The organism is Herbiconiux sp. 320_LB, assembly GCF_059691755.1.
In genome coordinates, this window is the sequence record NZ_JCAWAD010000006.1 from 227,234 (window position 1) to 315,851 (window position 88,618).

The following is an 88,618-nucleotide window of genomic DNA, read 5'->3' on the forward strand; positions in this document are numbered from 1 at the left end:
ACGCGATTCTCCGCGAGGCCGGCAAGCAGGCGAGCTACCTGGCCGATGAAGAGGTCAAGCCGCGGGTCAAGGCCGCCGCCGACCAGGTCGCTCCCGTAATCTCGAAGCGGGTCGCCGAGGTCAAGGTCGCCGGCGAGCAGGTCAAGCACCGCTTCTCCTCCGACGTACTCCCCGCCCTGGCCGGAACCGTGGGTTCCGCCGCCGCCGTGCTGCAGTCGTCGAAGAACCCGGAGTTCGTCAAGAACGCCGGCAAGAAGGCCGCGCAGGCCGCCAAGACGCTCGACAAGCAGGCCCCGAAGTCGGCCGGCTCGAAGGTCGGGCTGTTCTTCGTGATCAGCCTCGGCGTCGTGACCGCTGCCGGCCTCGGCTACGCCCTCTGGCAGACCTTCCGCGCCGACGACGAGCTCTGGATCGCCGACGAGGATCCCGAGCCCGAGACCAGCCCCGAGAGCTGATCCCCGGAGACAAGAAAGCCCCGCTCGCTCCTCTCGGAGCGGCGGGGCTTTTTCGTGGAGCCTGGGAGAATCGAACTCCCGACATCCTGCTTGCAAAGCAGGCGCTCTACCAACTGAGCTAAGGCCCCGGAAACGGGAAGTGGTGGGGCTACAAGGACTTGAACCTTGGACCTCTTCGTTATCAGCGAAGCGCTCTAACCGCCTGAGCTATAGCCCCGTTTTTTGACCAGAGTCGAGACTACCCTACGAGGGTCTCTTCGGCCAATTCGGCTCCTACTTGTTGGTGAAGCCGAGCATGATTCCGCCGGTGATCCGCACGGCCAGGTTGTACAGAGCCGCTCCGATGGCGCCGAGAGCCGTGATCACGATCACGTTCAGCACCGCCACGACGACCGAGAAGCCCATCACCTGCGGCAGCGACGCGAAGTCGAAGAGGTTGAAGTTGCCCTGGCCTGCGATGTCCTGCAGCAGCGTGTTGACGGAGTCGAACACACCGGTCTGATTCAGGACCGACCAGACCAGGAAGCTGGCGACGACGGTCACGATCCCGAGGATGATGGCCAAGAGGAACGCGATCTTCAGAACCGACCAGAAATCGATGTAGACCAGCTTCAGGCGAACCTGCTTGGTGGTGGCGACTCTTGCCGTTTTCTTCGCGAATTTGTCGCCAAGATTACTCATCCGTCGGTACGTCCTCTCCAGGCGCAGACTCTGCGGCGGCGCTCTCGTCGAGCTCCGCCTCCAGGTTGCGTTCCGTGTTCTTGGCCACTTCGATGATCTTGTCATCGTCCGCGAAACGGGCGAAGACAACGCCCATCGTGTCGCGTCCCTTAGCCGGAACTTCGGCCACGGCAGAGCGTACCACCTTGCCGCTGGCAAGAACCACAAGGACCTCGTCGTCCTCACCGACGATCAGCGAGCCCACCAGGTCGCCCCGCGCATCCTGCAGCTTGGCCACCTTGATGCCGAGACCGCCGCGCCCCTGCACCCGGTATTCGTCGACCGAGGTGCGCTTGGCGTAGCCGCCCTCGGTGACGATGAACACGTATCCCTCGTCGGAGACGACGTTGGCGCCCTGCAGCGAGTCGTCGCCGCGGAACTTCATGCCGATGACCCCGGAGGTCGCGCGGCCCATCGGCCGGAGCGCCTCGTCGGTGGCCGTGAAGCGGATGGACATGCCCTTGCGGGAGACCAGCAGCAGGTCTGAATCCTCGTTCACGAGCAACGCCGAGACCAGCTCGTCGTCGTCGCGCAGGTTGATCGCGATGATGCCGCCCGAGCGGTTCGTGTCGTACTCGGTCAGCGCCGTCTTCTTCAGCAGCCCGCCCTTGGTCGCGAGCACGAGGTACTGCGCGGCCTGGTAATCGCGGATGTCGAGGATCTGCGTGATCTGCTCCTCGGGCGCGAGAGCGAGCAGGTTCGCCACGTGCTGGCCCTTGGCGTCGCGGCCGGCCTCCTGCAGCTCGTAGGCCTTCGCACGGTAGACCCGGCCCCGGTTGGTGAAGAACAGCAGCCAGTGGTGGGTCGTGGTGACGAAGAAGTGCTCGACCACGTCGTCGGCCCGCAGCTGGGCGCCCTTGACGCCCTTGCCGCCGCGGTGCTGGCTGCGGTAGTTGTCGCTCCGGGTGCGCTTGACGTAGCCGCCGCGGGTGACGGTGACGACCATCTCCTCCTCGGGGATCAGGTCTTCGATGTTCATGTCGCCGTCGAAGCCGAACATGATCTCGGTGCGCCGGTCGTCGCCGAACTTGTCGACGATCTCGGTGAGCTCCTCGACGATGATCTCGCGCTGGCGGGCGGGGCTGCCGAGGATGACGTGGTACTCGTCGATCTTGAGCTGGAGCGCCTCGGCCTCCTCCTGGATCTTCTGGCGCTCGAGAGCCGCGAGGCGGCGCAGCTGCAGCTCGAGGATGGCGCGGGCCTGCAGCTCGTCGATGTCGAGCAGGTCGATCAGGCCGTCTCGGGCCTCCTCGACGGTGGGCGAGCGACGGATGAGGGCGATGACCTCGTCGAGCGCGTCGAGCGCCTTGAGGTACGCGCGCAGGATGTGCATGCGCGCCTCGGCCTCGGCGAGACGGAACTGGGTGCGCCGCACGATGACCTGGATCTGGTGCGCGACCCACTCGGTGATGAAGCCGTCCAGCGGAAGGGTGCGCGGGATGCCGTCGACGATCGCGAGCATGTTCGCGCCGAAGTTGTCCTGCAGCTGGGTGTGCTTGTAGAGGTTGTTCAGCACGACCTTCGCGACGGCGTCGCGCTTCAGCACGATCACGAGGCGCTGACCGGTGCGGCCCGAGGTCTCGTCGCGGATGTCGGCGATGCCGGCGAGCTTGCCCTCCTTGACCAGGTCGGCGATCTTGATCGCCAGGTTGTCGGGATTCACCTGGTACGGCAGCTCGGTGACGACGAGGCAGGTGCGGCCCTGCAGCTCCTCGACGTTGACCACGGCGCGCATGGTGATCGAGCCACGACCGGTGCGGTAGGCGTCGTGGATCCCCTTGGTGCCGAGGATCTGGGCTCCCGTCGGGAAGTCGGGCCCCTTGATCCGCTGCATCAGCGCCTCGAGGAGCTCTTCGCGGCTCGCCTCGGGGTTCTCGAGGTACCAGACGGCGCCGGCCGCGACCTCACGGAGGTTGTGCGGCGGGATGTTGGTGGCCATGCCCACCGCGATGCCGACCGAGCCGTTGACCAGCAGGTTCGGGAACCGCGCGGGCAGCACGACGGGCTCGAGGGTGCGGCCGTCGTAGTTGTCCTGGAAGTCGACGGTCTCTTCCTGGATGTCGCGCACCATCTCGAGCGCGAGCGGAGCCATCTTCGTCTCGGTGTACCGCGGGGCGGCCGCACCGTCGTTGCCGGGCGAACCGAAGTTGCCCTGGCCGAGCGCGAGCGGGTACCGCAGGCTCCACGGCTGGATCAGGCGCACCAGGGTGTCGTAGATCGAGGAGTCGCCGTGCGGGTGGAACTGCCCCATCACCTCGCCGACGACGCGCGCCGACTTCGAGAAGGCGCGGTCGGGCCGGTAGCCGCCGTCGTACATCGCGTAGATCACGCGGCGGTGCACCGGCTTCAGGCCGTCGCGCACGTCCGGCAGCGCACGGCCGACGATGACGCTCATCGCGTAGTCGAGGTACGAGCGCTGCATCTCGAGCTGCAGGTCGACCTGCTCGATGCGGTCTCCCGCGGCAGGGGTCAGTTCATCCGTCATGGTTCGGTTTCAGTCTCTGTCGATGTTCGCGAAAGCGCGGGTCAGATGTCGAGGAAGCGGACGTCTTTGGCGTTCTTCTGGATGAAGTTGCGTCGCGACTCGACGTCTTCCCCCATCAGGGTCGAGAAGATCTCGTCCGCCGCGGCCGCGTCGTCCAGGGTGATCTGACGCAGGGTCCGGGTGTCGGGGTCCATCGTCGTGTCCCAGAGCTCCCGGTAGTCCATCTCACCGAGTCCCTTGTAGCGCTGGATCCCGTTCTCCTTCGGGATGCGCTTGCCGGCGGCCTGGCCGTCGATGAGCAGCGCGTCGCGCTCCGCATCCGAGTACACGTACTCGTGCGGGGAGTTGGACCACTTGAGGCGGTACAGCGGCGGCATCGCGAGGTAGACGTAGCCCAGCTCGATCAACGGCCGCATGTAGCGGAACACCAGGGTCAGCAGCAGCGTCGTGATGTGCTGGCCGTCGACATCCGCATCCGCCATCAGCACGATCTTGTGGTACCGGGCCTTCTCTGGGTTGAAGTCCTCCCCGATGCCGGCGCCGAACGCGGTGATCATCGCCTGGACCTCGTTGTTGCCGAGTGCGCGGTCGAGCCGCGCCTTCTCGACGTTGAGGATCTTGCCGCGCAGCGGCAGGATCGCCTGGGTCTCCGGGTTGCGGCCCTGGATGGCGGAGCCACCGGCCGAGTCGCCCTCGACGATGAAGATCTCGCTCCTGGCGGGGTCGCGGCTCGAGCAGTCCTTGAGCTTGCCCGGCATGCCGCCGCCCTCGAGCAGGCCCTTGCGGCGCGTCTGCTCGCGGGCCTTCCGCGCGGCGAGCCGGGCCTGGGATGCCTGGATCGCCTTGCGGATGATGTCGCGCGCCTGAACGGGGTTGCGGTCGAACCAGTCGGTGAGCTCGGTGCCGACGACCTTCTGCACGAAGGCCTTCGCCTCGGTGTTGCCGAGCTTGGTCTTGGTCTGGCCCTCGAACTGCGGCTCGGCGAGCTTGATCGAGATGACCGCGGTCAGGCCCTCGCGCACGTCGTCGCCGGAGAGGTTGTCGTCCTTCTCCTTGATGATGTTCTTCTCGCGCGCGTACTTGTTCACGAGCGTCGTCAGCGCCGCCCGGAACCCTTCCTCGTGCGTGCCGCCCTCGTGGGTGTTGATCGTGTTGGCGTAGGTGTGGACGCTCTCGGTGTACCCGGTGGTCCACTGCATCGCGACCTCGAGCGCGATCTTGCGCTCGGTGTCCTCCTGCTCGAATGAGATGATCTCCTCGTTCACGAGGTCGGCCTTCTTCGAGCGGTTGAGGTACTCGACGTAGTCCTTCAGACCGTTCTCGTAGAGGTAGGTGACCGTGGTCTCCTCCTCGGTGCCGTCGTCGCCGCCGCGCTCGTCGGTGAGCTTGATGGCGAGGCCCTTGTTGAGGAACGCCATCTGCTGGAAGCGCGCCCGCAGCGTCTCGTAGTCGAACTCGATCGTCTCGAAGATGTCGATGCTCGGCCAGAAGGTGATCCGGGTGCCGGTCTCGTCGGTCGACTCCCCTTTCTCCAGCGGAGCCTGGGGCACGCCGATCTTGTAGCTCTGGCGGTAGACGTTGCCCTGGCGGCGCACCTCGACGTCGAGCTCGCTGGAGAGCGCGTTGACCACCGAGCTGCCGACGCCGTGCAGGCCTCCGGAGACCGCGTAGCCGCCACCGCCGAACTTGCCGCCGGCGTGCAGGATGGTGAGCACGACCTCGACGGTCGACTTCTTCTCGATGGGGTGGATGTCGACGGGGATGCCGCGACCGTTGTCGGTCACCGTGATCCCGCCGTCCTTCCGCATCACCACCTCGATGTGGGTCGCGTAGCCGGCGAGGGCCTCGTCGACGGAGTTGTCGACGATCTCGTAGACCAGGTGGTGCAGGCCGCGAGGGCCGGTCGAACCGATGTACATGCCGGGGCGCTTGCGCACCGCCTCGAGGCCTTCAAGAACCTGGATCTGGTCCGCGCCGTACTCGTTGTCAGGGTGGACCTTGTCCGATTCAGACATATGGAAATGGGCTCCTCAGTGCCGCGCCCAACGGCCGGGCAGGCGACCCTTCATTCTATCAAACGAAGGCTGTGATTCGGCGCTCATATGCCCCTGTGACGAACTTTCTGCAGAGGGATGACCACATTTGCCCTGTCAACCGTAGGTATCGCGAGGACCCCGCCCTGGAATCGATCTGGAGCCCCTTTTCCAGGACGGGGCGTGGGGGGCCTCGAAGCGGATCGACTCGATGCCCGCCTCCGGGAAGCGCTGCGCGATGGTCGTCATGATCAGCACGCGCATGTGGCGCAGCTGCGTCGCCCACGCCGTCGAGTCGCACTGCACGGTGAGCACGGAGTCGGTGATCCCGATCGGGGTCGAGTGCTCGGCGGTCTCCGGGCCGGCGATCTCGGTCCAGGCGTTCAGCAGGTCGCTCTTCGCGAGCGACGAGGTCCAGCCCAGCTCGGTCGAGAGGTTCGCCATCACGTCTCCGAGCCCCTTCGGGTCGCGGCCGACGCCGTAGGGGACGCTCGCCTCGTCGTCGTCTCCGCGGCGCCGCTTGCGCTCCCGCCACTTCGCCGCGCGGGAGTTCGGGTCGCCGAACGCGGCCTTCAGCCGGAGGTAGACCTCGGTGGCCTCGCTCACGAGAACTCCTCCACGATCGTGCCGGCCTGGATGCGCACGGTGTGCGCCGTGAGCGCCTCGGGCACGTCGTCGTACACGGCGGCGGTGATCAGCACCTGCTCGTAGTCCTTCACCGCATCCGCCAGCCGGCCCCGCCGGCCGTGGTCGAGCTCGGCGAACACGTCGTCGAGGATGACGATCGGGTCTCCGGTGCTCGACTCGGCGCGGAGCAGTTCGGCGCACGCCAGCTTCAGGGCCAGGGCGAACGACCACGACTCGCCGTGGCTCGCGTACCCCTTCGCCGGCAGACCGTTGAGCCGGAACAGCACGTCGTCGCGGTGCGGACCCACGAGCGTGATGCCGCGGTCGCGCTCGGCGCGGGCGACCTTCTCCAGTGCCGCCCGGAATCCGTCGGCGAGTTCGGCGCGGCTCGGCAGGGCGTCGGCTCCGGATGCGCGGGGTGCGTCGTCCTGCGGCCCCGCGTCGTCGTCGTCGCCCGGCCGCTCGGCCAGGATGCTCAGCACCGGCTCGAGGGTCGGCTCCTGCTCCGAACCGGCCACCGCCTGGTAGGCCTCGCGCACGAACGGGCCGAGCGCCCGGGTGATCGCGAGTCGCTCGGCGATGATCTCGGTGCCCAGCTCGACCAGCCGCTCGTTCCAGAGTTCGAGGGTGCTGAGCTTGGCATCCTTCAATCCGGATGCACGGGCCGACTTGAGGAGCGCGTTGCGTTGCTTCAGCACCCGCTCGTAGTCGGAGAAGACGCCGAGCAGCCGCGGCGATCGCTGACCCAGCAGCGCATCCACGAACCGGCGCCGGGTGGACGGCTCCCCGCGGATCAGCGCGAGATCCTCCGGCGCGAAGAGCACGGTGGACAGGTAGCGCGGCAGCTCGCGCGGCTTGATCGCCGCCCGGTTGACCTGGGCTCGGTTCGCCCCCGAGCGGTTCAGCTGGAGCTCGACGAGCAGTTCGCGCCCGTCGTGCTCCAGCCGGGCCCGCACGATCGCGGCATCCCGGCCCGCTCTGATCAGCGCCTGGTCGGTTGAGACCCGGTGCGAGGAGAGCGTGGCCAGGTAGCCGAGCGATTCGACGAGGTTGGTCTTGCCCTGTCCGTTCCGGCCCACGAAGAGATTGGGGCCGGGTTCGAGCGCGACCTCCGCGGTGGCGTAGTTGCGGAAGTCGGTGAGGCTCAGGTGACGGACGTACAAGCCAGGTGACTAGTCGAGCTCTTTGACCGCGTGGCCGCCGAACTGGTTGCGCAGCGCCGCGACGGCCTTCATCGAGGGCGAGTCCTCCTGGCGCGAGACGAAGCGGGCGAAGATCGCGGCGCTGATCGCGGGCATGGGGACGGCGTTCTCGATCGCCTCCTCCAAGGTCCACCGGCCCTCGCCGGAATCCTGCACGTAGCCCTGGATGTCCTTGAACTCCGGGTCGGCCTCGAGGGCGCGCACCAGGAGGTCGAGCAGCCAGGAGCGCACGACGGTGCCGCGCTGCCAGGCCTTGAAGGTGCCCGTGACGTCCTTGATGATGTCCTTCTTGGTGTCGAGCAGCTCGTAGCCCTCGGCGTAGGCCTGCATCATCCCGTACTCGATGCCGTTGTGCACCATCTTGGCGTAGTGGCCGGCGCCGACCTCGCCCACGTGCACGAAGCCCTCGTCGCGCGGACCCTCGGGGCGCAGCGCGTCGAAGATCGGCATGGCGCGCTCGACGTTCTCGACGGTGCCGCCGACCATCAGGCCGTAGCCGTTCTCGAGACCCCAGACGCCACCGGAGACCCCGGCGTCCATGAACTGGATGCCCTTCGGGGTGAGGAACTCGGAGTGCTTGAAGTCCTCGGTCCACTTCGAGTTGCCGCCGTCGATGATGAGGTCGCCCTCCTCCAGCACACCGGCGAGGTCGGTGATGACCGAGTCGGTGATCTCGCCGGCCGGGACCATGACCCAGACGATGCGGGGAGCCGGCAGAGCGGCCGCGAGGGCGGCGAGGTCGGGGACGTCGCTCACCGCGGGGTTGGTGTCGTACCCCACCACGTCGATGCCGGCGTGCTGCAGACGGGCGCGCATGTTGTTGCCCATCTTGCCAAGACCGATGAGTCCGAGGTTCATTGCCTACTCCTTGTGAGGTGTGTGGTGTGGGGGTGCGTCAGCGCAACAACAGGTTCGGCTGCAGCAGGTACTTGTAGTCGTCCGACCCCGGCTGGTCTTTCGAGGACTGGCTGGTGATCAGCACCGGGCCGGGCTTGTTCGGGTTGTCGGTCTTCGTGAACGAGATGCGCACGAACTCGGAGTGCACCGCGCTCAGCCCGTCGAGCAGGAACTGCGGCTTGAGCGAGACCACCGTGTCCTGCCCCGTGAGCAACGCGTCGATCGACTCGGAGGCCTGGGCCTGCTCGGAGCCGATCGCCTCGAGGGTCACGCCGTCGATCGTGAAGGTGAAGCGGAGCGCGGCCTCGCGCTCGAGCACCAGCGAGACGCGCTTGGTCGCCTCGATCAGGTCGGCGGTGTTGATGACCGCGTAGTTGTCGACGCTCTCCGGGAACAGTCGCTTGACCGGGGGGAAGTTGCCCTTGATCAGCAGCGTCGTCACGGTCTTCTTGTCGCTCTTGAAGGCGATCAGCTCGCGGTCGTCCGAATTCGTGATCGCGACCGAGATCGTGCCGGCGTTGCCGAAGGTCTTGCCGACCTCCTGCAGCGTGCGTGCCGGAACCAGCGCGGTGGCCGAGGTGGTGCCCGAGTCGTTGGAGTCCCAGTCGATGTTGCGGACCGCGACACGGTACCGGTCGGTTGCGACCAGGGAAATGCTGTTCTCGCTCACCTCGAGCTGCACGCCGGTGATCACCGGGGTGACGTCGTCGCGCGACGCGGCGACCGCGACCTGCGAGACCGCGGCGGCGAACTGCTCGGCCGGCAGCAGCCCGGACTCGGCGCCCACCTGCGGCAGCGTCGGATACTCCTCGACCGGCATGCTCAGCAGGGTGAACCGGGCGGTGCCGCAGCTCACGACGATCCTCGAGTCCTCCGTCGAGAAGCGCACCGGTGCGTTCGGGAGTCGGCTGGCGATGTCCGAGAGCAGTCGGCCGGAGACCAGGATGACCCCGGGCTCCTCGACGTCGGCCTGGATCTGGGTCTGGGCCGAGACCTCGTAGTCGAACGACGAGAGGGTGAGCCCCGCATCCGTCGCCTCGATGAGCACACCGCTCAGGATGGGGAGCGTCGTGCGCTGAGGCAGGAGCTTCACGGCGAAGGACACGGCCTCGCTGAAGACGTCTCGGTTTACTTGGAACTTCACGAAGTCACCTCTGTCGGCAATTGAGACCTTGAGTCGGTCAATGCTATCGGGTGCGGCCGTCGGCCCCGAGAGCGTTCCGGATCACACAAGGTTGTCGGATGTCATTTTCATTAAAGAGATTTCTTAATCTTCTTAACGTCTGTGGATATGTGGATAAGTCTGTTTAAACCGCGTCGTCACCGAGAACTACACCCGTGTGAGTTGTTGGCCGAGTGTGAAGGGCGTGTGGGTGCGGACGAACTCGGGGTGAACCCATCTCGAACGTTTCCACACGGATTCCGAATCGCTCAACATGAAGCGGGAACTTATCCACACGCTTTTCACAATCTGTGGACAACGAGGTCAGGTCGCGCTCAGGCGCTCTTGTAGCGCTGGTTGTGCTTGATCCGGTTCGAGATCTCGGTGACCTGGTTGTAGATCGACCGCTTCTCGGTCATCAGCTTGCCGATCTTGTTGTTGGCGTACATCACCGTGGTGTGATCGCGACCGCCGAACAGCTGGCCGATCTTCGGCAGCGACAGGCTCGTCATCTCGCGGCAGAGGTACATCGCGATCTGACGCGCCGTGGCGATGGCCTGCGAACGGGAGGAGCCGTAGAGGTCGTCGACCGAGAGCTTGAAGTACTCGGCGGTGTGATTGATGATGTCGACCGGCGCGATGACGTTGTCGTCGTCGAGGGTGATCAGATCCTTCAGCACGGTCTGAACCAGCTGCATGTCGACCGGGGTGCGGTTGAGGCTCGCGAACGCGGTGACCCGGATGAGGGTGCCTTCGAGCTCGCGCACGTTGCTCGACACCTTGGTCGCCATGAACTCGAGGATGTCGTCGGGCACCCGGAGCCGCTCGCTCTGCGCCTTCTTGCGGAGGATGGCGATGCGGGTCTCGAGGTCGGGGGTCTGCACATCCGTGATCAGGCCCCACTCGAAGCGGGTGCGCATCCGGTCTTCGAAGCCGGTGAGGTGCTTGGGGGGCAGGTCGCTGGTGATGACCACCTGCTTGTTGTGGTCGTGCAGCGTGTTGAAGGTGTGGAAGAAGGCCTCCTGCGTCTCGGCCTTCCCCTGGAGGAACTGGATGTCGTCGATCAGCAGCAGGTCGATGTCGCGGTACCGCGAATGGAAGGCGGCGCCGCGGTTGTTGGCGATCGAGTTGATGAAGTCGTTCGTGAACTCCTCGGAGCTGACGTACCGCACCCGCACCCCGGGATAGAGGCTGATCGCGTAGTGGCCGATCGCGTGGAGGAGGTGCGTCTTGCCGAGGCCGGAGTCGCCGTAGATGAACAAGGGGTTGTAGGCCTTGGCCGGCGCCTCGGCCACCGCGACCGCGGCGGCGTGGGCGAAGCGGTTCGAGCCGCCGATGACGAAGTTGTCGAAGGAGTACTTCGGGTTCAGCCGGGTGTCGTTGTTGCGGAGCGGGCCGACCGTCTCCTGCACCGGAGGGGCGACCGACTCGACGTAGGAGGACTCGGCGGCGATGCCGGAGCTCAGTGCTGCGGACGTCAGTGCACCCGACGCCAGTGGGCCTGTGGCGAGGGGGCCGGTCGCGAGGGGGCCGGTCGCGAGGGGCCCGGTCTCCGTGGCGGGGGTCTGGTAGCCGTCGATGTCGGGATTGACCACGACCGAGAAGCTGCTGACCCCGAGCTGCGGATCGAGGGTGCCGAGTGCGGAGAGGAGGGAGGGGCGCACGCGCTGTTCGAGCATGTCGCGGGTGAAGTCGTTCGGCACCTCGAGGTAGAAGGAACCGCCGAGGATCCCCTTCGGCACGACCAGGCCCAGGAAGCCCTTCAGCTGCGGGGTGATCCGGTCGTCCGTCGACAGCACCTGGAGGACCGACCGCCAGTTGTCTTCTGTCGAACTGGCACCGTCAGCCAAAGGAACTCCTGTCGAACTTCTGTCGCGGGCCGAGCTGGAACGCGCCCGACCTCAGCCGGGCCGTGAGCCCCCGCCGGCTGTTAGTAACTGTAGGCACCTAAGCTAGTGACTGCCATGGCGCAGGGCAAGTTCGGCGGATTGACGGTGGGTGTGTCGTTCACAGATCCTGTCCACAGGGTGTGGATAATTGATTCTTCGTGCCCATCGGTTTGACCGCAGGCGATTCTGGCCGTAGTTTTAATCAGTTGACTTGTGGAACTCGTCCACACTCCTGAACAACACCACTTCACGACGGCATCCATCCGGTGCGCCTGTCGGATCACGGAGATCATTATGAGCAAGCGAACTTTCCAGCCGAACAACCGCCGTCGCGCCAAGGTGCACGGCTTCCGTCTGCGCATGCGCACCCGTGCGGGTCGCGCCATCCTCTCGGCTCGCCGCCGCAAGGGGCGCACCGAGCTGTCTGCCTAGGCACTCCGTCATCCGCGGTGCTGGCCAAAGCCAATCGCATCACGCACGGCCGTGACTATCGCGGGACCGTGCGTCGAAGTGCGAAGATCGTCGGCCCGCACACCGTGACCTACATTCGCGCATCCGACGATCCGTCGTCGGATGCGCGTTTCGGGTTCATCGTGGCGAAGACGGTCGGGATCGCCGTCGTGCGCAATCGCGTGCGCCGGCGGTTGAAGGCCGCGTCGTACGCCCTGCTGCCGGATGTCCGGCCCGGCACCGACATCGTGGTGCGCGCACTGCCCGGAGCTTCGTCCCAGCCTTACCGCGTACTCTTCGAAGAACTCTCGCGTTCTCTCACAAAAGGATCCGTGCTCGCATGACGTCGGTGGTGACTGCGCTCGTGCTCGTGCCGCGGAATCTGGCCGTGCTCCTGCTCCGGGCCTACCGGGCGGTGATCTCCCCGCTGTACGGAGACGTCTGCCGGTACTACCCCTCGTGCTCCTCCTACACACTCCAGGCGATCCAGCAGCGTGGCCTGATCGTCGGCTCGGCACTCGGCGTGTACCGCATCGCGCGGTGCCACCCCTGGGCGAAGGGCGGCGTCGACGACGTGCCTCCCCTCCGTCGCCAGAGATATCGGCTGACGCCGTTCGGTTTCGTAGTATCAGCTAGCCATGGAAAGGGCTGACCCCACCCAATGGAAATCCCGTTTCTCGATACCATCCTCTGGCCCATCAAATGGGTCGTGGAGCTCATCCTGGTGGGCTGGCACTACCTCTGGACCTTCATCGGGCTCGACCCCGCGGCGGGTCTGACCTGGGTCCTCTCCATCGTGGGCCTCGTGCTCGTGGTGCGGGCGGCGCTCATCCCGATCTTCGTGCGCCAGATCAAGAGCCAGCGCAAGATGCTCGAGGTCGCCCCGCAGCTGAAGAAGATCCAGGACAAGTACAAGGGCAAGAAAGACCAGTTCTCGCGCGAGGCGATGTCGCGGGAGACCATGGAGCTGTACCGCAAGACGGGCACCAACCCGCTCGCATCCTGTCTGCCGCTGCTGCTGCAGATGCCGATCTTCTTCAGCCTGTTCTCGGTGCTGAACAACGCCCAGAAGGGTCAGGCCGGCGTCGGCCCGCTCAACGCCCAGCTCGGTGAGCAGTTCGGCAACGCGACGCTGTTCGGCGTCGCCCCGCTGCACGACACCTTCATCGGGTCGTGGAACAACGGCGGCCCTTGGCAGGTCATGGTGATCGCAGGCCTCATGGTCGTGCTGATGACCGCGTCGCAGTTCTACACGCAGCTGCAGATCATGGCCAAGAACCAGTCCCCCGAGGCCAAGGCCAGCCCGATGTTCAAGCAGCAGCGCGTGCTGCTCTACATCCTCCCGCTGGTGTTCGTCTTCTCAGGTGTCGCCTTCCCGCTCGGCGTCATGTTCTACTGGCTCACCTCGAACCTCTGGACCATGGGCCAGCAGTTCCTCGTGATCCGCAACATGCCGACCCCCGGCAGCGAGGCCGCGAAGGCCCGTGAGGCACGTCTTGCCAAGAAGGGCAAGCTCGAGCCGAGCAAGGGGGCACCCGCGATCGAGTCGATCCCGGAGGCGCCGAAGACCACCCAACGACAGCAGCCCGTGAGCAAGAACCGGGCCAAGAAGCAGCAAGGCGACAAGAAATGAGTGATGTGACCGAGAGCACGGGAACCGAGGAGTTCGAGGCGACCGAGGCCGTCGACGTGATGGATGACCGGGGCGGGGTCGGCGAGGCTGGTGGAGCTGCTGCTGAGGCCGGAACCGGCGCGGGCGACGGTGTGGTTTCCGGTGTGGACGAGGGCGATGTTGCCGCTGACTACATCGAAGAGCTGCTCGACATCTGTGACCTCGACGGCGACATCGACATCGAGGTGACGGATGGCCGGGCGTACATCTCGGTGAACGCATCCGGCGACAGCAACCTCCGCCTGCTCTCCCGCCCGGACACGGTGTCGGCCCTTCAGGAGCTGACCCGCCTCGCGGTGCAGACGAAGACCGGCGAGTTCTCCCGACTGATCCTGGATGTGGGCGGAAGCCGCGAGCAGCGCCAGCGCGAGCTCGAGCGCCTGGTCGACTCCGCGATCTCGGACATCGAGGCCGGTTCGGTGACCGCCGCGCTCGAGCCCATGTCGTCGTACGAGCGCAAGCTCGTTCACGACATCGTGGCGGCACGTGGGTTCTCCTCGGAGTCCGAGGGCGAAGGCCGCGACCGTCACACCGTCATCGCACGCGCCTGATCGGCACGGCTGTGGGCGAACTCGACACCGTCGTACCCGAGTCGGAGCCGGCGATCGCCTCGCAACTCTTCGGCGACCGGATCGACCTCGCGCGGGCGTACACCGCCGATCTCGTCGGGCGCGGTGAAGAGCTCGGCCTGATCGGGCCGCTCGAGCTGCCCCGCATCTGGACCAGGCACGTCATCAACTGCGCGCTGGTCGCTCCCCTGCTTCGGCCGGGCCGGGTGGGAGACATCGGCAGTGGCGCCGGTCTCCCCGGAATCGTGCTCGCGATCGCGCGCCCGGACGTCGACTTCGTGTTGATCGAGCCGATGGAGCGACGCGTGCACTGGCTCGAGGAGCAGAAGGTCGCGTTGGGGCTGACCAACGTCGCCGTGCTTCGGGCCCGCGCCGAGGAGGCCCGGGAGCTGCCGAAGCTCGACCAGGTGACGGCGCGTGCGGTCAGTGCGTTCAGCAAGTTGATCCCGCTGTGCGCGCCCCTGCTGCACTCCGGCGGAGAGATGGTGCTGATGAAGGGCGCCGGTGCGGCCGCCGAGATCGACGCTGCGGAGAAGGCGATCCGCAAGTACAAGCTCCACGACGTCGAGGTCGTGGTTCTCGGCGAGGAGCTCGGGATCGACGTGACCCGGGTCATCCTCGCCCGCACTCCCTGAGCGGCTCGTGCTCCGACCACTCGCTCTGTCGGTCTGACTGTCGATGTGGTTCGCGGGCCGGCGTGTCGTCAGATCCGACCCCTCCCCCGGTCGTGACTGTCAGCCTCATTCGATACGATCGAAGTCTCGTCCGTTCGGGTGTTCCACCCCACTATGTTTCACGTGAAACATCACGACAGGATTTGTGAATGACCAGCGATGCCACCGCCTTCGACGCCTCGACTCCCCTGGCTCGTGAGCTGGCCGATCTGTCGCAGCGTCGCCGTCAACTCGCGACGCGTGAATATCCGCTTCCTGCGTCGCCGCGGGTTCTGACCGTCGCGAACCAGAAGGGCGGCGTCGGAAAGACGACGACGACCGTCAATCTGGCCGCGGCCCTCGCGCGGAACGACGCGCGCGTTCTCGTCATCGACCTCGACCCGCAAGGCAATGCCTCCACTGCTCTCGGAGTCGAACACCGTGGCGAGCAGCAGAGTGTCTACGACGTCTTGATCCGCGACGAGCCCATGGTCGAGGTCGTGCAGCAGAGCCCCGAGTCGGAGAATCTGTTCTGCCTTCCCGCCACCATCCATCTGGCGGGCGCCGAGATCGAGCTGGTCCCCATGGTGGCCCGCGAGCAGCGGCTTCGGGGCGCCCTCGATCGCTATCTCGCGGCGATGGATGAAGCTGGCACGCCGTTCCATTATGTTTTGATCGACTGCCCTCCCTCGCTCGGACTGTTGACGATCAATGCCTTCGTGGCCGCGCGGGAGGTCCTCATCCCGATTCAGTGCGAGTATTACGCACTCGAGGGCCTCAGCCAGCTGCTCAACAACATCGGGCTGATCGAGCGTCACCTCAATCCGACGCTGGCGGTCTCGACGATCCTCCTCACCATGTACGACGGTCGCACCCGCCTGGCCTTCCAGGTGGCAGAGGATGTGCGCGCCCACTTCCCCGCGGAGACGCTGCACGCCGTGATCCCCCGGTCCGTGCGCATCTCCGAGGCACCGAGCTACGGCCAGACCGTCATCAGCTTCGACCCCAGTTCACCCGGTTCGGTCTCGTACCTCGAAGCCGCCGCCGAAATCGCAGACAGAGGAGCTCCTCGTGGCAACTAAGAAGAGAACCGGCCTTGGCCGCGGCATCGGCGCATTGATCCCGACCGACGAGCCGCGAGTGGAAGGTGCGCGTCCGGTCGACGTGTTCTTCGACACCCCGTCGCGCGAGGGGCAGCCGGGGACGACCAACCGGTTCGGCTCCGACACCGCGGAGGCGACCGTGGATCTGCTTCCGGTTCCGGGTGCGCGGCTGGCGCAGCTGGATCCCGCGTTCATCGTGCCGAATGCGAAGCAGCCGCGGAGCGTGTTCGACGAGTCGGACCTCGCCGAACTGGTGCACTCGGTCAAGGAGTTCGGTGTTCTGCAGCCGATCGTGGTGCGTGAGCTCCCTCTGACGGCCGGCGAGCCGCAGCAGTACGAGCTCATCATGGGCGAGCGCCGTCTGCGTGCCACCAAAGAAGCGGGACTGGACTCGATCCCCGCCGTGGTGCGGAACACGGCCGACGAGGACATGCTGCGCGACGCGTTGCTGGAGAACCTCCACCGGTCGCAGCTGAATCCGCTGGAAGAGGCTTCGGCCTACCAGCAACTTCTCGACGACTTCGGCATCACCCAGGAGCAGCTGGCTGAGCGGATCGGCCGGTCGCGGCCGCAGATCACGAACACGCTTCGCTTGCTGCGCCTGCCCCCGGAGGTGCAGAATCGCGTGGCTGCCGGAGTGCTGAGTGCAGGTCACGCCCGTGCGGTGCTCGCGGTGGGCGATGTGGATGCGATGACGAAGCTCGCCGACAAGATCGTGAATGAGGATCTGTCGGTGCGCGCCGCTGAGGCGCTGGCGTCGTCGGCACCGAAGGCCTCCCGCGCCAAGCCGACGGCCGGAACGAAGCGTGGCCATCTCGATGAGATCGGCGAGCGGCTCGGTGATCGCCTCAACACGCGGGTGCGGGTCAGCCTCGGCCGATCGAAGGGTCAGATCGTCATCGACTTCGCGACGATCGAGGACCTGAATCGAATCCTCGCCGAGCTGGGCGAGGACGGCTTCGGTCGCCGCTGAGCCCCTCCCCCACCAGTCGTGCATGTTTCACGTGAAACATCGACCCGGCATCTTGGCGCCGCTAGGCGATGCCGTGGGGCAGGCAGGGCCCTAGCTCGACAGACCGAAGTGTTTCACGTGAAACATTCACTGAGCGAAAACGTGCGGGACGTGTGCGCTTTCACGCTTGACCGCACGATCGAGGCCGATGTTTCACGTGAAACGTTGCGGGCCGTGGAGGCGGCGGAGGGTCCGTCAGCGAGCGGCGTCGGCGATCGCCAAGTCGCTCAGGGCTGCATAGACGCTGCCGAGCGTGAAGCCGGCGGCGAGGATGGCCTGCGGCACGATCGATGTCTCGGTGAGCCCGGGCAGCACATTCGCCTCAAGGAACCACGCGACGCCGGAGTCGTCGATGATCAGGTCGACCCGCGAGATGTGCCGCAGTCCCAGGAGCTGGTGGATCGCCAGCGCCGTCTCCTGCGCGACGCGAGCGGTCTCGTCGTCCAAGCGAGCGGGAACGAAGAAGTGGGTCTCCCCCGCGTTGTACCGCGCCTCGAAACTGTAGACGCCAGATCGGGGCTCGATCTCCACGACCGGAAGCGCGAACGGCCCGTCTCCGAGGTCGACGACGCCGACCGAGACCTCCACGCCGTGAATGCGCTGCTCGATCAGGGCGACCTCGCCGTAGGTGTACGCGTCGACGACGGCACGCGGCAGATCGTCGGTCGACGAGATCACTCCGACACCTAGAGCCGAGCCGCCCTGCGCCGGCTTCACGACCAGCGAGCTGCCGAGATCGGCTGCGACGCGGGCGAGCACCTCGGTGGCGCCGAGCTCGCGGAAGGTGTCGCGCGGAAGGGTGATGGATCGCGGGGTCGCGAAACCGCCGCGCTCGACCAGGACCTTCGCGGTGGGCTTGTTCCAGGCCAGACGGGCCGCGTCCGAGCGCGAGCCGACGTACGGGACACCGATCGCCTCGAGCAGCGCACGAAGAGCGCCGTCTTCACCACTCGCACCGTGGAGGGCGGGCCAGACCACGTCGGGTCGCGTCTCGTCCAGGAACGGCAGGAGCGACGCATCCGGATCGCGGAGGATGACGATGTGACCGCGCTGGCTGAGGCTGTCGGCGACTCGCCGGCCCGAGCGGAGCGAGACGTCGCGCTCGTGCGAGATGCCGCCGGCGAGGACCACGACGGTGCGGGGGACGATCTGTTCGTGCGAGTCGGTCATCAGCTCAATCCAGGTTCGGAGGCGGTGCGGAGTAGGTCCGGTCGTTCACGGTCGACATCGGGCCGGTCTGGGAGAAGGTCTCGAGCAGGTCGATCTCGCCGTTGATGACATTCTGCAGTCGGCGCACGCCGACCCGGATCGACTCCGGGGTCGGGTAGCAGAACGAGAGCCGGATGTTGTTGCGGCCACCACCGTCGGCGTAGAACGCGGTGCCCGGCGTGTAGGCCACGAGCTCCTTGACGGCGCGCGGAAGCATCTGCTTCGAGTCGAGATAAGGCGGAAGGGTCAGCCAGACGTAGAAGCCACCGGCCGGATCAGTCCAACTCAGATTGGGGAGGTACTCGGTTAAAGCCCCGATCATGGCCTCTTTTCGCTCCTTGTAGACGCCCCGGAAGCGGTCGACCTGGGCGCGCCAGTCGATCGTGTCGAGGTACTGCGAGATGACCAGCTGGCTGAACGAGCTCGGCGAGAGCACCGCCGCCTCATTGGCGAGGATGAGTTTCTCGCGAATGGCGTGCGGTGCGAGGGCCCACCCCACCCGGAAGCCGGGCGCGAAGGTCTTCGAGAAGGTGCCGAGGTAGATCACGCCCTCGCTCTCGATGGAGCGCAGTGCGGGGGGCGGCGGGGCGTCGAAGTGCAACAGGCCGTACGGGTTGTCCTCCAGCACCAGGATGCCGTTCTCCCGAGCGATCTGCAGCACCTCGAGTCGGCGCTCCCAGCTCAGCGTGACGCCGGCCGGGTTCTGGAACGACGGGATCGTGTAGAGGAACTTGATCGACCGGCCGGCCGCCTTCAGTCGCGCGATGTTCTCGCGCAGCGACTCCGGGATCATCCCGTACTCGTCCATCGCGACGTGGTGCGTCTCGGCCTGGAACGACCGGAAGATCACGACCGCCGTCACGTAGCTCGGCCCCTCGGCCAGCACGACGTCGCCGGGGTTGAGGAAGAGCTTGCTGACGAGCTCGAGCGCGTGCTGCGAGCCCGTGGTCACGACCACGTCGTCGGCGCTGGCCTCGATGCCCTCCATCGCCATGACGTCGAGGATCTGCTCGCGGAGCTTCGGCACGCCCTGCCCCGAGCCGTACTGCAGCGCGACCGAACCCTGCTCGGTCATCACCCGGTTCATCGACTCGATCACCAGCTCCTGCGGCAGGGCGGAGACCGCCGGCATGCCGCCGGCGAGGGAGACCACCTCGGGCCGGGAGGCCACGGCGAAGAGGGCGCGCACCTCGGATGCGGCCAGGCCGGCCGTGCGGTCGGCATAGTTGCCGTACCAGGGGTCGAGGTTGTTACCCGAGGACTGTGGGGGGTTCTGGCTGCTCACTGACGTACTTCCCGACGTTGACCGAAATTCCATCGTAGGACACGCCAGGAAGAGAAAAGTGGCCCGCCGCACGGATGCAGCGGGCCACTTGACAGGAACCGGCCCTGGCGGGCCGGAAGACCGACTAGATGAACGCGGCCAGGTCGGACTCGAGGGCTGCCTTCGGCTTGGCGCCGATGATGGTCTTGACGACCTCGCCGCCCTTGTAGACCTTGAGCGCCGGGATCGAGGTGATCTGGTACTTCATGGCCGTCTGGGGGTTGTCGTCGACGTTGAGCTTCACGATCTCGATCTTGTCGCCGTGCTCGGCGGCGATCTGGTCGAGGATGGGGGCGACGGCGCGACAGGGGCCGCACCATTCCGCCCAGAAGTCGACCAGGATGGTCTTCTCGGAGTCGAGGACGTCGGCCTGGAAGCTGGCGTCGGAAACGGCCTTGGCGTTGGACATGATTCCTTCTTTCGTGTGATCTGCGGACCCGGATCGAGTGCCCGGGTGAGCTGGGGACCGAGTCGCCAGGAGGACTACTCGGCGGCGACGAGGTCGGCGGCCAGCTTGGCCGGGGACTCGTGCTCCACCTGGTCGAGCGCCGCGAGGTACTCCTCGGCGTCGAGAGCGGCGACCGTGCCGGAGGCGGCCGCGGTGGCCGCCTGGCGGTAGTGGGCGTCGATGACGTCACCGGCCGCGAAGACGCCGGGGAGGTTCGTCTTCGAGGTGCGGCCCTCGACGGCGATGGTGCCGTCGGCGGTCAGCTCGAGCTGGTTGTGCACCAGGTGCACGCGCGGGTCGTTGCCGATCGCGACGAACAGGCCTTGCACGGGGAGCTCGGACTGAAGGCCGGTCTGGGTGTCGCGGAGGGTCAGACCCTCGACCGCGTTCTCACCGGAGATGCCGACGACCTCCGAGTTCCAGACGAACTCGATCTTGTCGTTGAGGAACGCGCGGTCCTGCATGATCTTCGAGGCGCGCAGCGTGTCCTTGCGGTGCACGACGTAGACCTTCTCGGCGAAGCGGGTGAGGAAGGTGGCCTCCTCCATCGCGGAGTCGCCGCCGCCGACGACGGCGATCGTCTTGGTCTTGAAGAAGAAGCCGTCGCAGGTGGCGCACCAGGACACACCGCGGCCGGAGAGCCGCTCCTCGTCGGGCAGGCCCAGCTTGCGGTAGGCCGATCCGGTCGCGAAGATCACCGAGCGGGCCTGGAAGGTGCCGGAGTAGCCGGTCTCGACGACCTTGACGTCACCGTCGAGCTGCACGCTCGTGACGTCGTCGAGCACGACCTCGGTGCCGAACTTCTCGGCCTGCTCCTGCAGCTTCATCATGAGGTCGGGCCCCTGGATGCCCTCGGGGAACCCGGGGAAGTTCTCGACCTCGGTGGTGTTCATCAGCTCGCCGCCGGCTTCGACGCTCGACGCGAGCAGAAGGGGCTTCAAACCCGCTCGGGCGGCGTAGATCGCCGCGGTGAAGCCCGCGGGTCCCGACCCGATGATGATGATCTCGCGCATGTCGTTCGCTCCTGAGGTTCTCGGTGGGCGCACTCAGGGCACGCCCACAGACCGGTACAACACATCCTAACCGCGTGGTATTCCGCGCACAGGGGCGTTCAGGAGCGGCTCAGGCGCGCCCGGATCGGGCCCAGCGCATCCCGCAGCTCGGGCGAGCGGAGCAGCCGGAGTGCGCCGAGGTAGACCACCAGCATCACCACCCCGATGATCGCCATCGAGACGATCGGGCCGAGGTAGCCGCTCACCGCGAAATCGGGGCCGAGCACCGCTCCGATGCCGATCAGGGCGAGGAGGCCGATCAGCCCCGTCGGTACCGCGGCGACGGCGTAGCGCAGCAGGCTGAGCACGACCGAGCGACCGCCCCCTCCCCCGAGCCGGCGGCGGATGATGACGGCGGCGATGAGGGTCTGCACGGCCGTCGCGAACGACAGCGCGAGGGCCAGACCGACCGCGATGAGCTCGACGGGGAGCAGGGAGCACGCCAGGGCGAGCACCGTGAAGATCGCGGCCTGCACCACCTGCAGGAAGAACGGCGTCCTGGTGTCGCTCAGCGAGTAGAACACCCGCTGCAGCACGAACAGTACGCTGAACGGGATCAGCCCGACCAGGAAGGCGATCAGCACGTTGCCCATCTCGGCGGCCTGCGACGCGGAGTCGTTGAACAGACTCGCGAAGGGGTAGGCCACGACGATCAGCACCGTCATCCCGAGCACCATGAACAGCGAGGTGACGCGGATGGAAGCGGAGACGTCCTTCCGCAGCTCGCCGGTCTCGCCGCGGTTGGCGTGCCCGCTCATCTTGGTGAAGTACGCCGTGACGATCGAGACCGTCACGAGCGAGTGCGGCAGCATGAAGATCAGCCAGGCGTACTGGATGGCCGCGACGGATGCACCCTGACCGGAGGCGATGGCCGCCACGTTGGTCTCGACCAGGCCGGCCGCCTGGGTGACCAGCAGCATCCCGAAGGTCCAGCCGGCGAGCCGGCCCGCGGTGCCGAGACCGACGCCGCGCCACTGGAAGTCGGGGCGGTAGCGGATGCCCACGCGTCGCCAGAACAGGAACAGGATGAGGGCCTGGGCGGCGACCGCGAGGGTCGTCGCGCCGCCGAGCAGGGCGACCTTGTCCGGGGTCCAGTCGACCACCGAGCGGTCACCGGCCGCATCCGCTCCAAACAGGGCCATGAAGACCACGAGCCCGACGATGGAGACCAGGTTGTTGATCGCGGGGGCCCAGGTGAACGGGCCGAAGACGTTCTTCGCGTTCAGCACCTCGCCGAGCACCGTGTAGAGGCCGTAGAAGAAGATCTGCGGCAGGCACCAGTAGGCGAAGGCGATGGCCAGGGCGCGCTGCTCGCCGCTCCAGGTCGCCGCGGAGACCGTGACGAGCACGGGCGCGAGAAGGGTCGCCGCGAGTGTCGTGCCGCCCAGGATCACCATCGCGATCGTGAGCAGCTTGTTGATGTAGCCCTTGCCGCCGTCGCTGTGCAGGGTCGCCCGCACGATCTGAGGCACCAGCACGGCGCTCAGGGTGCCCCCGGCGATGATGGCGTAGATGTTGTTGGGCAGCTGGTTCGCGACCGCGAAGGCGTCGGCGCTCGCGCTGCCGACCGCGCCGATGGTCTGGGCGAGGATGATCGTGCGGACGAAGCCCATCACCCGCGAGACGATGGTGCCCGAGGCGAGGAAGGCGCTCGCGCGCCCGATGCTGCTGGTGCTACTCATGCGCCGCCTTGTCGTGTGTCGCCGCTCCGTCTTCTGGTGCCGCGCCGTGTCCGGCGGGCGCTGCGGCCGCGGCCTCCGCCTCCGCAGCCTCCGCCTCGGCCCTCGTCTTCCTCCGCCGCAGGATGTTCCGCACCAGTCCGACCCCGAACAGGGCCACCAGGAGCGCCCCGCCGATCACCGTCCCCCAGGTCTCCCAGTCGGCGCTGACGTTGACGTCGACCGGGGCCGGGGTCGAGATGAGCACGCCGGTCGGGCTCAGCAGCTGGTAGTTCAGTGTCACCGAGCCGTTCGCCACCGCGGTGACCGGGATCTGGGCGCCCTTGCGCGAGGAGGCCTCGAGCGTCACGGGCACATCCGTCTGCCCGACGACCAGCCGGCCGTTCGAGGGCGTGACGTGCAGCACGACCGTGACCGGGTACGGGAGCTCGTTGCTCAGCGTGACCGGCAGCGGTGCCTGGTTCGAGAGCAGGTTGATGTTGGAGCCCTCGACGACCTGCACCGACTCGAGCGTCTTCGTGGTGGCCTGGCGGGCATCCTGAACGGCCGAGACCCAGGAGGCGTCGTCGGCCACCCAGCTGTTCGAGAGCAGGGCCAGGAGGTCGGCGCGCTGGCGGCCGGTGAGCACCTCGGGATCGGCGAGCACGGAGGAGAAGGCGTCGACCCGCCCGAGGTCGAGGAAGAGCCCGGCGATGCGCGAGCTGCGCTCGGTGGGCTCGGAGCCGCCGGTGACCGAGAGGGATTCCACGGGCGGGAGGGCGAGCAGCGTCTGCAGGGATCCCGCGGCGGCCGAGGGCAGGTCGTCGATCGTCGAGAGCACCTGGCCCAGGGCGGTCAGGTCGGTCGTGCCGCGATCGATGACCGCGAGGATCTGGCGGGGCGTGCCCGACTCGGTTCCGGTGTCCGACGCCGCGGCCGCCGACAGCTCGACCGCCCCGGCCAGTCGGGCGAGGGCCTGGCCTCGCTGCGCATCCGTGGTCGCGGAGAGCGTGCCCTGCACCGCCGCCGAGACGGCGTCGTCGGCCACGAGCACGGTGTCGCCGCCCACCGAGGCGACCGCGTCCGGGAGGGTGACGGCCGTGCCGTCGGCGCGGGTGAGCTGCCCGGAGGGGACGATCGAGGTGGTCAGACCGGATGCGGCGAAGAACGGCAGGTCGCCCCCGTCGAGCACACCGGCGCGCGGCCAGGCGACGGCCGTGCTGGTCCAGTTCCAGCTGAGCAGCTGCTGCGTGCTCGGCACCGCGGGCGCCGTGGTGGAGCCGGCGGCGGGGGTGGGCGCGGTACCCGGGGGCGCGGAGGGTTCGATGAGCTCGCCGACATTCGTGAACCGGGTCGGATCGAGGGCGTAGGAGAAGGAGGTCGGCGTCAGGATCGCGGGGGCGCCCGCCTGGTGCTCCCCCGCGATGTCGGAGTCGCCGTAGGTGAGGGGGATCACCGGGTTCGAGGCGGCGTTCAGCCGGGCGAGCCAGGCGACGGCCGACGCGGGCGCGGTCGACCCGAGCGCGCGGATCGACACGATGATGCGGGGATCGACGGCGAGCGTCACCGGGCGGTCGACGACCGCATCCAGTTCTCGCGTCAGTTCGCCGTTCTCGCCGGTGAGACCGGCGAGGGCGTCACTCGGGATCAACCCGCCGGTGCTCGCCGGCGTGATGATCGGCGCGACCACCGTGACCTCGGCCACCGGGGGCCGCAGGGTCGCCCCGTCGTCGACCGAGATCGTGGTGCGGGCGGTCGTGACGGTCTGGCCGCCGACCGAGAGGGCGGCCTGCAGACCGTGGACACCCGAGAGGCCCTGCAGCAGGGCGGCCGGGATGCTGAGCGCCAGGGTGTGGACGGAGCCGGCCTGCAGGGCCGCTGCGGGCGCGGCGAGCACCATGGTCAGCGCCTCCCCCGACACCCCGAGACCGTCGGTCGCGGCCAGCCAGGCGGCCTGGTTCGTGCCTGTGATCGGCTCCGGGTCGATCGAGAGGGTCACGGTGCCCTCGCCGAGGGGATCCTGACCCGGGTCGGCGATCTCGACCGTGACGGGCAGGTCGGCGCCCGAGGTCAGCACTCCGGCGCCGGTGGGCGCGACGGCGAGGGTGACCCCGTCGTCGGGCGAGACCGCGGGAGCGGCCTGGGGAGAAATCGTGGCGGCATCCGCCACGGCCGCACCGCCGCCCGCCGCGACGGCCGCGCCGGGGGTCGCGAAGAGTGCACCGGCGATCACGGCGCAAGCGGCGATCACGGGCGCAACTCGAGATGATCGGCGCGCACTGGAGGTCATGGGGATCGTGACGGCGCAGGGTCTGCCCCCGCATCCGTCCTGCCGATTCTAGGAGACGAGGGCTGGGAGAACCGGAAGCCACGAGGGGATGCACGGTGCGCGGCTAAAATGAGCCGGTGCAGTCGGTTCAGCAGTCCCTCGAATTCCTGGCGAAGCTCGCGGCGTCCGGGCCGGTTGCGACCCTGGCCCAGGCCTTCGCCGCGGCGGGCCACGAGCTCGCCCTCGTCGGCGGCCCGGTGCGGGACGCCTTCCTCGGCCGGCCGATCACCGACCTCGACTTCACCACGGATGCGACGCCGGACGAGATCCTCGCGCTGGTGACCCCGATCTCCCAGGCCCAGTGGGACGTGGGTCGTGCCTTCGGCACGATCGCGGCCCGGATCGACGGCGAGACGGTGGAGATCACCACCTACCGCTCGGACAGCTACGACCACACGACCCGGAAGCCGGCGGTCGAGTTCGGCGACACCCTCGAGGGCGACCTGCTGCGCCGTGACTTCACGGTCAACGCGATGGCGCTGCGACTGCCCGAGCTCGTGCTCGTCGACCCCTCCGACGGCATGGCCGACCTGATGGCCGGCATGCTGCGTACCCCGGGAACCCCCGAGGTCTCGTTCGGCGACGACCCGCTGCGGATGCTGCGGGCCATCCGCTTCACGGCCCAGCTCGGTTTCACGGTCTCGCTCGACGTGGCGGTCGCCCTGACCGAGATGCGCGACTCCATCGGCATCGTGTCGATCGAGCGCGTCAACGACGAGCTCTCGAAGCTGCTGAAGACGGATGCGCCGCGTCGCGGAGTGGAACTGCTGGTCGAGAGCGGGCTCGCCCAGCTGGTGCTGCCTGAGGTGCCGGCGCTGCAGCTGGAGTCCGACGAGCACCACCACCACAAGGACGTCTACCAGCACAGCCTCACCGTGCTCGACCAGGCCATCGACCTCGAGAAGTCCCGGCATCCGGACAGCCCGCCGGACCTCGTGCTGCGCCTCGCCGCCCTGCTGCACGACATCGGCAAGCCCGCCACGAAGCGCAACGAGCCCGGCGGCCAGGTCAGCTTCCACCACCACGACGTGGTCGGCTCGAAGCTCGCCAAGAAGCGGCTGCGCGAGCTGAGGTTCGACAACGACACGATCGCGGCCGTCTCACGGCTGATCGAGCTGCACCTGCGCTTCTTCGGCTACACCGAGGGGGCGTGGACCGACTCCGCGGTGCGACGCTATGTGCGCGACGCGGGCGACCAGCTCGAGCGTCTGCACATCCTCACCCGCGCCGACGTCACGACGCGCAACCGGCGGAAGGCCGATCAGCTCGCCTTTGCCTACGACGACCTCGAGGAGCGGATCGCGACCCTCGCGGCCCAGGAGGAGATCGACTCGGTGCGGCCGGATCTCAACGGGGAGCAGATCATGAGCATCCTCGGAATCCCGCCGGGGCGTGCGGTCGGCGAGGCCTACGCCTACCTGCTGGAGGTGCGGCTCGACGAGGGTCCGCTGCCGGAGGAGGAGGCCACCGAGCGGCTGCGTGCCTGGTGGGCGGCGCGGCAGGGCTGAGTGGCCCTGGCCGGCAGCCGAGTGGCCCGGCACGGCTGAGCCGCCCGCCGGGCCTGCGCGCAGTGGGTCAGGCGGGGGTGTTCTCGGCGATGAACGCCTCGAGCGCCTCACGGGCCTGCTCGTCGGGCAGCTGCACCGAGGGCGACTTCATGAAGTAGGCGCTGGCCGACTCGACCGGGCCGCCGAGACCGGCGTCGAGGGCGATCTTCGCGGCGCGCACGGCGTCGATGATGACCCCGGCGGAGTTCGGCGAATCCCACACCTCGAGCTTGTACTCCAGGCTCATCGGGGCGCCGCCGAAACCGTGGCCCTCGAGCCGCACGAACGCGAACTTGCGGTCGTCGAGCCACGGCACGTGGTCGCTCGGGCCGATGTGCACGTCGCGGGCGGGCAGGTCGACGTCGATGTTGCTGGTGACCGACTGGGTCTTCGAGATCTTCTTCGAGGCCAGACGGCGGCGCTCGAGCATGTTCTTGAAGTCCATGTTGCCGCCGACGTTCAGCTGGTACGTGTGGTCGAGCGCGATGCCGCGGCTCTCCAGCAGGCGGGCCAGCACGCGGTGGGTGATGGTCGCGCCGACCTGGCTCTTGATGTCGTCGCCGACGATCGGCAGCCCGGCCTCGGTGAACTTCGCGGCCCAGACCGGGTCGCTCGCGATGAAGACCGGAACGGCGTTGACGAAGGCGACCCCCGCATCCAGAGCGGCCTGGGCGTAGTGCTTGGCGGCGTCGTCCGACCCGACGGGCAGATAGCAGACGAGCACCTCGGCCCCGCTGTCGCGGAGGGCCGCGGCCACGTCGACCGGCTCTGCCGCCGACTCCTCGATCATCTCGACGTAGTACTCGCCGAGCCCGTCGAGGGTCGGCCCGCGCTGCACCAGCACGCCGGTGGGCGCCACGTCGGCGAACTTCAGCGTGTTGTTCTCGCTCGCCCAGATCGCGTCGGCGAGGTCGACCCCGACCTTGGCCGCGTCGACGTCGAAGGCGGCCACGAACTCGAGGTCGCCCACGTGGTAGGCACCGAACCGGGTGTGCATGAGCCCCGGCACGACCTCCGCCTCATCGGCGCCGGCGTAGTACGTGACGCCCTGGATGAGAGAGTTGGCGCAGTTCCCCACGCCCGCGATCGCGACCTTGATGCTCATTCGGCACAGCCCTGTCTGTCGTTGTCAAAACTCAACTATTCTACGGCCCGCGAAACAACTCCCGGTCGCTCACCGGATGCGTCTGGCCGCCGCTCAGGGTGAAGAGAAGGCCGTCGGCGGTGTCGGAGACGCTCAGCTGGCTCCGATGCGCGGCCATCGCCCGGGCCTTGGCGGCGGAGTCGACGAGGACGGTGACGACGTCGGCGCGGCCGTCATCAGGCGCGTTCGCACCGCTCTCCACCCGCGGTTCGACGATCGCGAAGAAGGGGATGCCGAGGGCCCTCGCCGCTGCCACACCGGCCTCGTGCATCCTGACGTGGTCGGGGTGCCCGTAGCCCCCGATGGCGTCGTAGCTGACGATCGCGGTGGCGTCGGGGGCGAGCGAGCGGATGCCGGCGAGCACGTCGGCGGTCACCTCGGCGAGCGGGGCGAGGCTCAATGCATCAGGTGCAGCGTCGTCGGCCGCCTCGGCGAGACCGTTGCTGCCCCAGCGCATGCTGGAATCGGAATACGACCGTTCCGGGAGCCCGGGGGCGCGCGCCGCGCCCCCGCCGAGGAAGGCGTGCAGCGGGCCGCCGAGCGCCTCGAGCGCCGCTGCAAGCTCGGTCTCGCGGTGCGGAGCGAGCGCATCCGTGCCTTCGAGCGGCTTCAGCTCGCCGGGCACCACCTCGCCGCGCTCGCCGCGGGTGCCGGTCAGGATGACGACCTCGGTGCCTCGGGAGCGCAGGGCCGCGATCGTTCCGCCCGTGGAGATCGACTCGTCATCCGGATGCGCGTGCAGGAAGACCGGTGCGGATCCGAAGCGCGCCAGCGCGGCGGTGTGCGTCTCGGACTGGGTCTCGGTCGGCGTCTCGGCCGGTGCGGCGGTCGGTGGCTCGGTCTGTGCCTGCGCCTGCGTCGCCGCCCGGTAGAGGCCGGCGATCGTGGCCGCGCTCGCTGCCCAGTCGTGGGCCTCGCCGAATCGGCGGGCGGACGTGGCGAGCGCCGCACGGCGGGAGGGATCGGTGAGCAGCGCGTCGATCGCCTCGGCCCACACCTCGGGATCGCGGGATTCGAGGAGAAGGCCGCTCACCCCGTCCTCGACCGACTCCGTGAGTCCGCTCGTCGCGGCGGCGACCACGGGGGTTCCGCTCGCGGCGGCCTCGAGCGCCACCATGCCGAAGGTCTCGGAGTGGGAGGGGACGAGCAGCAGGGCGGCCTCGCGGAGCAGTCGCGCGGCTTCCTCCCTCTCCTGCGCCGGGAGAAAGCTCACGTCGTCGGCGAGGCCGAGCTCGTCGACGCGGTCGCGGAGGCCCTGGGCGTAGGCATCGTGCCCGGGACTCGTCCCCCCCGCCACCAGCAGCCGAGGGCGGCGATGGGATGGGAGGGCGGCGAGGGCCTCGACGGCGAGATCCACACCCTTCAGGGGCTGGATGCGGGCGAGCACGAGGAGGGTGGCGTCGATCGGCCGGGCCTCCGCAGGCCGGGCCTCCGCCGGCCGGTTCTCCAGTGACGGGGCATCCGCCGTTTGGAACAGGGCCGTGTCGACCCCGGGGGCGACCGCGACCACCGTCTCGGGGGCCGGGCCGTAGGCATCCAGGATCGCGGCGCGCTCGGCCCCGGTGTGCGTGATGGTCAGGGCCGAGTCGCGCACGAGCATCCGCTCCCCCGCCAGCCGCTCGGCCGGCTCGGCGGAGTCGCCGGGGGCCAGCCGCTCGTTCTTCAGCGCAGCGACCGTGTGCAGGCTGAGCACGTGGGGCACGCCCCAGGTCGCGGCGAGCTCGATGCCGGCGAGGCCCGAGAGCCAGTAATGCGAGTGCACGAGGTCGAAGGGGCCGAGCTCCCGGGCCGCGGCCGCGAACTCGGGAGCGTGGGCGGCCAGCGCCGACTTCGGGAGCGGTGCGACCGGCCCGGCGGGCAGGAAGCGGACGGGCACGCCACCCGGGGTGCGTGCATCCGGAACCTCGTCGGGGGCGCCCGTGGCCCGGGTCAGCAGTTCGACCTCGACGCCCTGGGCGAGCAGCGCCTCGGCGAGGCCGACGACGAAGACGTTCATGCCACCGGCGTCGCCCGAGCCCGGCATCGCGAGCGGTGAGGTGTGGAAAGTCAGGAACGCGACACGAAAACTCACATCTGGTAGGCTACTCAGGTTGTCTTGTGCCCAGTGGAACTCTCCACGCGGGTGCGAGCACGATGCAGAACCCTCCTGTCACAGACCGTCTGTGACCGTTCAAGTCCGAAGGAGGTGGGTTTGTGACGCATCAGTACGAACTCATGGTCATCCTCGATCCCGAGATCGACGAGCGCACCGTGGCCCCCAGCCTCGACAAGTTCCTCAACGTCATCCGCAACGATGGCGGCACCGTGGACAAGGTCGACATCTGGGGCCGCCGTCGCCTGGCCTACGAGATCAACAAGAAGACCGAAGGCATCTACGCCGTGGTGAACCTCACCGCGAACGCCGACGCCACCAAGGAACTCGACCGTCAGCTGAAGCTGTCCGAGGCCGTCATGCGCACCAAGGTGCTGCGTGCGGAGGAAGCGATCGCCCAGGTCGCCGCCGCCTCGAAGCTCGCCGAGGAGAAGGCCGCCCGCAAGGCCGCCAACCCCAAGGCCGCTGCTGCTCCCGCGTCGACCGGAACCGCTGCCGCTCCCGCCGCTGCCGTCAAGGCCGCGTCGTCGAAGCCGGCTGCTGCGCCTGCCGCTGCTCCTGCCGCCGCTGCTCCTGCTGCTGCCCCCGCCAAGGCCGAGGCCGGCGAGTAGTCCGTCATGGCTGGCGAAACCGTCATCACCGTGGTGGGCAACCTCACCGCCGACCCTGAGCTGCGCTACACGCAGAACGGGCTCGCGGTCGCGAACTTCACGATCGCTTCGACCCCCCGCACCTTCGACCGCGCGTCGAACGACTGGAAGGACGGCGAAGCGCTGTTCCTCCGCGCGTCGGTCTGGCGCGAGTTCGCCGAGCACGTGGCCGGGTCGCTGACCAAGGGCATGCGGGTCATGGCGACCGGCCGTCTGCGTCAGCGTTCGTACGAGACGAAAGAGGGCGAGAAGCGCACCTCGATCGAGCTCGAGGTCGACGAGATCGGTCCTTCGCTCCGCTACGCGACCGCGCAGGTCACCCGTGCCACCAGTGGTGGCGCAGGCGGCGGCGGCTCCTTCGGGGGCGGCCAGCGCGGCGGCGGCCAGGTCGAGGAGCCGTGGGCGGCATCCGCTCCCGCCTCCTCGGGCGCGAACGGCGCCGGCGGCGACGTGTGGAACACTCCCGGCAGCTACGCCGACGACACCCCCTTCTAAACTTCTCTTCTTTCAGAACAGGAATCCCAACAATGGCTGGAAAGTCAAGCGGCGACCGCCGCAAGCCGCTCCGCGGCGCAAAGGGCGCGAAGAACGCCGCTCCCGCGAAGTCGATCCGCGTAGGCGTCATCGACTACAAGGACGTCGCGACCCTCCGCAAGTTCATCTCGGAGCGTGGAAAGATCCGCGCCCGCCGTATCACGGGAGTCTCCGTCCAGGAGCAGCGCCTCATCGCCCGTGCCGTCAAGAACGCCCGCGAAATGGCTCTTCTGCCTTACGCCGGCTCGGGCCGTTAAGGAGCAGAACCCATGTCGAAACTCATTCTCACCCACGAGGTGACCGGACTCGGGTCGGCCGGCGACGTCGTCGACGTCAAGAACGGCTTCGCCCGCAACTACCTCATCCCCAAGGGCTTCGCCGTCGCGTGGAGCCGTGGTGGCGAGAAGCAGGTCGAGCAGATCAAGGCCGCCCGCACCGCGCGCGAGCTCGCCACGATCGAAGAGGCCCAGCACATCAAGCAGTCGCTCGAGAACGCGACCGTCAAGCTCACCGTCAAGGCGGGCAAGGAGGGTCGTCTCTTCGGCTCGGTGAAGACCGCCGACATCGCTGACGCGGTGGCCGCGGCCGGCATCGGCTCGCTCGACAAGCGCAAGATCGAGATCCCGACGGCCATCAAGTCCGTCGGAACCCACGAGGCCACCGTGCGCCTGCGTGACGACCTCTCGGCCACGATCACCCTTCAGGTGGTCGCAGCAAAGTAGTCGCTTTTCCAGGGGGGTGTCAAGAGCTGTGAAGGCTCGTGACACCCCCCTTTTGCGTGCCTCGTGTCCCCAGTTTTGTACACAGGTACTGGGGAGAAATCCAAGCTTCAACCGGGGGTCGAAGGATGTCTCCACTCACAGAGTGTGGAAACGTCTTAGGGCTGGTCAGAGATGGTTTTCGCCTCATTGGCAACACGTTGTCCACAGGACAGTGCACAGAGAGTGCACATGGCGCCCGGCGTTTCGCGCAGATCGTCCACAGCGTTATCCACAGGCCGGTTTGTGGAGTGTCGGTGGTGCCTGATTGGGTGGCATGGCGGCAGTGAACGAACCGCTTTTCGCACGAGAATTCAGGAGAATACATGTCGATCGCCCACCTCGGTCTCGCGGGCGAACAGCGTCCCGAGCAGCGTGCGGGCGATCGCACTCCGCCGCACGACCTGCTCGCCGAGCAGAGCGCGCTGGGCGGCATGCTGCTGAGCAAGGATGCGGTGGCCGACGTCGTCGAGGTCATGCGCTCGGTCGATTTCTACATCCCGAAGCACGAGGTCATCTTCGAGGCGATCCTCAACCTCTACTCGCACGGTGAGCCGACCGACGTCATCGCCGTCACCGACGAGCTGACCAAGACCGGCGAGCTCACCCGTGCCGGTGGGGCCGAGTACCTGCACACGCTCACGGCCCTGGTGCCGACGGCGGCGAACGCCGGCTACTACGCCTCCATCGTGACCGAGAAGGCCGTGCTCCGGCGCCTGGTCGAGGCCGGCACGCGCATCGTGCAGATGGGCTACGCCAGCGAGGGCGAGGTCACCGACCTGGTCAACAACGCCCAGGCCGAGATCTACGCGGTGAACGGCGGGGTCGAGGCCGAAGACTACGTGCCGCTCACCGTGGCCGTCACGGCGGCCATCGACGAGATCGAGGCGGCGGCGGGCAAAGACGGTCAGATGACCGGTGTGCCGACCGGCTTCAGCGACCTCGACAACCTCACCAACGGTTTCCACCCGGGTCAGATGATCATCGTCGCGGCCCGCCCCGCGCTCGGTAAGTCGACGCTGGCCCTCGACTTCTGCCGCGCCGCGTCGATCAAGCACGACATGCCCTCGATCTTCTTCTCGCTCGAGATGGGGCGGTCGGAGATCGCGATGCGTCTGCTCTCGGCCGAGGCCTCGGTGCCCCTGCAGAGCATGCGCAAGGGGCGCATCGAGGGCCGTGACTGGACGACGCTCGCCTCGACCCGCGGTCGCATCAACGACTCGCCGCTCTACATCGACGACAGCCCCAACATGACCCTGGTCGAGATCCGCGCCAAGTGCCGTCGACTCAAGCAGAAGGTCGGGCTCAAGCTCGTCGTGATCGACTACCTGCAGCTGATGACCAGCGGCAAGAAGGTCGAGAGCCGGCAGCAGGAGGTCTCGGAGTTCTCGCGTGCGCTGAAGCTCATGGCCAAGGAGCTGCAGGTGCCGGTCATCGCGCTGTCGCAGCTGAACCGTGGCCCCGAGCAGCGGTCTGACAAGAAGCCCGCGATCAGCGACCTCCGTGAGTCGGGTTCGCTCGAGCAGGATGCGGACATGGTCATCCTCCTGCACCGCGAGGGCGCCTACGAGAAGGACAACCCGCGGGCCGGCGAGGCCGACTTCATCGTCGCCAAGCACCGCAACGGCCCGACCGCGACGATCACGGTCGGCTTCCACGGCCACTTCTCGCGCTTCGCGGACATGCCCCCGGCGTAGCCTGGCGCGATGACCTACTCGTCCAGCCCCGATCCCTCGGGTGCCGGAGCCACCGCGCGGCTGCTGTTCTGGCTGCGGGTGCCCTACGTGCTCGACGTGGTGCTGGTCGCCGTGGGCGTCGGCTACCTCGTCGCGGGCGACGGGGTCGGCTGGTGGGTGCTGCTGTTCGCGTTCCTCCGTGCGGTCATCGGCACCGTCGCCCTCTTCGTGATCGCTCCTCGGGTCATCGCCCGCCGTTCGGGCCGCGGCGCCGGTAGCGCTCCCGGCCCCGCGCCCGATCGCGACTAGCGGCAGACCGCGAGCGATTCCACCTCGGCGCCGAGCGTCGACGTGCCGCCGAAGATGGCCACGAACGTCGACCCGGTCGATCCGATGTCCAACAGAGCCGGTCGCGGAGCGCAGGTCCGTTGCACCACGTAGAGCGGCGTCTTCCACACCCCGGCGAAGGCGCCGGCGGCGAGGGCGTCGGGAAAGCTCTCCCCGCTCGCGACGAACACCTGGCCCCGCGGCTCGAGCGGCACGGGATTGTCCGCCACGTGCGCGACGAAGCCGGCCCTCGTGAGCGTGTATCGGTTCAGAGCGATCGACGTCTCGTAGCGGTTGCTCCCGCTCACCCGGTTCACGGCTATCCCGCGGGCGGCGAGCTGGCTCTCGATCCCGGCCGAGACCGAGGCGGGCCCGCCCGCGATGGTCACGGCCGTGTACCCCTTGCTCGCGATCAGGTTCAGGGTGACGTCGGGCAGAGCGGATGCCGCACCGTCGACGAGCAGCAGCGACCCGTCGCGGGCGGCCGCGGCGGGTGCCCCGGACAGCGCATCCGGGAAGTTCCCTCCCGCGGCGATGAACAGCGGAGAGGATGCACTGGCCCGATTGATCCGCGCGACCACGTTCCGGGATGCTTCGTACCGGTCCGCCCCGCTCACCCGTTCGACGGTGATCCCGCCCCCGCCGAGTGCTCCGAGTGCGGTGACGACGGCATCCGACACCGAGGCCGGGCCACCCACGACCACCACCCGCTTCGCCTGCAACCGGAGGATCTCGTCTCCGACCGCGCTCGGCAGCGCGGCGCCCGGCGTGAGGAGCAGGGGCGCCCTGTCGGCGATCGCACCCGGCCCGGCGCTCAGGGCGTCGGCGAACTTCTCGCCGCTCGCGAGGTACACGGTGTCGCTGCTGGCGTAGAACGTCGACACGGCCACCGCGGTCGCGTACCGATCCGCCCCCGCCACCCGCTGCACGCTCGGCTTCTCCCGCACGAAGAGGTTGCGCGTATACGACGACAGGGCGTAGTCGTCCCCGTAGTACTTGTTGGCCTGCTGCACGACGAACAGCCCGTTGAGCGTCGCGGACGGCGTACCGACGACCCGCGACGGATTGCCGCTGTCGACGGACATGCCGGCGGGAAGGACGTTGTTCCCCACGACGGAACTCACGTCGGCCGCTCCGTCGTCGTCGACGTCGATGGGCCCGAGCGGTTCGCCGACGTAGGCGAGCACGTCAGAGGTGTCGCCCGGCGTCGCGGGCACGTAGTCCCGAGCGATCCGCACGACTTCGCCCGTCGAGTACGAGGTGTACCAGATCGCCCCGTCCTGCCCGAGCGTGATGTCGCTCGGGTCGTCCGTCAGCGTGATGTCCGCGATGGCCGGCCGCCCCGGGATCCGGGACGCCACCGTGATCTTCTTCGCCCCGAACTGCGGGTACCAGATGTCCTGCCCGATGGCCACGACGTCGGTGATGCTCGCGCCGGACGTGCCGGGATACTCGAGGCCGGTCGGCACTCCGTCGTACGTGAATTTCACGAGCTTGCTGCCGGATGCGATGAAGACACCTCCGTCGCCGTCGCGGACAACCCCGGGATTCGGGATGTCGATCCGTTTGACTATCCGGTCCGCCGGTTCGATGACATAGACGGCACCGGCACTTCGGAAGCTGACCCACAGGCGCCCCTTGACCATCGACATCGCGGTCGGAGTGCCCCCGCCGACGGAGGGCGAGTAATTCTCCTGGTACGCGGTGAGGGGATCTCGGGTGACCAACCATCCTCGAGTTGCGCCCTCGACGGTGATCCACGGGCGCTCCCCATCCGCCATGGCTATCGACTTCGCGACGCCGCCGCGCTGAAGACTCCACCGAAGCGTGGACCCGTCAGACTTGGCCACGCCCCAGTAACCACTTCCCCCGCCAGTCCAGTACACCGATCCATTCGGACCGGGCGTGATCGAATCCGGAGCGATGTCTCCCTCGATGCCGATGTGGTTCATCCTCCCATCGGCGCTCATCCGGATGAGCCGACCGGTCCCAGATTCGATGATCCAAAACGCTCCATCGGTCGCCGTGACTATCTGAGTGGGAAGGGAGCTGCTTCCGCCCGGAAGGACGAATCTCGTCGTCGCGCCCGCGGCGGAGGCGGGAGACGATTGCGTCGCCGAAGCGACGAGCGTGGTGACGAGCAGGGCGGCCGCGACGAGGGCTGCGGCAAGGCGGGTGGGTGCGGGCATGAGGGCACGGTGCCATCGATGGACCACGGGGGGTTATGAGCAGTTGGTACTCAGGGCGCGCGACCCGGGGGTCAGGGCTCGGGGGTGGGGGCCTCGGCGGCCGCCCGGTAGACGTCGGCCACCCGACGGAGGAAGGTCTCGACGGTCGCCCGCTGCTCGGGGGTGAGGTCGGCCGCCAGGGCACCGATGCCCGTGATGACCGGCATGAGCTCGTCGATGGCCCGGTTGACCGAGGCGCGGGCCGGCACGACCACGATCTTGCGGCGGTCGCGCGGGTGGGGGTGGCGCTCCGCGTGCCCGAGGCCGACGAGCCGGTCGACCACCAGCGTGCTGGCCGCGGTCGTGACCTTGAGGCGGGTCGCGAGCTCGCTCGGGGTGAGCGGGCCCTCCTGGATGAGGTGCTCCATCGCCGCCAGATCCGTCGGGTTGACCGTCAGCACGGTCGCGAGCCGCCGCTCGAAGGCCCGGGAGTGCACCTCGATCTCGCGCAGCGTGTTGCCGATCGCGGTGACCTCCGCGCGCATCGACTCGTCGATCTCGTCACGGGACCACGGGGTCTCCTCCGAGTTGCGCGTGTCGGTCATGGATGACATGCTAAACCCATAGGTAGCTAAGTTGCTTAGTCAATTGATGAAGGCCCGACTGCCGAGAACGACGGAGATGGACAGAGCATGAGGCACATCGCCCGATTCGTGAGCGGACGAGGAACCGCGTGGATCACCCTCGGCCTCGCCGCCGTGGCAATCGCCCTGCTGTTCGGCCTCCTGCCCAAGGGCTCCAGCGACGCCTTCCCGCCCTCGGGCCTGCCGAGCGACAGCCAGGCCGCCCAGGTCTCGGCGGTGCTGGAGGAGTTCCCGAGCTCGGACACCACCGCCGCCATCCTGGTCTGGAGCCGCGACGGGGCACCGCTCACCGAGGCCGACCGCGCCGCCGTCACCGCGAACGCCGCCACGCTCGCCGAGCAGTCCATCGCCCCGCAGGCCGTTCGCCCCCAGTTCAGCGACGACGGCACGGCCGCCCTGGTCGCGGTGCCGCTGGACGCCGCGACCGTCGAGGGCGACGTCGAAGGCTCGGCCACGAGCATCCTCGATGCCGCCTCGGCAGACCTGCCGGACGGGCTCACCGCCCTCCTGACCGGCCCGGTGGGCTTCCAGGCCGACATCTCCAACGCCTTCGCCGGAGCCGACTTCCGCCTGCTCCTGGTGACCGTGATCGTCGTGGCGGTGCTCCTGATCATCACCTACCGCAGCCCCGTGCTCTGGATCGTGCCGCTGGCCGTCGTCGGCCTCGCGGACGGCCTGGCGCGGATCGTGGTGACCGCCCTGGCGGAGCCGCTCGGCATCACCATCGACGCCTCGATCGGCGGCATCCTCAGCGTGCTCGTCTTCGGCGCCGGCACGAACTACGCGCTGCTGCTCGTCGCCCGCTACCGCGAGGAGCTGACCCGGGAGGAGAACCGCCACCGCGCGATGCTCACCGCGGTGACCAGCGCCGGCCCCGCCATCGCCGCCAGCGGCGGCACGGTCGCCCTGAGTCTGCTCACCCTCCTGCTGGCCCAGCTCTCGGGCAACCGCGCGCTCGGCTTCGCCTGTGCGATCGGGGTGGTCATCGCCATCCTGTTCGCCCTGCTCGTGCTGCCGGCCGCGCTGGTGGTCTGCGGACGCGGCCTGTTCTGGCCCTTCGTGCCCCGGGCGCACACGGCCGACACACACCACGCCGAGCGCAAGCCCGGCCTCTGGATGCGCCTGGGTCGCGGGGTCTCCCGCCGGCCCGCGGCGGTCGCGATCGTCGCCACGGTCGCCATCGGCATCCTCGCCGTCGGACTCTCCGGCTTCCGGGTCGGCCTCTCCCAGACCGACCAGCTGCTCGGCGACCCCGATTCGGTGCGGGCTCAGGAGGTCGTGGACGCCTCCTTCTCTGCCGGACTCACCGGCCAGACGACCGTGCTGACCCCGGATGCGGTGGTCACCCAGGCGACGGCGCTCGCCGAGGAGACCGCGGGCGTCGACAGCGTCCGCGCCGGAGAGAGCAGCGGAGGACTCACCCGGCTGGACGTGGGTCTCGCCGCCGAACCGGAGAGCGACGCCGCCTTCGACACCATCCGGGCGCTCCGCACGGGCTACCAGGACGCCGGCGGCGACCTCGCCCGCACCCTGGTGGGCGGCAACGACGCGACCGCCCTGGACACGAACACCGCGGCCGCCGCGGACCAGGAGCTGATCATCCCGCTCATTCTCGGGATCGTCTTCCTGATCCTCCTGGTGCTGCTGCGCAGCCTCGTCGCGCCGGTGCTGCTGATCGCCAGCGTGCTCGCGACCTTCTTCGCCAGCCTCGGCGCCTCGAACGTGCTGTTCCAGAACCTGCTCGGCTTCCCGGCGTTCGACTCGAACACGGTGCTCTTCGCCTTCCTCTTCCTGGTGGCGCTCGGCGTCGACTACAACATCTTCCTCACGACCAGGGCGCGGGAGGAGGCGGCCCGGTACGGCACGCGGGAGGGGATGGTGCGCGCCCTCGCCTCGACCGGCGGCGTGATCACGAGCGCGGGCGTGCTGCTGGCGGCGGTGTTCGCGGTGCTCGGAGTGCTCCCGGTCGTCGCCCTGACCCAGATCGGCGTGATCGTCTGCATCGGTGTGCTGCTGGACACTCTGGTCGTACGCACCCTGCTCGTTCCCGCGCTGGTGTTCCTCCTCGGCGAGGCCTTCTGGTGGCCCTCGAAGCCGGCGGGCCGGGCACTCAGCAAGGCGTCGATAAACTAGGGGCACGAGCGCTAGCTGAATCGAGGCCCCCGGAGTGACCGACTCCCCCCGCACCACCACGCGGTCGCCCTACTGGGGCGTGCCCGTGGCCCGGGCGATCCCGTTCATCGTGACCGCGCTCGTGATCACCTTCGTCTCGAACCACTCCTCGCAGGTGGGCCTGCTCGCCTACGGCGTGTTCGCGATCGTCTCCGGCCTGATCGTCGCGGTGCTCTCCTGGCGCACCGTGCCCGAGCGGTCGCTGCGGGTGAACTTCCTGATCCAGGGCGTCTCGGGCGTCGTCTTCGGCGCCCTCGCCCTCGCGTTCAACGCCGGCGGGCTCGGCTTCCTCCTGTTCTGCGCCACGATGAACTCGGCGATCTGCGGCTTCCTCGAGCTCTACGCCGGGCTGCGCTCGACCAAGAACCCGGCCGGCCGCGACTGGGCCATCACGGGAGTGTTCACGATCGTGTTCGCGCTCGTCCTGATCTTCTTCCCCACCGACCCCGTCTTCGCCGTCGGGATGCTGGGCGCCTACGGCGCGGTCGTCGGCCTGTTCCTGGTCATCGCGGGGCTCTCCCTGCGCTGGGGAACGCATCCGTCACCCGCGACCGGGGCTGCACGCCCGGCGAGACCTGGAAAGGCATCGTGAACCAACCCTCGAGGCGCGATCGGCTGAAGCCGCTCGAACTGCTCGTCCTGTCTGCCGTCATGTCGCTGTTCGTCGGCCTGGTGGTGCTGTTCACCACCCGGGAACTGCTGCTGTCGGTGATCTTCTTCGGCGTCGCGTTCATCGTCTCGCTCGTGGTGCTCGCGATGTTCGCGCTGTCGATCAAGCCGAACGACCTCGAGCAGCACGAGATCGACGACGAGGACAAGCCCGCCGCGCACTGACGGCCCGCAGCACTGACGGCCCGCCTCGCACTGACGGCCCGCCGCACCGACGACCAGCAGTACCGACGGCCCGCCGCATCCGCTACAGGATGCGGTCGACCAGCTCCGAGGCCAGCCCGGTGTACGACGCCGGCGTCAGCGCCACCAGTCGCGCCTTCGCCTCGTCGCCGATGTCCAGCCCCTGCACGAACTCGACCAGCTCGGCCTGGCCGATCCGGCGACCGCGGGTGAGCTCCTTGAGCAGCGCGTAGGGATCCTCGATCGAGGAGCGCCCCGCGGTCACCTCGGCCCGCACGACCGTCTGGATCGCCTCGCCCAGCACCTCCCAGTTCGCGTCGAGGTCGGCGGCCAGCGCCCCCTCGTTCAGCGAGATCTGGTCCAGGCCCCCGCGGATGTTGTCGAGCGCGAGCAGCGAGTGGCCGAGCGCGACCCCGATGTTGCGCTGGGTGGTCGAGTCGGTGAGGTCGCGCTGAAGGCGCGAGGTCACCAGGGTGGCGGCGAGGGAGTCGAGCAGGGCGCTCGAGAGCTCGAGGTTGGCCTCGGCGTTCTCGAAGCGGATCGGATTGACCTTGTGCGGCATGGTCGAGGAGCCGGTGGCCCCGGCGACCGGGATCTGGGTGAAGTAGCCCATCGAGATGTAGGTCCAGACATCCGTGCACAGGTTGTGCAGGATGCGGTTGGCATGGCTGATCCGTGCGTACAGCTCGGCCTGCCAGTCGTGCGACTCGATCTGCGTGGTGAGCGGGTTCCACTCCAGGCCCAGCGAGGTCACGAAGCCCTGCGAGACCTGCTGCCAGTCGGCGGCGGGGTCGGCGACGAGGTCGGCCGCGAAGGTACCGGTGGCCCCGCTGAACTTGCCGAGGTACTCCGTCGCCTCGATCTGCGCCTTGACGCGCTCGAGGCGGTGGACGGTGACCGCGAGCTCCTTGCCCATGGTGGTCGGGGTGGCCGGCTGACCGTGGGTGTGGGCGAGCATCGGTACGGCCCGGTAGGCGACGGCCTGGCGGCGCAGCTCGTCGATCACGGCGGTGAAGCCGGGCAGCCAGACCTCGGCGACGGCCGAGCGGATGGTCAGCGCGTAGGAGAGGTTGTTGATGTCTTCGCTCGTGGCGCCGAAGTGGGTCAGCTCGGCGATGCGGTCGAGGTCGAGCTCGGCGAGCCGGCGGCGCACGAAGTACTCGACCGCCTTGACGTCGTGCCGGGTGGTCGCCTCGAGCGAGGCGATCTCGTCGATCGCGGTCTGGTCGAAGTCGTCGACGATCGCCCGCAGCCGCTCGGCCACGGCGGGCTCGAGCGGCTCGGAGCCGAACATCGCGTGATCGGTCAGGTACAGCAGCCACTCGATCTCGACCCGCACCCGGGCCCGGTTGAGGCCGGCCTCGGAGAGGTGCTCCCCGAGCGCCGAGACCGCGGGGCGGTAGCGGCCGTCGAGGGGGCTGATGGGCTGGGGAGGCAGAGGAGGCATGGTCGCTTTCGTGGGGGCGTACGGGAACGGGTTCAGAGCGGGAGGCCGCTGGGCCGGAAGGCCGGCTCGAGCTGGCGGAACAGGGCGCGGCAGGAGTGCTCGATCATCCCGAGCACGGTGTCGAACATCGCGTCGTCCGAGTAATAGGGGTCGGGCACGTCCGACCGCCCGGCGTAGTCGGGGTCGAAGCTGAGCAGCAGACGGATCTTCTGCCGATCCTCCTCGGTGCGGGCCCAGGAGCGCAGCACCCGCTCGTGCGTGCGGTCGAGGGCCACGACGAGGTCGAGCGAGTCGAACCACGAGGAGTCGAACTGCCGCGCGCGATGGGCGCTGCCGTCGTAGCCGTGAGCCTCGAGCGAGCGCACGGTGCGCGGGTCGGCGTGCTCGCCGACGTGCCACTCCCCCGTGCCCGCCGAGGAGACGGCCACGCGGTCGGAGAGGTTCGCCTTCTCGACGAGGTCGCGCATCACGATCTCGGCCATGGGCGACCGGCAGATGTTGCCCGTGCACACCATGCTGATGCGGAACGCCTGCGGTTCCGGCTCGGGCGACATGACCCTATTCTCGCATCAGCGGTCGCGGCGGGCGAGCGGGCGCAGGATGGCGCCGATGATCGCGCTCAGGATCGCCAGGACCAGCGCCCCGAGCACCGCCCAGCCGAAGCCGTCGACCAGCAGACCGAAGCCGAACAGCTGCGAGACCCAGCCGGCGAGCAGCAGCAGGAGCGCGTTCACCACCAGGGAGATCAGCCCCAGGGTCAGGATGTAGAGCGGGAAGGCCACGACCCGGATCGCGGTGCCCACGATGCCGTTGACGATGCCGAAGATCAGGGCGACGAAGACGTAGGTGAGCACGGTGGAGAGGGCGCCGTCGTCGGTACCGAACGCGTCGACCTTCACGCCGGCGACGATGAGCGTGGTCAGCCAGAGCGCGATCGCGTTGGCGATGAGGGAGACGAGGAATCTGGGCATGCCCCCACTATCCCAGACCGGCCGGTTCCGGGGAACGGCCCCCTGGTGCAGAGTCGGGGCATGGTGAATCTCCCCTGGGCCCCCGAGTATCCGGTCGCGACCGAGCGGCTCGACCTCCGACCGCATCGGCAGGGCGACCTCGACGACCTCCTCCGGTTCCACACCGATCCCGAGGTGGTGCGGTACATCCCGTGGCCGGTCCGCACCCGCGAGCAGACGGCCGCCGCGCTCGAGGCCCGCACCCGGCAGGGTTCGGTGTTCGAGGTCGGTCAGTGGCTGGTGCTCGCCATGGTCGAGCGCGAGACCGGCCGGGTCGTCGGCGAGATGCTCCTCAAGTACGACAGCGAGACGGATGCGACGGGTGAGCTGGGCTACGCGATGGCCCGCGACCGGGAGGGCCGGGGCTACGCCACCGAGGCCGCCCGCGCGATGCTCGAGCTCGCCTTCGACCGCTTCGGGCTGCACCGGGTCGTCGCGCGGCTGGACACCCGCAACGACGCCTCGGCCCGGCTGCTGGAGCGGATCGGGATGCGCCTGGAGGCCCACCACCTCCGCGCGAGCTGGTTCAAAGGGGAGTGGACCGACGACTTCGTCTACGCCGTCACGGCCGAGGAGTGGCGTACGGGTCATATTCCCGAACCGCTTTCGAAGCGCGAACTACACTGATCTGATGACCGACGTCCCCGTCCGCCTGCGCCCCGAGATCCTCGCGCTGCCCGCTTATCGGCAGGGCCAGGCCGCGCCGGAGGGCTTCAAGCTCTCCTCCAACGAGAACCCGTACGAGCCCCTGCCTGGCGTGCTCGACGCGGTCGACGCGGCGACCCGCAGCCTGCACCGCTACCCGAACGCCGCCGCCCCCGAGATCACCGCGCGGCTCGCCGACGAGTGGGGCGTCGAGCCCGACGACGTGATCGTCGCCGCCGGTTCCGTGGCCCTTCTCATGCAGTTCACGATGGCGGCCGCCGGCCACGGCGACGAGGTCCTCTTCTCCTGGCGCTCGTTCGAGGTCTACCCCTGGATGACGGTGCTCCCGGGCGCGACCGCCGTCGCCGTGCCCAACACCCCCGACCACCGGCACGACCTGGCGGCCATGGCGGCCGCGGTGACCGAGCGCACCCGCCTGGCCATCGTCTGCAGCCCCAACAACCCGACGTCCACCGTCGTCACGGCGGCCGAGTTCGAGACGTTCATGGCCGCGGTGCCGAGCGATCTCCTCGTCATCCTCGACGAGGCCTACGCCGAGTTCGTGACGGATGCGGATGCGGTCGACGGCCACGCACTGGTCGGCCGCTACCCCAACCTGGTCATCCTGCGCACCTTCTCCAAGGCCTACGGGCTCGCCGGGCTCCGGATCGGCTACGGGATCGGCCCCGCCGCCATCCTCGCCGCCGCTCGCACCACGATCGTGCCGCTCAGCCTGACCGACCACGCCCAGGTCGCGGCCCTCGCCTCGCTCGATCGGGGCGACGAGCTGAAGGCCCGGGTCGACGACATCGCCGCCCGCCGGGACGCCGTCTACGAGGCCCTCCTCGAGCACGGCTGGAGCGACATCCCCCGCCCGCAGGGCAACTTCGTCTGGTTCCCGGTCGGAGAGCGCACGGCCGAGGTGCTCGAGGTCTTCCGGTCGCACGGCATCATCGCGCGCGCCTATCCGCCGGACGGCGTGCGGGTCACCATCGGCGAACAGGAGTCGGTCGAGAAACTCCTATACGCTTCCGCAGAGATACAAGGGAGGTAGGCAGTGGCAGACACCACGCCCACGGTCCAGTTCCTCTCCGTCGAGGGCGAGTTCGCCCCGACCGAGGCCGCCGAGGAGTACGCGTCGTACCTGGACGAGCTCGGGGAGGACGACCTCCGCCGGTTCTACCGGCAGATGACCGTCGTCAGGCGCTTCGACCTCGAGGCGACGAACCTGCAGCGCCAGGGCCAGATGGCCCTCTGGGTGCCCAGCCACGGTCAGGAGGCGGCGCAGGTCGGCTCCGCCTCGGCCGCGAAGCCCCAGGACCACATCTTCCCCTCCTACCGTGAGCACGCGGTGGGTCTCGTCCGCGGCATCGACGTGCTGTCGATCGTCGAGCTCCTTCGCGGCAACACGCACGGGGGCTGGGATCCGACGGATCCCACGAACGGCAACTTCCACGGCTACTGCCTGGTCATCGGCTCGCACACACTGCACGCCACCGGCTACGCCATGGGCCTCCAGCGCGACGGGCTGGTCGGCACCGGCGACGACTCGGTCGACGCGGCCGTGCTCGCGTACTTCGGCGACGGCGCCAGCTCGCAGGGCGACGTGAGCGAGGCCTTCGTCTTCTCGGCGTCGAGCCAGACCCCCAACGTCTTCTTCCTGCAGAACAACCAGTGGGCGATCTCGGTCCCCGTGCGCGTGCAGTCGCGCACACCGCTGTATCTGCGTTCGCGGGGCTTCGGCATCCCGAGCGTGCAGATCGACGGCAACGACGTGCTCGCGAGCTATGCCGCGACGGCGAAGCACCTCGCCGAGGCGCGCGCCGGTCACGGGCCGCAGTTCATCGAGGCGCTCACCTACCGGGTCGGCGCCCACACCTCCTCCGACGACCCCACGAAGTACCGGGGCGACGCCGAGGAGCAGTTCTGGATCGCCCGCGACCCGATCGTGCGCTTCGGCGCGTACCTGCGCGGTCTCGGCGAGGGCGACGCCTTCTTCGAGGAGACCCGGGTCGAGGCCGAGGACTTCGCGGCCGACATCCGCGCACGCACGCTGGCACTCGAGGGCCCGCCGATCGCGACGATCTTCGATCACGTCTACTCCGAGCCGCACCCCGTCATGGCCGAGCAGAAGCTCTGGCTCGAGCGCTACGAGGCCTCCTTCGAGGCCGCCGAGGAGGACCGCTCATGAGTTCGATCGAGACCACCTCGCTCGCCCCCGGGCAGAGCGACTCCCCGCCGTCGTCCCGCGTCGAGGAGCTGCCGCTCGCGAAGGCGCTGAACGCCGGCCTCCGCCGGGCGCTCGCCGACGACCCCAAGGTACTGCTGATGGGCGAGGACATCGGCCCGCTCGGCGGCGTCTTCCGGGTCACCGAGGGGCTGCAGGCCGAGTTCGGCGCCGACCGCGTGATCGACACCCCGCTGGCCGAGTCCGGCATCATCGGCACCGCGATCGGTCTCGCGATGCGCGGCTACCGCCCGGTCGTCGAGATCCAGTTCGACGGCTTCATCTTCCCCGGCTTCGACCAGATCACCAGCCAGCTCGCGAAGATCACGAACCGCGGACAGGGCGCGCTGTCCATGCCCGTCGTCATCCGGGTGCCCTACGGCGGCCACATCGGCGCGGTCGAGCACCACCAGGAGAGCCCGGAGGCGTACTTCGCCCACACCCCGGGCCTCCGGGTCGTCAGCCCCAGCACGCCGAACGACGCGTACTGGATGATCCAGGAGGCGATCGCCTCCAACGACCCGGTGATGTTCTTCGAGCCGAAGAGCCGCTACTGGCCCAAGGGCCCGGTCGACTTCGCCGGCACCGCCGCCCCGCTGCACGCCAGCCGGGTCGTGCGGGTCGGGACCGACGTGACGCTGCTGGCGCACGGCGCCATGGTGAGCGTGCTGATGCAGGCCGCCGAGCTCGCCGCGGGCGAGGGCGTGAGCGTCGAGGTCGTCGACCTGCGCTCGCTCAGCCCCGTCGACTACGGCCCCATCCTCGAGTCGGTCGCCAAGACCGGCCGCCTGATCGTGGCGCAGGAGGCGCACGGCTTCGTCAGCGTCGGCTCCGAGATCGCGGCCACGGTCGCCGAGCGCGCGTTCTACTCGCTGCAGGCGCCCGTGCTCCGGGTCTCCGGCTTCGACACCCCCTTCCCGCCCGCGAAGCTGGAGACGGTCTTCCTCCCCGATGCCGACCGCATCATGGAAGCCGTCGACCGCGTCATGGCGTACTAGTCCGGAGGCACAACGTGACCACCTCGCACTTCAATCTCCCGGATGTCGGTGAGGGCCTCACCGAGGCCGAGATCGTCTCCTGGCGGGTCGCCCCGGGCGACAGCATCCAGGTCAACCAGGTCATCGTCGAGATCGAGACCGCCAAGTCGCTCGTCGAGCTGCCCTCGCCGTTCGAGGGCGTCGTCGAGGGGCTGCTGGTGGCCGAGGGCACGACGGTCGACGTCGGCACCCCGATCATCAGCGTGAACTCGGCCGGCGAGTCCGCCCCCGAGCCCGCACCCGTCACGGCCGTGACCGTCGTGCCGCCGGCCGACCTCAGCGAGACGGAGGCGATGGCCGCGACGGCCGAGCGCACCGCCCTGGCCGAGGACAAGCCGGGAGCCGTGCTGGTCGGCTACGGCATCAAGGGCGCGGTGGCGAGCCGCCGGAGCCGACGGTCGAGCACGGCCGCGATCCCGGCGATCGGCGAGACGTCCGACGGCCGGGCGGGAACCGCGCGTCTGGCGCGCACGCAGCAGCCCATCCCCGGGCTGCCGGTGATCGCGAAGCCCCCGATCCGCAAGCTCGCGAAAGACCTCGGGGTCGATCTCAACGAGGTCACGCCCACCGGGCTGATCGGTGACATCACGCGCGAGGACGTCATCCGTCACGCCGACCAGGCCAAGGTCTTCCACAATATCGAGACCCCGCAGTGGGCGCCGGTGCGCGAGGAGCGCATCCCGGTCAAGGGGATGCGCAAGCAGATCGCGAAGGCGATGGTCACCAGCGCCTTCACCGCCCCGCACGTCTCGGTCTTCGTCGACGTGGACGCGACGCGCACCATGGAGTACGTCAAGCGGCTGAAGAACTCCCCCGACTTCGTCGGGGTCAAGGTCTCGCCGCTCCTGATCATGGCGAAGGCCATCATCTGGGCCGTGCGCCGCAACCCGATGGTCAACTCGGCGTTCACCGAGAAGGAGATCATCGTGCGCAACTACGTGAACCTCGGCATCGCCGCGGCCACGCCGCGCGGGCTGATCGTGCCCAACATCAAGGATGCGCACGACATGTCGATGCGCGACCTCGCTCTGGCGCTCGAGCAGCTCACGCTCACGGCCCGCGAGGGCCGCACCTCGCCGGCCGACATGGCCGACGGCACCATCACGATCACCAACATCGGTGTGTTCGGGATGGACACGGGCACCCCGATCCTCAACCCCGGCGAGGTCGCGATCATCGCCCTCGGCGCGATCAAGCAGAAGCCCTGGGTCGTCGACGGCGAGGTGCGGCCGCGCTTCGTCACCACGATCGGCGGCAGCTTCGACCACCGCGTGGTCGACGGCGACGTGGTGAGCCGGTTCGTGGCCGACGTGGCCTCGATCATCGAGGAGCCCGCGCTGCTGCTCGACTGACCCTGCTCGCTGCAGCCGCTGGCGACCCCCGCTCAGGCGGCGGACGCGCCGGCGGCTCCGACCTGGGTGCGCCACCACGGTGTCTCGATGAAGCCGCGTTTCAGGAAGAGCAGTTCCATCGAGGCGGTCCAGCCCTCCACGCCGTCCAGCTGCGACAGCGTCGAGGTGATGAAGCCGTAGAGCTCCTCGGTCGAGGGCACGATCACCTCGCAGAACAGGGCGTTCTCGTCGAGGGTCGCGGCCAGGTAGCGGATGGCCGGATGCTTCGCGAGCGACCGGGCCACCGCATCCATCTGTGAGGGCCGCACCTTCACCGTCAGCAGGGTCTCCGCGCCCATGCCGAGCGCGGGGGCGGGCACCAGGGTCAGGATGTCGATGCACCGCGCCGCGCGCAGCCGCTCGAACCGACGACGGACGCTCGACTCGTTCATCCCGACCCGGTCGGCGACGGCCTGGAAGGTCTCGCGCCCGTCGTCCCTCAAGGCGTCGATGATCTTCCAGTCCGAGGAGTCGAAGTGGGTCGGCCGGCACTCCTCCGGTTCGGAGTACAGCTCGTACTCGTCGGAGGATTCCGGCAGTGCGAGGGTGTCGGCGAACAGCTGCCGCCCCCAGTCGAACGAGACCTTGTAGATGTGCATCACCAGGTCGCTCCGCCAGCGCTCGACGCCGCGGATCGACTGCAGCTCCTCGAGCAGGTGAGCGTATTGGGTGGCCCCGCCGCGCACGACGAGCTCGGCGATGATGTCGTACTGGCCGGTCACGACGGTGACGAAGCGCACGTCGTCGTGACCGACGAGCTCTTCGGCGACCTGGAGCTGGGTGCCGGGGGCGCAGTTGATCCTGATGATGAAGGAGTCGACCTGCCCGGTCGCCCCCAGCGCGGGGTTGACGGCGACCTTGATGATGCCGGAGCCGAGCATGGCCTGTCCGCGTCGGGCCACCGTGGCGGTCGAGGAGCCGACCATCTCGGCGATCGCCCGCCAGCTCGCCCGCCCGTCGTTCTGCATGGCGACGACGATCCTCCGATCGAGGTCGTCGAGGGTGTCGAGAGCGCGGCCGGTCACGGGGCGGTCGTGCTCTCCCCCGCCACCGGTGCCGTGCGATGCAAGAAGTCCCTGACCGTCGCCGTCCATAGCTCGACCTCCTCGATCTGCGGAGAATGACCCGACTTTTCGAACACCACGAGCTCCGAGTCGGGGATGAGGTCTGCGATGGTCTGGCTACACGATACCGGCGTGATCCAGTCGGTCCGCCCGACCGTGATCAGGGTCGGGGCCGTGACACCGGGGAGCAGCGGTTTCAGGTCGTAGCCCGGCAGATTCTTCGAGAATGCGTAGTTGTGGGCCTCGAACCGGTACGGCGTCGCGGCCACCTTCCGCTCCACCGCGTCGGGGTCGTAGTGGAAGTCGTAGAGGGGAAGGATCTCGCGCCAGCAGTCCCGCAGATCGTCGTCGTCGGCGACCCGGCCCTGGTCGATGCGGTCGAACTTCTCCATGTCGATGGTGACCCGGTCCGACGCCAGGGCGTTCTCCCGTGCCAGGTGGGCGTTGCCATTGTCGGGCGAGGTGTCGCGGAGCACCATGGCGGTGACCCGGTCCGGGTAGCGGACGGCGTACTCCATCGACATGAAGCCCCCGTACGAGCCCCCCGCCATCACGATCGTCTCCGCGCCGATCCATTCGCGGAGACCGTCGATGTCGGCCGCCCACTGCTCGTGGCTGAATTCGCCCGAGCCCTCGCTCTCACCGGATCCACGGGCGTCGAAGACGACCACACGGTACTCGTCGGCAAGTCGGCCGAAGCTCGCGCGCGGCTCGGCGCGCGAACCGAGACCGGGGGCGCCGTGGTGCGTGATGATCACGGGAGCGCCCTCGGGGCCGAGCACCTCGACGGCCAGCTCGTTGCCGTTGATGCGCACGCGCTGGGCCTCGGTCGTGGCACGGGCGAACTCGGGCGAGACGGGATTCTGGGACATCGGTGGTTCTCCTTCAGAGCGGGATGGTGCAGTCGGCGAGGCCGCGCGGGTAGGTCGTGAGCGGTTCGGAGCCGGTGTCGGTGACGAGCATGCTGTCGCTGATGCGGTAGCCGGCGTGGCCCGGCACGTAGAGGCCGGGCTCGTTCGAGACGACCATCCCGGGCTCCAGCACGGTCGCGTCGCCGGCCTCGAGCCACGGCGGCTCGTGCATCCCGAGACCGATCCCGTGACCTTGGCGATGACGGATGAACCGGCCGAGTCCCGCATCCTCGATCACCGAGAGGCAGGTCGCGTTGGCCGTCCGGCACTCGGCGCCAGGGCGGATGGCGTGACCGCCCACCTCCTGGGCCCGTCTGATGGTGTCGTGGAAGAGCCGCTGGTCGGCATCCGGAACCCCGAGCACGAAGGTGCGCTCGCCCTCGACGAACCGGCCGCCCACGGCGCAGCCGAGGGAGAGCATGAACGTGTCGCCCGGCTGCAACCGATAGCCCGAGGGCAGGCCGTGCGGGAAGGCGGAGTTGGCTCCGGCGTAGACCAGACCGCCGGCGAGGGGGGAGACGACGACCACGTCGTCGTGCTCGGCGTACATCGTGCGCACGCCGGTGCCGGTGACGTGCCCGGCGAGCTCGGACTCGCTCGGCAGCAGACCGCCGGCCGAGACCGACTCGCGGAGCAGCTGCACGCCGGCCTCGAGCATGAGGTCGGTGACCCGGGCCGCCTCACGGTGCAGGGCGATCTCCTCGTCGAACTTGCGGTAGCGCGCACGGGTGACGAGAGAGGTGGCGGCGAACCGGGCACCCGGGAGCTCGGACATCGCGGCCGTCTGCCGCTCGTTCGTCATCTGGGTGCTGAAGCCCACGCGCATCCCGTCGCCGGCGCGGTCGATCGCGCCGGCCAGGCTCGCGAACGGGGGTTGGATGCCGGGGAACTCGGCGTAGGCCACGAGGGCGCCGGCCCGGGCCTGCTGTCGGAGCGCGTTCTCGCGCTCGAGTTCGGGGGTCATCAGCACGCTCCGGCCGTCGGCGCCGAGCCAGAACGCCACGGGCCGTTCGGAGGGGTGGTGGAAGAACCCGGTGAGGTATGCCACGTCGTCCGGGTCGTCGGTGAGCAGGGCGTCGAAGCCCTCCTCGACGAGGGCGAGGCGGACGCGCTCCTGCACCCGATCGAAGAACTGGGGCGCGAGGCGCGGGGAGAAGGTGTCGCTCACGGGGTTCCTAGCGGGCTCGGTTGCGGGGGTTGCGGGCGTCGTTGTAGGCGATCGAGAGCAGGGTCGCGGAGAGCACCAGCATCAGGATGGCGATCGAGGGGAAGAGGGTGAGCCACCAGGCGCTCGACATGGCCCCCGACTGCTGGGCCTCGTAGAGGATTCGGCCCCATGACCAGGTGGTCGGGTCGCCCAGACCGAGGAACGCCAGGCCCGCGGCCGAGAGGACGGCGCGGGATGCGGTCACGACGACCGAGACCACGATCACCGGGGTGACGGCGGGCACGATGTGCCTGCCGATGATCCAGAGCGGGGAGGTCGTCATGAGGCGAGCGGCGTCGACGTAGGGCAGATTGACGACCGTGAGCGCCTGCGAACGCACCAGGCGGGTGACCTCGGGCCAGGAGAAGGCGGCGACCACCCCGATGATGGTGACCGTGCTCGGCCCGACGAGCGCCGCGATCAGGATCATCAGCGGGAGCACCGGAAGCGAGAGGGTCAGGTCGACGATGACGCTGATCAACCCGTCCAGACGCTTGAAGTAGGCCCCCAGCACGGCGACCAGGGTGCCGAAGGCGATCGCGATCAGCGAGGCGGCCGCAGCGACGAGCAGGCTCTGCTGAGTGCCCCAGATCACCTCGCCGAGCACGTCGCGGCCCAGGGAGTCGGTGCCGAACAGGTAGCTGCCGCTCGGTGGCTTGAGCACGTCGGTCCCATAGCTGGCCGGGTAGGGCGCGAGCAGGGGCGCGGCGACGGCCACGACGATCAGGAGGCCAAGGATCACCAGTGAGATGAGGCCGAGCGGCTCCTTGCGGAACACCCGCCAGGTGGCGAGGCCGGCCCGCCCGTTCTCGGTGGCGACCGGTTCGGCCGGTGCGGTCATCCCTGCCGTGGCGGCGGGATCGAAGTCGAGAGAGGTCATGCTGTCTTCACCCGGGGGTCGAGGAATCCGTAGACGATGTCGGTGAGCATGTTCGCGACCACGACGGTGATCGCGAGCAGCAGGAAGGCGCCCTGGAGCACCGGGAAGTCGAGCTGGGTGACGGCCTCGTAGATGCCGCGGCCGATGCCGGGGTAGGCGAAGACCGTCTCGGTCAGAACCGCACCACCGACCAGGAAGCCCAGCTGGAGGCCGATCAGGGTGGTGGTGGGGAGCAGGGCGTTCCGCAGTGCGTGCTTCCAGAGGATGCGGCGGTAGGGCAGGCCGTTGGCCTTGGCGAGGGTCACGTAGTCCTCGCCGAGCGCCTCGATCAGGGTCGAGCGCATGGTGAGCACGTAGGAACCGAGCTGGATCAGCATCAGCGAGACGGCCGGCAGGATGAGGTGGGTCGCCACGCTGCCGTACCAGGACATCCCGTAGGCGTCGTTGTCGTACGCTCCGCCGATCGGCAGCCAGCGGAGCGTGAGCCCGAAGACGAACAGCAGCAGCACGCCGATGCTCGGCACGAACAGCGACTGTCCGGTGACGCCGATCACCTGCACGACCCGGTCGAGCACGCCCCCGCGCTTGGACGCCGCGAGCACGCCGAGCGGGATGCCGATGGCGGTGGTCAGGACGAGCGCCGAGACGGTGAGGAGCAGCGTCCATGGAAGCCGCTGCAGGAGTACGTCCATCACCGGGATGGACTGGGTGAACGAGACCCCGAAGTTCCCCTGCAGGAGCTGCACCATGTACAGGCCGTACTGGACGATGAGGGGCTTGTCGAGCCCGTACTGCTGGAGCAGGGCCTCCCGGGCCTCGTCGGTCATGTTCGGGCTGGCGACGGCCAGCGCCGGATCTCCGGGGAGGAGCCGGAGCAGGAGGAACGTCACGGTCACGGCGAACCAGATCGTGAAGACGCTCCTGCCCAGGCGGCGGAGAATGAATGATGAACGAGGCACCGGGAGGTCCTTTTCCGATCAGCCCTTGTGGGCGCTGGCGAGTGACTCGGGGTTCACGATCGAGAGCAGCTCACTGGGTTTGACGACGAATCCGTTCCACTTGTCGCTGTGCGCGAAGAAGAGATTCTGGGTGTACATGACGTTGTCGTAGACGTTGTCGTGCACGATCTTCGCGGCCTGACGCATGATCGAGACCTTCTCGTCCTGGTCGGTGGTCACGGCACCCTGGGCGATGAGGTCGTTGAGGGCCGCGTCGTCGTTGTAGGTGTAGTTGATCGCGCCGCCCGGCAGGTAGGCGAGCGTGAAGTTCGTCACCGGGTCGTCCATGATGGCGAAGTTGCCCGCGTAGATGTCGAAGTCGCCCTTGTTCGTCTGCGCGAGGTAGGTGTTGCGCTCCGTTCCCTGCAGCTCGATCGTGATCCCGGCCTCGGCCGCGCTGTCCTTGACCAACTGCGCCCACTGGCTCGTCACACTGTCCTGCAGCGAGTAGATCAGGCGGAACGAGACCGGGAACTTCCCGTCGGCACCGGCGGTGTAGCCCGCCTTCTGCATCAGGTCGCGCGACAGATCGGTGTCGAACTCGTACTCCTTCAGCGAGTCGTCGTAGTAGTCGGCGAGCACCGGCATCAGCGGGCTGGACCCGGTCGATACCGCCTGCCCCTGCAGCACGACCGTGCGGATGGCGTCGTAGTCCACCGCATGGGCGAGCGCCTGGCGCACCTCGAGCTTCGCGAGATCCGGGTTCTGCATGTTGTAGGTCATGTGCGCGTAGCCCAGCCCGGGGACCTCCTCGACCGAGATGCCCTGCGTGTTCCGCAGCTGATCGACCTGTGCCGGAGGCAGCGCGTTCGCGATCACGTCGACCTCGCCGCTCTGCAGCGCCAGGATCTCGGTGTTCACGTCCGGGAAGACGCGGTAGACGACCTTCGCAGGGATCGGGGTGCCGCCCTCGACCATCGGGTAGTCCTCGACCCGGTCCAGCTCGTAGCTCTGGCCGACCTGCACCTTCGTCAGCGTGAAGGGTCCAGCCCCCACCCAGCCTCCGTCGGAGCCGTCGTTCGCGAACTCGGCCACCGAGGCCGCCTTCTCGAAGACGTGCTTGGGCACGACATTGCCCCAGAAGCCGATCTCCTCGATCACCGAGGTGTCCGGCTTCGCGAGCTTCACCTCCACCCGGGTGTCGGAGACGGCGGTGGCCGAGTCGAAGTTCGCGAGCTGACCGTAGAAGGTGCCCGAGGGAGCATCCTTCTTCACCGCGTTTATGGTCCAGGCGACGTCCTCGGCCGTCACGGGCTCGCCGTCGCTCCAGGTCATGTCGTCGCGGATCTCGTAGTACCCGGTGGTGTCGTCGACGTAACCCCAGTCGGTCGCCAGGCCCGCGGTCTTCTTGCCGTCGTCCGAGATGCTCAGCAGGTGGGGGTACATCAGGTTGGTGATCCAGTAGTCGCTGCGGCTGTTGCCGATCAGCGGGTTGTAGTTGACGACGTCCGTCGTCGTGGCGATGGTGAGCGTGTCCGATCCCGCGGACGCCGAGCCGGTGGCTGCCGGCGGGGCCTCGGGAGCGCACGCGCTCAGTGTCAGGGCGACGCTCGCGATGAGCGCCGCCGCAGCGAGATTCCGTTTTCGCATCAGACCCAGACCTCCTTCAGAACGCGCATGGTGTTGCCTCCGACGACGGCGCGGATTTCGTCGTCCGAATAGCCGTGCTTGACGAGCCAGCCGATGATGTTGAAGAACTCCTCGGCCGGGTTCTCGACCCCGTCGACGTACTCGACCTCGTCATACTCGACGTGTCCGTGCGCCTGGCTGATCGAGAGGTTCGACGAGAACGCGTGATGCAGTCCCACGTGATCGCCGAAGAGGGTGTCGGGGCCGAAGCTGACGTGCTCCAGGCCCACGAGGTCGACGCAGTACTGGAAGTGGTCCATGACCGACTCCAGGGAGTGGCTCGGGTGCTGCGGCGAGAGCGTCGTGTGAGGAGCCGCCTCGATGCCGATCACGCCGCCCCGCTTCGCGCACTCGATGATCGTCTCGTCGGTCTTCATCCGATTGGTGGGCCAGAGGCCACGGGCTCCCGCGTGGGTGATGAACACGGGCATGGTCGAGGCCTTGATGACGTCGACGCAGGTGCGATCACCCGAGTGCGAGATGTCGATCGCGATGCCGAGCTTGTTCATCCGCTCCACCGCGCGCTCGCCGAAGTAGGTCAACCCTCCGTCGCCGCGCTCCTTGAGCCCGGAGCCGAGGGTGTTCTGCTCGGAGTAGGCAATGCCCATCTGGCGCACACCGAAGCCGTACAGCACGTCGAGCCGGTCGACCTCGTTCTCGATCATCGTCGCGGCCTCGAGCGCGAAGACGTGGGCGACCTTGCCCGTGGCCTTCGCCTTCTCGATGTCGGCGACCGACTCGGCCTTGATCACGAAGTCCTGGTGGGCCAGGTCGGCCATCCGCACCCCGAGGTCGAACAGGACGTCTTGGTACTTCCACCCGGCGTCGCTCGAGATGCAGCAGGTGCCGTCCATCCCGTTGTCGAACACCGCGGTGATGCCCGAACGGGAGAGGCCCTCGTAGCCCGTGGGTTCGCGGCCCTGGCGGATGTGCTCGCGCAGCTGCCCCATGTCCTCGGGGAAGACCTGCACGTGGTCGTGGAGCGAGATGACGGTCTCCTCGGCCAGAAGCGTGCGGGTGCGCTCCTCCTCCGCGGCGCTCAGACCGAGCCCCTCGTAGGCCGGGACGCGCCCGATCTGCTTCGCGTAGGTGAACTCCTTGTAGTCCTTCCCTGCTTCCAGGTAGTCGTAGGCGGTGTAGCCCTTGTAGGCCTCGGCGGGATCAAGCACGCGTGATCTCCTTTACGTGTCGTGCATTCGGCGGTTCTGATGACAATCTCTTCTGATTCCGGCACTTTTGTCAACCAGCATGATGTTTTTCGGCGTAGATTTAGCACGCTTGAAACATTTCGGTAATGCTGACGGGTGATGATGGTGTCGTGGCAGAAGAATCGATGAAGGAGCGGTCGGCCCTGCGGGTGCGCGATCTCAACGTGACGTTCACGGGCGGCGGCCGACGCATCCACGCGGTGCGCGAGGTCGACCTCGACGTCGCCCGGGGCGAGTTCGTGGCCCTGCTCGGTGAATCGGGCTCGGGCAAGTCGGTCACCGCCCGCGCGATCATGGGGCTCGGCGACGAGCACACCGAGATCCGGGCGGCCGAGCTCGAGGTCGCAGGCACCGACGTGCTGGCACTGGGCGAGAACGACCGGCGCCTGATGCGGGGCGAGAGGCTGAGCCTGGTGCTGCAGGATGCGCTGTCGGCGCTCAACCCGGTCATGACGGTCGGGAACCAGATCGGCGAGCTCTTCCGGGTGCACCGCGGCGCGACCCGCAAGCAGGCCCGCGCGAGTGCCGTCGAGCTGCTCGGTCTGGTCGGCATCCCGGCGCCGAACAAGCGCGTCGACGACTACCCGCACCAGTTCTCCGGGGGGATGCGGCAGCGCATCCTGATCGCGATGGCGATCGCCCTCGAACCCGAGATGCTGATCGCCGACGAGCCGACGACGGCACTGGACGTGACGGTGCAGGCCCAGATCCTCGACCTGCTCGGCGGGCTCCGCGACCAGCTCGGCATGGGGGTGCTGCTGATCACCCACGACCTGGGTGTCGTGATGGAGGTCGCCGACCGCCTGGCCGTGATGTACGCCGGGCGGATCGTCGAGCGAGGAGAGGCCGACACCGTGCTCGATCTCCCCGCGCATCCGTACACGCAGGCTCTGCTGCGCTCGGTCCCCGATGCGGCCGTGCGCGGCGAGGACCTCCTCACCATCCCGGGCTCGCCTCCGAGCCCCGCGCAGACCCCACCCGGATGCTCGTTCAACCCGCGCTGCCACCTCGCCATCGACATCTGCCGGGTCGAGCGCCCGCCCCTCGAGCCGGTCGCCCGGGGCCGCGCATCCGCCTGCCACCGTTCGGAGGAGCTGCTTCATGAACTCGTCGGCTGAACCCGAGGTCGTCCTGGAGGCCACCGGCCTCCGGCGCACCTTCACGAGCGGCTCGCGGCTGCACCCCACTCACGTCTCGGCGGTCGACGGCGTCGATCTGCGGCTGCACGCCGGCGAGGTCGTCGGGATCGTGGGCGAGTCCGGCTGCGGCAAGTCGACGCTAGCCAGGATGCTCGTCGGCCTCGAGAAGCCCGACGGCGGCTCGCTGGTCTACCACGGCACCGACGTCACCCGGTCGCGGGTGAGTGACCGCCGGCTGCTCCGTCGCGGGGTGCAGATGATCTTCCAGGACCCGTACACCTCGCTCGACCCGCGGATGAGCGTGGGCGACATCATCGCCGAACCGATGGCCGCCACGCGCACGGGCACGGCCACCTCCCGGCGGGAGCGGGTCGCCGAGCTCCTCGGTCTCGTCGGCCTCTCGCCCGAGATGATGTCCCGCTATCCGCACCAGTTCTCAGGCGGCCAGCGTCAGCGGATCGGGATCGCCCGCGCGCTCGCTCTCGATCCCGACGTGCTGGTCTGCGACGAGGCCGTCTCGGCGCTCGACGTCTCGGTGCAGGCGCAGGTGATCAACCTGCTCTCCGATCTGCAGCGGCGCCTCGGCGTCGCCATCGTGTTCATCGCGCACGACCTGTCGGTCGTGCGGCACATCGCCGACCGGGTGGCCGTGATGTATCTGGGCCGGATCGCGGAGTTCGGCGATACCGAGACCGTGTACGGCTCCCCCGCGCATCCGTACACGCAGGCTCTGCTGTCGGCGACCCCCTCCCACAGTCGGGCCGATCGGGGGCGCCTCGCGCTCCGCCGGGTGCTGGCAGGCGAACCGCCATCGCCCGTCGACCCGCCCGCCGGCTGCCGGTTCAACCCGCGGTGCTGGTTGGCCACCGATGAGTGCCGCACCGTCCAGCCGCCCCTGCGCGAGCTCGGCATGGGCGAGCCCGGCCCGGGTGAACTCGGCCTGGGTGGGCTCGGCCCGGGTGAACTCGGCCTGCGGCCGCTCGCCGGCCGCCAAGTGGCATGTCACCATGCCGAGCAGGCGCTCGACGAGGCGCTCGCCATCTCTTCCCGCTCCTGATTTTGACAATCATTATCAATTAGCTATCGTGGAGCCGTCCCCGACTTAGACAGGCTCCCGTGAAACGACACGCCCTCCCCACCGCCCTGGTCGCCTCCGCGGCCGCCCTGGCCCTCGGCTTCGGCCTGGCCGGATGCTCCACCGGCTCCTCCGCGGCCCCGACCGACTCAGACACGATCGCGATCGTCGCCTCGACGAACGTCTACGGCTCGATCGCCGAGGCGATCGCCGGCGACGCGGCCACGGTGACCTCGATCATCGACGACCCGGACCGCGACCCGCACGAGTACCAGGCCGACGGCCAGAACCAGCTCTCGATCTCGAAGGCGCAGATCGTCATCGAGAACGGCGGCGGCTACGACGACTTCGTCGACACCATGCTCCAGGCGGCCGACAACTCCGGCGTCTCGGTGCTGAACGTCGCCGACCTCTCCGGCTACGACCAGGAGCCGGCCGACGGCGAGTTCAACGAGCACCTCTGGTACGACTTCCCCACCATGGAGAAGCTGGTCGACGCCCTCGTCTCCGAGCTCGGCACGCTCGACCCGGGCGCCGCATCCACCTTCGAGGCGAACGGCGCGAGCGCGAAGCAGAAGCTCGCCGACCTCGAGGCGGGCGAGGCCGCGATCGCCACGGCCCACGCCGGCGCGGGGGTCGCGATTACCGAACCCGTGCCGCTGTACCTGCTCGACGCGGCGGGGCTCACGAACCTCACCCCCGACGAGTTCAGCGAGGCCATCGAGCTCGACACCGACGTGCCGCCGGCCGTGCTGGAGGCCACCCTCGCGCTGTTCAGCACCCATCAGGTGAGCGCTCTGGTCTACAACGAGCAGACCTCCGGCCCGCAGACCGACGCCGTGGTGACGGCCGCCGCCGACAACAAGGTGCCCGCCGTCGCGGTGACCGAGACGCTGCCCGCCGGCCAGGACTACTTCGGCTGGATGCAGGCGAACGTCGCCGCGATCTCGGCCGCCCTCGGGTCCTGACCCGTCCCGCTCAGCCAGTACAGTGACCTCGTGACCGATCCGGTGTTGACGCTGCGCGATGCGCGGCTGCAGTTCGGCACGCGCACGCTCTGGCAGGGCATCGACCTCGACGTGCAGCCGGGCGAGTTCATCGCGGTGCTCGGCGCGAACGGCTCGGGCAAGTCCAGCCTGCTCAAGGTCATCCTGGGGCAGCAGAAGCTCACCTCCGGCAGCATCCGCTTCCTCGGCGAATCGGGCCGGCGCGGCGACCGGCGGATCGGCTACGTGCCCCAGCAGAAGCTCGCCGACGAGGGCACGCCGTTGCGCGCCCGCGACCTGGTGGCCCTGGGGCTCGACGGCCACCGCTGGGGCATCCCGCTCCCCTCGGCCTCCCGCCGGCGGCGGGTCGACGAGCTGCTCGCCGCCGTCGGCGCCACCGAGTACGCGAACGTCGGCGTCTCGACCCTCTCCGGCGGCGAGCAGCAGCGGGTGCGGATCGGTCAGGCGCTCGTGGGCGACCCGGCCCTGCTGCTCTGCGACGAGCCCCTGCTCTCGCTCGACCTCACCCACCAGCGCGCGGTCAGCGAGCTGATCGACGAGCAGCGGCGCGAGCGCGGCTTCGGGGTGCTCTTCGTCACCCACGACATCAATCCCATCCTCGACATGGTCGACCGGGTGCTCTACCTCGCCGACGGGGGCTTCCGGATCGGCCCGCCCGACGAGGTGCTCCGGTCAGACGTGCTGAGCGAGCTCTACGGGTCGCGGATCGACGTCATCCGCACCCACGGGCGCGTCATCGTCGTCGGCACGCCCGACGGCGCGCACGGGCATCCGGAGGACCAGCTCGCCCACCACGACGAGCCGGAACCCGGCGGAGGTGCGCTGTGAACGACGTCTGGTCGCAGATCTTCGACTTCAACAACTACGGCGAGCTCGTCGTGCTGCTGCAGAACTCCATCATCGCCGGGGCCGTGCTCGGCGTCGTCGGCGGCCTGATCGGCGTCTTCGTGATGTCGCGCGACATGGCCTTCGCCGTGCACGGAATCAGCGAGCTCTCCTTCGCGGGGGCGGCGGCCGGCCTGCTGTTCGGCGTGGGGGTGGTGGAGGGCTCGATCATCGGCTCGATCGCCGCCGCGCTGATCATCGGCGTGCTGGGCTCCCGGGCGCGGGACCGCAACTCGATCATCGCGGTGCTGATGCCCTTCGGGCTCGGGCTCGGCATCCTGTGCCTGACCCTCTACCCGGGCCGCTCGGCGAACAAGTTCGGCCTGCTCACCGGCCAGATCGTGGCGGTCGACGACCCGCGGCTGAACTCGCTGATCGCGATCTCGATCGTCGTGGTGCTCGGCCTCCTGCTGGTCTGGCGCCCGCTCACCTTCGCCAGTGTGGATGCGGACGTCGCCTCCGCGCGCGGCGTCCCGGTGCGCGGCCTCTCGATCTTCTTCATGCTGCTGCTGGGGCTCGCCGTCGCGGTGTCGGTGCAGGTCGTCGGCTCGCTGCTGGTGCTGTCGATCCTGGTCACGCCGGCCGCCGCCGCCCTCCGCGTCTCGTCCTCCCCCATCCTCGTGCCGGTGCTCAGCACGATCTTCGCCGTGGTCTCCCTGGTGGGCGGCATCATGCTCGCGCTGGGCTCCTCGGTGCCGATCAGCCCGTACGTCACGACGATCTCGTTCGTGATCTACCTGGTCTGCCGGGTGATCGCGTGGCGTCGGGGCACCGGCACGGGGAGGGTCCAAAATGCTCGACTAGCGTTGGATGGGAAGAAGGCGGTGGAGGCGTGAAGAGGAACACCTGGCAACGGGAGGCCGTCCGCGGTGCGCTCGGAACCCAGATGGGGTTCGTGAGCGCGCAGGCGCTGCACTCGTCGCTGAAGAACACCGGATCCCAGATCGGGCTGGCCACGGTCTACCGGGCGCTGGCCGATCTCGCCTCGGAGGGCGAGGCCGACTCGCTGCAGTCGCCCGAGGGCGAGGCGCTGTACCGCGCCTGCTCGCTCGCGCACCACCACCACCTGATCTGCCGCAGCTGCGGCCTCACGGTCGAGATCGAGGCCGACGAGGTCGAGGAGTGGGCCCAGCGCACCGCCGCCCTGCACGGCTTCAGCCGCCCGGAGCACGTCGTCGACGTCTTCGGGTTCTGCTCGGCCTGCGTGCCGACCTGAGTTGCCCGATCAAGCCTGAGTTGCCCGATCAAGCCTGAGCGTCTAAGCTAGTCAGGTTGGGTGGAATCCTCCGCCCATTGCGACGGCATCACAGGATGCGGTCGCCGACAAGTCATCTTGGGTGAGGCGCTCGTCTCACGGTAACCAAATGGAGGAAACAATGGCAGCAGTGTGCCAGGTGACTGGAGCCGTTCCCGGCTTCGGTCACAACATCTCGCACTCGCACCGGCGCACCAACCGGCGCTTCGACCCGAACGTGCAGAAGAAGAAGTACTACGTGCCCTCGCTTCGCCGCACCGTCACGCTGACCCTGTCGGCTAAGGGGATCAAGGTCATCGATGCCCGTGGCATCGAGGCCGTCGTGAAAGACGTCATGGCTCGGGGGATCAAGCTCTAATGGCAAAGCAGCAGGACGTCCGTCCCATCATCAAGCTCCGCTCGACGGCGGGCACCGGTTACACCTACGTGACCAAGAAGAACCGTCGTAACGACCCCGACCGTCTCGTGCTGAAGAAGTACGACCCCGTCATCCGCAAGCACGTCGACTTCCGAGAGGAGCGCTAACCATGGCCAAGAAGTCCAAGATCGCGCGCAATGAGCAGCGCAAGGTGATCGTCGAGCGTTACGCCGCGAAGCGCCTGGAGCTCAAGAAGGCTCTCGTGAGCCCCACGTCCACCGACGAGGAGCGCGAGTCCGCTCGCCTCGGGCTGCAGAAGCTGCCCCGCAACGCCTCCCCGATCCGCGTCCGCAACCGCGACGCCGTCGACGGCCGTCCCCGCGGAAACCTCTCGAAGTTCGGGATCTCGCGTGTCCGCTTCCGTGACATGGCTCACCGGGGCGAGTTGCCGGGCATTACGAAGTCCAGCTGGTAAATTACCCTCGGTCGTACCGACCAACCGAACTGGCCCTGGTGGCCGGGACCGTTCCATGTAAACAGCTACATCCGTAGCGAAAAGGTCCGAGGAGGACACCTTAAATGGCTGACAAGTCACTCAACAAGACCGAGCTCGTCGCAGCCGTCGCAGCCGCATCCGGCCAGACGCAGGCTTCCGTCAACGAGGTTCTTGACGCTCTCTTCTCCACGCTGGCCGACTCGGTTGCGTCCGACACCAAGGTCACGATCCCGGGCTGGCTCGCCGTCGAGCGCACCTCGCGTGCCGCTCGCACGGGCCGCAACCCCCAGACCGGCGCCACCATCGAGATCCCGGCCGGTCACTCGGTCAAGATCTCGGCCGGTTCGAAGCTGAAGGCTGCTGCCAAGTAGGTTTCCGCACCGTTCACGCGAGGGCGTCGGCTTCGGCCGGCGCCCTTTCGCGTACCAGGACTCTCCCCAGCCAGCGCCGCGTACAGTAGTCGGGTGCCGAGAACCGCCCGCATCATCGGTCCCGCCCTCCTGGTGGTGACCGCCTTCGTCGCGCTCCTGGTCGCTCTGGCGCTGGGCGGCGGCGCCGCACCCCAGCTGCTGGAGGATCCCGGAGCCGTCGTGCGCTACGGCTTGCCGATCTCCACGATGCTGGTCAGCATCTTGGCCTCCGGCATGATCGGGGCGATCGGCCTGGCGCTGTTCGTCATCCCCCAGGACAGCCCGGCGTTCAACCGGTCGCTCGACGTCGCGGCCGGATCCGCGGCCCTGTTCACGGTCGCCGCCGCGTTCACCGGCTTCTTCAGCTACCTCAGCGTCACCGCCCGCGCCCTGAGCTTCGACGATGCCTTCAGTCAGGGCCTCGGCCAGTTCCTGACCCAGATCGCGCTCGGCCAGGCCTGGCTCCAGACCACGCTCATCGGCGCGGTCGTGACCGTGCTCTGCTTCGCGGTGCGCAACGTGACCGCGCTGTTCTTCGTCGGCCTGGTCTCGGTGGCCTCGCTCATCCCGATGGCCCAGCAGGGGCACGCCGCCGATGCCGGCGGGCACGATGCCGCGGTCACCGCCTTCGGGCTGCACGTCATCTTCGCGGCGGCCTGGCTCGGCGGGCTCGCGGTCATCGCCATCCTGAGCCGCCGGCTCGACACCGACCGTCTCGTCGCCACCGTCTCCCGCTACTCCACCGTGGCGATCGTCTGCTTCGTGGTCGTGGCGGCCTCGGGCTACGTCAGCGCCGAACTGCGGATCGGCTCGCTCGACCGGCTGGCGACCCCCTACGGCCTGCTCGTGCTGGTGAAGGTGGGCGCGCTGATCGCCCTCGGCCTGTTCGGCGCCGTGCACCGGCGCTTCGTCATCCAGAAGCTCGCCGACAGCGGACGCCGGCGGCACTTCTGGTGGCTCGTGGTCGCCGAACTGGTCTTCATGGGCATCGCGACCGGCTTCGCCGCCGCCCTCGCCCGCACGGCGACTCCCGTGCCCGAGACGCCGCCGCCCGCGCCGACGGCCGCGCAGATCCTCACCGGGTCGCCGCTGCCGCCCGAGCTCACGGTCGAGAACTTCCTCACCCAGTGGAACTTCGACCTGATCTGGGTGCTGGTCTGCGCCTTCGCGATCTTCTTCTACGTCGCCGGCGTCGTGCGGCTGCACCGGCGGGGCGACCGCTGGCCCTGGTACCGCACCGTGCTCTGGATCGCCGGCATCCTGCTGCTGTTCTACGTCACCAACGGCGGGCTGAACGTCTACGAGAAGTACCTGTTCAGCGTGCACATGTTCGGCCACATGACGCTGAGCATGATGGTGCCCCTGCTGCTCGTGCCCGCCGGTCCGATCACGCTGGCCCTCCGCGCGATCCGCAAGCGCGACGACGGCAGCCGGGGCATGCGCGAGTGGATCCTGCTCGCGGTGCACTCGCGGTTCGCCTCCGTCGTCGCGAACCCGATCGTCGCCGGCGTGCTCTTCGCCACCAGCCTCGTGGCCTTCTACTACACTCCGTTGTTCCGCTGGGCGACCGAGGACCACATCGGGCACGAGTGGATGATCGTGCACTTCCTGATCGTCGGCTACCTCTTCGTGCAGGCGCTGATCGGCATCGATCCGGTGCCCTACAAGCTGCCCTACCCCTTCCGGCTGCTGCTGCTGCTCGGCACCATGGCGTTCCACGCCTTCTTCGGTCTTGCGCTGATGAGCGGGAGCGGGCTGCTGCTGGCCGACTGGTTCGGCGCGACCGGCCGCAGCTGGGGCCCGAGTGCCATCGTCGACCAGCAGAACGGCGGCGGGATCGCCTGGAGCATCGGCGAGATCCCGACCTTCATCCTGGCGCTGGTGGTCGCGGTGCAGTGGAGCCTGTCGGACAAGAAGGAGACCAAGCGGCGCGACCGCAACGCGGATCGCACCAACGAGGCCGAGCTGGGCGAGTACAACGCGATGCTCGAGAAGCTGGCGAGCCGCGACCGCGCCTGAGCGGTGCCCGCCGGCCTGTGCCGGATACCCCGTGCCGGCTGCCCGGTGCCGGCCGCCCCCTGCCGGCTCCCCGTCAGCTCCGCGGCGCGAAGTCGATCGAGCCGTCGGGCTGGATCGTCAGCGCGAAGGTGACGTCGAACGGCACCGACTCGTCGCGGGTCGACACCGTGCCGTCGAAGAGCGAGCGGATGTCGACGGCGATGTGCGCCGACCCGGATGCGGTCGGCACGATCCAGCTGTCGTGACCGGCGAGGATCGTGAGGGCGGGGTACTTCTCCATTGTCCAGGCCGGTTCGGAGGCGATGCGGTCGTTGACGTCGAGCCCGAAGGGGCACCCGGGCGGGTAGAGGAGCGTCTGCGCGGCGCACTCGTCGAGGAAGCCGTTCACCGCCTGCTGCACGGCATCCAGGAAGCCGGTCGTGGGCTGCACCTGCACGATCGCGCTGGTCGACGTGCCGGTGCTGGTCGCGGTGAGCGCCACCGGATTCGCTCCGAGGTACTCCGAACGGTGCCCGAGCGAGATCAGGCCGGGCACGAGCAGGTCGTAGGTCTCCGACGCCCGGAAGGCCGAGGCATCACCGCCCTGGATCTCCAGCCCCCCGGCCGTGAAGTCGGAGGCGTGGGTGACCGTCACGGTGCCCTGCGCGACCGGCGAGCGGAAGAACTCCCACTGCGGGAAGACGAGCAGGCTGGTGCCGGTCTGTACGACGTCGAACTCGGTCTGCCCGGGGACGGGGTTGCCGTCGACGCCGTCGAAGACGTAGGAGAACACGATCCGGTGGCGGCCGGGCAGGATCAGGGTGTCGCTGACCTCGGTGATGTCGTGGAAGCGGCTCACCGCATCCGGATTCACCAGCACGGCCGACCCGGTGCCGGGTGCGTCGCCGGACTCCAGCACCACGCCGGGGGTGTCGACGGCCGCGGCCACATCCCCCGACCCGAGTTCCTGCAGGTAGATCCGCACGAACGCCGAGGCGCTGAACAGCTCGCGGTTCAGGATGCCGACGGCCGAGACCAGCGCCGCGATCGTCAGGATGAGCAGGCCCGCCCAGATCACCACGGAGCGCTGAAGCCTGATGCGTGCCTCCGCCGCATCCCCGGCGTACCCAGGGCCTGAACTCATGTCCACAGTTTAGGCGGGCCCCGGATTCCCGCCCGTGGCTGGACGGTAGATTGGGGTGATGACCCGCCCGACCCTCTCTGCCGAGCAGCAGCGGGTGTTCGATCTGATCGAGGGCACCCGCAAGCACGTCTTCGTCACCGGGCGCGCGGGCACCGGTAAGTCGACGCTGCTCAACCACCTCTCCTGGAACACCGAGAAGCAGATCGTCATCTCGGCGCCGACCGGGGTCGCGGCGCTCAACGTCGGCGGCCAGACCATCCACTCCCTGTTCCGCCTGCCGATCGGCGTGATCGCCGACCACGACATCGAGCAGAACGCCGAGGTGCGGAAGCTGCTGAACACGATCGACACCCTGGTGATCGACGAGGTCTCGATGGTCAACGCCGACCTGATGGATGCGATGGACCGCAGTCTGCGCCAGGCCCGGCAGCGCCCACTCGAGGCCTTCGGCGGCGTGCAGGTGGTGCTGTTCGGCGATCCGTACCAGCTGGCACCGGTGCCGGGCGACGGCGACGAGCGCGCCTACTTCACCGACCACTACCGTTCGATGTGGTTCTTCGACGCGAAGGTGTGGGAGGAGACCGACCTCGAGATCGTCGAGCTGCGCGAGGTGCACCGCCAGCACGACGACGATTTCAAGTTCATGCTGAACGCGGTGCGCTTCGGGATGGTGACGAAAGAGATCGCGGACGCGCTGAACGGCGCCGGGGCGCGCACCCCGCCGAACGACGGGGCGATCACCCTCGCGACCCGGAACGACTCGGTCAACCGCATCAACCAGGCGGCGCTCGGCCGGCTGCCCGGCCGGGTGCTCTCCGCGAAGGCCGAGATCAGCGGCGACTTCGGCGGCCGCACCTTCCCGGCCGACGTCAACCTCGAGCTCAAGGTCGGCGCGCAGGTGATGTTCCTGCGCAACGACGGCGACGGCCGCTGGGTCAACGGCACCGTCGGCACCGTCACGAAGATCGACTCCACGGTGTGGGTCGAGGTCGACGGCGAGGTGCACGAGGTCGACCCGGTGGCGTGGGAGAAGTACCGCTATTCCTACGCCCCTGAGTCCAAGCAGCTGAGCAAGGAGGTGATCGGCGAGTTCACGCAGTTCCCGCTGCGCCTCGCCTGGGCGGTCACGATCCACAAGTCGCAGGGCCAGACCTACGACCAGGCCGTCGTCGACCTCGGGGCACGGGTGTTCAGCCCGGGCCAGACCTACGTGGCGCTGAGCCGGCTGACCTCGCTCGACGGGCTCTACCTCACCCGGCCGCTGCGCCCGAGCGACATCATCGTCGACGAGTCGGTCAGGGCCTTCATGAGCGGGCGGCGCGGGCCGGCCGTCTAGAACGAGGCCCCGGCCGTCGCTCCTCCACCCCCTGTTGTGGGGCGGTCACCGGCCCGTACCGGCTCTCCCCTTCCCGCTACCCTCGGGGTTGGAGAGGGAGACATGGCGACGCTGCTGTATCGGATCGGGCGGTTCGCCGCACGGCGGAGCCTCGCGGTGATCGCGGGATGGATCGTGATCCTCGGCCTCGCGGTGACCGGGGCGCAGCTGCTCGGCGGCACGCTCGCCTCTTCGTTCGAGATCCCCGGCACCGAGTCGCAGCAGGCGATCGACATGCTCGACCAGCGCTTCCCGCAGGCCAGCGGTGGCTCGGCGAAGGTGATCTACGTCGCGCCCGAGGGCCACCAGGTCAGTGAGTACCAGGAGGAGATCCAGAAGTCGGTCACCGCGCTCGCCTCGGCGCCGGCGGTCACCAGCGCCACCGGGCCCTACGACCAGAACGCGACCGGCCAGGTCAACGCCGGCGGCACGATGGCCTACACCGCCGTGCAGCTGTCGGTCGCGAGCAGTGCGATGACCGCGGCCGACGACCAGGCCCTGATGGCCGCGGGCGATCAGGCGGCCGCCGCCGACCCCGCTCAAGGGCTCACCGTCGCTTTCTCCGGGGTCACCGATCCGCCCGCCGCCGCGGTCGACTACACCGAGGCGATCGGCCTGATCGTGGCCTTCGTGGTGCTGCTGATCACCTTCGGCTCGCTGCTGGCGGCCGGGATGCCGCTGGTCACCGCGGTGATCGGGGTCGCCATCACCTCAACGCTGATCACCATCGCCTCGGGCTTCGCCGACATCTCCTCCACGGCTCCGCTGCTCGCGACGATGCTGGGCCTGGCCGTCGGCATCGACTACGCCCTCTTCATCGTCTCCCGGCACCGCGCGCAGCTGATCCGGGGCATGGACCCGAAGGAGTCCGCAGCGATCGCGGTCTCCACCGCCGGCAGCGCCGTGGTCTTTGCGGGACTCACCGTGATCATCGCGCTGCTCGGGCTCTCGGTCGTGCAGATCCCGTTCCTCACCGTGATGGGGGTGGGCGCCGCGGTCTCGGTCGTGGTGGCCGTCGTCGTCGCACTCACCCTGCTGCCCGCCATCCTGGGCCTGCTGGGCCGCACGCTGATCCCGAAGCCGACCTCGCGCGCCGCCCGCCGCGAGCTCGCCGCCGAGGGCACGCACCGCACGCTCGGCGCCCGATGGGTGGCGTTGGTCACCGCGAAGCCGGTGATCACGGTCGTCGTCGTCGTGGTCGGGCTGATCGTCGTCGCCCTCCCGGCCACCTCGCTGCGGCTCACGTTGCCGGATGCGGGGTACAACCCGCCCGGCTCGGTCTCGCGCACCGGCTACGACCTGCTCACCGAGGGCTTCGGCCCCGGGTTCAACGGCCCCCTGCTGGTGACGGCGGACATCTCGAAGACCCTCGACATCGAGGGCGCGCTGAAGGCCCTGCAGGCCGAGTTCACCGGGCTGCCCGACGTGGTCTCGGTGAGCCAGGCGGTGCCGAACGCGACGGCCGACATGGCCATCGTCTCGATCATCCCGGCCAGCGCCCCCGACAGCGTGCAGACCGAGGCTCTGGTGCACACCATCCGCGCCGACGCCGCCGCGTTCGAGGCCGCCAACGGCTTCGGCTACCAGGTGACCGGCCAGACCGCTCTGGGCATCGACGTCTCGGCCCGACTCGCCGGTGCGCTGCTGCCGTTCGGGGTCGTCGTGGTGGGGCTGTGCATCATCCTGCTGACGATCGTGTTCCGCTCGCTCGCGGTGCCCCTGTCGGCCACGGTCGGCTACCTGCTCTCGGTCGGGGCGTCGTTCGGCATCGTCACGGCGGTGTTCGAGTGGGGGTGGCTCTCCGACCTCGTCGGGGTCGCCAAGGTGGGGCCGGTGATCAGCTTCTTCCCCATCCTCCTGATGGCGGTGCTGTTCGGGCTGGCCATGGACTACCAGGTCTTCCTCGTCTCGCGGATGCGGGAGGAGTTCGTGAAGACCAGCGACCCGCACACCGCCGTGCGCCACGGCTTCATCGGCGCCGCCCGGGTCGTGACCGCGGCCGCGTGCATCATGTTCGCGGTCTTCGCCTCCTTCGTGCCCGGCGGCAACGCGGTGCTGCAGCCGATCGCGCTGGGCCTGGCCGCAGGGGTGTTCGTGGACGCCTTCCTGGTGCGGATGACCTTCATCCCGGCCGTGATGATCCTGCTGGGCCGACTCGGCTGGGCCCTGCCCCGCGCGCTCGGGCGGGTGCTGCCCGACGTGGACCTCGAGGGCGAGGGCGTGCGCGAGATGCTCGACGCCTCCGCCTGGCGGCCGCTCGACGACGAGGGGGCGCCGTTCGCGGTCGCCGCCGGCCGGGCCGTGGTCGAGGGCTCCGCCGCCGGGCCGTTCTCGGTGACCGCTCGGACCGGTGACCTGGTGCTGGTGACAGGGGCCGCGTCGACGAATCCGGATGCGGTGGCCGCGGCTTTCGCCGGTCGCCAGCGACTCCTCGGCGGGCACCTGCGGGTGCTCGACCGGCCTCTGCCGCACGAGGGGGCGGCGCTGCGCCGCCGCAGCCTCCTGGTGACCCGGCCGCTCGCGCTCGACCTGGCGACAGCGGCGAATTCGGAGGGGGCCGAGGCGCTCCCGCCGGGCGCCCTCGCCGTGCAGGAGCGGCTGCGGACGGCGATCGGTGCCGACCTCGCCGAGCTCTGGGGGCCCGTCGTGGCGGGCGACTGGATGCGCCAGCTGGCCGTCGCGAGCGTCGCGCCGGTGCGACTCGTCGCGGTCGACGGGACCGGCATCCCGACCGCCTTCCTGCAGCACGCGCTCGCCGTCGTGGAGGGGGTGCTGCCGCTCGCGACGACGCTGGTGGTCGCCCACCATGGGGCGCGGCTCGTCGCGGGTGCGCGGCCGGTGACGGTGGTGGAGCTCGTGGACGAGGCGGAGGCTGCTGCTGACGCTGCTCGTGCTCCGGCAGATGCCGATGGCTCCGCTCGTGCCGCCGACACCGTCGCCGCCACCGACCCGGGTCATCCCGAACCCGGCGACCCGGCCTCCCCCGACTCCCGAGAAGAGGTGACCGCATGACGAGTCTGCGCTCCCTGATCCGCGGCGGCGACACCGCCCGGGTCTCCCCCACCGCCCGCCGCATCGCCGTCGCGCTCGCCGTGCTCACCCCGCTGCTGATCGCCGGCGTCGCCGTGACCGCACTACGCGGCGGGGCGGCCGATGCATCCGATCATGCCGTGGCGCTCCCGGCCGCCGTCGTCAACCAGGACACGGTCGTCTACATCGAGCAGAACGGCGCCAAGACGCCCGTGCTGGCGGGCAAGCTGCTGGTCTCCGAACTCACCTCCGGCAGCTCGGGGCAGGGTTTCACGTGGGACGTGACGGATGCGGACACCGCGTCGGCCGGGCTGCGCGCGGGCAGCTACTCCGCCGTCGTCACCATCCCGGCGACCTTCTCGAAGGACTACGTCTCGGTCTCCGGCAGCACGCCCGCTCAGGCGCAGCTGCAGGTGGAGACGAACGGCGCCTCCGGCTACGTGACGGAGCAGCTCGCCTCGGCGCTCTCCGCCGACCTGCAGCAGGCGCTCTCCACCCAGGTGACCAAGCAGTTCGTCACCTCGACCCTTGGAGCGTTCACCACCCTGAACGGCTCGATCGGCGAGGCCGCGGCCGGGGCGACGAAGCTCGAGACCGGGGCGGGCCAGCTCTCCACCGGCGCCGGCCAGCTCTCGACCGGACTCGCCGGTGCCGCCACCGGCGCCACGCAGCTGGACACGGGTGCCCAGGCGCTCGCCGGCGGGCTCGCGACGATCAGCACGGCGACCACCGACCTGCCGGACTACGCCGGGAAGCTGGCCGACGGGACCAAGGGGGTCTCGGCGGGGATCGGCGTGCTGAACGCGCAGATCGACGACCGGCGGAACGAGCTGATCGGCGGTGTGGCCACCCAGCAGGCGGTCGTCGATGAACTGACGGCCGCCGTGCTCACGAATCCTGCCCTCCAGCCGACACTCGACAAGGCGACCGCGGTGCGCGACCAGCTGGCGTTCTCGGCCGGCCTGCTGACCCTCGACGGACTGGGCGGAGGGCTGCTCCGCGACGGATCCGACCTGGTCAGCGCCGGCGCGGCCCAGTTCGCCGCCGACCTGCCGCAGCTCTCCGACGGGATCGCCGCGGCCGCGTCCGGATCCGCCCAGCTCGCGACCGGCACCGCGGCGCTCTCCTCCGGGCTCGGCGAGCTGTCGACCGGATCGGCGCAGCTCGCCTCCGGGGCCCAGCAGCTCGCATCCGGGACCACCCAGCTCGCCGGAGGCCTCGGGCAGGCGGCCACCGCCATCCCGTCGTACACGACCGACCAGCAGGATGGGATCTCGACGGTCGTGAGCACCCCGATCGTGACCACCACGACCGACATCGCAGCCCTCCCCTCCCCCGCGGCGGCCATCGCGGCGGTGGCGGTGCCCCTCGCCCTCTGGATCGGCGCCCTGGCGATCTACCTCCTACTCGTGCCGTACTCGCGACGGCAGCTCGCCTCGACGCGCTCGACCTTCCGGGTCGTCGTCGGGGCGCTCGCTCCGGCGGCGCTGCTCGCGCTGATCCAGGGCGTGATCGCGGCCGTGCTGCTCGTCGTGACGGGGGCGGACGCGCCGGCTCTTCTGGCCGGGACCGGGTTCTCGGTGCTGATGTCGCTGTCGTTCGTGACCCTGCACCAGGGTCTGGTCGCCCTGCTGGGCCAGGCCGGCCGCATCCTCTCGCTGGCGCTGGTCGTGGTGCAGGTCGTCGCCGCGACGGTGCTGCTGCCGACCGGTCTCAGTGCGCCGTTCTACGCCGGACTGGCCGACCTGCTGCCGCTGTCGCACGCGATCACGGGGATGCACGCGCTGCTCGGCGGCGGATCGCCCGCCGTGGTGGTGCAGGAGGCTCTGGTGCTGGTGGTCTTCGGCGCGATCGGCCTGGCGCTGTCGCTCATCGCGGCGACCCGGGCCCGCGGGCGGAGCGTCATCCCGACCGATCAGGCGACGGCGGTGGCCCCGGCCTTGGCGTGAGCGAGGTCGAGGAACAGCTCGGTGTTGAAGCGGTAGGCCACGAGCACCTCGTCGATCACGCGCTCGCGCTCTCCCTCGTCCCAATCGACGGCGTCGAGCTGCGTGCGGTAGGTCTCCTTGAACTCCTTCGGCTTGGCGATGTCGCCGAAGAGGTAGAACCCCACCCCGTTGGTCTCGAAGCCGAACTGGCGCTGCATCAGCGTGCGGATGATCTGCCCGCCCGAGAGGTCGCCGAGGTACCGGGTGTAGTGGTGCGCGATGAAGCCACCGTTCCAGGTGGCCGCGACCTCGTCGATGCGGCGCACGTAGCGCGCGGTCGTCGGCAGCGGGGTGATCTCGTCACGCCAGTCGTCGCCGATCAGGAAGCGGAGGTCTTCGACGATGGCCGGGAGGCGGGTGAGCTTCGGCGAGATGAACAGGGCGGCGACCGGGTCGCTCTTCATCCGGTCGGCCGCGGCCTCGAGGGCTTCGTAGATGAAGAAGTGCTGGGCGACGAGCGCGATGTAGTCGTCGCGGGTGCCCTTGCCGCTCATCAGGTCGGTCATGAAGCCCGCACCCTCGCTGTCGCTGTGGCCGGTCCAGGTGCGCTCGCGGAGCGCCTGCGAGAAGGGGATTACAACAGCCATGCGATCAGTCCCGGTGTCAAGTGAGGTAAGTGTTACCTAACTTTAGTGGGACGACCCCGCTTCTCCTCAACCCATGAACCCGAATTCGGGTCGGGAACCAGGTCAGGCGTGGGCTCGCGGTTCGAGGCCCAGCACCGCGCAGGCCTCGTCGTAGAGGGCGACGATCTCGCGGCGCACCTCGGCGCGCTCGGTGATCCGGCCGGCCGGCCAGGCGACGGATGCCCGGGTCGTCCGGTCGTCGACCGTCACGTCCCACACCCCGCCGTCCTCATCCAGCCCGGTCATCGTGGCCGCCTCGGCGGACGGGTCGACGAAGGCGCGCGCGATCAGCAGGTTGTCGTCGGTGTGGTCGCCGTTCATGTGACGCAGGATCGCGTCGACGACGTCGGAGGAGAAGGTGGAGGTCACGGGCCACCAACCTAGTCGAGCAGCTGCGCCTGGAGGAAGTACGTCGTGCGAGCGAAGGCGAGCGCGGCCGCGTTCTTGTCCAGCAGGGGAACGAGGGTCGCGTTCGCGAAACCGGCCTCGGCGGTGGTGTACGAGTGCTGGGTCACGGGGGTGCCGTGCTCCTTCAACCGGCTCACGAAGCCGTCCACGTCGACCCCGCCGGCCCAGTCGCTGCCCGACGGGCGGTGCAGGAGCACCGGGCAGGGGATCAGGCCCGCCTCGTCGTCGCCGAGCACGGCGTAGTAGGCGGCCACCGCATCTGCCGAGCCGCTCTGCCCGAGCCGCAGGGCGTGCTCTCCCCCGTAGCCGAGCCCGATCACGCCCACGCGGGTGGCGCCGTGCGCCCGCCCCATGCCCACGGCGTCGAGGGCGGTCGCGAGGGCGAAACCCGGCTCGGCGCGGGCGACGAGCTCGGTCGCGCCCTCGGGGTCGATCGTCGCGAGGCCGTCGAACAGGTCGGGAACCAGGACGAAGAAGCCCTGATGAGCGAGCGCTTTCGCGTACGACTCGAGATAGGGGAGCCGCCCGTAGCCGTCGTGGATGATGACGACCGCGGGGCGGCCGGGCTCACCGAACTCCAGTGGCCAGCCGGGCGAGGGGATGTCGACGAACTCGGGCACGGTCACGCTCCTGCCGGGTGCTCGGATCGAGCGTCCAGGCGCTCGAGGTGGGCCAGGTGCAAGGCGGTCTGGCTGAGGGCGGAGTAGAGGTAGAACCCCGCGAGGTTCTCGAATCCCGCCGTCCAGGCGACGCCGGCGGCGATCTCCCAGACCGAGGCCCCGGGGTCGGCCGCGGCGAGGCCCGCGATCTCCGCCGAGCGGGCGAGATGGTGGCGGCGGGTCTCCTCGATCCGCTCGGCCGCGCCGGTGAACCGGTAGCCGTGACCCGGCAGCACCTCGAGCGAGACGTACGGCTCGAGGGCGTCCAGCGACTCGAGGTAGTCGGCGACCGGATCCGCGGAAGGACCGCCGAGGCCGAGGCCGGGGTAGATCGTCGGGAGCAGCAGGTCACCGGTGAACAGCAGCTGCTCGGCCTCGTCGACGAGCGCCAGATGTCCGGGCGTGTGGCCGGGGGTGTGCAGCACCCGGATGCGTCGGCCGGGCAGCGGGAGGAGGTCGCCGTCCGCGAGCAGCAGGTCGGCCTCGACCGGTGTCGCGTGCGCCGCCCGCCGCGCGACCTCGGCCAGTTCGGGTCGGCGCGACTCCGGGACGCCCCAGTCCTCGGCCCGGCGGGCGTCGTCGGCCACCCGGGTCGGGCCCGCCGCGGCCAGGGCGAGCATCGCCTCCTGCTCGGCACGGTGGACGGCGACGGCGGCCCCGGTGTCCCGGCGCAGCCGTTCGGCCAGGCCCAGATGGTCATGGTGCAGATGGGTCGACACGACGGTGCGCAGGCGCCCCGGATCGCTGCCGATCGAGCGGATGAGGGCGACCAGGCGGGCGAGGTTGGCCTCGTCGTCCACCCCGGGGTCGACGAGATGGAGGTCGCCCGCGGAGTCCTGCAGCAGGTAGCTCAGCGTGTGGCGCGGGAGATGCTCGGAGGGCATCGGCTGCGGCAGGATCCAGGTGCCCTCACGGATCAGGGCGGCGGGCGCGGGCTCGCCGTCCCTCGCCGACTCCGCGGCGCGCTCCGCCTCGCTGACCGCGTGCATCAGGGCAGCAGTGCGATCGTGTCGAGGAACAGCCGGGCGTAGCGGAGTCGGTCGACGTCGAGCGCGACATCGACCGGCACCGGGCCGGCCAGTGCTCCCGCCGTTCCTCCCGCGGCGCCCGTCGGCGTGCGGTCGGGGCCGGCGTGCGCGCCGTGCATCGCATCCTCCCCCAGCCGCTGCCGGCGGTCGACGACGGTCTGACCCCGGCTGGCGCCCGCGAGCTCCACCCGCACGGGTCGTCGCTCGACGACCAGCGCATCCGGGTCGACGAGCGCGCAGACGGCCCCGGCGTCGCCGATGTGGCCGGCGTAGCCGTCCGGGTTCGGCTCACCGTCGGCGTCGTCGGCCATCTGGTGGTGCAGCAGGGCGCCGGAGAGGCGTCCGGAGGCCGAGGCGCCGAGCAGCAGGCCGTCGGCGTCCTCCTCGCGGATCGTGACCTGGTTGAAGACGTCCAGGCCGTACATGAAGGTCGGCACGCCCGCATCCATCACGATCGCGGCGGCCTCGGGGTCGTGCCAGACGTTGAACTCGGCGACGGCGGTGGCGTTGCCGCCGCTGACGGCACCGCCCATGAACAGGATGCGCTCGATCTTCGGTGCCACCTCCGGGTACTGCCGCAGCAGCAGCGCGAGGTTCGTCTGCGGCGCCAGGGCGATGATCGTCACCGGCTCCTCCTGCGCGAGCAGCGTGTCGCGCAGGAAATCGGATGCGTGCCGCGGGTCGAGCGACCGCGTCGAGACCGGCAGGCCGACGTCACCGAGCCCGTCACCCCCGTGCACGTGCGAGGCGCGCGGCGGCTCGATCAGCGGTCGCCGGGCACCCGCCGCGACGGGGATCGCCGGGGCTCCCGCCACGTCGAGCACCTTCAGGGTGTTGGCGACGACGTTCTCGAGGGATGTATTCCCCGCGACGCATGTGATGCCGAGGAGCTCGATCCCGGGATGCGCGACGGCGAACATGATGGCGAGGGCGTCGTCGATCCCGGTGTCGACGTCGAGCAGAACACGATGGGTCACGACACCAATCTAGCGCCGCCTCAGCGCTTGGCGCGGGTGGACCACAGCGCCCACGCCACGAGCACCGGCTGGAAGACCAGCCGCACCGCACGTCGCCGGTCGGTGTCGAGCCCGAAGGCGTCGCGGCCGTGGATCCACTGCGAGACGTTGCCGGGGAAGATGGCGGTGAAGAAGGCCGCGGCGACGAGCCCGACCGTCTTCTTCTTGCCCGGGAGCGCGACGAGTGCCGAGCCGAGGGCGATCTCGGCGAGCCCCGAGACCAGCACGACGGTGTCGTCGTCGACCGGCACGAAGTCGGGCACCTGGGCCTGGAAGTCCTTGCGCGCGAACGTCAGGTGGGAGATCCCGGCAAACACCAGGATGGATCCCAACGCGATGCGGGCGATCGTCCGCGGGAGTGAATTCTTCGAATCGGCCATGGCATCCATGATGCTCCTTGGAGAGCGGATCACGGGAATCAGAGAGCGGATGACGGGAATCGAACCCGCGCTATCAGCTTGGGAAGCTGAAGTTCTACCATTGAACTACATCCGCGAATGGTGCAGGAACGACAATAGCAGGCGCGCCGTTACACTGACTCCGTGCTCCTCTCCGACCGCGACATCCGCACCCAGATCCGTGAGAACCGCGTCAGCCTCGAGCCCTACGAGCCCGCCATGCTGCAGCCGTCGTCGATCGACGTGCGCCTGGATCGCTACTTCCGGCTGTTCGACAACCACAAGTACCCCTTCATCGACCCGGCCGAGGACCAGCCCGAGCTCACCCGGCTGATCGAGACCAAGCCGGACGAGCCGTTCATCCTGCACCCCGGTGAGTTCGTGCTGGGGTCGACCTTCGAGCGGGTGGGTCTGCCCGACGACATCGCGGCGCGACTGGAGGGCAAGAGCTCGCTCGGCCGACTCGGCCTGCTCACGCACTCGACCGCGGGCTTCATCGACCCCGGGTTCTCCGGGCACGTGACGCTCGAGCTGTCGAACGTCGCGACGCTGCCGATCAAGCTGTGGCCCGGGATGAAGATCGGGCAGCTCTGCTTCTTCCAGCTCTCCTCCCCCACCGAGCGCCCCTACGGCTCGAGCGCCTACAGCTCGCGCTACCAGGGGCAGCGGGGGCCGACGGCCTCGCGCTCGCACCTCAACTTCCACCGCACCGACGTGTCGACGATCGACGAGGGATCGCTGGGCGGCTAGGTCCGCGCCGGGGGCAGCCCCCGGTCGGCTAGGACGCCGTTCCGCCCGGTAGGCCGGCCGCGCCGAGGCGGGTCGCGCCGCGGGACCGGGCGCGCTGCTCCTCGAGCGAGGCGGCGAAGGCGTCCTCCCAGTCGTCGGAGACGGTGATGCCGAGTCGCCGGGCCTCCTCGACCGAGAGCTCCTTCGGGAACCCGTAGGTGTCCGAGAGCCGGAAGACGTCTTCACCGGTGATGATCTCGCCCTCCCAGTCGGCGAGGGTCTGCAGCCCGCCGTCGAGCGTGCGGCGGAAGGCGTTCTCCTCCTTCACCAGCACGGCGATCACCTCGTCGCGCTGGGCGGCGACCTCCGGGTAGTCGTCGGCGTAGAGGTCGGCGATCACCGGCACGACGACCGAGAAGAAGTTCTCGCTCAGTCCGAGCGAGAGGGCCAGCCGGATCGCGCGGCGCAGCAGCCGGCGCATCACGTAGCCCTGCTCCTTGTTCGAGGGCCGAACGCCGTCGACCGCGAGGAAGGTCGCGCCGCGGAGGTGGTCGGCGATGATCCGCATCGCCGCGGTCTCGTTCTCGTACCGCCGCCCGGTCAGCGACTGGAGCGTCTCGATGATGGGCCAGAGCAGGGAGATACGGAAGACGTCGTCCGACCCGAGCGAGGCGGCGGCGATGCGCTCCAGGCCTCCCCCGAAGTCGACGTTCCGGCGCGCGAGCTCCTCGAACGAGCCGTCCTCCAGGCGCCGGTACTGCATGAAGACCTGGTTGCCGATCTCCATGAACTGGCCGCCGTCGCTCGCGGGGTGCGCGAGGCCGTACGAGGCATCCTGCTTGTCGGCGCCGAAGTCGTAGAACACCTCGCTGTCGGGGCCGCAGGGGTCGCCGATCGGGGTGCCCTCGAGCGAGCCGCCGCGCGACCACCAGTTCTCGCCGCCGTCGTAGAAGAAGATGCGCTCCCCCGGCTTCACGCCGCGTGCGTCGCCGTCGGCCTGCGAGCCGATCAGGGCGATGCCGTTCGAGATCCCGCGCTCGGCGAAGACCTGCTGCCAGATGCCGGCGGCCTCGTCGTCGCGCGGGATGCCGTTGGCCGGGTCGCCGATGAAGCAGGTGACGTAGATGTTCTCGGGGTCCAGTCCCACCACATCCACCAGGAAGGTGAAGAACTGGCGGATCTGCGTCTCCTTGAAGTAGTCGCCGAGCGACCAGTTGCCGAGCATCTCGAAGAAGGTGGTGTGGCGGTTGTCGCCGACGTCGTCGATGTCCTGGGCGCGCACGCAGGGCTGGCTGTCGACCAGGCGCTGACCGGCAGGATGCTCCTCGCCGAGCAGGAACGGCAGGAGCGACTGCATCCCGCTGCCGTTGAACAGCGTGCTGGTGTCGCCGCGGGGCACGAGGGGCGCCCGGTCGATCACGGTGTGGCCGTTCTGCTCGAGAAAGGCGAGGTAGGAGTTGCGGATCTCGTGGGCGTCCATGGGGATCAGCATCCCATAACGCTCAGCCCTCAGGCGAGACCGCTCGGCCCTCAGGCGAGGTCGCTCGGCCGCTCAGGCGAGGTCGAGCTGCGGCAGCTGCAGGGCGAGCCAGGGGCTGAACGCCCAGGGGGTCAGCGACACCGCGAGACCCAGCTCGGCCGCCTCGGCCCAGCGCCACTCGGCCACCTCCTCCGGGTTGGCGTCGAGCGGGCCCGCGGCCCGGGCCAGGTAGACCGGGCAGATCTCGTTCTCCACGATCCCGGATGCGTCGATCGCGAGATACCGGAAGTCCGGCAGCGCCAGCTCGAGCCCCGTGATCTCGAGGCCGAGCTCGGTCGCGGCGCGCCGGCGCACCGCATCCTCGAGGTCCTCCCCCGGCGCCGGGTGGCCGCAGAACGAGTTCGTCCACACCCCCGGCCAGGTGAGCTTGCCGAGCGCGCGCCGGGTGACCAGGATGCGGCCCTCGTCGTCGAAGACGTGGCAGGAGAAGGCCAGATGCAAGGGGGTGTCGTCGGTGTGCACCGAGTGCTTGTCGGCCACACCGATCGGTGCCCCCTCGTCGGAGAGCAGAATCACCTGTTCGGTCGTGCCGGTCATTTCACTATTGTCCTTTATAACAAGGCAGCCGTGTAACGTGATGCCGTGGACACTCACGATCTCGTCGCAGTGTCGGAGCGCCGGCAACAGCACGTCGACCGTGTTCTGGCGGCCTTCTTCAGCGATTCACGTCGCCGGGCGTCGGCGCTCGGCGCGCCGTACTCCGCTCTCTGGGAGACCCTCGAGCGGAACGCCTCCGGCGGCAAGCGGTTCCGGCCGCGGATGGTCATGGCGGCCTACGAGTCGCTCGGCGGAACCGACGTCGACGCGGCCGCCCACGTCGGCGCGGCTTTCGAACTTCTCCACACCGCCCTGATCGTGCACGACGACGTCATCGACCGCGACTTCGTGCGTCGCGGCGGGCCGAACGTCTCGGGAAGCTACCGCGACATCGCGACGACCGCCGGCATCCCGCTGCCGACCGCGGAGCACCGCGGCATGTCGGTCGCGATCATCGCGGGCGACCTCGCACTGTTCAACGCCTACCGCCTGATCGACCGCTCGGGCGTCGACGGGCTGCTCCGCACGCGACTGCACGACATCCTCGACGAGGCGATGTTCGTCTCCGCCGCCGGCGAGCTGTACGACGTCGACTTCTCGATCAGGTCCACTCCCCCGTCGGTCGAGGAGATCGTCGACATGGAGCGGCTCAAGACGGCCGGGTACTCCTTCGAGGGCCCGCTCGCGGCCGGAGCGGTGCTGGCGGGCGCCGAACCCTCCGCCGTCTCGGCGCTCGGCGACTTCGGGCGCGACATCGGCATCGCCTACCAGATCGTCGACGACCTGCTCGGGGTGTTCGGCGACGAGAGCGCGACCGGCAAGACGACGCTCGGCGACCTCCGCGAGGGCAAGCGCACGGTGCTCCTCGCCCACGCGGTGACGCAGCCCGAGTGGGCGGAGGTCTCCGACCTGTTCGGCTCGCCGACCTTGACCGCCGAGGAGGGCGACCGCATCCGTGGCGTGCTGGAGCGGTGCGGATCGCGGCGCTTCGCCGAAGCCCTGTCGGCCGACTTCGCCAACCGCGCCTGGGAGTCGCTCGTGGACGAGTCGCTGCCCGACCCGGTGCGCGAGGAGTTCCGGCCGATCGTCGCCGCGGTGCTCGGGCGGGTGCGGTGAACCGGCCCCGCCTGCGGATGCGGCCCCAGGGATCGGGTGCGGAGCCGAGCCTGTACGACCGGGTCGCCCTCGAGACGGCGTCGATCGTCATCCGCCGCTACTCCACCTCGTTCAGCCTCGCCTCGCGGCTGCTCGCTCCCCCGGTGCGCCAGCACGTCGAGAACATCTACGCCCTGGTGCGGCTGGCCGACGAGGTGGTCGACGGGGTCGCCGCCGAGGCCGACCTCGGCCGCGACGAGATCGCCGAGCAGATCGACGCCCTCGAGCGCGAGACCTGCGCGGTGCTCGCCAGCGGCTACAGCACCAACCTGGTCGTGCACGCCTTCGGCTGGACCGCCCGCCGCGTGGGCATCGGCGAAGACCTCACCGCCCCGTTCTTCCGGTCGATGAAGGCCGACCTCTCGGCGACCCGGCACACCCCGGAGAGCTTCGACGACTACGTCTACGGCTCGGCGGAGGTGGTCGGGCTGATGTGCCTGGCCGCGTTCCTCGACGGCGGCCGGGTCTCGCCCACCGAACGGGCGCGGCTCACCGACGGGGCACGGCACCTGGGCGCCGCCTTCCAGAAGATCAACTTCCTCCGCGACCTCGCCGCCGACTTCGGCACCCTGGGCCGCAGCTACTTCCCCGGCATCGACGTGACGACCTTCACCGAGGCGGAGAAGGCCCGGATCATCGCCGACATCGAGGTCGACCTGCGGATCGCGGCGGCCTGCCTGCCCGGGCTGCCCGCCTCGAGTCGCCGGGCGGTCGCGCTGGCCCAGGCTCTCTTCGAAGAGCTCACGGTGCGCCTGCGCGACACGCCGGCCGCCGTGCTCGCCACGGCGCGCATCCGGGTTCCGACGCCGGTGAAGGCGAGAATAGCGGTGGAGGCCGCCATCGGGCGGCTCCCGCAGCCGCGCGGCCGCAGCGCACCCGGGCGACGGGGACCAACCGAGGGAGACACGATCCAGTGACCGTGAGCACGAAGAAGGCCATCGTGATCGGCGGAGGGATCAGCGGACTGGCCAGTGCCGCGCTGCTCGCCCGGGAGGGCTGGGCGGTCACGCTCCTGGAGAAGAACGACCAGCTCGGCGGCCGCGCCGGCATCTGGGAGAAGGACGGCTTCCGCTTCGACACCGGGCCCTCGTGGTACCTGATGCCCGAGGTCTTCGACCACTTCTTCCGCCTGCTCGGCACGAGCGCCGAGGAGCAGCTCGACCTGGTCAAGCTCGACCCCGGCTACCGGGTGTACTTCGAGGGAGAGGCCCAGCCGCTCGACCTGGCCGCCGACCGCGAGGCGAACATCGAGCTGTTCGAGTCGTACGAGCCCGGAGCGGGCGTGCGGATGTCGGGCTACCTCGACTCGGCGGCGGAGACCTACGAGCTCGCGAAGGACCACTTCCTCTACTCCACCTTCGAGAAGGTGTCGCCACTGATGGTGGCGCCCGTGCTCAAGCGGCTCCCCCGCCTGGTGCGGCTGCTGACGGAGCCATTGGCGACCTTCGCGAACCGGACGGTCAAGGATCCGAAGCTCGCTCAGGTGCTGGGATACCCAGCTGTATTCCTCGGAACCTCCCCATATGCCGCTCCGAGCATGTATCACCTGATGAGCCATCTCGACCTCACCGAGGGTGTGCTGTACCCCCAGGGCGGCTTGGCGACGGTGATCACCGCGATCGAGCGACTGGCCCGGGCGGAGGGCGTGGAGATCGTGACCGGCGCCGAAGCGACGCGGATCGTCATGGAGCTGGAGGGCGCATCCGTCGTCGTGCCCGAACCGGTCGACGTGTACGACTACGAGACCACCGAGTTCGACACGAACGTGATCGACCGCGACGAGCTCGCCCGCGTGTTGGCGGGGGAGGCGTCGACCGCCGCGCGCCCCGAACCCGTGGTGCAGGAGCCGGGCACCGCCAAGCCCGCGGTCGGGGGAGTGCACTACACCGACCGGTCGGGCCGGGCGCACTCGCTGGAGGCCGAGGTCGTCGTCTCGACCGCCGACCTCTGGCACTCGGAGACGCAGCTGCTGCTGCCCGAGCTGCAGACCTACCCCGAGTCGTACTGGGAGAAGAAGACCGCGGGGCCGAGCGCGCTGCTCATCCTGCTGGGCGTCGAGGGCGAGTTGCCCGAGCTCGAGCACCACACGCTGTTCTTCACGAAGGACTGGAAGGGCGACTTCGGCCAGATCTTCGGCTCGAGCCCGAGCATCCCCTCGCCCGCCTCGCTCTACGTCTGCCGCCCGAGCGCGACCGACGACGGGGTGGCCCCCGAGGGGCACGAGAACCTGTTCGTGCTGGTGCCCATCCCCGCCGACCCGCAGATCGGCGCCGGCGGCGTCGACGGGGCCGGCGACCCGGGCATCGAGGCGCTCGCCGACGAGGCCATCGCCCAGATCTCCTCCTGGGCCGGGATCCCGGATCTCGCGGAGCGAGTCGTGGTGCGCCGCACGATCGGGCCGCAGGACTTCCTGACCGACCTCAACTCCTGGAAGGGCACGGCGCTCGGCCCCGCGCACACGCTCCGGCAGAGCGCGATGTTCCGGGCGCGCAACCGGAGCGCCAAGGTCGACGGCCTCTACTACGCGGGCGGCTCGACCACGCCCGGCATCGGCCTGCCGATGTGCCTGATCAGCGCCGAACTGGTGCTGAAGCGGATGCACGGCGACACCAGCACGACGGCCCTCCCCGAGCCGCTCGGCGCCTGACCGGAGACCGGCCGTGGGCATCCTGTACCTCGCTGCTCTGCTCGTGTCGCTGTTCGGCATGGTGATGCTCGACCGACGGTGGAAGCTGTTCTTCTTCGACGACCCGCGCCGGGCGGCCGTCGTGCTCGTCGCGGGGGTCGTGTTCTTCCTGGTCTGGGACCTGTTCGGCATCGGGCTGGGCATCTTCTTCCGCGGCGAGACGTCGTTCATGACCGGGATCGTCGTCGCGCCGGAGCTGCCGCTCGAGGAGCTCTTCTTCCTGACGCTGCTCTGCTACCTGACCATGAACGCCTTCGGGGGTGCCCGGCGACTGCTGGGTCGTCGGGCGGATCGGGGGCGGGCGTGAGCTACTGGGCGCTGAACGCGATCTTCCTCGCGGTGGTGGCGGTGGTCGCGGTGGCGGCCGCGGTCAGGGTGTTCGGCGCTCGCGGCGCCGGCCGGGGTGCGTCCCGTGGCGCCGGTGGCGCCGGCCGCGATCCCCGCCGCACCGTCGCCGCGATCGGAATCACCCTGGCCGGCCTGCTCGCCCTCACCGCGGTGTTCGACAACGTGATGATCGGCGTCGGCCTGGTCGGCTACGACCCCGACCTCATCTCCCGCGCCTTCGTCGGCATCGCCCCGCTGGAGGACTTCGCCTACGCGATCGCCGCCGCCGTGCTGCTGCCGTCGCTCTGGCTCCTGATGGAAAGGCGACCCCGCCCGTGATCCGCCAGCTCCTGCTCTCCTCACGACCGCTCTCGTGGGTGAACACGGCCTTCCCGTTCGCGGCGGGCTATCTGATGACGACCCGCGAGGTCGACCTGACCTTCATCCTGGGCACCATCTACTTCCTCATCCCGTACAACCTCGCGATGTACGGGATCAACGACGTCTTCGACTACGAGTCCGATCTGCGGAACCCCCGCAAGGGCGGCGTCGAGGGCGCCGTGCTCGACCGGTCGCTGCACCGCATCACGCTGTGGGCGGTGGTGGTGACCAATGTGCCGTTCCTGGTGTTCCTGGTCGCGGTCGGGTCGCCCGCATCCTGGGCCGTGCTCGCCGTCAGCGTCTTCGCGCTGATCGCCTACAGCGCACCGCGGCTGCGGTTCAAGGAGCGGCCGTTCCTGGACTCCCTGACCTCGTCGACGCACTTCGTCAGCCCGGCCGTCTTCGGCCTCGTGCTCGCAGGGGCCGTGTTCACGCCGGGGCTCTGGGCCGTGCTCGGCGCCTTCTTCCTCTGGGGCGTCGCGAGCCACGCCTTCGGGGCGGTGCAGGACATCGTGGCCGACCGCGAGGGCGGGATCGGCTCGATCGCCACGGTCATCGGGGGAGCGGCCACGGTGCGCTTCTCGTTCGCGGCCTACCTCCTCGCCGGCGTGCTGCTGCTGTTCACGCCCTGGCCCGGTCCGCTCGCGGCGGTGCTGGCCGTGCCGTACGCCGTGAGCATCCTGCCGTTCTGGTCGGTGCGCGACGCGGAGGCCGAGAGCGCGAACGCCGGGTGGCGGCGGTTCCTCTGGCTCAACTTCGTCGCCGGGTTCCTGATCACGATGCTGCTGATCTGGACCTGGGTGCTCTCGTGAGCGGTTCGCGGGGCGCGGTGGCCGCGGCCGCGGCGGGCTCGGCCCGGCGGCGCACGCTCACCGCGGTGCTCGGCGCGCTCGGCGTCGTCGTGCTGGCGATGGTCGCCGTGGTGGCACTGCTCGTGGTGTTCTCGCCGCCCACGCCCGGCACGGCGACCGCCGGCGACGACGTGCCGACCGCCGGGGCGACCCGCAACGCGATCTTCTCCTTCGGCCACACGGTCGGCAACGCCGTGCCGAGCCCTGACGCCGAGCTCGAGGCGAACCAGCGGCTCCCCTTCGAGCTCACGGTCGCGCCAGACGCCTTCCGCATCCGGGTCGAGAACCGCCAGTACAACGCCGAGACGACCTTCGACGCGGGGGTGCGGCTGAGCGGGTTGTGGATCGGCGACGGCGGACTGGCGGAGCCCGGCGCCGACGGCATCGCGCGGCCGACGGGGTCGTACACGGGCATCCCGGTCTCGCTCGCCGGGCCGGCCGACGTGGGTGGGGCGGGTTTCGTGACCGACTGGATCACGCCGGACCGGTTCGCCCTGGGTGACGACACCCCGTACCTGCTGTCGATGGGGTGGACCGCGCCGGCCGGTGCGACGCTCGCCACCTACCCGGGGCTGTCGTGGCTGGCGACCGGTGCCGGGTCCTCGGCCTCCTCGGCCGTCTCGGCGATCGCGCCCGTGGGGGTGTCGACGACGATGAACTACTTCGACGTCTCGATCGAGTACACCTTCTCGAGCGACGCCCCCGTGCTGCTGAGCATCGGCCACTCGCTGAACACGCCCGTCAACGGCAAGCGCAAGCTGTTCCCGACCCGCGGCGAGAACACCTCGTGGCCGCAGCAGTGGGCCGCCGAGCACGACGCGATCGCGGTGACCATGGCGTCGTCGGGCGCGGTGACCACCGACTTCCGGGCCGACTCGACCAAGTGGGAGCGGTACGCCGGCATCGATCCGCAGATCGTCACGATCTGGGCGGCCTCGAACGATCTGTCCGACGGGCATCCCTTCGACGAGATCCAGCGCAACTGGCGCGAGATCCTGGCGACGGTGAAGTCCGAGTGGCCGGATGCCGCGGTCTACGCGATGACCGAGCCGCCGCGCGGGCTCACCGGCACCTCCGAGGCGACCCGCGTCGAGTGGAACGAGTGGTTGCGGTCGGTGCCGGACGGGTTGTCCGGCGTGATCGATGCGGATGCGCTGCTGCGCGACGCGGCGGACCTCACCCACCTCGACCCGCGCTTCGACGCGGACGGGGTGCATGTCAACGAGGCCGGCCACGCCGCGGTCGCCGAGGGGGTGCCGGCGTTGCCGCCGGTCGGCGGGGGAGCGGGGGAGCGCTGACCCCGGCCGTTCACGGCGGGGCGGTATTCTGCGCGGCATGACGGAGCGCGGAGTGGAACCTTCCGGTGCGGGCGCGGGCGGCTCCGTCGGGTCCGGTGGTCGCCTCGAGCGCAAGCTGGGGCTGGCCGACGCCGTGTTCATCGGGCTCGGCGCCATGATCGGCGCGGGAGTCTTCTCGGCCTTCGCGCCGGCCGCGGGAGCAGCCGGTTCGGGTGCTGGGTTGCTGATCGGACTGGTCGTCGCCGCGGTGATCGCCTTCTGCAACGCGGCCTCGTCGGCTCAGCTGGCCGCGGTCTACCCCGCATCCGGTGGCACCTACGTCTACGGCCGTGAGCGGCTGGGGGAGTGGTGGGGCTTCGCCGCCGGCTGGAGCTTCGTGATCGGCAAGACGGCGAGCTGCGCCGCGATGGCGCTGACCTTCGCGCTGTACGCGATCCCGGATGCCTGGGGCTGGGCCGCGAGACCGGTGGCGGCGCTCGCCGTGGCCGCGCTCGTCACCGTGAACCTGTTCGGGGTCACGCGCACCGCGCGGCTGGCGCGGGGGATCGTGGTGGTGGTGCTGGCGATCCTGGCGCTGGTGGTCGCATCCGGGGTCGTCGCGGCCGCCGGGGGCGGGACGGCCGGGGGTGGGTCGGCCGGCGGCGGGGTAGGCGGCGGCCTGGCGGGCACGGGGGGTGCGGACGGGGTCTTCGGGAGCGGGCCCGCAGGGCTGCTCGGGGGGCTCGGGGTGTACGGCATCCTGCAGGCGGGGGGTCTGCTGTTCTTCGCGTTCGCGGGCTACGCGCGGATCGCGACGATGGGGGAGGAGGTGCGCGAGCCGGCGCGCACGATCCCGCGGGCGATCGCCATCGCGTTCGGGATCGCCATGGTCGTGTACGCCGCGATCGCGCTGGTGACGCTCGGGGCGCTGGGGGCGGGAGGGCTGGCGGCGGCGTCGGATCCGATCGCCGCGGCGGTCGAGGCCGACGGCTGGGCCTGGGCTGCGCCGATCGTGCGGCTCGGGGCGGCGCTGGCGAGCCTCGGGGCGCTGCTCGCGCTGATCACCGGGATCGGACGAACCTCGCTCGCGATGGCGCGCGAGGGCGATCTGCCGCGGTCGCTCGCCGTGGTCGACCCGCGTCGTTCGGTGCCGCGGAGGGCCGAGCTGGTCGTGGGTGCGGTCGTGATCGTGCTCGTGCTGACCGTCGACCTGCGCGGGGCCATCGGGTTCTCGTCGTTCGGGGTGCTGCTGTACTACTTCGTGGCCAACCTGGCGGCGTTCACGCAGCCCCGAGAGCATCGGCGCTACCCGCGGGCGTTGCAGGTGCTCGGGGCGGTGGGCTGCGCGGTGCTCGTCGTGACGCTGCCGCCGCTCGCGATCGTGGTGGGGGTGCTCGTCCTGGCGCTCGGCGCCCTCCTCCGCCTCCTCGCGCGCGCCCGCGCCGGCTCCCGCGCCCACCCCTGACCCTCCGCCCCGCCCTCGGCCTCTGAGCGCTCACGCGCCTAACCGTCCGCCTCGCCCCCGACCCTCCGCACCTCCCCGCGGCCGACGCCACCTCGCGCCCACCTCCGCCTGGGCGCCCCCTCCCACTTCGCCGAGAAGTCACCTTTACGTCTTCCGCGCGCGATTTGGACGTGTTCGTGACTTCTCGGCAGCGGGGTGGGGTGCGCGAGGGGCTGATGGCTAGGCGCTGTATGCGGGCTGGTGGGTGGGATTGGAGCTGGCGGGGCGGTGCATGTGGGTGGTGCGTTGGATGCGGGTGGTGCGGTGGATGTGGGGAGGCGGGGCAGGGTGATGCGGGGGCACCCTGGGTGGGTGCCCCCGCGGGGGTGGTGCGTGTGGCTACTCTTGGGTGCCTGTCCGGCGGCGGGTGGCCGCGAGGAGGGTGGTGCCGAGGAGGAGGAGCAGGGCGAGTCCGCCGATCAGGGGGAAGGGGTTTCCTCCCGTGAGGGCGAGGCTGCCCGTGTCAGCACCGGCGCCGGTCGTCGCGGACGCGACGGGGGCGGTGGTGAACCCGGCCGGGACGACCGTGGCGGGCGTCACCGGAGCCGCCGGGGTGGCGGGCTGCTCGGGAGTCACCGGGGTTCCGGGATCCGTCGGGGTCCCCGGGTCCGTCGGACCGGTCGGGTCCGTCGGGTCGGTGGGGTCCGTCGGGTCCGTGGGATCGGTCGGATCCGTCGGGTCCGTGGGATCGGTCGGGTCGGTGGGGGTGATGGTGGATCCGCCGGTGGTGCAGTCGCCGATGACGCAGGCGGCGTTCCCGCCGATGGTGATGGGCAGGTCGATGATCGGGATGATCTGGTTCCCGCCGCCGATCGAACCCTCACCGTTCGTGGCCGGGTCACCCGGGGTGCCCCCGGTCGGGACGGTCACCGTCGACCCGGTCGAGGACGAGTCCCCGATCACCGAGACACCGTTACCGCCCACCGTGACGGGAACACCGATCACCGGGATCACCTGGTTGCCGCCGGCGACGCTGTCGTTGCCATCGGTCGTGGCCCCATTGGTGCCGGTTCCGCCGTTGCCGGTGGTGGTGGTGACATCAGACCCATCCGAGGACGAATCCCCGATCACCGAGATGCCGTTGCCACCCACCGTGACCGGCGCGGTGACGACCGGGCTCACCTGGTTGCCGCCGGCGACACTGTCGTTGCCGTCGGTGGTGGCTCCGCCGGTGGTGCCGGTGGCGGGGGTGGTGCCGGTCCCGCTGCCGGTGTTGCCGGTGATGGTGGTGACGTCGGAGCCGGTCGACGAGGAGTCGCCGATGACGGAGATGCCGTTGCCACCCACCGTGACCGGTGCGCTGATCACCGGGGTGACCTGGTTGCCGCCGGCGACGCTGTCGTTGCCGTCGGTGGTGGCTCCGCCGGTGGTGCCGGTGGCGGGGGTGGTGCCGGTCCCGTTGCCGGTGGTGGTGGCGTCCGAGCCGGTCGACGAGGAGTCGCCGATGACGGAGATGCCGTTGCCGCCGATGGTGACCGGTGCGGTGATTACCGGGGTGACCTGGTTGCCGCCGGCGACGCTGTCGTTGCCGTCGGTAGTGGATCCGCCGGTGGTGCCGGTGGCTGGGGTGGTGCCGGTCCCGCTGCCGGTGTTGACGGTGGTGGTGGCGTCGGAGCCGGTCGACGAGGAGTCGCCGATGACCGAGATGCCGTTGCCACCCACCGTGACCGGGGCGGTCACGACCGGGCTCACCTGGTTGCCGCCGGCGATGCTGTCCTCGCCGGTCGTAGTGCCAGCTCCTGTGCCTGTGCCCGTGCCCGTGCCCGGCGTGGTGCCGTTGCCGGTGGCGGGGGTGGTGCCTGTGGTGGTGGTGGCGTCGGAGCCGGTCGAGGACGAGTCTCCGATGACCGAGATGCCGTTGCCGGCGACGGTGACGGGGAGCGCCACGTCGATCGGCAGCTGGGTGCCGCCGAGGATGCTGTCCTCACCGGTCGTGGTGGCTGACCCGGAGGTGCCGGTCGCGGTGCCCGTGCCGGTCGTGCCGGTCGTGGCGGTGGAGTCGGTCGAGGAGGAGTCGCCGATGACCGAGATGCCATTGCCGCTGATCGTGACGGGGACCGCGACGTCGATCGGCGCCTGGGTGCCGCCGAGAATGCTGTCCTCACCCGAGGTGGAGGCGCCCGGCGAGGAGTCCGCGACGGGAGCATCCGCCGCCGGTGCCGCCTCGGC

The 88,618-nt window shown here is 69.4% G+C and carries 84 protein-coding genes, 3 tRNA genes and 1 pseudogene (1 of these 88 only partly in view); 47 read left to right on the forward strand and 41 right to left on the reverse strand.

Features of this window, described 5'->3' with window-relative positions:
- Positions 1-455, forward strand: partial view of a hypothetical protein gene (locus tag AC59HU_RS16400; protein WP_497224494.1) — the 3' portion only. Its footprint begins 97 nt before the window's first position; only the last 455 of its 552 coding nucleotides appear in the window; the start codon falls outside the window, past its left edge; it ends in the stop codon at positions 453-455.
- A 55-nt stretch (positions 456-510) separates the two neighbouring features.
- Here the strand turns inward: AC59HU_RS16400 and AC59HU_RS16405 are convergent.
- The 10 genes from AC59HU_RS16405 to dnaA form a co-directional block, all read right to left on the reverse strand.
- Positions 511-583: transfer RNA gene (locus AC59HU_RS16405), tRNA-Ala, on the reverse strand.
- 12 nt (positions 584-595) lie between these two features.
- Positions 596-672, reverse strand: a tRNA-Ile gene (locus AC59HU_RS16410).
- Positions 673-728: 56 nt separating this feature from the next.
- A complete protein-coding gene (locus AC59HU_RS16415) occupies positions 729-1,136 on the reverse strand; it encodes a DUF3566 domain-containing protein (RefSeq protein ID WP_497224495.1) in 408 nt (135 codons plus the stop codon).
- Positions 1,129-3,660, reverse strand: a complete 2,532-nt coding sequence (gene gyrA, locus AC59HU_RS16420; RefSeq protein ID WP_497224496.1) for a DNA gyrase subunit A — start codon at positions 3,658-3,660, stop codon at positions 1,129-1,131. Before gyrA ends, AC59HU_RS16415 begins: the two co-directional genes overlap by 8 nt.
- Positions 3,661-3,701: 41 nt before the next feature.
- Complete coding sequence (gene gyrB / locus AC59HU_RS16425) at positions 3,702-5,675, reverse strand: DNA topoisomerase (ATP-hydrolyzing) subunit B (protein ID WP_497224497.1); 1,974 nt, start codon at positions 5,673-5,675, stop codon at positions 3,702-3,704.
- Between the two features lie 135 nt (positions 5,676-5,810).
- The gene (locus tag AC59HU_RS16430) at positions 5,811-6,299 is read right to left on the reverse strand and encodes a DciA family protein (protein WP_497224498.1); all 489 of its coding nucleotides are present in this window, start codon (positions 6,297-6,299) and stop codon (positions 5,811-5,813) included.
- Entirely contained in the window at positions 6,296-7,483 is a 1,188-nt protein-coding gene (recF, locus tag AC59HU_RS16435) for a DNA replication/repair protein RecF (protein ID WP_497224499.1), read from the reverse strand. The genes AC59HU_RS16430 and recF overlap by 4 nt, the downstream gene beginning before the upstream one ends.
- A gap of 9 nt (positions 7,484-7,492) precedes the next feature.
- A complete protein-coding gene (gene gnd / locus AC59HU_RS16440) occupies positions 7,493-8,380 on the reverse strand; it encodes a phosphogluconate dehydrogenase (NAD(+)-dependent, decarboxylating) (protein ID WP_497224500.1) in 888 nt (295 codons plus the stop codon).
- A 37-nt stretch (positions 8,381-8,417) separates the two neighbouring features.
- The gene (gene dnaN / locus AC59HU_RS16445) at positions 8,418-9,563 is read right to left on the reverse strand and encodes a DNA polymerase III subunit beta (RefSeq protein ID WP_497224501.1); all 1,146 of its coding nucleotides are present in this window, start codon (positions 9,561-9,563) and stop codon (positions 8,418-8,420) included.
- A 353-nt stretch (positions 9,564-9,916) separates the two neighbouring features.
- Positions 9,917-11,380: a chromosomal replication initiator protein DnaA gene (dnaA, locus tag AC59HU_RS16450; protein ID WP_497224577.1), complete on the reverse strand. Its 1,464-nt coding sequence runs from the start codon at positions 11,378-11,380 to the stop codon at positions 9,917-9,919.
- A gap of 384 nt (positions 11,381-11,764) precedes the next feature.
- On the opposite strand from dnaA, the gene rpmH reads away from it, so the two are divergent.
- The 8 genes from rpmH to AC59HU_RS16490 all read left to right on the forward strand — a co-directional run bounded on the left by rpmH (position 11,765) and on the right by AC59HU_RS16490 (position 16,890).
- Positions 11,765-11,902: a 50S ribosomal protein L34 gene (gene rpmH / locus AC59HU_RS16455; RefSeq protein ID WP_022895130.1), complete on the forward strand. Its 138-nt coding sequence runs from the start codon at positions 11,765-11,767 to the stop codon at positions 11,900-11,902.
- A 17-nt stretch (positions 11,903-11,919) separates the two neighbouring features.
- Positions 11,920-12,264 carry a ribonuclease P protein component gene (rnpA, locus tag AC59HU_RS16460; protein ID WP_497224502.1) on the forward strand — a complete coding sequence of 115 codons (345 nt, stop codon included), beginning with the start codon at positions 11,920-11,922 and terminating at the stop codon, positions 12,262-12,264.
- On the forward strand, positions 12,261-12,572 hold the full coding sequence (gene yidD / locus AC59HU_RS16465) for a membrane protein insertion efficiency factor YidD (RefSeq protein ID WP_497224503.1): 312 nt from the start codon (positions 12,261-12,263) through the stop codon (positions 12,570-12,572). The genes rnpA and yidD overlap by 4 nt, the downstream gene beginning before the upstream one ends.
- A 9-nt stretch (positions 12,573-12,581) precedes the next feature.
- Positions 12,582-13,553, forward strand: a complete 972-nt coding sequence (gene yidC / locus AC59HU_RS16470; RefSeq protein ID WP_066039892.1) for a membrane protein insertase YidC — start codon at positions 12,582-12,584, stop codon at positions 13,551-13,553.
- Complete coding sequence (locus AC59HU_RS16475; RefSeq protein ID WP_497224504.1) at positions 13,550-14,143, forward strand: Jag family protein; 594 nt, start codon at positions 13,550-13,552, stop codon at positions 14,141-14,143. Before yidC ends, AC59HU_RS16475 begins: the two co-directional genes overlap by 4 nt.
- A gap of 11 nt (positions 14,144-14,154) precedes the next feature.
- Positions 14,155-14,796 carry a 16S rRNA (guanine(527)-N(7))-methyltransferase RsmG gene (rsmG, locus tag AC59HU_RS16480; RefSeq protein ID WP_497224505.1) on the forward strand — a complete coding sequence of 214 codons (642 nt, stop codon included), beginning with the start codon at positions 14,155-14,157 and terminating at the stop codon, positions 14,794-14,796.
- Positions 14,797-14,984: 188 nt separating this feature from the next.
- Positions 14,985-15,896, forward strand: a complete 912-nt coding sequence (locus tag AC59HU_RS16485) for a ParA family protein (protein ID WP_497224506.1) — start codon at positions 14,985-14,987, stop codon at positions 15,894-15,896.
- Positions 15,886-16,890, forward strand: coding sequence for a ParB/RepB/Spo0J family partition protein (locus AC59HU_RS16490; protein ID WP_497224507.1), 1,005 nt, complete (start codon positions 15,886-15,888; stop codon positions 16,888-16,890). The genes AC59HU_RS16485 and AC59HU_RS16490 overlap by 11 nt, the downstream gene beginning before the upstream one ends.
- 234 nt (positions 16,891-17,124) lie before the next feature.
- On the opposite strand, the gene AC59HU_RS16495 is transcribed toward AC59HU_RS16490, so the two are convergent.
- From AC59HU_RS16495 to AC59HU_RS16520, 6 genes are all read right to left on the reverse strand, one after another.
- Positions 17,125-18,099, reverse strand: a complete 975-nt coding sequence (locus AC59HU_RS16495; RefSeq protein WP_497224508.1) for a D-alanine--D-alanine ligase family protein — start codon at positions 18,097-18,099, stop codon at positions 17,125-17,127.
- A 4-nt stretch (positions 18,100-18,103) separates the two neighbouring features.
- Positions 18,104-19,456, reverse strand: a complete 1,353-nt coding sequence (locus AC59HU_RS16500; protein WP_497224509.1) for an aminotransferase-like domain-containing protein — start codon at positions 19,454-19,456, stop codon at positions 18,104-18,106.
- Between the two features lie 91 nt (positions 19,457-19,547).
- Positions 19,548-19,871, reverse strand: coding sequence for a thioredoxin (gene trxA, locus AC59HU_RS16505; protein ID WP_497224510.1), 324 nt, complete (start codon positions 19,869-19,871; stop codon positions 19,548-19,550).
- A 74-nt stretch (positions 19,872-19,945) separates the two neighbouring features.
- Complete coding sequence (gene trxB, locus AC59HU_RS16510; protein WP_497224511.1) at positions 19,946-20,923, reverse strand: thioredoxin-disulfide reductase; 978 nt, start codon at positions 20,921-20,923, stop codon at positions 19,946-19,948.
- 98 nt (positions 20,924-21,021) lie between these two features.
- Complete coding sequence (gene murJ / locus AC59HU_RS16515; protein WP_497224512.1) at positions 21,022-22,644, reverse strand: murein biosynthesis integral membrane protein MurJ; 1,623 nt, start codon at positions 22,642-22,644, stop codon at positions 21,022-21,024.
- Positions 22,637-24,871, reverse strand: coding sequence for a DUF6049 family protein (locus AC59HU_RS16520; protein WP_497224513.1), 2,235 nt, complete (start codon positions 24,869-24,871; stop codon positions 22,637-22,639). Before AC59HU_RS16520 ends, murJ begins: the two co-directional genes overlap by 8 nt.
- A gap of 155 nt (positions 24,872-25,026) precedes the next feature.
- On the opposite strand from AC59HU_RS16520, the gene AC59HU_RS16525 reads away from it, so the two are divergent.
- Entirely contained in the window at positions 25,027-26,457 is a 1,431-nt protein-coding gene (locus tag AC59HU_RS16525; protein WP_497224514.1) for a CCA tRNA nucleotidyltransferase, read from the forward strand.
- Positions 26,458-26,524: 67 nt separating this feature from the next.
- On the opposite strand, the gene AC59HU_RS16530 is transcribed toward AC59HU_RS16525, so the two are convergent.
- Both AC59HU_RS16530 and AC59HU_RS16535 read right to left on the reverse strand, forming a co-directional pair.
- A complete protein-coding gene (locus AC59HU_RS16530) occupies positions 26,525-27,601 on the reverse strand; it encodes an inositol-3-phosphate synthase (RefSeq protein WP_497224515.1) in 1,077 nt (358 codons plus the stop codon).
- A gap of 40 nt (positions 27,602-27,641) precedes the next feature.
- A complete protein-coding gene (locus AC59HU_RS16535; protein ID WP_497224516.1) occupies positions 27,642-29,711 on the reverse strand; it encodes a glycosyltransferase in 2,070 nt (689 codons plus the stop codon).
- Between the two features lie 143 nt (positions 29,712-29,854).
- Here AC59HU_RS16535 and rpsF point away from each other — a divergent pair.
- The 6 genes and pseudogenes from rpsF to AC59HU_RS16565 all read left to right on the forward strand — a co-directional run.
- Positions 29,855-30,205: pseudogene (rpsF, locus tag AC59HU_RS16540) on the forward strand (30S ribosomal protein S6); the annotation flags it as partial.
- Between the two features lie 144 nt (positions 30,206-30,349).
- Entirely contained in the window at positions 30,350-30,877 is a 528-nt protein-coding gene (locus AC59HU_RS16545) for a single-stranded DNA-binding protein (protein ID WP_497224517.1), read from the forward strand.
- Positions 30,878-30,909: 32 nt separating this feature from the next.
- A complete protein-coding gene (rpsR, locus tag AC59HU_RS16550) occupies positions 30,910-31,173 on the forward strand; it encodes a 30S ribosomal protein S18 (RefSeq protein WP_022895757.1) in 264 nt (87 codons plus the stop codon).
- 12 nt (positions 31,174-31,185) lie between these two features.
- Positions 31,186-31,638 carry a 50S ribosomal protein L9 gene (gene rplI / locus AC59HU_RS16555; RefSeq protein ID WP_497224518.1) on the forward strand — a complete coding sequence of 151 codons (453 nt, stop codon included), beginning with the start codon at positions 31,186-31,188 and terminating at the stop codon, positions 31,636-31,638.
- A 362-nt stretch (positions 31,639-32,000) separates the two neighbouring features.
- On the forward strand, positions 32,001-33,371 hold the full coding sequence (dnaB, locus tag AC59HU_RS16560) for a replicative DNA helicase (protein ID WP_497224519.1): 1,371 nt from the start codon (positions 32,001-32,003) through the stop codon (positions 33,369-33,371).
- A gap of 9 nt (positions 33,372-33,380) precedes the next feature.
- Positions 33,381-33,659 carry a hypothetical protein gene (locus tag AC59HU_RS16565; RefSeq protein WP_497224520.1) on the forward strand — a complete coding sequence of 93 codons (279 nt, stop codon included), beginning with the start codon at positions 33,381-33,383 and terminating at the stop codon, positions 33,657-33,659.
- On the opposite strand, the gene AC59HU_RS16570 is transcribed toward AC59HU_RS16565, so the two are convergent.
- Positions 33,656-35,167, reverse strand: coding sequence for a cell wall-binding repeat-containing protein (locus AC59HU_RS16570; RefSeq protein ID WP_497224521.1), 1,512 nt, complete (start codon positions 35,165-35,167; stop codon positions 33,656-33,658). The genes AC59HU_RS16565 and AC59HU_RS16570 overlap by 4 nt on opposite strands.
- A 770-nt stretch (positions 35,168-35,937) precedes the next feature.
- Positions 35,938-36,450, reverse strand: a complete 513-nt coding sequence (locus AC59HU_RS16575) for a MarR family winged helix-turn-helix transcriptional regulator (protein ID WP_497224522.1) — start codon at positions 36,448-36,450, stop codon at positions 35,938-35,940.
- An 87-nt stretch (positions 36,451-36,537) separates the two neighbouring features.
- Between AC59HU_RS16575 and AC59HU_RS16580 the strand changes: the two genes are divergently transcribed.
- The 3 genes from AC59HU_RS16580 to AC59HU_RS16590 are packed head-to-tail and all read left to right on the forward strand — an operon-like array spanning position 36,538 to position 39,495.
- Positions 36,538-38,622 (forward strand): MMPL family transporter, encoded by a 2,085-nt coding sequence (locus AC59HU_RS16580; RefSeq protein WP_497224523.1) that lies wholly within the window; start codon positions 36,538-36,540, stop codon positions 38,620-38,622.
- Between the two features lie 34 nt (positions 38,623-38,656).
- The gene (locus tag AC59HU_RS16585; RefSeq protein ID WP_497224524.1) at positions 38,657-39,253 is read left to right on the forward strand and encodes a DUF308 domain-containing protein; all 597 of its coding nucleotides are present in this window, start codon (positions 38,657-38,659) and stop codon (positions 39,251-39,253) included.
- Positions 39,250-39,495 (forward strand): hypothetical protein, encoded by a 246-nt coding sequence (locus tag AC59HU_RS16590; RefSeq protein ID WP_497224525.1) that lies wholly within the window; start codon positions 39,250-39,252, stop codon positions 39,493-39,495. Before AC59HU_RS16585 ends, AC59HU_RS16590 begins: the two co-directional genes overlap by 4 nt.
- Before the next feature lie 82 nt (positions 39,496-39,577).
- Here AC59HU_RS16590 and purB read toward each other — a convergent pair whose 3' ends face one another.
- From purB to AC59HU_RS16605, 3 genes are read right to left on the reverse strand one after another with little or no spacing between them, the layout of a single operon-like run.
- Complete coding sequence (gene purB, locus AC59HU_RS16595; RefSeq protein ID WP_497224526.1) at positions 39,578-40,960, reverse strand: adenylosuccinate lyase; 1,383 nt, start codon at positions 40,958-40,960, stop codon at positions 39,578-39,580.
- 32 nt (positions 40,961-40,992) lie between these two features.
- Positions 40,993-41,514 (reverse strand): low molecular weight protein-tyrosine-phosphatase, encoded by a 522-nt coding sequence (locus AC59HU_RS16600; protein ID WP_497224527.1) that lies wholly within the window; start codon positions 41,512-41,514, stop codon positions 40,993-40,995.
- Positions 41,515-41,529: 15 nt separating this feature from the next.
- Positions 41,530-41,931, reverse strand: coding sequence for a phage holin family protein (locus AC59HU_RS16605; protein WP_497224528.1), 402 nt, complete (start codon positions 41,929-41,931; stop codon positions 41,530-41,532).
- 60 nt (positions 41,932-41,991) lie between these two features.
- On the opposite strand from AC59HU_RS16605, the gene AC59HU_RS16610 reads away from it, so the two are divergent.
- The 5 genes from AC59HU_RS16610 to AC59HU_RS16630 are packed head-to-tail and all read left to right on the forward strand — an operon-like array spanning position 41,992 to position 47,231.
- Positions 41,992-42,597 (forward strand): GNAT family N-acetyltransferase, encoded by a 606-nt coding sequence (locus AC59HU_RS16610; RefSeq protein ID WP_497224529.1) that lies wholly within the window; start codon positions 41,992-41,994, stop codon positions 42,595-42,597.
- Positions 42,598-42,601: 4 nt separating this feature from the next.
- Positions 42,602-43,669: a histidinol-phosphate transaminase gene (locus tag AC59HU_RS16615; protein ID WP_497224530.1), complete on the forward strand. Its 1,068-nt coding sequence runs from the start codon at positions 42,602-42,604 to the stop codon at positions 43,667-43,669.
- Between the two features lie 3 nt (positions 43,670-43,672).
- On the forward strand, positions 43,673-44,806 hold the full coding sequence (locus tag AC59HU_RS16620) for a thiamine pyrophosphate-dependent dehydrogenase E1 component subunit alpha (RefSeq protein ID WP_497224531.1): 1,134 nt from the start codon (positions 43,673-43,675) through the stop codon (positions 44,804-44,806).
- Complete coding sequence (locus AC59HU_RS16625) at positions 44,803-45,840, forward strand: alpha-ketoacid dehydrogenase subunit beta (RefSeq protein ID WP_497224532.1); 1,038 nt, start codon at positions 44,803-44,805, stop codon at positions 45,838-45,840. The genes AC59HU_RS16620 and AC59HU_RS16625 overlap by 4 nt, the downstream gene beginning before the upstream one ends.
- 14 nt (positions 45,841-45,854) lie before the next feature.
- Positions 45,855-47,231: a dihydrolipoamide acetyltransferase family protein gene (locus AC59HU_RS16630; RefSeq protein WP_497224533.1), complete on the forward strand. Its 1,377-nt coding sequence runs from the start codon at positions 45,855-45,857 to the stop codon at positions 47,229-47,231.
- Between the two features lie 32 nt (positions 47,232-47,263).
- Here the strand turns inward: AC59HU_RS16630 and AC59HU_RS16635 are convergent, their stop codons facing one another.
- The 7 genes from AC59HU_RS16635 to AC59HU_RS16665 are packed head-to-tail and all read right to left on the reverse strand — an operon-like array spanning position 47,264 to position 55,128.
- Positions 47,264-48,295 carry an Lrp/AsnC family transcriptional regulator gene (locus AC59HU_RS16635; RefSeq protein WP_497224534.1) on the reverse strand — a complete coding sequence of 344 codons (1,032 nt, stop codon included), beginning with the start codon at positions 48,293-48,295 and terminating at the stop codon, positions 47,264-47,266.
- On the reverse strand, positions 48,292-49,206 hold the full coding sequence (locus tag AC59HU_RS16640) for an alpha/beta fold hydrolase (RefSeq protein ID WP_497224535.1): 915 nt from the start codon (positions 49,204-49,206) through the stop codon (positions 48,292-48,294). Before AC59HU_RS16640 ends, AC59HU_RS16635 begins: the two co-directional genes overlap by 4 nt.
- Before the next feature lie 13 nt (positions 49,207-49,219).
- Entirely contained in the window at positions 49,220-50,413 is a 1,194-nt protein-coding gene (locus AC59HU_RS16645) for a M24 family metallopeptidase (RefSeq protein ID WP_497224536.1), read from the reverse strand.
- A 7-nt stretch (positions 50,414-50,420) separates the two neighbouring features.
- A complete protein-coding gene (locus AC59HU_RS16650) occupies positions 50,421-51,332 on the reverse strand; it encodes an ABC transporter permease (RefSeq protein ID WP_497224537.1) in 912 nt (303 codons plus the stop codon).
- The gene (locus AC59HU_RS16655) at positions 51,329-52,291 is read right to left on the reverse strand and encodes an ABC transporter permease (RefSeq protein WP_497224538.1); all 963 of its coding nucleotides are present in this window, start codon (positions 52,289-52,291) and stop codon (positions 51,329-51,331) included. Before AC59HU_RS16655 ends, AC59HU_RS16650 begins: the two co-directional genes overlap by 4 nt.
- 18 nt (positions 52,292-52,309) lie before the next feature.
- Positions 52,310-53,920, reverse strand: coding sequence for an ABC transporter substrate-binding protein (locus AC59HU_RS16660; protein WP_497224539.1), 1,611 nt, complete (start codon positions 53,918-53,920; stop codon positions 52,310-52,312).
- Complete coding sequence (locus AC59HU_RS16665; RefSeq protein WP_497224540.1) at positions 53,920-55,128, reverse strand: dipeptidase; 1,209 nt, start codon at positions 55,126-55,128, stop codon at positions 53,920-53,922. Before AC59HU_RS16665 ends, AC59HU_RS16660 begins: the two co-directional genes overlap by 1 nt.
- Before the next feature lie 164 nt (positions 55,129-55,292).
- Here AC59HU_RS16665 and AC59HU_RS16670 point away from each other — a divergent pair, with 164 nt between their 5' ends.
- The 11 genes from AC59HU_RS16670 to AC59HU_RS16720 all read left to right on the forward strand — a co-directional run bounded on the left by AC59HU_RS16670 (position 55,293) and on the right by AC59HU_RS16720 (position 63,811).
- Positions 55,293-56,285 carry an ABC transporter ATP-binding protein gene (locus AC59HU_RS16670; protein ID WP_497224578.1) on the forward strand — a complete coding sequence of 331 codons (993 nt, stop codon included), beginning with the start codon at positions 55,293-55,295 and terminating at the stop codon, positions 56,283-56,285.
- Positions 56,269-57,363 carry an ABC transporter ATP-binding protein gene (locus tag AC59HU_RS16675; protein ID WP_497224541.1) on the forward strand — a complete coding sequence of 365 codons (1,095 nt, stop codon included), beginning with the start codon at positions 56,269-56,271 and terminating at the stop codon, positions 57,361-57,363. The genes AC59HU_RS16670 and AC59HU_RS16675 overlap by 17 nt, the downstream gene beginning before the upstream one ends.
- A gap of 59 nt (positions 57,364-57,422) precedes the next feature.
- Positions 57,423-58,349 carry a metal ABC transporter solute-binding protein, Zn/Mn family gene (locus AC59HU_RS16680; RefSeq protein ID WP_497224542.1) on the forward strand — a complete coding sequence of 309 codons (927 nt, stop codon included), beginning with the start codon at positions 57,423-57,425 and terminating at the stop codon, positions 58,347-58,349.
- A gap of 30 nt (positions 58,350-58,379) precedes the next feature.
- Positions 58,380-59,216 carry a metal ABC transporter ATP-binding protein gene (locus AC59HU_RS16685; RefSeq protein ID WP_497224543.1) on the forward strand — a complete coding sequence of 279 codons (837 nt, stop codon included), beginning with the start codon at positions 58,380-58,382 and terminating at the stop codon, positions 59,214-59,216.
- Complete coding sequence (locus AC59HU_RS16690; protein ID WP_497224544.1) at positions 59,213-60,109, forward strand: metal ABC transporter permease; 897 nt, start codon at positions 59,213-59,215, stop codon at positions 60,107-60,109. The genes AC59HU_RS16685 and AC59HU_RS16690 overlap by 4 nt, the downstream gene beginning before the upstream one ends.
- Positions 60,106-60,489: a Fur family transcriptional regulator gene (locus AC59HU_RS16695; RefSeq protein ID WP_497224545.1), complete on the forward strand. Its 384-nt coding sequence runs from the start codon at positions 60,106-60,108 to the stop codon at positions 60,487-60,489. Before AC59HU_RS16690 ends, AC59HU_RS16695 begins: the two co-directional genes overlap by 4 nt.
- A gap of 160 nt (positions 60,490-60,649) precedes the next feature.
- A complete protein-coding gene (gene rpmB, locus AC59HU_RS16700) occupies positions 60,650-60,886 on the forward strand; it encodes a 50S ribosomal protein L28 (protein WP_497224546.1) in 237 nt (78 codons plus the stop codon).
- The gene (rpmG, locus tag AC59HU_RS16705; RefSeq protein WP_022897487.1) at positions 60,886-61,053 is read left to right on the forward strand and encodes a 50S ribosomal protein L33; all 168 of its coding nucleotides are present in this window, start codon (positions 60,886-60,888) and stop codon (positions 61,051-61,053) included. Before rpmB ends, rpmG begins: the two co-directional genes overlap by 1 nt.
- A 2-nt stretch (positions 61,054-61,055) precedes the next feature.
- The gene (gene rpsN / locus AC59HU_RS16710) at positions 61,056-61,361 is read left to right on the forward strand and encodes a 30S ribosomal protein S14 (RefSeq protein ID WP_497224547.1); all 306 of its coding nucleotides are present in this window, start codon (positions 61,056-61,058) and stop codon (positions 61,359-61,361) included.
- Between the two features lie 104 nt (positions 61,362-61,465).
- Entirely contained in the window at positions 61,466-61,753 is a 288-nt protein-coding gene (locus AC59HU_RS16715) for an HU family DNA-binding protein (RefSeq protein WP_066039861.1), read from the forward strand.
- Positions 61,754-61,846: 93 nt separating this feature from the next.
- On the forward strand, positions 61,847-63,811 hold the full coding sequence (locus tag AC59HU_RS16720) for a bifunctional copper resistance protein CopD/cytochrome c oxidase assembly protein (RefSeq protein ID WP_497224548.1): 1,965 nt from the start codon (positions 61,847-61,849) through the stop codon (positions 63,809-63,811).
- 73 nt (positions 63,812-63,884) lie between these two features.
- Here the strand turns inward: AC59HU_RS16720 and AC59HU_RS16725 are convergent, their stop codons facing one another.
- Positions 63,885-64,934: a hypothetical protein gene (locus AC59HU_RS16725; protein WP_497224549.1), complete on the reverse strand. Its 1,050-nt coding sequence runs from the start codon at positions 64,932-64,934 to the stop codon at positions 63,885-63,887.
- Positions 64,935-64,992: 58 nt separating this feature from the next.
- On the opposite strand from AC59HU_RS16725, the gene AC59HU_RS16730 reads away from it, so the two are divergent.
- The 3 genes from AC59HU_RS16730 (at position 64,993) to AC59HU_RS16740 (ending at position 71,288) form a co-directional block, all read left to right on the forward strand.
- On the forward strand, positions 64,993-66,270 hold the full coding sequence (locus AC59HU_RS16730; RefSeq protein WP_497224550.1) for an ATP-dependent DNA helicase: 1,278 nt from the start codon (positions 64,993-64,995) through the stop codon (positions 66,268-66,270).
- 102 nt (positions 66,271-66,372) lie between these two features.
- Entirely contained in the window at positions 66,373-69,321 is a 2,949-nt protein-coding gene (locus AC59HU_RS16735) for an MMPL family transporter (RefSeq protein WP_497224551.1), read from the forward strand.
- Positions 69,318-71,288: a YhgE/Pip domain-containing protein gene (locus AC59HU_RS16740; RefSeq protein ID WP_497224552.1), complete on the forward strand. Its 1,971-nt coding sequence runs from the start codon at positions 69,318-69,320 to the stop codon at positions 71,286-71,288. The genes AC59HU_RS16735 and AC59HU_RS16740 overlap by 4 nt, the downstream gene beginning before the upstream one ends.
- On the opposite strand, the gene AC59HU_RS16745 is transcribed toward AC59HU_RS16740, so the two are convergent.
- From AC59HU_RS16745 to AC59HU_RS16775, 7 genes are all read right to left on the reverse strand, one after another.
- Positions 71,255-71,914: a biliverdin-producing heme oxygenase gene (locus AC59HU_RS16745; protein WP_497224553.1), complete on the reverse strand. Its 660-nt coding sequence runs from the start codon at positions 71,912-71,914 to the stop codon at positions 71,255-71,257. The genes AC59HU_RS16740 and AC59HU_RS16745 overlap by 34 nt on opposite strands.
- Before the next feature lie 102 nt (positions 71,915-72,016).
- Complete coding sequence (locus tag AC59HU_RS16750) at positions 72,017-72,322, reverse strand: DUF2470 domain-containing protein (protein ID WP_497224554.1); 306 nt, start codon at positions 72,320-72,322, stop codon at positions 72,017-72,019.
- A gap of 11 nt (positions 72,323-72,333) precedes the next feature.
- Positions 72,334-72,981, reverse strand: coding sequence for a dienelactone hydrolase family protein (locus AC59HU_RS16755; protein ID WP_497224555.1), 648 nt, complete (start codon positions 72,979-72,981; stop codon positions 72,334-72,336).
- Positions 72,982-72,983: 2 nt separating this feature from the next.
- Positions 72,984-74,009 carry an MBL fold metallo-hydrolase gene (locus AC59HU_RS16760; RefSeq protein WP_497224556.1) on the reverse strand — a complete coding sequence of 342 codons (1,026 nt, stop codon included), beginning with the start codon at positions 74,007-74,009 and terminating at the stop codon, positions 72,984-72,986.
- Positions 74,009-75,025: a nucleoside hydrolase gene (locus AC59HU_RS16765; protein ID WP_497224557.1), complete on the reverse strand. Its 1,017-nt coding sequence runs from the start codon at positions 75,023-75,025 to the stop codon at positions 74,009-74,011. The genes AC59HU_RS16760 and AC59HU_RS16765 overlap by 1 nt, the downstream gene beginning before the upstream one ends.
- A 20-nt stretch (positions 75,026-75,045) precedes the next feature.
- Positions 75,046-75,444, reverse strand: a complete 399-nt coding sequence (locus tag AC59HU_RS16770) for a DoxX family protein (RefSeq protein WP_497224558.1) — start codon at positions 75,442-75,444, stop codon at positions 75,046-75,048.
- Positions 75,445-75,488: 44 nt separating this feature from the next.
- Positions 75,489-75,559 (reverse strand) — tRNA-Gly (locus AC59HU_RS16775).
- A gap of 47 nt (positions 75,560-75,606) precedes the next feature.
- On the opposite strand from AC59HU_RS16775, the gene dcd reads away from it, so the two are divergent.
- On the forward strand, positions 75,607-76,212 hold the full coding sequence (dcd, locus tag AC59HU_RS16780) for a dCTP deaminase (protein WP_497224559.1): 606 nt from the start codon (positions 75,607-75,609) through the stop codon (positions 76,210-76,212).
- Between the two features lie 28 nt (positions 76,213-76,240).
- On the opposite strand, the gene AC59HU_RS16785 is transcribed toward dcd, so the two are convergent.
- Positions 76,241-77,683: an alanine--tRNA ligase-related protein gene (locus tag AC59HU_RS16785; RefSeq protein ID WP_497224560.1), complete on the reverse strand. Its 1,443-nt coding sequence runs from the start codon at positions 77,681-77,683 to the stop codon at positions 76,241-76,243.
- Between the two features lie 60 nt (positions 77,684-77,743).
- Positions 77,744-78,268 (reverse strand): isopentenyl-diphosphate Delta-isomerase, encoded by a 525-nt coding sequence (idi, locus tag AC59HU_RS16790; protein WP_497224561.1) that lies wholly within the window; start codon positions 78,266-78,268, stop codon positions 77,744-77,746.
- Positions 78,269-78,313: 45 nt separating this feature from the next.
- On the opposite strand from idi, the gene AC59HU_RS16795 reads away from it, so the two are divergent.
- Genes AC59HU_RS16795 through AC59HU_RS16830 form a run of 8 tightly spaced genes read left to right on the forward strand, consistent with a single transcriptional unit; the run spans position 78,314 to position 86,410 of the window.
- The gene (locus tag AC59HU_RS16795) at positions 78,314-79,384 is read left to right on the forward strand and encodes a polyprenyl synthetase family protein (RefSeq protein WP_497224562.1); all 1,071 of its coding nucleotides are present in this window, start codon (positions 78,314-78,316) and stop codon (positions 79,382-79,384) included.
- Complete coding sequence (locus AC59HU_RS16800) at positions 79,381-80,340, forward strand: phytoene/squalene synthase family protein (protein WP_497224563.1); 960 nt, start codon at positions 79,381-79,383, stop codon at positions 80,338-80,340. Before AC59HU_RS16795 ends, AC59HU_RS16800 begins: the two co-directional genes overlap by 4 nt.
- 2 nt (positions 80,341-80,342) lie before the next feature.
- On the forward strand, positions 80,343-82,070 hold the full coding sequence (gene crtI, locus AC59HU_RS16805) for a phytoene desaturase family protein (RefSeq protein WP_497224564.1): 1,728 nt from the start codon (positions 80,343-80,345) through the stop codon (positions 82,068-82,070).
- A gap of 13 nt (positions 82,071-82,083) precedes the next feature.
- Positions 82,084-82,416: a lycopene cyclase domain-containing protein gene (locus AC59HU_RS16810; RefSeq protein ID WP_497224565.1), complete on the forward strand. Its 333-nt coding sequence runs from the start codon at positions 82,084-82,086 to the stop codon at positions 82,414-82,416.
- A complete protein-coding gene (locus AC59HU_RS16815; protein WP_497224566.1) occupies positions 82,413-82,775 on the forward strand; it encodes a lycopene cyclase in 363 nt (120 codons plus the stop codon). The genes AC59HU_RS16810 and AC59HU_RS16815 overlap by 4 nt, the downstream gene beginning before the upstream one ends.
- Complete coding sequence (locus tag AC59HU_RS16820; protein WP_497224567.1) at positions 82,772-83,629, forward strand: prenyltransferase; 858 nt, start codon at positions 82,772-82,774, stop codon at positions 83,627-83,629. The genes AC59HU_RS16815 and AC59HU_RS16820 overlap by 4 nt, the downstream gene beginning before the upstream one ends.
- The gene (locus AC59HU_RS16825; RefSeq protein WP_497224568.1) at positions 83,626-84,966 is read left to right on the forward strand and encodes an SGNH/GDSL hydrolase family protein; all 1,341 of its coding nucleotides are present in this window, start codon (positions 83,626-83,628) and stop codon (positions 84,964-84,966) included. Before AC59HU_RS16820 ends, AC59HU_RS16825 begins: the two co-directional genes overlap by 4 nt.
- Positions 84,967-85,003: 37 nt before the next feature.
- Positions 85,004-86,410, forward strand: coding sequence for an APC family permease (locus AC59HU_RS16830; RefSeq protein ID WP_497224569.1), 1,407 nt, complete (start codon positions 85,004-85,006; stop codon positions 86,408-86,410).
- A 378-nt stretch (positions 86,411-86,788) separates the two neighbouring features.
- On the opposite strand, the gene AC59HU_RS16835 is transcribed toward AC59HU_RS16830, so the two are convergent.
- A partial coding sequence (locus AC59HU_RS16835) for a hypothetical protein (protein ID WP_497224570.1) occupies positions 86,789-88,618 on the reverse strand: 1,830 nt, incomplete at its 5' end.

Bases quoted from the DNA above. Each gene is read 5' to 3' on its own strand.
- murJ (WP_497224512.1), bottom strand. From the start codon at position 22,644: ATGAGTAGCACCAGCAGCATCGGGCGCGCGAGCGCCTTCCTCGCCTCG.
- AC59HU_RS16660 (WP_497224539.1), bottom strand. From the start codon at position 53,920: ATGCGAAAACGGAATCTCGCTGCGGCGGCGCTCATCGCGAGCGTCGCC.
- rpsR (WP_022895757.1), top strand. From the start codon at position 30,910: ATGGCTGGAAAGTCAAGCGGCGACCGCCGCAAGCCGCTCCGCGGCGCA.
- trxA (WP_497224510.1), bottom strand. From the start codon at position 19,871: ATGTCCAACGCCAAGGCCGTTTCCGACGCCAGCTTCCAGGCCGACGTC.
- gyrA (WP_497224496.1), bottom strand. From the start codon at position 3,660: ATGACGGATGAACTGACCCCTGCCGCGGGAGACCGCATCGAGCAGGTC.
- AC59HU_RS16830 (WP_497224569.1), top strand. From the start codon at position 85,004: ATGACGGAGCGCGGAGTGGAACCTTCCGGTGCGGGCGCGGGCGGCTCC.
- AC59HU_RS16475 (WP_497224504.1), top strand. From the start codon at position 13,550: ATGAGTGATGTGACCGAGAGCACGGGAACCGAGGAGTTCGAGGCGACC.
- trxB (WP_497224511.1), bottom strand. From the start codon at position 20,923: ATGCGCGAGATCATCATCATCGGGTCGGGACCCGCGGGCTTCACCGCG.
- AC59HU_RS16785 (WP_497224560.1), bottom strand. From the start codon at position 77,683: ATGCTGATCCCCATGGACGCCCACGAGATCCGCAACTCCTACCTCGCC.
- AC59HU_RS16735 (WP_497224551.1), top strand. From the start codon at position 66,373: ATGGCGACGCTGCTGTATCGGATCGGGCGGTTCGCCGCACGGCGGAGC.
- AC59HU_RS16500 (WP_497224509.1), bottom strand. From the start codon at position 19,456: ATGGAATTTCGGTCAACGTCGGGAAGTACGTCAGTGAGCAGCCAGAAC.
- AC59HU_RS16740 (WP_497224552.1), top strand. From the start codon at position 69,318: ATGACGAGTCTGCGCTCCCTGATCCGCGGCGGCGACACCGCCCGGGTC.
- AC59HU_RS16415 (WP_497224495.1), bottom strand. From the start codon at position 1,136: ATGAGTAATCTTGGCGACAAATTCGCGAAGAAAACGGCAAGAGTCGCC.
- AC59HU_RS16675 (WP_497224541.1), top strand. From the start codon at position 56,269: ATGAACTCGTCGGCTGAACCCGAGGTCGTCCTGGAGGCCACCGGCCTC.
- gyrB (WP_497224497.1), bottom strand. From the start codon at position 5,675: ATGTCTGAATCGGACAAGGTCCACCCTGACAACGAGTACGGCGCGGAC.
- AC59HU_RS16770 (WP_497224558.1), bottom strand. From the start codon at position 75,444: ATGGCCGATTCGAAGAATTCACTCCCGCGGACGATCGCCCGCATCGCG.
- AC59HU_RS16495 (WP_497224508.1), bottom strand. From the start codon at position 18,099: ATGACCGACTCGCACGAACAGATCGTCCCCCGCACCGTCGTGGTCCTC.
- yidD (WP_497224503.1), top strand. From the start codon at position 12,261: ATGACGTCGGTGGTGACTGCGCTCGTGCTCGTGCCGCGGAATCTGGCC.
- AC59HU_RS16715 (WP_066039861.1), top strand. From the start codon at position 61,466: ATGGCTGACAAGTCACTCAACAAGACCGAGCTCGTCGCAGCCGTCGCA.
- AC59HU_RS16610 (WP_497224529.1), top strand. From the start codon at position 41,992: ATGGTGAATCTCCCCTGGGCCCCCGAGTATCCGGTCGCGACCGAGCGG.
- AC59HU_RS16565 (WP_497224520.1), top strand. From the start codon at position 33,381: ATGACCTACTCGTCCAGCCCCGATCCCTCGGGTGCCGGAGCCACCGCG.
- AC59HU_RS16670 (WP_497224578.1), top strand. From the start codon at position 55,293: ATGAAGGAGCGGTCGGCCCTGCGGGTGCGCGATCTCAACGTGACGTTC.
- AC59HU_RS16615 (WP_497224530.1), top strand. From the start codon at position 42,602: ATGACCGACGTCCCCGTCCGCCTGCGCCCCGAGATCCTCGCGCTGCCC.
- AC59HU_RS16730 (WP_497224550.1), top strand. From the start codon at position 64,993: ATGACCCGCCCGACCCTCTCTGCCGAGCAGCAGCGGGTGTTCGATCTG.
- idi (WP_497224561.1), bottom strand. From the start codon at position 78,268: ATGACCGGCACGACCGAACAGGTGATTCTGCTCTCCGACGAGGGGGCA.
- gnd (WP_497224500.1), bottom strand. From the start codon at position 8,380: ATGAACCTCGGACTCATCGGTCTTGGCAAGATGGGCAACAACATGCGC.
- AC59HU_RS16760 (WP_497224556.1), bottom strand. From the start codon at position 74,009: ATGCACGCGGTCAGCGAGGCGGAGCGCGCCGCGGAGTCGGCGAGGGAC.
- purB (WP_497224526.1), bottom strand. From the start codon at position 40,960: ATGCCTCCTCTGCCTCCCCAGCCCATCAGCCCCCTCGACGGCCGCTAC.
- yidC (WP_066039892.1), top strand. From the start codon at position 12,582: ATGGAAATCCCGTTTCTCGATACCATCCTCTGGCCCATCAAATGGGTC.
- AC59HU_RS16580 (WP_497224523.1), top strand. From the start codon at position 36,538: ATGAGGCACATCGCCCGATTCGTGAGCGGACGAGGAACCGCGTGGATC.
- rpsN (WP_497224547.1), top strand. From the start codon at position 61,056: ATGGCCAAGAAGTCCAAGATCGCGCGCAATGAGCAGCGCAAGGTGATC.
- rpmB (WP_497224546.1), top strand. From the start codon at position 60,650: ATGGCAGCAGTGTGCCAGGTGACTGGAGCCGTTCCCGGCTTCGGTCAC.
- AC59HU_RS16725 (WP_497224549.1), bottom strand. From the start codon at position 64,934: ATGAGTTCAGGCCCTGGGTACGCCGGGGATGCGGCGGAGGCACGCATC.
- AC59HU_RS16640 (WP_497224535.1), bottom strand. From the start codon at position 49,206: ATGTCCCAGAATCCCGTCTCGCCCGAGTTCGCCCGTGCCACGACCGAG.
- AC59HU_RS16650 (WP_497224537.1), bottom strand. From the start codon at position 51,332: ATGACCTCTCTCGACTTCGATCCCGCCGCCACGGCAGGGATGACCGCA.
- AC59HU_RS16605 (WP_497224528.1), bottom strand. From the start codon at position 41,931: ATGCCCAGATTCCTCGTCTCCCTCATCGCCAACGCGATCGCGCTCTGG.
- AC59HU_RS16485 (WP_497224506.1), top strand. From the start codon at position 14,985: ATGACCAGCGATGCCACCGCCTTCGACGCCTCGACTCCCCTGGCTCGT.
- rpmH (WP_022895130.1), top strand. From the start codon at position 11,765: ATGAGCAAGCGAACTTTCCAGCCGAACAACCGCCGTCGCGCCAAGGTG.
- AC59HU_RS16600 (WP_497224527.1), bottom strand. From the start codon at position 41,514: ATGTCGCCCGAGCCGGAACCGCAGGCGTTCCGCATCAGCATGGTGTGC.
- rpmG (WP_022897487.1), top strand. From the start codon at position 60,886: ATGGCAAAGCAGCAGGACGTCCGTCCCATCATCAAGCTCCGCTCGACG.
- AC59HU_RS16530 (WP_497224515.1), bottom strand. From the start codon at position 27,601: ATGAGCATCAAGGTCGCGATCGCGGGCGTGGGGAACTGCGCCAACTCT.
- AC59HU_RS16625 (WP_497224532.1), top strand. From the start codon at position 44,803: ATGAGTTCGATCGAGACCACCTCGCTCGCCCCCGGGCAGAGCGACTCC.
- AC59HU_RS16575 (WP_497224522.1), bottom strand. From the start codon at position 36,450: ATGACCGACACGCGCAACTCGGAGGAGACCCCGTGGTCCCGTGACGAG.
- AC59HU_RS16545 (WP_497224517.1), top strand. From the start codon at position 30,350: ATGGCTGGCGAAACCGTCATCACCGTGGTGGGCAACCTCACCGCCGAC.
- dnaB (WP_497224519.1), top strand. From the start codon at position 32,001: ATGTCGATCGCCCACCTCGGTCTCGCGGGCGAACAGCGTCCCGAGCAG.
- rplI (WP_497224518.1), top strand. From the start codon at position 31,186: ATGTCGAAACTCATTCTCACCCACGAGGTGACCGGACTCGGGTCGGCC.
- AC59HU_RS16745 (WP_497224553.1), bottom strand. From the start codon at position 71,914: ATGGCTGTTGTAATCCCCTTCTCGCAGGCGCTCCGCGAGCGCACCTGG.